Source organism: Pseudomonas sp. AC229 (assembly GCF_979254655.1).
The window spans coordinates 1-115,343 of record NZ_CEEDHK010000014.1 but is presented as its reverse complement, the minus strand read 5'-3'; the positions used below and the strand labels follow the sequence as shown (position 1 = coordinate 115,343).

The following is a 115,343-nucleotide window of genomic DNA, read 5'->3' as shown; positions in this document are numbered from 1 at the left end:
TGGTCGCTGTGGTAGGTGATCACCACATCAGCGCCTTCTCTTGCGAAGGCCAGGGCCATGGCGCGGCCCATGCCCGAGTCCGAGCCGGTGACGATAACGATTTGTCCGCTCAGTGTGTTCATTAGCCAATCCTCTTTTCAGTGCGCCGCTGGCGCGTGGCAGTCCAGACGCAGCACCGCGCCGGGGGTCAGCGTTTCGCTACCGCCGGGGTGACAGACGTCCAATGGCTCGGCGTTTTCCGCCAGGTGCAGGCTCAGCACCTTGTCGCGCAGTTGCACGCGCAGGTAGCGGCCTTGAAAGGTGAAGCCCATGTGCACGCCGTCGAGCGCGGGCGGCACGGCGGGGAATATGCGCAGGCATTCGGCGGTCGGGTGCAGGCCCAGGTAATGACGCTGCAACACATCCAGCGAACCGGCCATGGCGCCCAAGTGCACGCCTTCAAGGGTGCCGCTGTCGGCTGGCGCGTCGAGGTCGGTGCGCAGGCAATCGCACCAACTGTCCCACGAGGCTTGCGGGTTCAAGTGAGCCAGCGCGCCGGCGCACACCAGTTTCGACAGGCTCGATTCGTGGCTCAGTCGCGCCAGGTGGTAGTCGGCGGTGCGGCGCATGGCGGGCACGTCGAAGTGATAGCCAAGGCGCTCACACAGCTCGCTCAGCTCGGCTGGCGGGAATAGATGGAACAAGGCGAGCACGTCCGCCTGCTTGCTGACTTGGTAGCACTCGCAGCAGTCGTTGCGGGCTTCGAGCATCCAGTCCAGACGCGGGTGCTCGGTGGTCATCCATTCCCTCGGCACCGGTTGCAGGTGCTCGTAGCCGTCGAACTGGTTGAGCACGCCGTCGGGTAGAAAGGGCAGATACATCCGTGAACCGATATGCCGCCAATGCGCCACTTCGCTGTCTTTGAGCTGAAGGCGGCTGCGCAATGTTGCTTCCAGGTCGGCTGGCAGACAGTGCAATAAATCCACGGCCCGGTGCAGCACCCAGGCAGCCATGAGGTTGGTGTAAGCGTTGTTGTTCAAACCCGGCTGGCCGGTGTGCGGGTAGCCCGTGTGGTATTCATCGGGACCCATCACACCATTGATGACAAAGCGCTCCAGGGTTTCGTCGTAGCTGACCAGGCTGGCCCAGCAGCGGGCGATCTCCAGCACCATTTCGCCGCCCCAGTCGGCCAAAAACTCTTTCTCGCCGCTGATTTGATAGTGCTGCCAAACGCCGTACACCACGGCAGCACCGATGTGCCGTTGCAGGTAAGTGTGGTCGGCCATCCAGCGTCCCGACAGCGGGTTGTAGTTGAACGGTGGCGTTTGTTCGCGGCCGCTGCGGGCGCTGCGCCAGGGGAACAGGGCGCCTTCTAGGCCGGCTTGGCGCGCGTTTTCGCGGGCGGCATCGAGGCGCCGATAGCGGTAGCGCAACATGCTCAGCGTGATGGCGGGCAGGCGGCTCGAAAGAAACGAATAGGCGAACAATTCGTCCCAGAAAATCTGCCCGAAATAGCCCTCGTGCCAACCCCGGGACGGAAAGCTCTGGTCGCGCTCGGCACTCAGTGGCGAGGCGGCTTGCAGCACATGCCAGGCGCCCAGGCGCAGCGGCGTATCGAGTACGGTGTCGTCGAGCTGCACATCGGCGGCGCGCCAGAGTGTTTCCCAGGCGCGCTGATGCGCTGAGCGCAAGCTGGCGAACGGTGCGGTGGGCAGTTCCGCCGTGCGAGCCGGAATCTCGTCATCCACCAGCACCCGAACGCGTTTTTCCAGGGTGACGCGGGTGCCGGGTTGCTCGATCACGGTGTGCTGGATAAGCCGCTGCGCTTGGAGTTCGCTGCGCCAATTCAGCGGCTCGTCGCTGCGCAGTTGGCAGGCCACCAGCACCTCGCCGATAGCGGAAATTAACCGGGCGCGCACCTGCGCATGGCCATCGGCGCGGTGGCTAAAGGTGCCCGGTCGCAAGCGCGAGCCTTCGTACGGATGACTGCCGCTGACCAGGCTGTTGCTGACGCCGCTGTCTAGCAGCGAACGAACGTGCAACGCCGGCAGCGCTTGGTCGCTGCTGAGCGTCCAGCGCAGCAAGGCCAGCGTCGGCTCGGCCATGCTCACCAGGCGTTCTTCATGCAGCTGAATGTGTCGCTCGCCCAGACGAAAACTTAACGTGCGATTGAGCTGCGCGGCGTTGAGGTCCAGGTGCTGGTGATACGCCTGCGCCTCGCCGTTGAACCACTGTTCGCCGTCCAGTGAAACGCTCAGCCCAAAGGGATCGGGCAGGTTGACCAGCGCTTCCAGGGTTTGCGTTACGCCATTGACCGAACGGGGCGCCGCGTCGTACCAACCGGCACGGTACAGGGCGGCGTAACGCATGCCCGGCGCGCCGCCGAAGGCCGCTTCCGGCGCACTGGCGCGCCAGGTCAGCACGCCGTTGCCAAGGGTGAACAGCGCTTCGCGGCGACGTTCATCGTGGGGGTCGAACCCGGCGAAGGCGAGCATCGCGCCGCCACAGTGGTCAATCATTGAGCAGTTCCCGCGCCTGAAAAAACCGCTGCCCGGCCAGGGCTTCGAGGTGTTCACGGTCGGCGTAGGCTTCCTGCGAGCCATAACCGGTGACGGCCTGTTGCGCGGCGGCCACGGCCCACGCCACGGTTTCCAACGGCGCCAGACCTTCAAGCAAAGTGATGGCCAGCACGGCGGTAAAGGCGTCGCCCGCGCCCGTGCTGTCAACGACCCTGACCTCGCCGGCCGGCACATAAAACACGCGCTGCTCGTGGGCCATGACCGCGCCGCCATCGGCGAGCTTGATGCACGCCAGTTTCACGCCTCGTGCACACAGTTCACGGGCGGCGTGGGCGAGGGCGTCGAGGTCGTTCAGGGTGTCCGCGGGCACGTTCAACAGCGCCGCCACTTCTTCGCAATTGGGCGTGATGGCGGTCAGGCCGTGGAGCAGGGCAGGCGGCACACGGTCGGGGAATGACGGGTCGAGGATTACCGGAATGTGCAGGCGGTGCGCCTGCTGCACCACGTGCTCGACCACCCAAGTGGGCACTTCGCAATCGACCACCAGACACGCAGGCGCCGTCAGCCCATTGAGCGGCTCGAGTGCCACGTCGAGGGCGGCCGGGTCCCATTCATCATTGGCATTGGCGGCCAGCACGATCTGCTTCTTGCCATCGGGCGGCACCACAATCATCGATACGGCGGTCGGTTCTGTATGGGAACGGCTGACGCCGCTCAGCTCGACCCCTGCCGCACGCAGCGGCGCCAACGCTTGTTCGGCCAGATCATCGCTGCCCACCCGGCCCAGTAACACGCTGCGATGACCGAACAGGGCGCCGATGTACGCCGTGTTGGCGGCCTTGCCGCCCGGACGCCGCGCAAAGCCGGTGGCCAGTTGCGTTTCGACGTCGCTCAGGGCGTCGTTCACGCGCAATTGGAAGTCCGCGTTAATGCTGCCCAGCGATACCAACGTGCCTGCCATGGGGTTCTCCGCTGCGGGTGGTAGTGGATTGCTTGCTAAGCAGATGACCTGCCCCGGTTGGCTGGAGTTCGTTGCGTTTCGTCGCGGGTCGTCAGCGCTTGAGCGTGATCCAGGTGGGGGCGTGGTCGCTGGCGTGTTCTTGATCGCGCACCCAGCGGTCGACGTTGGCGTCGACCAAACGCTTGGCCAGCGGCTTGCTCAACAGCAGGTGGTCGATACGCAAACCGCTGTTGCGTTGCCAGTGTTGCCGGAAGTAATCCCAGAAGGTGTAGATCGGCTCATCGGGGTGGCGCTCGCGCAGCGAGTCGGTCCAACCCTGAGCGAGCAGGCGTTGGTAACACTCGCGACTTTCCGGCTGCAGCAACGCGTCCTTGCGCCAGGATTTGGGGTTGTAGATATCGAAGTCGGTGGGCACCACATTGAAGTCGCCGGCCAGCACCACGGGGTGACCGTTGTCGACCAAGCCTTCGGCATGGGTGATCAAACGCTCGAACCACGCCAGCTTGTAGTCGAACTTGGGCCCCGGTTGCGGGTTGCCGTTGGGCAAGTACAAGCAGCCGACCACCACGCCATGAGCCGCCGCTTCCAGGTAACGGCTCTGGGTGTCGTCCGGGTCGCCGGGCAGCTCGTTGCGGATTTCCAACGGCTCCATGCCCTTGGCCAGAATCGCCACGCCGTTCCAGGCGGGCTGGCCTTTCCAGATCACGCCGTAACCGGCTTCGCGTATCGCGCTGGCGGGAAACTTTTGCTGCGCGGCTTTCAGCTCTTGCAAGCAAACGATGTCGGGCGCCTCGCGCTGCAGCCAGGCCAGCAATGCCGACAGGCGTGTGTTGATGCCGTTGACGTTGAAGGTGGCGATGCGCAGCGTGTCGGCGGCGGCGGATTTCTTGGCCATAAGGTCTCGTTTTTACCCGGTGGATCAGGGCCGCAAAATCACCTTGCGGCATTCGTCGTCGGCTTTGTCGAAGATCTTGTAGCCCTCGGCCGCATCGGACAGGTTCATGCGGTGGCTGATGATGATTTCCGGGTGCAGCTCGCCGCGTTGAATGTGTTCGAGCAGCGTCGGCAGGGTGCCATGCACATGGGTCTGGCCCATTTTGAAGGTGAGCCCTTTGTCGAAGGCATCGCCAAACAGGAAACCGTGAATAAAGCCGGCATATACGCCCGGCACACTCACCGTGCCGCCACGGCGAACAGCGGCGATGCATTGACGTAACGCCTTGCCGCTGCTGCCTTCTATTTTCAGGGTGGAGAGCACGGTTTCGGTGGTGCTGCCCTTGGCTTCGAAGCCCACGGCGTCGATCACTGCGTCCACGCCACGGTGGCCGGCCGTTTGCTCGATGATGGCGGCCGCCGGGTCGTCGACGTCGCGGAAGTTGATGGGTATCGCGCCGTAGGTGCGCATGGCGTAGTCGAGGCGATAGGGGTGCTGGTCGACAATGAAAATCTGCTCGGCGCCGAGCAGTCGCGCGCAAGCCGCCGACATCAAACCGACCGGCCCGGCGCCGTAAATGGCGACGCTGCTGCCCGGTTTTATGCCCGCGTTTACGGCGGCCTGGTAGCCGGTGGGCAGAATGTCGGTGAGGAACAGCACGCGCTCGTCGTCGAGTTCATCCGGCACTTTGAACGGCCCGGCGTTGGCCTTCGGCACGCGCACCAGTTCGGCCTGACCGCCCGGCATGCCGCCATACAAATGGCTGTAGCCGAACAACGCCGCGCCCGAGGGAATCTGCTTTTTATTGAGGATGGCGCCACGGTCCGGGTTGGTGGTTTCGCAGGCCGCGTGCAGGTTCATTTCGCAGAAGAAGCAGCTGCCGCAGGCAATAACAAACGGCACGATCACGCGGTCGCCTTTGGCCACGGCGGTCACCGCGCTGCCAACTTCTTCGACGATGCCCATGAACTCATGGCCAAAAATATCGCCGTGTTTAACGGCCGGAATCTTGCCGCGATACAGGTGCAAGTCTGAGCCGCAGATGGCCGTGGCGGTCACCCGCAGAATGATGTCGTCCGGCTCTTGAATAACCGGGTCGGGTACGTTGTCGACCTTGACGTTATGGCTTCCATGATAGGTCAGTGCGCGCATGGGAAAGGTCTCCTGATGCTGGGCAAAAAAAATCCCGGCGCCTTACGGAGCCGGGCAAGTCTATCGCTGAGGGAAATCGTGCTGCTTAAGCCGACATGGCCGCATTGAGATGCGGACGCATGTGAGCCAATGGACGCTGGGACAGGCGCTTGGCCTTGGTGACGTGGATCGGGCCTTCATAGGTGGGCAGGCGTTGCCACACCCAGTGAGCGCCGGCACCTTTCCAGCACAGCTCGCCAGAGGCCAGCTTCATGTCGCGCTGGATGTCGCGCACCACGTCTTTGATTTTGGCTTCGTTGAATACCGCTTCGCTGGCAATCACCTTGGTGATCTGTTGCTCGCCGCACTGCAAATTCAGCAGCAGCGTACCGTCCGGGCGAGGGGTCACGGCCACTTGTTGGTCTGGGAAGGATTGGAAGAGGTAGTTGATCGCCAGTTGCATTGTTTGTGCTCTCCGATTTTTGTTTGAGATGCAAACAAGAGAGCAGGCGCCGTGCCAATCTTTATCTGGGTGGTAATTCTATAAAAATCAATTAGTTAGCGTTCGCTGATATCACCGTAGTATTTGCAGACTGCATGGTTAGGCGGGTGCCTGGTTGCAAACTGCAAGTTCAATATCAGCCCGCAGCGCCCGTTGCAGGCGCTGCGGCGCCGCAGTCAGGCGCGTTTCAGGCCTTCGCTGGCAATTTCGTGGCGGGCAGCCTGGAGCAATTCGGCGTCGACGTTCAGACGGTGAATGACGTTGAGCAACTGCTGTTTAAGCAATTGATCGTTGCTCGCCTCGGCGGCCCGCATCATGGCGATGGCGGCGGTTTGGTTGTTGGCGGCAACGTGGTCGAGGGTTTTGCACAGGTTACGGATGCTGCGATTCACAAGCCTTACTCCTGAATTCGAGGCTGCACTGTAGGGCGGCGATGTTGCGATTTGATGGCTGGCCGACGACGGTTTTGCGCCGTTATCCGCCAGCTGTTGCCTCATTGACCCAGGCGCTTGAGCTTTGGTTGCAAGAATAAATCGCCGCTGTGCTTGCCTTACTGCGCGGCCTCGCCAAGCCCGGCATAAGTGGACAACAGCACCTCGCCCAAAAGCGGATGCGGCGCTTCTACGCGTTCTTTGAGTTTGTCGGCGAAGTGCATGGCCGAATCCTGGTCGGAAAAGGAAATGGCCATGTTGCCGGTGGTGACCATCCAGGTTTCACGGTTAGCGGTCGTCTGCTTTTGTACTGCGATGTCCATGTTCGCCTCCTGCGGCTGGGTTTCAGCCGGTCAAAAAAAATGCCAACCCAGGGTCGGCAAATTATCGAGCACACACGCAATAAGCTGCGTGGAAGTAGGGTGAACCGGCTTTATGACGACTTGATGATGCTCAGGCGCCGTTCGGCAGTTTGGCGATGACTTTGATTTCAAAGTCGAAACCGTACAGCCAGGTAACGCCCACGCAGGTGATGTTGGGGAACGGCGCTTCGCCCCAGAACTCGGGCACCACGGTCCAAATGGCTTCGAATTTTTCCTGTGGGTCGACGATGAACACCGTTACGTCCACTACATCATCAAAGGTGCAGTCGGCTGCGGCGAGCACCGCGTTGAGGTTACGAAAGGCGGTGTGCACCTGGGTGAGCAGGTCCGGTTCCGGTGAGCCGTCTTCGCGGCTGCCGACCTGGCCGGAAACGAACAGAAAACCGTTGGAGCGAACGGCCGGTGAGTAGCGGTTGATGTCGTACAGCGCCTGGCGGCCTTCGGGGAAAACGACGTCGCGGTTGTTCATGGCAAAGCCTCGTATCAGTGGATGTGAGGCCACTCTAGGTCTTGGCCTGCAGCCAATAAACGCGCAACCTTGGCCAGCACTGTTTGTGCTTTCCAAACAATCAAGCTGCCAAGGAACCCGCCCATGGACCGTTTCGACGCAATGCTGGCCTTCTCCCGTGTGGTGGAGGCGGGCAGTTTCACCAAGGCCGCCGACACCTTGCACATGAGCAAAACCACGGTGACTCAGCTTATTCAGCAGTTGGAAGCCCGGCTGCGGGTCAAGCTGCTGAACCGCACCACGCGCAAGCTCAACCTCACCGCCGATGGCGCCGTGTATTACGAGCGCGTGGTGCGCTTGCTGGGCGAGCTGGACGATGCCGAAACCAGTCTGTCGAGTGCCGCCACGGCGCCGCGCGGCCGGTTGCGGGTTGATGTGCCCAGTCCGCTGGCGACCACCTTGCTGATACCGGCGTTGCCTGAGTTTTACGCGCGCTATCCGGATATTCAGATTGATATGGGCGTGAGCGACCGCATGATCGACCTGATTGGCGAGAAGGTGGATTGCGTGGTGCGCGGCGGCGAGTTGCTTGACCAATCGCTGATGGCGCGCAAGGTCGGCGATTTGCAGTTGGGCGTGTACGCCGCGCCGGACTATCTGCGGCGCTTCGGCACCCCGGCTCACCCGCGCGACCTGGAAGAGTCGGCGCACCGCGTGGTCGGCTACCTGTGGGCGCGAACTGGCAAAACCTTGCCGTACACCTTGCGCAAGGCAGACGACGCCGTGCATTTGCGTGGCCGTTACGCGCTGGCGGTGGACGATGGCAATGCGTACCTGGCCGCCGGTATTGCCGGCTTGGGCATGTTGTGGCTGCCCGCTTATATGGCCACAGCGCCGGTGGCGGCGGGGCAGTTGGTGCCGCTGTTTGAGGACTGGCAGATGGAGCCGATGCCGCTGTACCTGGCGTATCCACCGAACCGGCATGTGAGTTTGAAGCTGCGGGTGTTTATTGAGTGGGTGGTGGAGCTGATGGCGCGGTATGCGCCGGTAAGGTGAAAGGGGCAGCCTGGTTCAGGGGGGGGCTTTGTCGTATCGCCCTACACGGGTGTAATCCGTTTCGCATTAATCCGCAGACCCTTTCTCGAGCCTAATTCAGTCCTGTGCTTCGCACCTATCTGAAGCTGCTTCTTGCTTTCGGTGCGATGTGGTTTCCCACCTCACCGGACGACTTTCATGATGCTTCGACGGATTAACCTCGGCTTTCGCTCAACCCTGTGCTTCGGCCTGTTTTGTGTGGTGATTGCCGGGCTCGGTTTCGCCGCGCTGCGCCAAGCCAGCACGCTGAACAATGTCAGCACCTACTTCCAGATGCAGATCGTGCCGGCCGTTAAGGAGCTGGGTGATCTGGACAGCAATTTTTCCAAAATCAATGCCGCCGACAGCATCTTGCGCAACGCCGTGGAAACCCAGGATTCACGCAAGGCGGCCGCCGCCGAGATTCAGCGCTGGCGCGCCAAGATCGACGCCAACCTCGACCGTATCGCCGCGCTGCCGTTAAGTGCTGATGAGCAGACTGCGCTGGCCACCTTGCGCGCAGCGGTCGTGCTGTTCGACCGCAATCAGGAACAGTATTTGCGCCTGATCGATGCGGGCGACGTGGCTGGCGCTGCCGCTTTCAACGAAGCCACATTGCGTGGCAGCAGCGCCGCGTTTCAAACGCAGATCAAGGACTTCGCCGCAGCCAAAAACGAACTGGCCGCCGCCTACAGTGCCCAGGCCAAGCGCGCCTACGACGACACCTTCGCATGGGTAATCGGCTACAACGTGTTCGCCGTTCTGGTGTGCATCGGCATGGCCTGGCTGTACACCGGCAGCGTGCTCAAGCCAGTGCGCCAAGCGCTGGCCATCGCTGAGCGGATTGCTGACAACGATTTGAGCGGCGCCGTGATTGTCGATGGCAATGACGAAATGGCACGCCTGCTTAAAGCGTTGGCCACCATGCAAAACAACCTGTGCCAGGCACTGGGCAAAATCAGCGATTCCTCCGCGCAACTGGCCGCCACCTCGGAACAGATGCACTGCATCACCGAAGGCGCGTCACAAGGGCTGGAACGCCAGGCGTCGGAAGTGGAACTGGCGGCTACGGCGGTTACGCAAATGAGCGCGGCCATCGAAGAAGTTGCCCGCAACGCCGCCGGTGCGCTGGAAGTGGCTACACAAACCAGCGTGGCGGCCAACCATGGCTGCGAACGTGTGGACGAAACCCTCGCCGCCATCGCGCAGATGGTGGAAAGCGTGCAAGACACCTCAAGCAGCGTCGAAGAACTGGCCGGCGTTGCCACGGATATCAACAAGGTGCTGGCGGTGATCCGCTCGGTCGCTGAGCAAACCAACTTGCTGGCATTGAATGCCGCCATTGAAGCGGCGCGCGCCGGCGAGGCGGGTCGCGGCTTTGCCGTGGTGGCCGATGAAGTGCGGGCGTTGGCACGGCGCACTCAGTCTGCTACCCAGGACATCGAAACCATGGTCACCGGCATCCACACCCGCAGCGGCGCCGCGCTTGAAGCCATGGCGCTGACCAGCGAACAGGCCGGGCGCACGCAAGCGTTGTCGACTGCGGCCGGCGCGGCGCTGGTGCAGATCAACCAGGCGATTGAGCAGATCAACGAGCGCAGCCTGATGATCGCCACCGCTGCCGAGCAGCAAACCCATGTGGCCTATGAGGTGGACCGCAGCCTGATCAGCATCCGCGACCTGGCGTCGCAATCCAATGAAGGCGCGCAGCAAACCACCATTGCCAGCGGCGAGCTTTCGTACCTGGCGGTGGACCTCAGCCAGTTGGTTCGGCAGTTCAAATTTGCCTGATTGGTGTGCCAGGGCGCATTGGTGCCCTGGCTGGTACAGGCCATCAGATCACGAAAAAACCATGGGTGGCGTCGCGTTCCAGCTGCGCCACCAAGCCGTATTCCCAATCCAGATACCCTTGCATCGCCGCCACTGCGTTGTCGGTGCCTTCATAAGGGCGGCGATAGCGGTCAATACGTGGCGAAACCAAGTGGGTTTCGCCTGTCTCCAGCGGCAAGCCGGCTGCAATCCACGCGGCGGTGCCGCCTTCCAATACGCTCACCGGCACGCTCGTTAGGGCTTGCAAATCAGCCGCTGCAAAGCGCGCCAACAAGCTGCTGCCGCACGTCAGCACATAGCGTTGCGCTACCGGCAACCGCTCAAGGGCTTCTTGCAGGTTCGCGCGCAACAGCCAGTAAGCGCCGGGGATGTGGCGTTTGACGTAGTTGGCGCTGCTAGTGAAATCGAGCACTACGGTGCCGGCCGTTTGCTGCCATTGGCTGAGGGTTTGCGCTGTGATGCTAGCCACCGTTGGCAAGGCGGGCAGAGGCGCTTGCCACGGGCCGGTGGCGCTGAATGACTGCACAGGCTGTGGCGCCAGTACCCACGTTTCCCAACCCATTTGCGCCAGCCACGACGCACTCATGGGCGCGCGCACGCCGTCATTGTCGACCAGCACCAGGCGGGCGCCACGCACGCTGGCGACGTGGTCGGTTTCCTGCACCAGTTGGCCGCCTTCAACCCACCGCGTGCCGGGCAAATGCCCAGCTTCGTATTCCTCGGCCGTGCGCACATCGAAAAGGTAAGTGGTGCGGCGCTCGTCGGCTTGCCAGGCGCTTAATTGCTCCAGCGTGGCTTCGCGCACGCCGGCTTGTTCGGCGACCTGACGGGCGCTGTCGCGCGCCGCCGGCAAGTGCGTTGGCGTGTCGAGGTTGAAGCGCCGCGCCTGGCCGTGTTCCAGCGTCTGGCCGGCGAGCGTCCAGCCGATGGTGCCGTTGCGCAGCGCTGCCACCTTGTTGGGAATGCCGGCGTTTACCAGCGACTGGGTGCCAATGATGCTGCGCGTGCGGCCGGCGCAATTGACGATGACTTGGGTGCTGGGATCTGGCGCCAACTCGCGCACCCGCAGCACCAGTTCGGCCCCCGGCACGCTGATGGAGCCGGGAATGTTCATGGTCTGGTATTCGTCGAACCGCCGCGCATCGAGCACCACCACATTGGCCTTTTCGCTTAACAGCGCCTGCACCTCTTCGGCCGCTAACGAGGGCGTGTGTTGACGGCTTTCCACCAGTTCGCCGAAGGCTTTGCTCGGCACGTTAACGTCGCGAAACAGCTCGCCACCGGCCTCGCGCCAACCGCTCAGGCCACCTTGCAGCAACGCCACGTCGCGGTACCCCAGCGCGATTAAACGTTCAGCCGCCCGCTCGGCCAGGCCTTCGCCGTCGTCGTAAACGGTAACCGGCGTATGGCGGTGTGGCACCCGCGCAAATATTTCCACCTCCAACTTGGACAACGGCACATTGGCCGCGAACAGCGGATGGGCTTCGGCGAAGGGCGCTTCTTCACGCACGTCCAGCAGCGCCAATTCCTGGCGGGCGAGCAGGGCGGTGCGAATGTCGGCGTACTGACGTTGGGCAAAGTCACTCATGGCGCAGGGTTCTCTTTGGACAGGTCCCAGATGTTGGGCAAGTGGTCGTTGGCATAACCGGAGATAAACGGCTTTTCGCTGCCGTCAGCGAGGTACACCGCGCGCTTCACTGCGCCGATGTTGCCGCCGTAGACGTGAATGCTGATGGAGGTACGGTCGCTGAACGCGTTGCGCACCTGGTGGATATCGCCGATGCGCGGCGACACAGCGTCCACCTGGCCGGGCGTCAATCGCTGCGCCGGGCCGCTGGGCTGCAAGGCACCGTTGCTGGCGCGGCTGAACCCCTGGGCATCTTCAGCGCCGCGCAACATGCCAATCAGGCCCCAGACGCGGTGGTCATGCACTGGCGTTTCCTGCCCTGGCCCCCAGACAAAGCTGACCACGCTAAAGCGCTGCGCCGAATCGAGGTGCAACAGGTATTGCTGATAACGCTCGGCACTGGGCTGAGCGAAGGCGGCCGGCAGCCAATCGTCGATACTGACCAAGTCACCCAGCAGCTGCGCTCCGCGTTCGATCAACACCTCTTCCTGTGGGCGCGCGTCGAGCAGGTCGGCAAAGCCGCCGATAAACCCCCGCAAGCGAGCAACGTTGCTGTTTTGTGCCATGGTTCCCTCCGCCTGGATTAATCCGTTAGGGATCAAGCTATCCCTCTGCAGGCGAAAGGTATTATTCTTAACTGGTATTTTTCCACTACTTTATTATGTGAAAAAAGAATGAAGATAGACGATATTGATGCCTTCGTGGCCGTCATCCGAAGTCAGTCCATCAGCCAGGCCGCCGAAACCCTGCAACTGACTCAGCCGGCGATTACCCGGCGCGTGCAGAACTTCGAAGACGACCTGGGCGCCAACCTGCTCGACCGCAACACCAAACCGCTGAAGCCGACCTCGCTGGGCATGCGCGTGTATGAGCAGTGCTTGAACGTGCAGCGCGAAATGGGCGCCTTGCGCGAGTTGGTATTAAGCGACGCCGCACCCACCGGCACCCTGCGCCTGGGCGTGCCGCAAACCATCGGCGACGTAGTGCTGCTCGATGCCCTCAGCCAACTGAAAACGCTGTATCCCGACCTGCAGGCGCAAGTCTCGACGGGCTGGGGCAGTCATCTTCTCGGCAAAATCGAGAACGGTGAACTGGACGCCGTGGCCGCGCTGTTTCCCGCCGGCAAAGTGTTCCCGGAAGCGATGGTCGGCCGCTCGCTGGCGCGCATGAACCTGGTGGTAGTCGCGGCCAAAGGCGACGTGCGCAAACGCAGCTACAAACTCGCCGACTGCTACCAACGTGGCTGGGTGCTCAACCCCGACGGCTGCGGCTTTCGCGCCGGCCTGCAACGGGCGCTGAGTGCGGAGGGGCTGTCACTGAAAGTGAACCTGGAAACCTTTGGCACCGAGCTGCAACTGGGCTTGATCGCCAACGGCCTCGGCTACGGTCTGGTGCCGATGCCGCTGCTGGAAAACAGCAGCCACCGCCAGCGCCTGGAAATTGTGCCGGTGAGCGATTTCAAACCCGTGATCGATTTGTGGCTGGTGCACCCGCGGTTCCTCGGCAATTTGCAGGGACCGGTGGCGGAGTTTGGCGAGATGGTGGCTAAGCGGGTGGGGGCTTAGGGGTTGAAGCATGGTTGCAGCAATGGCGACTCAAGCGGATCGCCGCCCGGCCGCTTCCACAGTCGGGAAACCGCCCATTGTCAGGGCGAGCGGGCGGCGGTCCGTTTTTTAGCTAAGCGGCTTGCTGCTCATACGCCAAACCGCGCAAATAATCGGCAAAACCGCCGGCCATGCGTACATCCAACCGTGCGCTGGTGGTCACTTGCGGCAGGGCCGACCAGGCAATGCTCGCGCCGGTCGCTTGGAAGCGGCCGATCAACGCCACATCTTCATTGACTACCAACGGTTCGAAGCCACCGGCGCGGGTGTACGCCAGCGCACTGAAGCCCAGGTTTGCGCCGTGGATGTGCCGATGCCCGTCGCCGTTGTGATAGCGAGCCCGGTACAGCGCTTGGGCCTCGTCGGGGATATCGCCCCAGTCGGCGATCTGCACGGTGCCGCACACCACATCCGTGCCCTGACGCAGTTGCGCAACTAACCAATCTTCGGCCACTTCGCTGTCGGCGTCGGTACACGCCAGCCAGCGGGCGCCTTGGTCGAGCATCAGGCGGATACCTTGCAGGCGCGCCTCGCCGACGTTGCGCGCGTCGACCGCCAGGGTCGCCACGTCGTATTGCAGCGCGATGTGTGCCGAGGCGTCGGTGCAGCTGTCGAGCACCACCAGAACGTGCACGGTCTCGCCGTTCAGCTCCGGGTGCGCGGCGGCGCGTTGCACGGCTTCCAGGCAGTTACCCAGCAGGGCCTCTTCGTTGTGTACCGGGATGATTACTCCAATCATGTTTCTCTCCTGATCAGGCCTTCTTGCTCAGCGACGGAGGCGGGGTTTTCGCACCACACCTCCATCAAAAAATCCGTTTCCTGGTGCCAGACCAGGCGCGGCATGCGCAGCAGTTTGTGCAATTCGTTGTGCACTTCATCGCCGGTGTGCGGGCAACCGTCGATGGGGTGCCGCCAATGGCAGGCGACCAGCGTGCCGCCCGGTGCCAGGGCGTAGCGCATGGTGAAAATCAGTTGGGTGAGGTCGGTGCTGTCGAGGTAGTAACCTAGCTCGCTGAACACGATCAGGTCGAATTTGCCGGGCGGCCATTCCTTGGGCAGTCGGCCCTGCCAGAACTGCACGTTATGGCGCTGCCCGAGCCGGGCCCGGGCGATCTCCAAAGCGGTGGTCGAGGTGTCGCAGCACAGCAGTTGGCCGCTGCGGTTAGCCAGCCGCGCGCTCAGCTCGCCGTTGGCGCAGCCCAGCTCCAACACGCTGCGGTAGCGGTGATGGGGCAGGGCCGAGAGGGTGAGATTGCGTTTGCGCCGTTCATACCAGCGTGTGCGCATGGCCCACGGGTCGGCATCGGCGCGGAAAAGGCCTTCAAAGTAGCTATCCGCCACGCTCATAACGCGCCCCTCAAACAAAGATCAACTCGAACGGCTGCTGCAAGCGCTCCACGGCGCAGGCAGGCAATACGGGTGGCAAGTCAGCCTGCGGGTCGGCGTGAATCTGACTGGCAAAAGCTTGAATGGCGTGGCGTTTTCGCGCCTGCGTCCAGGTGTCCAGATGCAGCTTGCGGGCGCGTTCCCAGGGAATGCGCGCATCCTCGGGATGGGCCCAGTGCCAGGCCCAGATCGGAATTTCCATCACCGGCACGTCGAGGCGTTCAGCAGCCTGCAAACACGCGGCAGCGGTGGCTTCGTGGTCGCTGTGGCCGTCTTCGCGCCAGGTGGTGAACAGCACGTCGGTGGGCAGCAGGTAGCCGAGCAGAAACTGCGTCAGGTCGTGCTGGAACAGCTGCACTTGGGTATCGGGCAACCCGGCATGCAGCCATTTGTATTGGCTTTGGTCCAGGCCGAGGCGGCGCAGCGCCTGTGCGCTTTCCAGTGGGCGGGCGATGCTCAGGCGTTGCGGCGTCCAGTAATGCGAGCCCAGGTTGCTCGCGGTGCCAGCGGTAACGGAAACCAGCAACACCGGAATATGGCGCGCTGCCAACTGTTGCAGCAGACCGCCGCAGCCCAGCACTTCATCGTCCGGGTGTGGCGCGACGATGACCGCACGCGACCCCGTGGGCATCAGTTCGTCGATGCTGACAGGCGCGACATCCGCAAGGCGCCGGGACTGGTTCCAGGCGTGTAAGGGCGTACCGATAAGCTGGCTATTGATCAGGTTGGGCTTCATATCATCCAGCTTCCTTCTGGTTCATCTGCAACCCGCTCACCCTGAGCGGCGAGGTCGCGTTCTGCATGGCTCTGTCTCAGATAGACAGGCAGGTCTGCCAGCAGTTGGGCAAATTTTTCATCCAGACAATATGGCGCTGCGCCAAGCGCTCGGCCCACATGCTCCAGCGCCTGGTTGGCCGCCCACTCGCACAGGCTGCGCAAGCGCCGCGCCAGGTGTTCGGCGTTGGCGTAGGGGTTGTCGTCGACCCACTGCGCGCCGGCTCGCAAGCCGTCGGCAGCGGCGCTAAGCGCGGTGTCCAGCGCGCCCAAGTGCGCCAATGCATGGGGTTCGGCATGGGCGTGGCAATGGCGGCGCAACGCTTCGCCCACGGCCTGGGCCGCGCCAAACCAGCACGCGGCAATACCGGCGCCGCCTTGCCAGAAACCGGGACGCTGCAAATAGGCGCCTGGAGGCCCGATACAATGCCCGCGCGCCTGTTCGAAATTCACCGACACACTGGCGGTGGCCGCCATGCCGACGGCGTGCCAACCCTCGTCCAGCACCGTGACGCCTGGCTGTTGCAGGGAAACGGCGACTAGCTGCTGTTGGCCTTCTTCGTCCCAGCAGGTGAGCAGCGCGTGACTGATTTGCGTAGCGCCGGAGCACCAGGCTTTGAGCCCGTCCAGGCGAACATCCTGGGCGGAGGTGCGCGAGTTGATATGCACTTTGGCCTGCGGCGGTTCTGCGGCCCACATGCCCCAGGTGCTGTCGGCGGGCATGGCGTAGCGCGCGGCTTCGTCCACGCAATCGACCTCGGCCAGAATGGCCAAGGCGTCGGTGTGTCCTTCGTAGAGTTTGCACAGGCTCAGATCAGTCGCCGCTACGCTGGCCAAACCGCGCCAGCGGTGCAACGTGGCGCCGCTGGCGGGATAGGGAAGGCGGTCGAGGCCTTCGTTGACCAACTGTTTGAGCACCTGGCCCGGTTGTCGAACCGGGCAGGTGAGGGCGGCGAGAAACGCCTGCAGGTCGGCGTCGCTGTAGTGACGTTCCATGCGGCGGTCTCCGTTGGGGGCCAGCGTTAAGCGTTGGCGTCGCGCTGCAGCTCGAACAACAACAGTGAACGGCTGGTGACGGTGAACTCGTCGCCAAACTCGAACACTTCGTGGCTGTGGTCGTCGGGACGGTTGCTGTCCAACAAGCACTTCCAGTTCATGCCCTGGGCGACTTCCGGCAGGGTGAAGTTGACCACGTCATGGTGCGAGTTGAGCACCAGCAGCAAGGTAGCGTCTGCGCCTTTGCGGCGAATGCCGGTGGGTTGCGCGCGGCCGTCCATGAGCATGCCCAGGCAGCGGGCATGAGGGTCTTGCCACTGCTCCTCGGTCATCTCGTTGCCGCAGGGCGACAGCCAGGTGACGTCCTTGACCCCGAGTTCCTCGTTGTACTGGCCAACCAGGAAGCGGCCACGACGCAGGATCGGGAAGGCTTTGCGCAGGCTGATGACCCGACGCGTGAACTCCATCAGGCTGCGGCCTTCGTCGTCCAGCTCCCAATCCACCCAGCCGATCTCGTTGTCTTGGCAATACACGTTGTTGTTGCCGCCCTGGGTGCGACTGAACTCATCGCCGGCCACCAGCATTGGTGTGCCTTGGGACAGCAGCAGCGTCGCTAGCATGTTGCGCATCTGGCGCAGGCGCAGGGTACGGATTTCCGGGTCGTCGGTCGGGCCTTCGGCACCGTGGTTCCAGGAGATGTTGTTGTCGCTGCCGTCGCGGTTGTCTTCACCGTTGGCGTCGTTGTGTTTGTGGTCGTAAGACACCACGTCGCGCAGGGTAAAGCCGTCGTGCGCGGTGATGAAATTCACCGAGGCAAACGGGCGGCGGCCGCGTTGGTTGAACAGGTCGCCGGACGCTGTCAGGCGGCTTGCCAGTTCGGCGACCTGGCCTTCATCGCCGCGCCAGAACGCGCGCACATTGTCACGGAAGCGGTCGTTCCATTCGGCCCAGCCCGGCGGGAAGCCGCCGACCTGATACCCGCCGGGGCCGCAGTCCCACGGCTCGGCGATGAGTTTGGTTTTGCTCAGCACCGGGTCCTGGCGGCAGGCGACGAGGAAGCTGTGGCGCTCGTCAAAACCGTCCGCGTAGCGGCCGAGAATAGTTGCCAGGTCGAAGCGGAAACCGTCCACGCGCATTTCCGTGGCCCAATAGCGCAGCGAGTCCGTGACCATTTGCAGCACGCACGGGTGGCTCAGGTCCAGCGTGTTGCCGGTGCCGGAATCGTTGATGTAATGGCGTTTATCGCTGGGCAGCAGGCGGTAGTAACTGGCGTTGTCGATGCCGCGCATGCTCAGGGTCGGGCCCATCTCGTTGCCCTCGGCGGTGTGGTTGTAAACTACGTCGAGCAGCACTTCCAAACCCGCGTCGTGCAGGTGGGCAACCATCTCTTTGAATTCGTTGATATGCCCGCTCGCCGAGTAGCCGGCATGGGGCGCAAAGAAGGCGATGGTGTTGTAGCCCCAATAGTTGTTCATGCCTTTTTCGAGCAGGTGTTTGTCGTCGACAAAACCGTGCACCGGCAGCAGCTCGATGGTGGAAACGCCGAGCTTTTTGATGTGCTGCAGCAGGTCCGGGTTCATCAGCCCGGCGTAAGTGCCACGCAGGTTTTCGGCCACGGCGGGGTGGCGCATGCTGGTGCCGCGCACGTGGGCTTCGTAAATGATGGTGCTGTCCCACGGCACGCGCACATGCGGGCGCTCGCCCCAGGTGAAGGCCGGGTCGATCACCTTGCTTTTCGGCACGAATTTCGCGCTGTCGCGCTTATCGAAACTGAGGTCGGCATCTTTGTGGCCGATGGTGTAGCCGAACAGCGCTTCGGACCATTTCAGCTTGCCGACCAGCTGTTTAGCGTAGGGGTCGATCAGCAGTTTATTGGGGTTGAAACGGTGCCCGGCCGAGGGCTCATACGGACCGTACACACGGTAGCCGTAGATTTGCCCAGGGTGCGCGTCGGGCAGGTAGCCGTGCCAGATTTCGTCGGTGTATTCGGGCAGCACGATGCGTTCAAGCTCGGTTTCACCGGTGCTGTCGAACAGGCACAACTCCACTTTCGTGGCATGGGCGGAGAACAGCGCAAAGTTGACGCCGAGGCCATCCCAGGTTGCGCCCAGGGGGAACGGATGGCCTTCAGAAATGCGCGATTGCCGCACGACTTGCGGCGCCCCAGTGGGCGATTTATGCGGCTTGGTCATTGGTGACGATTCCTTCGATTCAACATTGAATTCCGATAACGATCACTTCACGCCGACTAGCCTGTGATTCAGGCCTTAGGCGGTTTGGCGGCCGGTTTTTTTGCCGCGGCTGGTTTGCTCGCAGCCGGTTTAGCGGGCTTGCTGTCAGTAGATTTGGCTGGCGCAGTGGCTTTCGGTTCAGGTGATTTTTCGGTGGTTTTTTTCGCCGCTGGTTTTGCCGGTTTCGATTCCAGCAGCGCCGGTTTTTCCACCTTGGCGGCCGGCTTTTTCGCCGCCGGAATGGCCGGGTTTGGCGCCGGCAGGGTTTTGCCTTTTACGCTTTTGTTGGCGGCTGGCACGCCCGCTTCCGAGGCCGCCAGCTTCAGCGCCATTTGCCAATGGCGCTCGGCTTGGCCTTCGGGCTTGCCTTCCGATTCCCAGATTTGGAATGCGAATTCACTAACGCGTTTTTCGTCGATGCTCATGGCCGAGGCTCCTGAAAGGGGTGAAGCAAAGTGACCGGGAAATCCCGCAGGAGGTGGGCGACGTCAAGGCGACCGTCCACCGGGGTATGGCTGCTGGCAGTAAAAGCGCTGCTCAGTGTGTGGCGGCTGAGTTCTGGCGGTAGCACCAGGTGCGTGTCGCCCCAGGCGCTGGCAGGAATCAATGGCGTGGCGCTGTCACCGAGCAGGTTCGCCGCCAGGCTCGGCACCAGCACGATCACAAACTGTTCGTCGTCGACATAACGGGCAAACGCCAACACGCGCTCCGCCTGGCTGCCGCCAACCGTCAGCGGCCGGTAGCTGCCGGCCGCAAATACGTGTGGATGGGCCGCGCGCAGGTTCAAGGTGTGGCGAATCAGGCCCTGTTTCAGCGCCCCCGTCGGCCAGTTTGAAAGTTGCTCGCTGACCGCTTTCGGTTGACTAAGCGCCGCCTGGCGCGCGGCGAAATCGACCGGGCGGCGGTTGTCCGGGTCTACCAGGCTGAAGTCCCAGAATTCGGCGCCTTGGTACAGATCGGGCACGCCGGGCGTGGTCATGCGCAGCAGCGTTTGCACCAGGCCGTTCAGGGCGCCGGCGGGTGCCAGGGAGGCGGCTGCGTTGGCGATGTCTTTGCGCAATTCCAGGGCTTCGGGGCTTTGCAGCAATTGCTGCAAGAAGCTGCGGCACGCGCCTTCATAGGCTTCGTTATTGGCGCTCCAACTGCTGCGCAACTTGGCTTCGCGCAGCGCTTTTTCCTGCCAGCCAACCAAGCGCTGGAAGTAGGCGTCCAGGCCGGTTTGGTCGTCACCGGCCAGGCCCAGGGGCCAACTGCCGAGCAGGGTTTGGTAGAGCATCATTTCATCGCCGGCACTCGGCGCCATGCCGTCGGTGAGTTCCTGGCGCAGCGGCGCCGCCATCGGCCACCAGCGGTCGATGTGTTCCACCAGCCAGGTTGAGCGCTCACTGATGGCCGCCAACCGCGCGCGGGTGTCTTCGCCGCGTTTGTGGTCGTGGGTGGCGGTGGTCAGCAGGTTGTTGGGCAGGTGCTCGGCGCGGCGTTGCCAGCTCGCTTCGATCTCGGCGACCGGCGCGCTGAAGTGCTGCGGGTCGAAGCCCACATCATTGCGCGACAGCAACACGGCGCTGCGGTAGCACGCGGTGTCTTCCACGGCTTTGGCGGCAGCGGGCGAAGTGAGCTGTTGGAAACGCGTGAGCATTTTCTGCCGCTGCCGGCGTGCCGGACCAGGCGGCAACTGGCGCAGCGCTTCGCCACCGAGCCAGCGGTCGAGGTAGTCGAGAATCGGCCAGTCCGCTTCGCTGAGATGGTTGCGCGCCGCTTCCAGGGCTTGCGCGAAGAACAGCTGGTCCTGCTCGGAGCGGCCGTGGCCGCCGGCATAGGTGCGGTACACCGGGAAGTGCACGATCAATTCCAGCAGCGCACGGCGGATGGAACCGAGCGTCAGGTCGCGGGTGTAGACGTCATCTCGGGCGACCAGCAACAGGCCTTGCGCCAAGGCTTCAAGGTCGCCAGCCAGGGTGCCGTGGAGCACGAGATTGCGCGCCTCGCGCACCTCGTCCATAAAGTTCGCGGTGCGGCCGCTGCGGGTTTCCCACAGGTCGGCCAATTGCAGTTGGCCGATGGGGTCGTGCTGCAGCAGCGACACCTCGTTCATAAATTCGTAGCCGGTGGTGCCATCCACCGCCCAGTTGGTGGGCAGCTGCTCGCTGGCACCGATGATTTTTTCCACATAAATCGGGAACGGCAGCGCCGTGCCCTGGGCGTCGCGCAGCTCGCTCGGGCGTTTGCTCAGTAAACCGTTCACCCGACGGCGCAACTTGCGGCAGTAACTGCCGGGGTTGGCCAGGCCGTCGACGTGGTCGATGCGCAAACCGTCCACCAAGCCGCGCTGTATCAGCTCGAAAATTTTCGCGTGGGTGGCCTCGAACACGCGGTTGCGTTCAACCCGCAAGCCGCCCAGTTCGTTGATGTCGAAGAAGCGCCGCCAGTTGATGTCGTCGGCCGCGGTGCGCCAGCTCGCCAGGCGATAGTGCTGGCGCTCCAGCAGACGGTGCAGGTTGTCGAAGGCGTATTGGTCGATGCTGTGGCTGTCGTCGATTTTGCCGCTCACCACCTCGAAGTGGCTGACGGCCTCGGCCAGCGCCAAGCCCACGTCCGGCACCTGCACCGCCTCGGCAAGATCCGCGCGAATTTGTCGGGCGCTGTGCCAGGCCATGGGGTCAACATCGAGGCTTTCGAAGCGCGCGGCAAGGGCTTGCAGGGTCGCGTCTTCGCTGGTCTTCAGCACGTCGGCGTAGGTGGGAGGGCAGAGCGGAAAGCGGTGTTCGTAATGCTGGGCGTACAAGCTGCCGGTTTCGGCTTCGAACTTCAGTTCGATTTCCCCGGCGCCGAGCACTTCGCCGTAATCGGTGCGCAGGAAGGGCACCAGCAGTTGGCCGACCATCAGCGGGTCGTGGGAGCGCCACTGAATGTCGAAGAAATTGGCGTAGGGGCTGGAGGGGCCCCACTCGAGCACATCGAGCCACCACGGGTTGGCGTCGCCGCCTACGGCCATGTGATTGGAAACGATGTCCAGCAGTAGGCCCATGCCGTGGGCACGCAGCTCGGCCACCAGGCGCAGCAGCGCGTCTTCGCCGCCCAATTCGGGGTTGATGCGGGTGGGGTCTACGACGTCGTAGCCGTGGGTGGAACCGGGCCGCGCGGTCAAAATCGGCGATGCGTACAGGTGGCTGATGCCCAGGTCGGCAAAGTAGCGAACCAGCGGCACGGCGTCGTCGAGGGTGAAGTCTTTATGAAATTGCAGACGGACAGTGGCCGTCAATGGACGTAGAGGCTTAGTCATTGCGGGCTCTCGATGGCGCTAAGTGGTCACGGGCGCGGCGCGCTTGGTCGAGGCGTTCCAGCCGTTGGCTCGGTTCGGGGCGATCGAGCATGTCGGCGGCGTTGAGGCTCCAGCGACGGCGCCAGTTGGGGTGCGTGTCGCCGGGGCCGGGAAGGTTGGGTTGTTCGAATTCGCCCATGGCGTCTTCCAGCGGCAGCAGCACCAATGGCGCCGGCGTGCTGCCAAGGAACGAGACGCTGGCGTCCAGTTGCTCGGTAATGCTGTTGTCGCGAATGGGCAGCAATGCGCAGTCTTGAAAGGCTTTGTGCAGGTTGTGCTTTTCCCAGTGGCGATGGCTGCGGTCGTCGACGCTCTGTTCGGGCGTCGATTGCCCGGCCATCTCCCGCCATTCGATATCACGGCCTTGCATCCAGCCGTGCAGGGTGGGCAGGTCGTGGGTGGTGGTGGTCGCCAACGCATCGTCCGGCCACTGCGGCGCGGGAATAAAGGCGCCGTCCTTTTGTTCGAACAGCAGCACGCGCATGCCGAGCAGGCGGCTTCGTCCGAGCTCTTCACGCAGACCGTCGGGCACGGTGCCGAGGTCTTCGCCAATCACCAGTGCGCGGTTGCGCCACGACTCCAGCGCCACCAGGCGCAACAAGTCTTGGAGCGGATAGTTCAGGTACGCGCCCGCCTGCGGCGGCGCGCCCTGCGGAATCACCCACAGGCGTTGCAAGCCCATCACATGATCGATGCGCACACCGCCCACGTGGGCAAGGTTGGCTTGCAGCATTTCGATAAAGGCGCGGTAACCGTTGCGGCGCAAGCCGTCTGGTGAGAACGCCGAGATGCCCCAGCTCTGGCCCTGACGGTTGAGGATGTCGGGTGGCGCGCCGACGGTGAGGCTTTGCAGCAGTTCGTCCTGGCGCGACCAGGCCTGGCTGCCGGCGCCATCGGCACCCACGGCCAGGTCGGCGATCAGGCCGATTTTCATCCCGGCGTTCAACGCAGCGGCCTGGGCGCGGCCCATGCTGCGCGCCATCAGCCATTGGCAGAAGGCGTGGTAGCCCACTTCCTGGGCGTGGTCGGCGGCGAACAGGTCGACATTGGCGTGGTGCGGGTCACGGTAATGCTCCGGCCAGGTGCGCCAGTCGCCGGACATTTCGTTGCGCACCATAAAGCCCTGCAAGGCTTCGAAGCGGCAGTGCTGCAACAGCGCGTCGCCGCCGCACAGCAGGAACTTGTCGAAGTCTGGCGTCAGCGCGTTGTGCTGGTCGCGAAAGGTTTGATAAAGCTGGCGCAGCAGGCGCTGGCGGCTATCCGTGACGCCCGGCCAGTCGACCAGGTCGAGGCTTTCGAGCTGTTTGCGGTTGTCATGCAGACCGCATATTTGCAGCGCGTCGTTCACCGCCGCGTCGCCAAGAATCATGTCCGGCGCGGCGTGCAAAGCGTTGAACAGCAAACGACTGGAGGGCGAGTACGGGCTGTATTGGCCCGGCCAAGCGCTGAACATCGCGTGCATCGGGCTGATCGCCAAGGCGTCGGCACCATGGCGGGCGGCGCTGCGGGCCAGGTCGGCAAGCGCCTGCATATCGCCGAGACCGCCATCGTTGTTGCGGCGCAGCGAATACACCTGAGCGGTCAGGCCCCAGATGTGCCGGCGCTGGCCGTCGGTCAACTCCTCCACACTCAGGCAGGCGGGCGGGGCGACGGCGACGGTGATCAGCCGCTCGCCGATTTGCAGGCGGTGATAGCCGTAATCGGCAATGGCCGGCAGGCAACCGTGGCCATCGAGACGCCCGTCCACTCGGCGGCCGTTTTCCAAATGCAGGCTGAAGGGCGTGTTGGCGCCAAACTCGCTGGCCAGTGACAGCGGCTTGTGCATCTCGTGGGTCAGCAGCGGGTCCAATTCGCGCCGTTGCTGTTGCTGTTCCAGGTGCGCCAGGCTGGCCGCGATTTGTTGCGGGCTTTGGGCCGCGTAACCCAGGGCCTCGACCAAGGCCCGCTGGGCGTCGGGGTCTACGCGTTGCGGCCGGCCGTTGGCGTCTGTCCAGTCGACGCTCAGTCCTGCTGCGGTAGACAGGCTGGCCAGTTGCTCGTCGCTCATGCGCTTTCCTCTAATGATGCCAATGCGCTAAATGGGCCGCGCAAGCCTTGTTGCGCGGCGTGCAAGTCGATGCGGTTGCCGAAGATGACGCGCGCCGCCGGCCCCAGCGGCGGGGCGCTGACGGGCTGGCTGCTGAGGTTGAGGTCAATGCGCAGCTTGCTGCCGTCGCCCAGCGTCCAGTTGGCGCTCACGGCTTTGTCGCCGAGCACTTGCACATGGCCGGCGCGGCTGCCGGGAAGCAGCGGCACGATCAGCTGCTGACGCAGCTCCAACAACTTGCGGTAGTAAATGCGCCAGGCTTGATGGCTGGGCTCGATGTCCGGCGCGTAGTCGGGCAGCGAGGCGTTGAAGGTGCCGAGTTTGTTCGGGTCGGGAATGCTGTCGCGGATGGCGGCATCCTGGAACACGGCGAAGTCTTTGAACTCGTTGCGCCGGCCATCGCGCACGGCAACGGCCAGTTCGTCATGGTGGTCGGTGAAGAATAAAAATGACTGGCGTGAGCCCCATTCCTCGCCCATGAACAACAGCGGAATCATCGGCGACAGCAGCAACAGCACCGTGGCGGCCTTCAAGGCGTCCGGGTCGCAGAGGGTGCTTAGTCGCTCGCCAAAGGCGCGGTTGCCCACTTGGTCGTGGTTCTGCAAGAACAGCACGAAGGCGGTGGGCGGCAGGTGGCCGCTGGGCTCGCCACGGGTGTGCCCGTGACGATTTTCCTGGCCCTGGTAGACGAAGCCTTCTTGCAGGCAGCGGGCGAGTTTCTCGGTCGGCTGCTGGCAATAATCCTGGTAGTAGCCCTCGTGCTCGTCGGTGAGCAGCACGTGCAAGGTGTTATGGCCGTCGTCGTTCCATTGCGCATCAAAGCCGGCTTGTAGCAGCTCGGCGCTGTTGTGCTCGTTTTCCAGCACCAGGTGCAGGTGACGATCCAGCGGCACCGAGGCGCGCAGGCGCTGGGCCATTTCGATCAGAAAGTCTTTTTCGCTGATGGCGTGCACGGCGTCGAAGCGCAGGCCGTCGACGCGGTAGTCGTGCACCCACATCAGCGCGTTTTCGATAAAAAAGTCACGCACCTGGGGGCGGCGGAAGTCTATGGACGGCCCCCACGGTGTGGTGATGTCTTCGCGAAAGAAATCCTGGGCGTACACGCCGAGGTAATTGCCGTCTGGCCCGAAGTGGTTGTAGACCACGTCGACAAACACCATCAGGCCCAGGCCATGGGCGGTGTCGATCAGATGGCGCAGTTCATCGGGGCTGCCGTAGTTGCGCTGCGGCGCGAACGGCAACACGCCGTCGTAGCCCCAGTTACGTTCGCCGGGAAACTGGTTAATGGGCATCAGCTCGATGGCGGTCACGCCCAGTTCGCGTAAATCGGCGAGCCGCTGTTCAACGCCGGCGAAACCGCCGCGCAAACCCACATGCACTTCATACAGCACGGTTTCGTGCCAAGGCCGACCGCGCCACTCAGCCTGTTGCCAGGCGTAGGCGGTGGGGTCGGTGACCAGGCTGAAGCCGTGCACGGTGTCTTGCTGGGCGCGCGAGGCGGGGTCTGGCACTTGCTGGTTGCCATCGATCCGGTAGGCGTACGCGCCTCCAATCGGGCAAGGCAGCTCGGCACGAAACCAACCCTCGGGCGCTTGCTGCAACGGCTGGGCACTGCCGTCGGCAAACACCACATCAACTGAGTTGGCTTGCGGTGCCCAGAGCGCGAAGCGGGTGAGTCCCTCCGCTACGGGGAGGGCGCCGTGTGCCGGCCGGGTGGTCGGCGCTGACATCACCATTGCCCTCGCGCGCGGGCGGCTTTTTGTTGCAGCAGGTCTTTGTACAGACGGTCGTAGGGTTCAACCGACTGCTTCCAGAATAGCGGCGAGGCCATGGCACGGCAGCGCATGGCGTTCAGCAGTTCCGGGTACTGGAACACGGTCAGGGCGCGCTGCACGGCATCTTTGTAGCTGTCTGCGGTGGCGTCACGGAACAGGAAACCGGTCACGCCATCTTCGATGGTGTCGGCCAGGCCGCCGGTTTTACGCGCGATTGGCAGCGAGCCGAAGCGCTGGGCGTACATCTGGCTCAAGCCGCACGGCTCGAAGCGCGACGGCATCAGCAAGAAGTCGCTGCCGGCAAACATGCGGCGAGCGTCGGTTTCGTTAAAGCCGACTTTCACGCCCACGCGGCCGGGGTAGCGCTTGGCCATTTCGGTCAGCGCCTGTTCCAGCTCAGGCTCACCGCGACCGATCACCGCCAGGCGACCGCCGCCTTGAACGATGGTGTCGACCACTTCCAGGGTCAGGTCGATACCTTTTTGCTGCACCAGACGCGAGACCACGGCAAACAGCGGGCCGTTATCGGCATCCAGGCCAAACAGCTGCTCGACGTATTCGGCGTTTTGCTTCTTCCCGCCCAGGTTGTGCATGCTGAAGTTGGCAACCAGGTGGGTGTCGGTGCGTGGGTCCCAGCTTTCGTCGATGCCGTTGGTGATGCCGCTGAGGCTGCCCTCGTTGGTCTTCACCTGAAGCATGCCTTGCATACCGCAGCCGAACGCCTCGGTGGTGATTTCCTGGGCATAGGTATGGCTGACGGTGGTGATGTGGTCGGCGTAGGTGATGCCGGCTTTAAGCAGCGACAGCTTGCCGTAGAACTCCATGCCTTCCGGGCCGCAGGCTTCCGGCGGCAGGGCGAGTTCGGGGCTGCAATGCATGTCGATCATTCCCTGGTAGGCCAAGTTGTGAATGGTGAACACGCAGGGCGTGTCTTGCTCCTGCCACTTCATGTAGGCGGGCGTAAGTGCGGTCGGCCAGTCGTTGGCGTGCACCAGGTCCGGGCACCAGCTGATGCAGGCGGTGCCGGCGGCGATGTCGGCAGCGGCCATGCCCAGGCGGGCGAAGCGGATGTGGTTGTCTGGCCAGTCGCGGCTGTTGACGTCGCCGTAAGGCGTGCCTTCGCGCTCATAGAGTTCGGGGCTGATCAGCACGTAAACGATCAGGCCGTCGGGCAGGTCCATGCGGCCGATCTTGCAAGAAGGCAGCGCGGCATGGCCTTTAACTTCGCCGATCACGCGCAGCGGGTGGCCGCTTTCCAGCACTTGCGGGTAGCCGGGAATCAGCACGCGGATGTCGTGTTGGCCGGAGAGGGCGCGGGGCAGGGCGGCAGATACATCGCCCAAACCGCCCACCTTGATCAGGTCGGCCAGCTCGGACGTCACGAAGAGGATTTTTTTCTTATTGGGATACAGCGTTTTTGGCTTGGTGCTTTCAACCGGAGGTTGAGCCTTGGGGGCGACAATCGAAGCGAAATCGTCTAACCGTTCCATCGCTAGTGCAGTTCCCATGTGTTCCTCCCGTGGCGCCGGTCGTTCACGAGCCGGCGCTCATTTCGCTAAGTCGACCGCGCAAAAAAAGATTGTCAGTCGCGTAAAAAAACGCCCCGCATCGGCTACGCCAATACGAATTCGAATAAGTGTGTTGGAGTGGTTTGGCCCTGTCGGAACAGGTCTTGCCCCTACGTAAGTGCTGACTGGCCGGTCCGCGAAAAAGTTTCTACTTTTTTTCCCAGTCAACCGCTCGTCGGGCGCAGCGGCGGCAAGGCGCGCTGGCCGATTACACGGGGGGTTGGCGTTCCGGTTCGGCAATCGGCTCGTGCACGTGGGGATCCACCACGTGGTGGGTCGGACTGCTTTGAAACGCAGCGCGCAATTGCGGCAGGCAATCGGGGTGTTTGTGGCTGATAAAATTGATCAGGTTCTCGCGGATATAGCAGCGCAAATCCCAGCCGCTGGACGAGTCGCGCGAGCTCACCAAAACGCGCAGTTGAATGGCGCGGTCGGACGTGTCGACCACCTGCAGCACGCTGACACGGCCGTCCCACAATTGCGGCACTTGCTTGAGCAGGCGTTCGAGTTCCTTGCGCAGCGGCTCGAGCGGAATGGCGTAGTCGACCCAGAAGATGACGGCGCCTGTTAGCGAGGACGAAGAGCGGGTCCAGTTCTGAAACGGATTCTCTATAAACCATTGCAGCGGCACGATAAGACGGCGGTCGTCCCAGATGCGCACCACCACGTAGGTGCCGGTGATTTCCTCGATTCGGCCCCATTCGTTTTCGACGATCACCACGTCGTCCAGGCGAATAGGTTGCGTCATGGCGATTTGCAGACCCGCAATCAAATTGCCCAACACCGGCTTGGCCGCGAAGCCCACCGCCAAGCCCGCGACCCCCGCTGACGCCAACAGGCTGCCGCCGAATTGGCGGGCGCTAGGGAACGTCATCAGCATGGCGGCCAGGCCGAACAGCAGAACGAAAAAGCTCAGGGTGCGCACCAGCACGCGGGTTTGGGTTTGAATGCGCCGGGCGCGCAGGTTGTCGGCGATGTCCACCGGGTTGTGAATCAGGATCATCTCTTGCACGGCCGCTACCGCGCGCAGGCCCAGCCAGGTAAAGCCGCCGATGATGGCCAAGGTGGTGACGTGGCGCAGGGGGCCGATCAGGCGAAAGCTGTCGTCGGCTGCAGTCCACACGGTTTGCAGCCCGAGCAGGGGCAACAGCACGCAGACCGGATCGCGTAGCTGCCTCACCAATTCACGAGGAAACGCAAAGGGTTTGGCCAGGCGCGCAAGCACCCGGGTAACCAGCCGTGAAGCGAGCATTAGCACCAATACGGTGATGGCAGCGGCGAGCACTGTTTTCAATTCGGCGATAGGAAACTGGCGTTGAAAATCCTCAAGCATCGGGAAGGGCCCTGTTGGCTAAGCGTGTTTTAGTGACCGGGGCAGGGCGAGGGGGTTCAGGTGGTTTCAGGATGCAATTTGCATGATGGCCAACCGGGTACTTCGTGCAGATTGCCTGCGAAGCACGCTTTGTTAGTTTTTCAAGTAATTGAAATATAACGAGAAAAATACTTTCTGCAGGTTGGCGTTCATCTTGCAATTTTAGTCCTGAGCGAATAGACCTTCTTCAGGAGCACGTCATGCAACTTCTTACCGATCTTTATGTATCTGCCTTCCCAAGCCATGACGTGTCGTTGCAACCACGCCCGGACGGCACCTTTGTGCTGGCCCTGAAAAGTGCCAATAACGAAGCGCTGATCAAAGTGATCGCCGGAAAAACCGTTTACAGCCAAGCCGCTGCCAACGACGAAATTCTGAGCATCAAGCGCGAAGTGTTAATCCGCGATAACGCGTTGAGCGGCACCAGCGCCCACTGCACCGCGCACAAGCTGCCGACCTACAGCGGTCAGGAACTGAGCCTGCGCGCCATGCAGACCCTGTTCAACCGCCGTCGTATTTCTTTCTAACCCCGTCCTAAACCCGTCGTTTAAACCAGGAGGCGACCATGAACGCATCGACAAAAGTATTGGAAAGTTTCTTTAGCGACCGCCTGGCTGGCGAACAGTTTGTGGTGCGCCTGCCAGAGTTGTACGCCCAGGTGCCGGACGAAACCCCTCCAGAAGTGCCTGATGACGTACCGCCAGAGTTGCCCCGTGGCGAGCCCGGCGAAAATCCGGAACTGCCGCAGCCTCAGGATGCGCGCTACGCCTGACAGTAACAAAACCGCAAACAGTGAACGCTTGCCATCGGAACCGGTCGGTTGTGTAGGGCGTGACGAACCGTCGTTACGGCCACCGAACGAAAACAAGGAGAAGGTTATGGTCGCTTTTGAAGCGTTGGCCCGCGAGCTAGAGGCCCACCCGCAAAATGTTCATGGCTGGGAACGCGCAATGTGCATCACCAGCGGTGCCGCCATGGTTGGCACCGGCCTGCGCCGCGGGGGCGTGATAGGCAGTGTGCGCGCTGCCTTGGGCAGCATAATGTTGCTGCGCGGGCTCACCGGTCGTTGCCCGGCAAAGCGAGTGATTGTTGAGCGTCAGGATGAACTGCTGGCAATCAAGGCCAGGTTGCAGTCCGCTTCGGACCAACTGACTGCGCTTAACGCAGCCAGCGCGAAAAAAACAAAATAATACCGAGCTGTCTAACCACTGCGCCGACGCCACCACTTATGGGGCGTCGGCGTTCTGCGTTATACCGCCGACAAACGCGCACATTGCCAGGCTCCCGCCCTGGCTTAAGGAATCTCTGCCATGTACTCCAAGTGTGTGGTTTCGCTGCTTCTGCTTATTGCTGTACTGCCCGCAAACGCTGATTGGCTGGAAATACCCGACGGCCGAAGGGTCAACGGTCAAGACACCATCGAAGTGATCAACCTGCTCGACGGCACGCTGAAATTCGCGCTGACCGCCGCCGGGCGCGACGATCTCACCTGCCGCATGCGCGGCGTCGCTAAAAAACAGAGCCCTGGGGTTTACAGCTATCAGGAAACCACCAGCCAATGCGTGCTGCGCATTTCCGCCCAAGCCGATCGATTGGTTGCCGAAGACCTCGGCGACAATTGCCGCGCCGTCTATTGCCCTCAGAAAGCCAGCATCGGTGTACGCAGCTTCAAGCTGGGCGAGCAGATGCCGTTGACGGAGCAGATTAGTGGGGCGTGGTGAGTCGCAACAAAGCGCACTGCGGCTACCTCTCACGTCGCACCCGTCGTTGCGCCAAAGCGGGCAATCGGTCCCTGCGTAAGCCGTGCTCGTCCCTGACCGGTTGAGCATGCTCAAACACTCTAAATGCTTCGCGCTGGCCTAGGCGCGAGGCGCTTTTACTCCTCGCCCAGCCAGACCCTTCCCAAGCCCAGCTCAAACGAGTCCTGCGGGCAAGCCCTGCCGCGCTTGGCATGCTGGTTCGGCTGATAAATGGATTATCAGCCTTACCATGAAGTAACACATAGGTTACTATTCGCATGCCAAGAGTCGTTGAGTATTTACGCAAGGATGAGTCCAGCCCTTACAAACGATGGTTCGATTCGCTGTCTATTCAGGCCGCTACGAAGGTTTCCATCGCGCTGGTTCGAATGGAGTTGGGCAATACGTCGGCCATCAAGTGGTTCAGCGGTATTGGCGAGTACCGAATCGATTGGGGGCCGGGTTATCGCATTTATCTGGCAAAGGAACGCGACACGTTGATCGTCTTGTTCGGCGGCGGCACCAAAGCCACTCAGCCCGCCGACATCCACAAGGCACAAGCGCTATTCGCAGAATACAAAGCACGTAAAGCCGAGCTGATTGCCAGCGGAGCCGGCATAGAGGAGACGCCACCATGGCGCTAACCCGCGATTTCAAACAAACCATCGTCGACCGCGTTGAACGCGAACCGGCGTTCGCCCAATCTCTGCTTCACGAAGCCGCCACACTTTTCCTTAATGGCGAACCCGACGTTGCGCGCCTGGTGCTGCGCGATCTAGTGAACGCCACCATCGGCTTCGAACAGCTCGCGGTTGAAACGCAAAAGCCGAGCAAAAGCCTGCACCGCATGTTGTCGCCCACCGGCAATCCCAACATGGATAACCTGGCCGCTATCTTCAATGCCTTGCGAACCGCCTTGCGCCTACAAATTGAAGTGCACACCGTGCCGGTGAGCTGAGGCGGCGGCGCCAAGCTCGCCGGTCATTCAAAGGCGGTTGCAACGCCCCCACACACCCCCCCCACCCGTGGGTGCGGCTTCAGCCGCGATGATTTCCCACATGACCCCGTTCTGACTGTTAACCGCCAGGCGCCTCAACCACCGGCAAACCGAAAAACGCCCGTGCGCAGTCCGTGGTATGCGCCGCCAGATACGCCGGCGTTTCCTGCCGATGCGTCGCCACTTCCTTGAGCACCTCTGGCAAATACGCCGGCTCGTTGCGGCCGTTCTTCGGTTTGGGGCGCAATGTGCGCGGCAACAGGTAGGGCGCGTCGCTTTCCAGCATCAGGCGGCCGACCGGAATTTCCTTCACCAGGGGATGCAGATAGGTGCCGCGGCGTTCATCGCAAATCCAGCCGGTGATGCCGATGTGCAAGTCCAAATCCAGGTAGCTGAACAGCGCGCGCTTTTCGCCGGTGAAGCAATGCACCACGGCTGCGGGCAACTGGTCGCGGTAATCGCGCAGTATTTCCAGCAGCCGCTGGTTGGCGTCGCGCTCGTGCAGGAACACCGGCATCTTCAACTCCACGGCCAGTGCCAGCTGCTCTTCCAGCGCTTTTTCCTGCAACGGACGAGGCGAGAAGTCGCGGTTGAAGTCCAGCCCGCATTCGCCAACGGCGCGTACGCGGTCTTCTTTTAATAGCGAGCGCAGTTGGGCGGCCGTTGCGCCGGTCCAGCTGCTGGCGTCGTGAGGATGAACGCCCGCCGTGCTGAACAGCCGCGCGCCGGTTTCGTCGGCGCGGCGGCACAGGTCCAGGGCTTTTTCGCTGCCTTCCAGACTGGTGCCGGTGAGCAGCAATTGGCATACACCGGCCTCATAGGCGCGGGCGAGCACTGCTTCATAGTTCTGGGCAAAGCTGTCGTGGGTCAGATTGACGCCAATGTCGATGAGTTGCATCGTGCTACCTCACTGCGGAGCGGTGCAGCTTACCATCTCCCTGTTAACAACTATAAAGCTATAAAATACAGCCGTTTATGAGCGCTTGTTAAAGCGCATACACACTTTGGCTGGCGTCCTGTCGGGCGCTGTGCGACCCTCCGCGCCCCTTGCCGGGGAACCGACCCCGGTGCCGTCACTCTTAGGCGGTCGATATTGATGGTGACCACGTCCGCTGACTGGCGTGGCATCTGGAGACTGAATGACCCGAGCGTTGCTGCTTCTACTGTGCCTGGTGCTGCTGCCGTTGCCGGCGGCTGCGCGTTTGGCCGGGCCGCAGGAAGGCTGGCAGCATCCGAGTCAGGTGCGCGACCTCAGCAAAATTCGCAGCAGCGGCGTATTGCGGGTGCTGGTCAACCAGAGCCGTAATAGCTCCGGAGAAGTAAAAGGCCAAGCCATCGGCCTTGAATACCACCGCCTACGCGCCTTCGAGCAGTACCTCAACCGCAACGCCCGCGACGGCCGCCCGCTGACGCTGAAGATTATCCCCAAAGCCAAAGACCAATTGCTCGGCGCCTTGCAGCGCGGCGAGGGCGATTTGGTGGTGCCCGGCGAACTGCTCAACGCCCGCAGCGGCCAGGACGTCAGCCCGAGCGTGGCGATTCGCGCCCAAGTGCCGCTGGTGCTCGTTGCTCGCCAAGGCAGCAAACGCTATCAGCGCCTTGACCAACTGGCCGGCCGCAGCCTGGCATTGCCGGCCGGTAGTGCGGCGGCGGAGGCGCTGGAAACGGTCAACCAGCAATTGGCGCTGCGCAAACTGGCGCCCATCAGCATCGAATGGGTCGACCCCAGCCTGGCCGTCGAAGACGTGCTGGAAATGGTCGAGGCCGGAATTTTCCCGTACACCGCCGTCGAGCTGCCGATTGCCGAGCGCTGGCTCAAAGTCATGCCCAAGCTGCGCATCGATCGGCAACTGGTGCTCAGCGAGCAGGGCGATATCAATTGGTTCGTGCGGCCCGACGCACCCATGCTGCGGGCCGCCATCGACCGCTTTCTCAGCGGCTATAGCACGCCAACCGATCAGGACGTCGCCTTCCAACGCATTTACCGCCGCATTTATAAGGTCCATGACCCGCTGGCGCGCAGCGACCGGCAGCGCCTGGAGAAAGTGCGTCCGGTGCTGCAACGCTACGGCAACGAGCAGGACATCGACTGGCTGGCCCTCGCCGCGTTGGCATTCAAAGAATCGACCCTCAACCCAGCGGCTCGCGGCAGCGGCGGCGCTACCGGCTTGATGCAAATCACCCCGGCGGCCGCGCGCAGCGTTGGCATCAGCGATGTAAAAGGTCTGGAGGGCAACGTTCAGGCCAGCGCCAAGTACCTGGCGCGCATTCGCCGCAACTTCTTCAGCAGCGCGCAAATCAACGAGCGCGAGCGCATGGCCTTTGTGCTCGCCGCCTACAACCTTGGCCCACAGCGCGTGCAAGGTTTTCGCGCCGAAGCCAAGCGACGTGGCCTGAACCCCAACCAGTGGTTTTTCCAAGTGGAACGCATCGCCATGGAGCAGGTGGGCATGGGCGTGGTTAGCTACGTCAACGCAGTGAACAAGTACTACCTCGCCTACGATCGCGAGCGCGAGCAGCTAATCCCCAAAGCGAAAGTAGCGACTACCAAGAAATAACGCGTTCCCGCCAACAAAGGGACCGTAGGAGCCAGCTTGCTGGCGAACCCTGCAAACCTCGCTATAAAAACAATGACACATCTACAAATTAGATAGGTTTAACGCGAAAATGCCGCTAGTCGTATCGAATTGATTATTTAGAATACGCCCACCAACACCTACTTAGCCTTAACAAGGAACGCACCATGAACAAGCTGATCAACACCGTACTCGCCACTCGTGCAGGTTTGGGCATCACAATTCTTCGCATCGTCACCGGTCTGACGTTCGCTTCCCACGGTTCGCAAAAGCTCTTCGGCCTTTTCGGCGGCTATGGCCTGGACGGCACTGGGCAATGGATGGAAAGCATCGGCATCACGCCTGGCTACCTGATGGCCCTGATGGCGGGCAGCGCTGAGTTCTTCGGCGGTCTAGCCCTGGTAATCGGCTTGCTGGTTCGCCCAGCTGCCTTGTCGCTGGTGATCGCGATGCTGGTGGCCATTTTCGCGGTACACATCGGCAACGGCTTCTTTATGGCCACTAACGGCTTTGAATACGCGCTGATTCTGGCCGTTATCAGCGCCACACTGCTGGTCGAAGGCGCCGGCAAGTTCTCGCTGGATCGCAAAATTGCTGGCTGATTAATCGCCACAACGAAAAGCCCGCCAAGTGCGGGCTTTTTTGCGTTTGGGCAGGGCGGCGGTTGATCCCAGCCCATGGCACGAGCCCACGCGCGCCTTTCAACGAGAAAGCGGCAAACCCCGCACGCTTTAAAACGGACGGTCGCCCAATATCGTCGCTCGCTGCATTACCCGCCGTTGCGGTCGGTAATCATCGACCGCGTAGTGCTGTGTCACGCGGTTGTCCCAGAAGGCAATGTCGTTTTCCTGCCAGCGCCAGCGCACGAAAAATTCCGGCTTGGTCGCATGGGCGAACAGGAAGTTGAGCAGCGCTTGGCTTTCCGCCGGTTCCAGCTCGTTGATCGTGCTGGTAAAGCCCTCACTGACAAACAGCGCCTTGCGCCCACTTACCGGATGGGTACGTACCACGGGGTGCGATTGCGGCGGGTGCTTGCGCCGGGTTTCGTCCCAGCGCGCATAGTCTTCGGGCGTGCTGCCGTAGCGCTCCAGGGGAAAGGAACGGGTGAAGTCGTGGGTGGCGGTCAGGCCATCAAGCAGATTTTTCAGCGGCGCCGACAACGCGTCATACGCGGCAATGCCGCTGGCCCACAAGGTGTCGCCGCCCTTGGCCGGCAGTAGCTTGGCGCTCAGTACCGCGCCCATCGCCGGTTCCGGCAGAAAGGTAACGTCGGTGTGCCAGATGGCGTTGTCGCGCACATCGGTCACGGCGGTGTCGAGAATCAGCACTTCAGGCTGTTCCGGCACGTTGGGGTAAATCGGGTGAATGTGCAGGTCGCCGAACTGCGCGGCAAAACGCGCTTGTTGTTGCGGCGTGATGGGCTGGTTACGGAAGAACAGCACTTGATGGTCGAGCAACGCCTGTTCGATGGCGCGCCGGTTGGCCTCGCTCAACGGCTCGCTGAGTGTAACGCCTTCAACCTGGGCGCCCAGGGCGGAACTCAAGGGGGTGATGTGCAGGCTCATGGTCTTTCTCGTACGTGGCAGTGGTGGTGCAAAAGGGGGGTGCGCACAAGGGCGGGTGCGCGTCGGTCATAGCCGACGCGTCAGTGGCTTTGGCCGTGCCAAGGCACGAGGCGGCGTTGCAGGGCGCGCAGGGTCATTTCCAGGGCAAAGGCGATGATGGCGATGACCAAAATGCCGAGGATCACCACGTCGGTGACCAGAAACTGCGCCGCTGACTGCACCATAAAACCCAGGCCGCTGGTGGCGGCGATCAGCTCGGCCGCCACCAACGTCGACCAGCCCACGCCCAAACCAATGCGCACACCGGTGAGAATGTCGGGCAGGGCGCTGGGCAGAATCACGTGGCGAATCAGTTGCCCGCGCGAGGCGCCGAGCGACTGCGCGGCGCGCAGTTTGGCCGGGTCGACGGTGCGCACACCGGTGGCGGTGGCAATGGCGATGGGGGCGAATATCGCCAGGTAAATCAGCAGCACTTTCGACAGCTCGCCAATGCCGCACCAGATCACAATCAGCGGCAGATAGGCCAACGGCGGAATAGGCCGATAAAACTCGATCAGCGGATCGAGAATGCCCTGAGCAATGCGGTTGCGGCCGATGGCGATACCCACGGGAATGGCGGTCAGCACCGCAAGCAACAGGCCCAGGCCAATGCGCCCGAGGCTCGCGCCCAGGTGCTGCCACAGCGTCGATTCCATGTAACCGGTGGTCGCCAGCAGCCAGCCCTTCTGCAGCACGGCCGAAGGCGGCGGCAGGAACAGCGGTTCGATCAGGCCGAAGGCCGTGACAGCCCACCAGAGTGCCAGCAATGCGACCAGGGTCAGCACGCTGATGAGGCGGGTGCTAAGCGCCGGGCGCTGCGGTTTCGACTGGGGCAACACATCCAGCGCGGGGCTGGTTTTGCTGGTGCTCAGGCTGGCTTCATAGCTGCTCATGGGCGGGCCTCCGCTTGAATGGCCAAACGTTGCGAAAACACCTGCGCCAGCACGTGCTCGCGGGTTTCGATAAAACGCGGGTCCGACTTGATCGCCCGTGCCGGTTCGCCGGCGGCATAGCGCTGGCCGAAATCCAGTTGCAGCCGCTCGACGATCTGGCCCGGATTGGGCGCCAGCAGCACCAGATCGGTGGCCAGGAACACGGCTTCTTCGATGTCGTGGGTAATCAGGAATACCGGCTTGGCGCTGCGTTGCCACACTTGCAGCAGCAGCTCTTGCATCTGTTCGCGGGTAAAGGCGTCGAGGGCGCCGAACGGCTCGTCCATCAGCAACACCCGTGGGTCGGCGGCCAGGGCGCGAGCCAGGCCGACGCGCTGTTTCTGTCCGCCTGACAACTGCCAGACCTGGCGCTGCTCGAAGCCGGCGAGATCAACCAAGGCCAGCATTTCCCGCGCTTTGGCTTCCCGCGCCGGCCGCGCCACGCCGGCCAATTGCAGGCCGAAGGCGACGTTGTCCAACACGTTTTGCCAGGGCAGCAGGGCGTCGTCCTGAAACACCACACCGCGTTCGGCGCTCGGGCCTTGCACCGCCACGCCATCAAGGGTGATACGGCCGCCGCTGGGGGCAACAAAGCCGGCTATCAGGTTCAGCAGCGAAGTTTTGCCGCTGCCCGAAGGGCCGAGCGCCACCAGCAATTGCTGTGGGCCCAGGGTCAGGGAAATGTCGGCCAGCACCGGTGCAGAACTGCCCGAGTACTGTGCGCTGATGCGCTCCAGTTGGAGTAAGGCCATGTGAGGTGTCTCTCTGTGTGATGGGGCCGCTGCGGGGGAGGCCTGCCTGGATTGTCGTTTTCAGGAATCGAGGCTGAAGCCTCTCCTACAGGTTCGTGGTAGTGCTGAGGTCACTGCACAAACTTGCTGCTCACATACGGCGAGTAATCGGCCAGCACGCCATCGGCCTTGCCTTGTTCCTTGAGGAAAACGGCGGTGGCGGCGATGTCTTTGGCGGTTTGGCCGTTGAGCAGGGTTTTCTGCTCGGCGCTTTCCGGGAAAGTCGAACCGGCCAGCAGCTCGGGCACGTCGGCGGCATTGGCGCCGGTCAAGCGGGCGATGGCTTTGACCTGCTCGGAATCAGCCGTCCATGCGGCCTTGTTGGCGTTGTAGGCGGTGTAGGCGTCGATGCTGACCTTGGCGAACTGGGCCAACACCTCAGGATGCTTCTCGGCGAAGTCCTTACGCGCCACCCAGACCTCGAAGGTTGGCGCGCCCCAGGTGCCGACTTCGGCAGCGTCGGTGAGCACCTTGCCGTCTTTCTTGATTTCGCCCAGCGCTGGCGACCAAACGAACGCGCCGTCGATGTCGCCGCGTTTCCACGCCGCCGTGATCTGTGCCGGGTTGAGGTTGACCACCTTGACCTTGGTGGGGTCGATGCTCCAGTGCTTGAGCGCGCCCAGCAGGCTGTAGTGCGACGTGGACACAAACGGCGTGGCGATGGTTTTGCCCACCAGGTCCGCCGGCTTTTGAATACCGCTGGCGTTGCGCACCACCAAGGCTTCGGCCGAGTTGATTTGCGCGGCGACCACGAAGGTCACGATTGGCAGACCCCGCGTCGCTGCGGCGGCCAGCGGGCTGGAGCCGAGGTTGCCGATCTGCACATCGCCGGAGGCAATGGCGGTAACCACCTCGGCGCCACTGTTAAAGCGACGCCAGTCGAGTTTTTCGCCGATGGCTTTTTCATAACCGCCATTGGCTTGCGGCACTTTGCTGGGGTCGATGCCCGTTTGGTAGCCGATGATGATGTCTTGCGCCTGAGCAGAAACGCTCAGGCCGGCGATCACCAGAGTAGCCAGCAGGCGGCGGGAAAAGGACAAGCTCATGGTCGTGCTCCGCAAACAGCCCTGGTCGGCACTGCCGCCAGGGCTGGAATAAAGGTGGGGTCAGTTCTGGATGAACTTGGCGCTGACGTAGGGCGAGTAATCCGGCAGCACGGCGTCAACCTTGCCTTGCTCCTTGAGGAAGCCCGCGGTGTCGGTGATCGCTTGGGTGGTCGGTGAACCCAGGGCGGTAACCTGGTCAGCCGCCAGCGGGAACACGTTGCCTTGCAGCAGCAGGGGAATGTCGTCGGCTTTGGCACCGGAGAGCTTCACCACTTTGGCAATGTTGTCTTGATCGGCAAGCCAGGCTTTGGGGTCTTTGCGGTAATCGGCGTAGGCGTCGAGGGTGACCTTGGCGAAGGCCGAAACGATTTCAGGGTGCTTGGCGGCGAAGTCTTTGCGCACGATCCAGGCATCAAACGTCGGCGCGCCGAGCTTGCTCAGTTCGCCCGAAGTGATCAGCACCTTGCCGCTTTCCTTCGCCTTGCCCAGCGCCGGGTCCCAGACGTAGGTGGCGTCGATGTCGCCACGCTGCCAGGCAGCAATGATGGCTGGTGGTGCCAGGTTGACGATTTCCACCTTCTTCGGATCGATGTTCCAGTGCTTGAGCGCAGCCAGCAGGCTGTAGTGGCCGGTGGAAACGAACGGCACGGCGACCTTTTTGCCGACCAGGTCTTGCGGCGAATTGATGCCCGACCCATTACGCGCCACCAGCGCCTCGGCGGCGCCGATCTGGGTGGCGATCAGAAAAGTCTGCACGGGCAGTTGGCGGGTCGCTGCGGCAGCCAGTGGGCTGGAACCGACGTAACCAATCTGCACGTCACCGGAGGCCACGGCGGTAATCACTTCGGCGCCGCTGTCGAACTTGCGCCAATCAATCTTGCTGTTACTGGCCTTTTCATAGGCACCGTCCGCCTGGGCAACTTTGGCCGGGTCGACAGTGGTTTGGTAGGCAACGGTGAAATCGGCGGCCTGGGTGCTTAACGCGAAACTGGAAATGGCCAGGGCGGCCAGCAGGCGGAGCGGGGTGAGCGCTTTCATTTTTATACTCCTCAACGGGCTCCGCAGCGCTGAGAAGAGCGGGCGGACCACTGGACAGTGACTAATAAGGAAGAGAGGTCCGGTGGTCCGGTGACGCAGAGAATAAAGGTTCTAAGAAATAACAAATAAATACTATTTAGTTATTAGCTTAGGTGCGGCGATTGGATTGCGCGGCCGGCCGGAAATCTGCCCAAACGGTCGAATTTGGCCAACCTGAATTTATTTGTTGAACCGAAAGAATTTCGCCGATATCTCAGTTGAGCAAGCTAGAGGCCACGGCTGGCGTAGGGCCAGTTGTAAAAATTTGTTTGGCTAGGGTTCGCGGCAGTGGTGTTCTTCTACTACGTTGTCCTAGTCGAGAATTTGTATTGGTTTAACTGCGCACAATCTGAATGGGGACTTTACGGATGAAATTGAAAAACACCTTAGGCGTTGTAATCGGTTCGCTGATCGCCGCCAGCTCTTTCCAAGCGTTGGCTCAAGGCCAAGGTGCGGTTGAGATTGAAGGCTTCGCCAAGAAACAGTACTTCGACAGCACCCGTGATTTTGATAATGACGGCAACCTGTTCGGCGGCTCGATTGGCTACTTCCTCACCGACGACGTAGAGCTGCGACTGGGCTACGACGAAGTTCATAACGCCCGTACAGACAGCGGTACCAACGTGAAAGGCGCCAACACCGCGCTGGACGCTCTGTACCACTTCAATGCCCCTGGCGACATGGTGCGTCCGTACCTGTCGGCTGGCTTCTCTGACCAGAGCATCGACCAGAACGCGAGCAACAGCCGCGACCGTTCCACCTTCGCCAACCTGGGCGGCGGTGCGAAGCTGTATTTCACTGAAAACTTCTACGCCCGTGCCGGCGTTGAAGCGCAGTACAACATCGACCAAGGCAACACCGAGTGGGCGCCAAGCGTCGGTATCGGTGTGAACTTCGGCGGTGGCAAAAAAGCCGCTGAGCCGGTACCGGCTGCTGCAGCGCCTGCTACCTGCACCGACAGCGACAACGACGGCGTGTGCGACAACGTCGACAAGTGCCCAGACACCGCTGCCAACGTGACTGTCGATGCTGACGGCTGCCCAGCAGTGGCTGAAGTGGTGCGTGTTGAGCTGGACGTGAAATTCGACTTCGACAAATCGAAAGTCAAAGAAGAAAGCTACGGCGACATCAAAAACCTGGCTGACTTCATGCAGCAATACCCAGACACCTCGACCACTGTCGAAGGTCACACGGACTCCGTGGGTACTGATGCCTACAACCAAAAACTGTCTGAGCGTCGTGCCAACGCCGTTCGTGACGTGCTGGTTAACCAGTACGGCGTAGGCGGTGATCGCGTGAATGCTGTGGGTTATGGCGAGTCCAAGCCGGTTGCGGATAACGCTACCGATGCTGGTCGCGCTGTAAACCGTCGCGTTGAGGCGGAAGTTGAGGCTCAGGCTAAGTAATTAGCCTGGCTTGATAAAGAAACCCGGCTTCGGCCGGGTTTTTTTATGGGCGCGATCCTGATGCAAGCCTTGATCTTCCTCGCGCAGGCCGCGGTCAACACCGTCATCCTCGCGCACGCGGGGATCCAGAATCTCAAGCCGTACACCGATGTGAAGTGCGGCGGTATTCATTACCGCGTGCGCTGAACATTTGCTTTCGCGCCTTACGCGCATTTCAACCAAACCTCCGTCATCCTCGCGCACGCGGGGATCCAGAATTTCCAGCCGTACACCGATGTGAAGTGCGCAGGAATTCATTGCCGCGTGCGCTGAACGTTTGCTTTAGCGCCTTACGCGCATATCAATCAAAACCTCCGTCATCCTCGCGCACGCGGGGATCCAGAATCCCAAGCCGTACACCGATGTGAAGTGCGTCGGTATTCATTACCGCGTGTGCTGAACGTTTTGTTTCGCGCCTTACGCGCGACTCACTTTTTAGCAGTCGCCCTAAAAAGTAAGCAAAAACGGCTTGCCCCTACCTTGGGTCTACGCTGCGCTCCGACTTCCCTCATTCCATCGCCACTCCGGGGGCACGGCGAGACGGGCCATCCATGGCCCGACACGCCTTTCGCGGCTCCCGGCCGCTCAACCCCCTACGCGTCGACTCCATTCGGCCTGCGATGAATGGGGCGGGTAGATCACAAGCCAGATCAAAAGCTAGATCAAAAGCCAGATCAAAAGCCAGATCAAAAGCCAGATCAAAAGCCAGATCACAAGCCAGATCACGAGCTAGATCAAAAGCATCGCCGCCCGGCCGCTCCTACAGGTATGCGTGGGTCCTGTAGGAGCGGCTTTAGCCGCGATTCCCTGGAAACGGCGATCCCCAACTTCGCCCTAAATCCCCCTCACCATTTTTCGTCCATTGGGTATTGCGGAATCCCCGCTCGCCTTTTCGATTGGACGACTGATGAGCACGATTGAATCTTCCCTGGCCCGCCGTTTCCTTGAGTTGCCCGCCGAGAAGCGCCGTTTGTTTTTGGCGGCGCTGCGCGATGAGCGAATCGATTTCAGCAGCTATCCCATCGTCGCCATGCCGGGCCACGCCGAGCGGGGTGTTCTGTCGTATGCGCAACAACGCATGTGGTTCCTTTGGCAGCTAGAGCCGCACAGCGCGGCCTACAACTTGCCCAGTGCGGTGCGGTTGCTCGGCACGTTGAATAGGGAAGCCTTGCAGCGCAGTTTTCAGGCGTTGGTGCAGCGTCATGAAAGCCTGCGCAGCACCTTCGTTCAGCGCGGCGACGTGGCGTTTCAGCAGGTGGCGGAACACGCCGAGCTAACCGTGCAGTTCACCGATTTAAGCGCGCTGGATGCCGCCGCCAAACAGCAGCAGACCCAACACTGGGCCGCGCAGCAGGCGGCGCAGCCGTTTGATCTGAGCACCGGCCCGTTGCTGCGGGTGCAGCTGTTGCGCCTGACGGATGAGGAGCATGTGCTGCTGCTGACCATGCACCACATCATCGCCGACGGTTGGTCGATGAACATTCTGATTCAGGAGTTCATGGCCGGCTACGACGCCTTCGCCACCGGGCAGCCTCTGCAGTTGCCCGCGCTTGCGGTGCAGTACCGCGACTACGCGTTGTGGCAGCGCAGCTGGTTGGCGGCCGGGGAGCGCGAGCGGCAGTTGGACTATTGGCGCGAACACCTGGGCGAGGATCATCCGTTGCTGGAATTGCCCACTGATCACCCGCGCCCAGCCGTGCCCAGCCATGCCGGTGCGCGCTTAGAGCTGCGGGTCGATGCCGATTGGCAACAGGCGCTCAGGGCGCTGGCCGTGCGCAGTGGGGTGAGTTTGTTTGTGGTGTTGCTGGCCAGTTTTAACGTGCTGCTGCATCGCTACAGCGGGCAAACAGACATCCGCGTCGGCGGCCTGATTGCCAACCGCACGCGCCGGGAAAGCGAAGGGTTGATCGGGTTTTTCGTCAACACCCAGGTGCTGCGCAGCCAGCTCAGCGGTGCGTTGCGCTTCAGTGAATTGCTGGCGCAGGTGAAGCAGGCGAGCACCGCTGCACAAGCCCATCAGGAGCTGCCGTTCGATGCCGTGCTGGAGGCGCTGCAGCCGTCGCGCAGCCAGAGCCACAACCCGCTGTTTCAGGTGATGTTCAATCATCAGCCGTTGGTCAGCGATGTCACTGCCATGCAGTTGACTGGCGGCCTTCAGGTGGCGCTGTTGCAGGCGCAGCCGGGCGCGGCGAATGCCCGTCAGCATGCAGCCGCCAGTGACCTGATGCTGGAAACCCGCGAGGAAGGCGAGCACCTGCTGGCGGCGTTTACCTACGCCACTGACCTGTTCGAGGCCCAGACCATTGAGCAACTGGCGGCGAACTGGTGCCAGTTGCTGCGCGCCGTGACGCAAACGCCCGAGGCCGCCATCGGCACTATGCCGCTGCTGACAGATGCCGATGTGCAACGCCAGCACGCCAACAATGCCTACCTGCAAATGCCGGCGGCCGACACACCGGTGCATCAGCTGTTCGAACAGCAAGCCGAACGCACGCCGCACGCGCTGGCGGTGCAAGTGGCGTACAGCCAAGCCACCTTGAGCTACCGCGAACTGAACCAGAGCGCCAACCGCTTGGCTCGGCACCTGCGCGCGTTGGGCGTCGGCGCCGGCGGCGTGGTGGCCGTTATGCCAGGGCGCGACCTGAGCTTGCCGGTTGCGCTGCTGGCGGTGCTGAAAACCGGCGCCGCGTATGTGCCGCTGGAGGCCAGGACCCAGGCCGAGCGCGTGGCGCAAGTCTGTGCGGCCAGCGGCGCGCAGTGGCTGCTCAGCGATGAGCCGCAGGCGCTTGAACTGCCCGGCGTCACCCGCGTGGCTGTGCAGCAAAGCGGCAACGATGAAAACCTCAATCTGCCGATTCATCCCCAGCAACTCGCGTACGTCATTTACACCTCCGGCTCCACCGGCCAGCCCAAGGGCGTTGCCATCAGCCACGGTGCGCTCGCCGGGTTTAGCCAACTGGCGGCGGACTACAGCGAACTTCAGGCCAGCGACCGCGTGCTGCAATTTGCCACGGTGAGTTTCGATGGCTTCGTCGAGCAGTTTTACCCCGCGTTACTGCGTGGCGCCGCCGTGGTGCTGCGTGATTCGCGCCCGTGGGACAGCGAAACGTGGCTGCAGGCCGTGCAGCAACACGGCGTCACCGTGGCGGATTTGCCCGCCGCGTACTGGCACATGCTGGTCAAGGATTTCGCCAAAGGCCCAGCCCGTTCATTCGGCAATCTGCGCCAGATTCACGTCGGCGGCGAAGCCATGGCGGTGGACGGTTTGCGCTTGTCGCAGCAGGTCGGGCTGGGCGCGGTGCGGCTGCTCAATACCTATGGGCCGACCGAGGCGACGGTGGTGTCGAGCATTCACGATTGCACCGGTCTGCGCGCCGAGCAGGTGAGCTGGCGGGGTATTCCGATTGGTCGACCGCTGCCCGGCACCCGCCTGTATGTGCTCGACGCCGATCTCAACCTGTGCCCGCCAGGCGCCATCGGCGAGTTGTATATCGGCGGCCCTGGTTTGGCCCAGGGCTACCACGGCCAGCCGGCGTTGACGGCGCAGCGTTTCGTCGCCGACCCGTTCACGCCCGGCCAGCGCCTTTACCGCAGCGGCGACCGCGTGCGCTGCCGTTCCGATGGCGCGCTGGAGTACATCGGCCGCGTCGATCATCAAGTGAAAATTCGCGGCTTCCGCCTGGAGCTGGGCGAAGTAGAAGCGCGCCTGCAACAGTGCCAAGGCGTGCGCGAAGCGCTGGTGGTGGCGCCCGACCTGGGCAGCGGCGCCACGCTGGTGGCCTATGTGGTAGCGGAACACATCGACCTCAACGATGCCGCCGCGCAGCAAGCCTTCCGCCAGCAACTGCGCACCCGCCTGCAAGCCGAGCTGCCCGATTACATGGTGCCGAGCCACTGGCTGTTGCTGGACAAAATGCCGCTCACCGCCAGCGGCAAGCTCGACCGCAACGCCTTGCCAGAACCCGACCCCAGCCACTTACAGCGCCACTACCGCGCGCCGCAAAGCGAGCTGCAAATCAGCCTGGCGGCGATTTGGAGCGAGGTGTTGCAAGTGCCCCGCATCGGTCTGGACGACAGCTTTTTCGACCTCGGTGGCCACTCGTTATTGGCCGCACAAGTGGTGGCGCGCATCAAGCGCGAACTCGGCGCCAGCCTGCCGCTACGCAGCCTGTTCGAGCGGCCGCTGTTGGCTGACTTGGCGGAGGAGTTAGCCGCGCAGCAACCGCACAACGCCCAGGACTGGGACGAGATGGAAGCGTTTATGAATTCCCTGGAAGAGGTTTGAGCATGACCCCGAACACCACCGCCCGCATTGCCGAAAAGTTCATCGGGTTATCGCTCGAACAGCGTCGCCAGTTCCTCGCCAGGTTGCAGCAAGACGGTAAAGATTTCAGCCTGCTGCCCATCGTCGCCAGTCGTCATCAGCAGCCGCATTTGCCGCTGTCGTACGCCCAGCAGCGGTTGCTGTTTCTCTGGCAAATGGAACCCCACAGCGCGGCCTACAACATGGCCGCCGCCTTGCGCTTGCAAGGTTCGCTGGACGAACAACGGCTGCAAGCGGCGTTTGATGGTTTGCTGCAACGCCACGAAACCCTGCGCACGGTGTTCCAGCTCGAGGGCGAGCAGGCCGAGCAAAAAGTGCTGCCGGCGCAGCCCCTCGTAGTGCAGCGCAGCGACCTGAGCCAAGTGCCCGCCGACCAGCGAGAGGCGCAGGTTCAAGCGCAGGTGGAAGCCGACGTTGCGCAGCCTTTCGATTTGCTCACGGGCCCGCTGCTGCGCGCCAGCCTATTCAAACTCGCCAACGACGAACATGTGTTGTTGGTGTGCATGCACCACATCGTCTCCGACGGTTGGTCGATGGATGTGATGGTGCGCGAGTTTGTGCAGCTCTATCAGCACGGCGCCGGCAGCCTGGCCGAGCTGCCGGTGCAATACGCCGATTACGCGCTGTGGCAGCGGCGCTGGTTGGAGGCGGGCGAGGGCGAGCGGCAATTGACCTACTGGCGCGAGCAGTTGGGCGATGAGCATCCGTTGCTGGACGTAGCCGCGGATTTCCCCCGGCCGCCGGTACAAAGCTATGCCGGCGCCACCGTGCGCTTCGACTTTGGCCCATCGCTGTCGCAACGCATGCAGGCGCTGGCGCGCAGCCAGGGCAGCACGCTGTTTATGCTGGCCTTGGCCGGCTACGGCTTATTCCTCGCGCGCCACAGCGGCCACCACGACATCCGCATCGGCGTGCCGAACGCCAATCGCGGCCGCGAAGAAGTGGAAGGGCTGATCGGCTTTTTTATCAACACCCAGGTACTGCGCTGTCGGATCGACTGGCGCCAGAGCTTCAACGCCTTGCTGGCCCAAGTTCGCGAAACCAGCCTGGCCGCCCAGGCCCATGAGCAATTGCCGTTCGAGCAACTGGTCGAGGCGTTGCAGCCGCAACGTAGCCTCGGGCACAACCCGTTGTTTCAGGCCAAATTCAACCAGAACGTCGGCCTGCAAACGCGCGAAGCCTTGCAGCTGCCGGGGCTGAGCATTAGCGAATACCCGCTGCACAAAGTCGGCACGCACTTTGATCTGGCGCTGGATATCACCGACACCGGCGCCACCGTGTTGGGTGAAATGACCTATGCCAGCGACCTGTACCAGCCCGCCAGCATCGACGGGTTTATTGCCAGCCTGCGCGCGTTGTTCGAACAGGTACTGGCCCAGCCGGACGCACCGCTGTGCAGTCTAATCAACACGCCGGCGCCGACCGCGCCGGTTAGCCGCGCTGCGCTGCCCTGCGTGTTGGAGCGCTGGAATAAGCAGGTCGCCGAGCAGCCGCAGGCGCTGGCGGCGGTGTGCGGCGACCTTCGCCTGAGCCACGCCGAGCTGGAGGCTCAGGCCAACGCATTGGCCGCCCACCTGCAACACCGTGGCGTGCGTGCTGGCATGCCGGTGGCGGTGCTGTTGGAGCGTTCGATGCCCTGGCTGGTGACGTTGCTGGCGACGCTGAAAGCCGGTGCTGTGTATATGCCGCTGGATGTGAAAGCGCCGACCGAGCGTGTAGTCGCCATGCTGCAACGCGCCAACGCCGCGCTGGTGGTGCTGGCCGCTGACGATGAGCGCCGCGAGCAACTGGGCGGCGCCGTACTCGCTTATGCCCCGGAGCAATGGCCCGCCAACGCCACGCCGTATCCGGTGGTGTTGCAGCCAAACAGTCCGGCGTATGTGATTCATACCTCCGGTTCAACCGGCCAGCCCAAGGGCGTGTTGGTGGCCCATGGCGCGCTCGCCAGTTATGTCGACGGCGTGCTTGAACGCCTGGCCTTGCCGGCCGGCGCGAGCATGGCGCTGGTCTCCACCATCGCTGCCGACCTCGGCCACACCTTGGTGTTTGGCGCGCTGTGCTCCGGACGGCCATTGCATGTCATGGAGCCGGAGCTGGGGTTTGATCCGGATCGCTTCGGCGCCTATATGGCCGCCGAGCAAATCGCCGTGCTGAAGATTGTTCCCAGCCACCTCAACGGTTTGCTGCAAGCGGCGAACCCCAGCGATGTATTGCCCAGCCACGCGTTGCTGGTGGGCGGCGAGGCGTGCTCGCAGGGGCTGTATCAGCGGGTGCGCCAGCTCAAGCCGGGGTGCCGCTTTATCAACCACTACGGCCCGAGCGAAACCACCGTCGGCGTGCTCACCCATGAGCAAACCGGCGAGCTGCTGGAAGGCAACGTGCCGCTCGGCACGGTGTTGCCGGGCGTTCAGGTGCAGGTGCTGGATGGGTTTCTGAACCCGCTGCCAGAGCGCGTGGCCGGTGAGCTGTATATCGGCGGCGCCAGCGTTGCCGACGGCTACCTGGGCCAGCCGGCGCTGACAGCCGAGCGCTTTGTGCCGGACCCGTTCGGCGCGCCCGGCTCACGCGCGTACCGCAGTGGCGACCGGGTGCGCCGCAGCGCCGACGGCGTGCTGCACTTCCTTGGCCGCAGCGACGAGCAGGTGAAAATTCGTGGCTACCGCGTCGAGCCCGGCGAAGTGGTGAAAGTCCTTCGCCAACTGCCCGGCATCAGAGACGCCGCCGTGCTAGCTCAGCCAGTGCAAGAGCAACTGCAACTGGTCGCCTATTGCGTGGGTAGCGTGTCGGCAGCGGTCATCAAAGACCACCTGCAAACCCTGCTGCCGGACTACCTGATTCCCGCCCACATCCTCACCCTTGAACGCCTGCCGCTCACCGCCAACGGCAAGCTCGACCGCCGCGCCTTGCCCAGCCCGCAGGTGCAGCAACTCACCTACGCGGCGCCGCGCAACGAGGTGGAAAGCACCTTGGCGGCGATCTGGCAGGACGTGCTGAAAGTGGCGCAGGTGGGCGTGCACGATAACTTTTTCGAGCTGGGCGGCGACTCGATTCTGAGCCTGCAAATCATCGCCCGCGCCAAGCGCCAGGGGTTGAAACTGACGCCGCGCCAACTGTTTGAACAACAAACCGTGGCGCAACTGGCGCAGGTCGCCAAGCCAGTCGTAGTCAAAGCTGCCGCCACCGCCGCAAGCAGCACCGAGATTCACCTGTTGCCGGTGCAGCAACGCTTTTTCGAAATGGCGCTTGAGCAGCCGCAGCACTACAACCAGGCGGTGCTACTGACACTGCGCCAGCGGCTCGGCGCCGACACCCTTGAGCGCGCGGTGCACGGGCTGCTGCAACAGCACGAGGCGCTGCGTTTTGGCTTCTACCAGAACCACGGGCAGTGGCTGGCACGCCCGCGAGCGCTGGCGGGCAGCGACGTGCTGTGGCAACGCGAGGTGGCCGATGCCGGCGAACTCACCGCCATCGCCGAGCTGGCGCAACGCAGCCTCGACCTAAGCGAAGGCCCGCTCTTGCGCGTGGTGTTGTTCAGCCTTGCCGATGGCACGCAGCGCCTGTTGCTGGTGATTCATCACTTGGCCGTGGACGGCGTGTCGTGGCGCGTGCTGCTGGAAGACTTGCAAGCGCTGTGCGCTGGGCAAACGCTGGAAGCGGCGCCTAGCCAACAGCGCTGGGCCGAGCACCTGGCGCACTGGTCGCGGCAGCAGGGCACTGCATCGCTGAGCCACTGGCAGCACGCGTTGCAGCATGTCAGCGCCGAGTTACCGGCCGCCCGTGCCGGCGCCAGCCTGAACCTGGAACACAGCCACAGCCTGTATTGCCGCCTGAACGCCGAGCACACGCGGCAACTGCTGCAACAAGCGCCCGCCGCCTACCGCACGCAGGTCAACGACCTGCTGCTCACTGCACTGGCGCGCAGCGTGTGCCAGTGGACCGGGCAGCCCAGTGCCTTGCTTCAGCTCGAAGGCCACGGCCGTGAAGCGCTGTTCGAGGACATCGACCTGTCGCGCAGTGTCGGCTGGTTCACCAGCTTGTTTCCCCTGGCGCTGAGCCCGGCCGCCGAGCTGGGCGAATCGATTCAAACTATCAAGGAGCAACTGCGTGCCGTGCCGCACAAAGGCATCGGCTTTGGCGCGTTGCGTTACCTCGGCACGCCCGCGCAGCAAGCCGCACTCGCGGCATTGCCGCAGCCGCGCGTGACGTTCAATTACCTCGGCCAGTTCGACCAAAGTCTGGCCGCCGACGGCGTGTTTGCGCCGGCTGACGAAGCCATCGGTGCGTTGCAGAATCCGCACAACCGCCTCGGCAACTGGCTGAGCATCAACGGCCAGGTGCTGAACGGTGAGCTGGAACTGGGCTTCACCTTTAGCCGCGACATGTTCGCCGAGGCCGACATCGCCGCGCTCGCCGAGCGTTACGGCAACGAGCTGCGCGCCGTCATCGCGCATTGCCTGAGCGACAGCGCCGGCGGCGCCACGCCCAGTGATTTCCCCTTGGCCGGGTTCACGCAGCAGCAGTTGCAGCAGTTGCCATTCGACCTGCGCCAGGTCGAGGCCATTTACCCGTTGTCGCCGATGCAGGAAGGCTTGCTGATGCATACGTTGCTGGAGCCTGGTTCCGGCATTTACATGATGCAGTACTGCTACACCGTCGACAGCGCCATCGACCCCGAGCGTTTTCGCCTTGCCTGGCAAGCCGTGGCCCAGCGCCACGACGCGCTGCGCACGCGGTTTTCGTGGACCGTGGGCGAGCGCATGGTGCAGGTGGTGCAGCGCATCGCCACGCCCGATGTGCAGATTCACGACTGGCGAGCCGTGCCGGCCAACGAACATGAAGGCAAATTGGTTGCCCTGCTGGCCGACGAGCGCCGCGACGGTTTTGACCTGCAAAACGCCGTGCCTTTTCGCCTGCGCCTGATTCAGTTGAGCGCCCAGCGCTTCGGCTTTGTGTTGAGCAATCACCACATTCTGATCGACGCCTGGTGCCGCTCGCTGCTGATGGACGAGTTCTTTGCCGAGTACGCCGCGCTGGCCCACAACCGCAGCGCCGCCTTGCCGCCCGCTTCGCGCTACGGCGATTTTATTGCCTGGCTGCAACAGCAAGATCGCCCGGCTTCGGAACGCTTCTGGCGTGAACAGCTCGCCGGCTTTGAGCAACCCACGGGCCTGCCATTCGACCGTCAGCCGCTGCGCGATGCCGGCCATTCGTTGATCGGTGATGTACAAACCCAGCTGAGCCGCGAACAGACCCAGCAGTTGCAAGCCACCGCGCAGCGTCTGCAACTCACCGTCAACACCTTGGTGCAGGCGGCGTGGGCGCTGACGCTGCACCGTTACAGCGGCGAGCGCGACGTGCTGTTTGGTGTGACGGTTGCCGGTCGCCCGGTCGACATGCCGGACATGCAGCGCACTGTCGGCCTGTTTATCAACAGCATCGCCCTGCGTGTGCACCTGCCCGAGGCCGGCAGCGCCACTCGCGTGGGCGAATGGCTGCAAGGGTTGTTTGCCCTCAACCTGCGCCTGCGCGAGCACGAACATTTGCCCTTGGTGGACATTCAAGCGTGCAGCGAAATCGGCAAGGGCCAGCCGCTGTTCGACAGCCTGTTTGTATTTGAAAACGCGCCCGTTGAAGACGGCGTAATGGAGCAGGCGCAAAGCCTTAACGTCAGCTCAGACTCCGGCCGCACCCACACCAACTACCCGATGACTGTGGTGATTTACCCCGGCCAGGCGCTCGGTCTGCATTTGTCGTATGACCAGCGCTGGTTCGAGCGCAGCACCGTCGAGCAACTATTGGCCGACTTCAATTACCTGCTGCTGCAACTGGCCGAGCAGCCGCAACAGCGTTTTGATGCGTTGCCGTTGTTGGCCGAGGACGAACGCCGCCGGTTGCTCGTCGACTTCAACCAGACCGCCCGCGACTACCCGTTGCAGCACGGCTACGCGACGCTGTTCGAGCAGCAAGCGCACCAACATGCGAACCGAGTGGCTGCCCGCTGCGGCGGCGAGCAATGGCATTACCACGAACTCGACAGCGCCGCCAACCGCATGGCCCAGGAGCTGCTGCGCGCTGGCGTGCAGCCGGACCAACCGGTGGCGCTGCTGGCGGAACGCGGGTTGCCGCTGTTGGGCATGATCGTCGGCACCCTGAAAGCGGCGGCCGGCTACCTGCCGCTGGACCCGCACCTGCCGGCCGAACGCTTGCGCCACATCCTCAGCCTGAGCCGCGCGCCCGTGCTGGTGTGCACCGCCGAATGCGTGCCAGCGTTGCAACCGCTACTCGCCGCTGTCGACGCCAGCCAGCGCCCGCAATTGTTGATCTGGGAACAGCTGCAACAGACCGGCGACGCCAGCGCGCCAGACGTACCCATTGGCCCGCGTCACCTGGCTTACGTCATCTACACCTCCGGCTCCACGGGGCAACCCAAGGGCGTGATGGTCGAGCAGGCCGGCATGCTCAATAACCAGCTGAGCAAGCTGCCGTATTTGCGCCTGAGCCACGACGATGTGATCGCGCAAACCGCCTCGCAGAGTTTCGATATTTCCGTGTGGCAGTTCTTGACCGCCGCGCTGTGCGGCGCGCGGGTGGAAATTGTGCCGGACGCCATCGCCCATGATCCGCAGGCGCTGCTGGCCCATGTCAACGCCGCCGGTATCAGCGTGTTGGAAAGCGTGCCGTCGCTGATTCAGGGCATGCTGGACGGCGAGGCCGTTGCCTTGCCCGGCCTGCGCTGGCTGCTGACCACCGGCGAGGCGATGCCGCCGGAACTGGCGCGGCGCTGGTTGCAGCGTTACCCGCACATTCCGCTGATTAACGCCTACGGCCCGGCCGAGTGCTCGGACGACGTGGCGCTGACGCCCATCAGCGAGGCGCATACCGCGAGCATTTATCTGCCCATCGGCTTGCCCACCGACAACAACACACTGCACGTGCTCGACGGCCAGTTGGAGCTGGTCGGCGTGCGGGCCGTGGGCGAGTTGTGTGTGAGCGGCACGGGGGTGGGGCGCGGGTATGTCGGCGACCCGGTTCGTACCGCGCTGGCCTTTGTGCCAGACCCTTACGCCAGCACGCCGGGCCAGCGTTTGTACCGTACCGGCGACCTGGCGCGGCGCCGCGTCGATGGCGTGTTGGAGTACGTCGGCCGCCGCGACCACCAGGTGAAAATCCGAGGCTTGCGCATTGAACTCGGCGAAATCGAAGCGCGCCTGAGTGAGCAGCCCGAGGTGCGCGAGTGTGCCGTGCTGGCCCAGGACCAAGCCAGCGGCCGGCATTTGGTGGCCTATGTGACCGCCAGCGAGCCAAGCGGCGACGAGGCGCAACAGCGCGCCCTGCGTGATCGCCTCAAGGCGGCGCTCAAGCGGCATCTGCCGGAGTACATGGTGCCGCAGCAGTGGGTGGTGCTCGACGCCATGCCGCTGAACGCCAACGGCAAGCTCGACCGCAAGGCGCTGGCGGCGATTGAAAGCCAGGCCGTGTACGGCGATTTCGTCGCCCCCGAGGGCGAGCTGGAAATGCAGCTGGCGGCGGTCTGGCAAGAACTGCTCGATGTTGAGCGCGTGGGCCGGCACGACAACTTCTTCGAACTCGGCGGCCATTCGCTGCTGCTGGTTCGGGTGATTTCCCGGTTGAAAAACACCCTCGGCGTCGACCTGCCCATGCAGGATTTCTACCGCGCCAGCAGCGTGGCCGAACTGGCCGCATCCATTGAACAGAGCAGGGAACACGGCAGCGTCGAAGACGACTACGACGCCATCTTCGCCACCCTCGACGAACTGGAGGAGGCGTGATGCTCAAGCAGCCCTCGGCACACACCCAAGCACTGGTCGACCGCATCAAAGGGCTGGGCTTTGCCAAGCGCCGTGAACTGTTCCAGAAGCTGACCGAAAAGGGCGTCAATGTTGGCCGCCTGCCCATCGTGCCGGCCAGTGAGCGCGACGCCTTGCCACTGAGTTACGCCCAGCAGCGCCAGTGGTTCCTCTGGCAACTGCAGCCGGACAACAGCGCGTACCACATGCCCACCGCTATTCGCCTGCAAGGCGCGCTGGACCGCGAGGCCCTGCAATACGCCTTCAACACGCTGGTGGCGCGCCACGAAAGCCTGCGCACGGTGTTCGAGCTGCGCGACGGCCAGCCGCAGCAACGTATTCAAGCAGCGGGCGCAGTCACCATCGAGCGCGTGCCGATGCCCGCTGCCGATCTGCCGGCAATCACCGAGGCGATTAGCCGCCAGGCGCAGCGGCCGTTCGATCTGCAACACGGGCCGCTGCTGCGAGTGCAGCTGTTACAAATCGCCGACGACGACGCGGTATTGCTGATCGTGCAGCACCACATCGTTTCCGATGCCTGGTCTATGCAACTGATGGTTGAGGAGTTGATCGGCCTGTACCAAAACCGGCGCCTGGGCCTCGACAACGCGTTGCCGCCGCTGCCGATTCAATACGCCGACTACGCCGCCTGGCAGCGGCAGTGGATGGAAGCCGGCGAAGGCGCGCGGCAACTGGCGTACTGGCGCGAACAATTGGCCGGCGCCGACACCCTGCTGGAATTGCCCGGCGACTGGCCGCGCCCGGCGCAGCGCTCCGGGCAGGGCGAGCGCCTAAGCGTGGAACTGCCGTTTGCCTTGGCCGCAGCCATCAAACAACTGGCGCAGCGCGAAGGCTGCACGCCGTTTATGGCGCTGCTGGCGTCGTTCCAGTTGCTGTTGCAGCGCTACAGCGGGCAAACGCAGATTCGCGTTGGCGTGCCCTCGGCCAACCGCAACCGGGGCGAAACCGAGCGGCTGCTGGGCTTTTTCGTTAACACCCAGGTGTTGAGCGCGAACGTCGACCCCCACGCCTCGTTTTGCGACCTGCTCAGGGAAGTGCGGCAAGCCGCTGTGGACGCTCAAGCCCATCAGGACCTGCCGTTCGAGCAATTGGTAGACGCCCTGCAACCCGAGCGCAGCCTCAGCCACAGCCCGTTGTTCCAGGTGCTGTTCAACCATCAGGTGAGTACCGCAACGGGCGAGGGCATGCACCTGCCGGGCTTGCAGGTCAGCCAAGTGCAATGGGCAATGCCGACCGCGCAGTTCGACCTGAGCCTGGATTGCACCGAGCACCCTGGCGGCATTAGCGCCGACTTTATCTACGCCACCGACCTGTTCGACGCGCCGCGTATTCAACGGATGGCCCGGCACTGGCAGAACCTGCTGCACGCCATCGTCGCCGCGCCGGATGCGCGCTTGGGCGAGCTGCCGATGCTCGACGAACAGGAACGCGAGCAGGCGCTGAACGGCTGGAACCAGACGCAGCGGCGCTATCCGGATGCACCGTTTGTGCACCGTCGGTTTGAAACACAGGTGACGTTGCAACCGCACGCGCCGGCGCTGGTGTTCGGCGAAACGGTACTGAGCTATGGCGAACTCAACAGCCAGGCCAACCGCCTGGCGCAGCACTTGCGAACGCTGGGCGTTGGCGCCGATGTGCTGGTGGGCATTGCGGCCGAGCGCAGTGTGGAAATGGTGGTGGGTTTGCTCGCCATTCTTAAAGCGGGCGGGGCTTATGTGCCGCTGGACCCGGAGTATCCGCAAGACCGTTTGGCCTACATGTTTGAAGACAGCGGCATCGCTCTGTTGCTGACGCAATCGCACCTGCTCGATGCGCTACCCATTCCCCTCGGGCTGACGTGTTTGGCGCTGGACCAGCCCGCTGCCTGGGCGGATCAATCAGGCGAAAACCTTGAGGTTGAGCTGCACCCGGAAAACCTCGCCTATGTGATTTACACCTCCGGCTCCACCGGCAAACCCAAGGGAGCCGGCAACCGCCACGTGTCGCTGTACAACCGCCTGGCCTGGATGCAGGACGCCTACGCGCTGGATGCCAGCGACAGCGTCTTGCAGAAAACGCCGTTCAGCTTCGACGTGTCGGTGTGGGAGTTTTTCTGGCCACTGATGGTTGGGTCGCGCCTGGTGGTCGCCGGCGTTGGCGATCACCGTGACCCGGCCAAGTTGGTTGAGCTGATCACCCGTGAGCGCATCACCACGCTGCACTTTGTGCCGTCGATGTTGCAGGCTTTTGTGGCCGACGAACTGGCCGCGCAGTGCCAACAGCTCACGCGAATTATCTGTAGCGGCGAAGCCTTGCCCGTCGAGTTGCAACGGCAAACCCTGGCGTTGCTGCCCAACGCGGGCCTTTACAACTTGTATGGCCCCACCGAAGCCGCTATCGACGTCACCCACTGGACCTGCCGCGAAGAAGGCCGTGATGCCGTGCCCATCGGCCAACCCATCGCCAACCTGCACACCTATGTGCTCGATGCCGAACTCAACCCGGTCAGCCCCGGCGTGATCGGCGAGCTGTACCTGGGCGGCATCGGCTTGGCGCGCGGTTATCACCGTCGCCCGGCGTTGACCGCCGAGCGTTTTGTGGTCGACCCATTCCGCGCCGGGCAACGCCTGTACCGCACCGGCGACCTGGCCCGTCAGCGCGAAGACGGCGTGATCGAATACGCCGGGCGCATTGACCATCAAGTGAAAATTCGCGGCCTGCGCATTGAACTGGGGGAAATCGAAGCGCGCTTGCAGGAGCTGCCGGCCGTTCGCGAGGCGGTGGTGATGGCGGTAGACGGCAAGCAACTGCTCGCCTACGTGGTGCCGGAACCGCAAAGCCTGGCCCGCGCCGAAGCCGAGGTACAAGGCGGTTACCTGCGCGCGCTCAAGGCTAGTCTGCTCAGCACATTGCCCGACTACATGGTGCCCACGCTCTGGCAGTTGCTGGAACGGATGCCGCTGTCGCCGAACGGCAAGCTCGACCGCAAAGCGCTGCCCAAGCACGAAGCGGCGCCCGCGCAAACGGCCTACCAGGCGCCACAAAATGAGTTGGAGCATCAGTTGGCCGCCCTCTGGCAAGAGGTGCTGCGCGTTGAACAAGTGGGCGTCGATGACAATTTCTTCGAGCTGGGCGGCGACTCGATTATTTCCATCCAGATTGTCAGCCGCGCCCGCCAGGCCGGCATCCGCTTCGCCCCGCGCGACCTGTTCCAGCACCAGACCGTGCGCCGCCTGGCCGCTGTGGCGCAGCGCAGTGAAGCGTTGCAGGTGGAGCAGGGACCGGTGACCGGCGAGGCGCCGTTGCTGCCGATTCAGCAGGCATTTTTCGCCACGGCCATTCCCCAGCGTCAGCACTGGAACCAGTCGCTGTTACTGGCGCCGGCTGAAACCCTGGATGCCGCCTTGCTGGAACAGGCGCTCAATCAGGTGGTGAACCATCACGACGCCCTGCGCCTGCGTTATCGCCAACTGGACGAGGGCTGGGTGCAGGAACACGCGGCGCTTAATGGCAACGATGGGCTGCTCTGGCAAATGCACTTCGACCACGTCGCACAGTTGCCGGCGTACTGCAACGACGTACAACGCAGCCTCAACCTCAGCGATGGCCCGCTGCTGCGCGCGGCGCTGCTGCACCTGGCCGACGGCACGCAACGGCTGCTGCTGGTGATTCACCATTTGGTGGTGGACGGCGTGTCGTGGCGCATCCTGCTGGAAGACCTGCAAAGCGCCTACCGCCAGGGTCGTCTGCCGGCGAAAACCAGCGCCTACCAAACCTGGGGGCGGCGCTTGCAGCAGCACGCGGTCAGCGCGGCCATGGGCGGCCAGCTCGCCTATTGGCAGCAGGCACTGGCGCACGCGCCGCATGACCTGCCGGCTGACAATCCTGCCGGTTCGCTGCAGCAACGCCATGCCCGCAGCGTGGCCACACGGCTGAGCGCCGAGCACACCCGGCAGTTGTTGCAACTCGCACCGGCTGCCTATCGCACCCAGGTCAACGACCTGCTGCTGACGGCGCTGGCGCAAGCGGTGTGCGAATGGAGCGGGCAACCCTCGGCGCTGATTCAACTGGAAGGCCATGGCCGCGAAGAGCTGTTCGCCGATATCGATCTGTCGCGCACCGTGGGTTGGTTTACCACCCTGTTCCCGGTGTGCCTGCAACCGTCGGCGGACCTGGCGGCGTCGATCAAGCACAGCAAACAACAGCTACAGAACATTCCCGACAAAGGCCTGGGCTTCGGTCTGCTGCGCTACTGCGCCAGCGCTGAGGTTCAGCAGGTGCTTGCCGCCTTGCCGCAGCCGCGCATCACCTTCAACTACCTCGGCCAGTTCGACGCCGACTTCGCCGGCGACAGCCTATGGACGCCGGCCGACGAAGGCCGTGGCGCCGGGCAGGACGAGGCGGCGCCGCTGGGCAATTGGCTGAGCGTGGACGGGCAGGTGTATGGCGGCGAGCTGAGCCTGAACTGGACCTTCAGCAGCGAAATGTTCAGCCAGGCGCGCATTCAGCAACTGGCCGACGCCTATCAGCAGGCGCTGGTGGCGGTGATCGAGCATTGCCTGGTCGACGACAACGCCGGCCTTACGCCAGGCGATGTGCCGATGGCCGAACTGACCCAGGCGCAACTCGACGCCTTGCCGGTGCCGGCACGGCAGATCGCGACCGTGTACCCGCTGTCGCCCATGCAACAGGGCATGCTCTTTCACAGCCTGTACGAGCCCAACGGGCCGATCTATATCAACCAGATGCGCGTGGATATTCACGGCCTCGATGTGCCGCGTTTTACCGCCGCCTGGCAGCAGGCCGTGGACCGCCATGAGCTGTTGCGCGCCGGCTTCGTGTGGGACAACGGCCTGGAAACGCCCCGGCAGATCATCCACCGTCACGCGGTGCTGGAGGTTTCGGTGTGCCCGCACGGCAGCGATACCGACGCCGTCGCCGCCAGCGAACTGCAACGGGGCTTCGACCTGGCGCGCCCGCCGTTGCTGCGCTTGGCCCTGGTGCCCACGGGCGATCAGCGCTACCACCTGATCTACACCAGTCACCATATTTTGCTGGACGGCTGGAGCAATTCCCGGCTGCTCGGCGAAGTGCTGCAAGCCTACGCCGGGCAAGCGCTGGTGGCGCCCGCGCGCGATTACGCCGACTACCTCGGCTGGCTACAGCGCCAAGACCGCGCCGCCAGCCTGGCCTTTTGGCAAGCGCAACTGGCGCCGCTGGAAGAGCCAACGCGCCTGGCGCTGGCCTGCGGTCATCACCTCGACGGTACGCCTGGGCAGGACGCGCATGTGGTGAACCTGGGCACGGCGTTCACCCACGACCTGCAAGCCTTCGCCCGTCAGCAGCAAGTGACGCTCAATAGCCTGCTGCAAGCGGCGTGGGCGGTTCTGTTGCAACGCTACAGCGGGCAGGGTTGTGTTGCGTTTGGCGCCACCGTGTCTGGCCGGCCGGTGGAGTTGGCCGGCATCGAGGAACAGCTGGGGCTGTTTATCAACACCTTGCCGGTGGTGACCAGCCCGCCGCGGGCGCTCAACGCCGTGCAGTGGACCCGTGCGGTGCAGGCGCAAAACCTCGCGCTGCGCGAGCACGAACACATGCCGCTGGCCGAGCTGCAACGCTTGGCCGGGCATAACGGCGAAGCCTTGTTCGATACCTTGCTGGTGTTCGAAAACTACCCGGTGTCCGACGCCCTGGCCGCCGCGCCGGGCGGGCTGCGTTTTGCCAACCTGGCGTACAGCGAACAGAGCGGATATGCGCTGACGCTGATTGCCCAGGTTGGCGCCGAGCTTGAGCTGGGCTTCCACTTCCTCACCGAGCACTTCAGCGCCCAGCGCATCCAGCGCATCGCCGGGCAACTGGTGCACCTGCTCACGCAGTTTATGGCGCAACCGCAGCGCGCCATCGGCGACGTGCCGTTGCTGGTCGACGCCGATTACGCCCGTGTGGTGAACAGCTGGAACGACACGGCGAAGCACTACCCGCACGTGCCGTTTGTGCATCAGCTGTTTGAAGCGCAAGTAGCCCGCCAGCCGCAGGCGCCGGCATTGGTTTTTGGCGCCACGGCGCTGAGCTATGGCGAACTCAACAGCCAGGCCAATCGCCTGGCACAGCACCTGCAAATTTTGGGCGTTGGCGCTGATGTGCTGGTGGGCATTGCGGCCGAGCGCAGCGTGGAAATGGTGGTGGGCTTGCTCGCCATTCTGAAAGCCGGCGGCGCGTATGTACCGCTGGACCCGGAATATCCGCAGGACCGCTTGGCGTACATGTTTGAAGACAGCGGCATCGGCTTGCTGCTGACCCAATCGCACCTGCTCGACGCGTTGCCCATTCCCGTTGGGTTGACGTGTTTAACGCTGGATACGCCGTACGCCTGGGCCAATCAATCAAGCGAAAACCTTCAGGTTGAGCTGCACCCGGAAAACCTCGCCTACGTGATTTACACCTCCGGCTCCACCGGCAAACCCAAGGGGGCCGGCAACCGTCATGTCGCGCTGTACAACCGCCTGGCCTGGATGCAAGACGCCTACGCGCTGGATGCCAGCGACAGCGTGTTGCAGAAAACGCCGTTCAGTTTCGATGTGTCGGTGTGGGAGTTTTTCTGGCCGCTGATGGTTGGCTCGCGTCTCGTGGTTGCCGGCGTCGGCGATCACCGTGACCCGGCAAAACTGGTCGAGCTGATCACCCGCGAGCGCATCACCACGCTGCACTTTGTGCCGTCGATGTTGCAGGCATTTATCAGCGATGAGCTGGCCGCGCAGTGCCAAAACCTCACGCGCATTATCTGCAGTGGCGAAGCGTTGCCCGTGGAATTGCAACGGCAAACCATGGCCATGCTGCCCAATGCCGGCCTCTACAACTTGTACGGACCCACCGAAGCCGCTATCGACGTGACCCACTGGACGTGCGTCGAAGAAGGCCGTGACGCCGTGCCCATCGGCCAGCCCATCGCCAATCTGCACTGCTACGTGCTCGACTCCGAACTAAACCCGGTCAGCCCCGGCGTCACCGGCGAGCTGTATCTGGGCGGCGTTGGCCTGGCGCGCGGTTATCACCGTCGTCCGGCGCTGACTGCGGAACGCTTTGTGGTCGATCCGTTCCACGCTGGGCAGCGGCTGTACCGCACGGGCGATCTGGCCCGCCAACGCGAAGACGGCGTTATCGAATACGCCGGGCGTATCGACCATCAAGTGAAAATCCGTGGCCTGCGCATCGAGCTGGGCGAAATCGAGGCGCGGCTGCACGAGCAACCCAACGTTCGCGACGCCGTGGTAGTGGCGCAGGACGGCAGCCATGGCAAATTTCTGGTTGCCTATGTGGTGGCGGAGCAAGGCGCGGAAATCGCCGACGTGAAGGCCGCGCTGTTGGCGCAGTTGCCCGATTACATGGTGCCCTCGCACTGGCTGCTGCTGGAGGCGCTGCCGCTGTCGCCCAACGGCAAGCTCGACCGCAAGGCGTTGCCCGTGCCGGAGCAGAGCGTGGCGCAGCACGCCTATGTCGCGCCGCGTAATGCGCTGGAGATGCAACTCGCCGCCATCTGGCAAGACTTGCTGCGCGTCGAGCAGGTCGGCATCGAAGACAACTTCTTCGAGCTGGGCGGCGACTCGATCATTTCCATCCAAATTGTCAGCCGCGCCCGCCAGGCCGGCATCGCCCTTGGCCCACGTGATCTGTTCGAGCAGCAAACCATTGCCCGACTGGCCCAGGTGGCAGGCACAGGTTCGGCGGCGCAACCGGCCGTGCGGCGCATTCAAATCGACCCGATGCAACGCGCCTCGCTGCCGGTGGCTGAAGACGCTATCGAAGACGTGTACCCGCTCTCGCCGATGCAAAAAGGCATGCTCTTTCACACCCTGGAAGACAGCGGCGAAGCGCTGTATATCAATCAGGTGAGCCTGCCGGTGACTGGCCTCGACGTGGCGCGTTTTGAAGCGGCGTGGGCGTTTGTTACCGCGCGCCACGGCGTGCTGCGCACCAGTTTCCACTGGCAGGCCGAGCTCAGCGAGCCGCTGCAAGTGGTGCACAAACAGGCGCGCATGCCCTTGGAAATCCGCGATTGGCGCCAGCGTGCCGTTTACGACGAGGCACTTGCCGAGCTGGCACAGCAGGAAGCGTTGCGCGGTTTTGCGCTGGACCAGGCGCCGCTGCAACGCATGCTGCTGGTGCAGCTGGGCGAGCAGCATTTCCACATGATCTGGACCAGCCACCACCTGTTGATGGACGGCTGGAGCAGTTCGAATTTGTTCGCCGAAGTGCTGCAGCACTACGCCGGCCGCCCGCTGCACGACACACCCGGGCGCTACGGCGACTTTATCGCCTGGCTGCACAGCCAGGACAAAAGTGCCCTGGAAGGCTTCTGGCGCGCGCAGCTGGCAAACGTCGAACCGACGTCCCTGAGCCAGGCCGTATACCCGCGCCACGCCAGCGAGGAAAACGGCCACGCCGCGTTGTATTCCAACTGGAACGACGCGTGGACGGCGCGCCTGCAACAGCATTGCCGGCGGCTGCGCATTACCCCGAACACCTTTATCCAGGGCGCCTGGCTGCTGCTGTTGCAACGTTACACCGGCCAACGCACCGTGAGCTTTGGCGCCACGGTGGCGGGCCGTCCGGAAAGCCTGCCCGGCGCCGACAGCATGCTCGGGCTGTTTATCAATACCTTGCCGGTGATTCAGACCCTGCACGCCGAGCAGCCGCTGGACACGTGGTTGCAACAGCTACAGGCCTACAACCTCGACATTCGCGCCTATTCCCACGCGCCATTGGCCGACGTGCAGCGCTGGTCCGGGCAGGGCGGGCAGGCGTTGTTCGACAGCATCATCGTGTTCGAGAACTACCCCATCGACCAACGCTTGCGCGAGGCTGAGCCGGCTGGGCTGAGCTTTGGTGCAGCGAAGGATCTGGGCGTGACCAACTTTGCCATGGACTTGGCCGTTCACTTGGGCGACAGCCTGATGATCGAGTACATGTACCTGCGCGCCAGCTTCAGCGAGCAGGGCGTGGCGCAAATTGGGGCGCTCATGGAAGCGACACTGGAGGCCATGCTGGATGCGCCGCAGGAGCGCCTGGGTAATCTGCAACGGCTGCCCGCCGCGACGCGCAGCGAGTTGCAGCAGTGGAGCGCCGCCCCGGCGCCGAGCCATCGTCAGCAGCTACTGCCGGACCTGATCGCCGAGCAGGCCCGGCAACAACCGCACGCCCTGGCGGTTGCGTGCGGCGATGTGCAGCTGAGTTATGCCGAACTGGATAGCGCCGCGAACCGACTGGCGCGTGTGCTTCAAGCGCGTGGCGCGGCGCCGGAAGTGGTGGTGGGCGTGGCGTTGCCGCGCTCGGTAGACATGATTGTGGCGCTGTTGGCCGTGATGAAAATCGGCGCTGCCTATGTGCCGCTGGACCTCGACTACCCGGCCGAACGCCTGGCCTACATGATCGACGACTCGGCCATGGCGCTGCTGATTACCCGCAGCGAGGTGCAGGGCGCGTTGCCGATTCCGCCGGACGTGGGCGTGGTCGCGCTGGACCTGTTGCCCGCCGACGGCGACAGCCGCGCGCTGGCCTCGCCGCTGCTGGCCGACAACCTTGCCTACCTCATTTACACCTCCGGCTCCACCGGTCGCCCCAAAGGTGTGGCCGTCACCCATGGGCCGCTGAGCATGCACTGCCAGGCGATTGCCCAGCTGTACGAAATGAACGCCAGCACCCGCGAGCTGCTGTTTATGTCGTTTGCCTTCGACGGTGCCCACGAACGTTGGCTAAGCACCTTGGCCAGCGGCGGTGCGCTGGTGATTCGCGATGGCAACCTGTGGACCCCGGAACAGACCTGCGCCGTGCTGCACCAACAGCGCATCAGCATCGCCTGTTTTCCGCCGGCTTATCTCAAACAATTGGCCGAATACATCGAAGCCAGCGGCGTGCCGGCGCCGGCGGTGCACACCTACTGCTTTGGCGGCGACGCGGTGCCGGAGCAGAGTTTCGAACAAGTGAAAGCAGCGCTGCGACCGGCGTACTTCACCAACGGTTACGGCCCGACCGAAACCGTGGTCACCCCCATGCTCTGGCGCGTGCCGCTGAGCGGGCGCTGCGAGGCGGCGTATGCGCCCATCGGCAAAGCAGTGGGGCTGCGTTCGTTGCATGTGCTGGATGCCGACCTCAACCCGTTGCCGGCCGGGTTTGCCGGCGAGTTGTACATCGGCGGTTATGGCGTGGCGCGCGGTTATCACGGGCGGCCCGACATCACCGCCGAACGCTTCGTGCCCGACCCGTTTGGCGAAGCGGGCGCGCGCCTGTACCGCACCGGCGACCTGGTGCGCCTGCGCAGCGACGGCGTACTCGACTACGTGGGGCGCATTGACCACCAAGTAAAAGTGCGCGGCTTTCGCATCGAACTCGGCGAAGTCGAAGCCAGCCTGCGCCGCCAGCCGGGTGTTGAAGACGCCCTGGTGATCGCCCGCGATGGCGCCTCGGGCAAGCAGCTGATCGGCTATGTGGTCAGCAGCGAACGTGCAAACGGCGAAGCGCTGCGAGCGGCACTGCGTGAGCAACTGCCCGACTATATGGTGCCCGCGCAAGTGCTGGTGATGGCCGCGTTTCCGGTCACACCCAACGGCAAACTCGACCGCAACGCGCTGCCGGAACCGCGCTTCACCAGCAGCGGTTATGTGGCGCCGCGCACTGACCAGGAACGCCTGCTGGCCGAGATCTGGGCCGAGGTGTTGCAGGTGGAACAGGTGGGCATCACCGACAGCTTCTTTGAACTGGGCGGCGACTCGATTCTCAGCCTGCAAGTGATCTCGCGCGTGCGGAATCACCCGGCGTTACAGCTGCAACTGAAACTGCGCGACCTGATGCGCCAGCCGACCATTATCGGGCTGCTGGGCCAGCCGCAGTCGGCAGTGAGCGCAGCGCCTGCCTGTGTGCCCGTGGACGACCGTCAGTTCGCCTTGCTGCCCGTGCAAGCCGCGTTCTTCGCCCGGCATACGGGTCAGCCGCAGCACTTCAACCAAAGCCTGCTGCTGCGGGCCACCGCGCCACTGAACCGCGAGGCGTTACGGCGCGCCGTGGCGACGGTGGTGGCGCATCACGACAGCTTGCGCCTGCGCTTCAGCCACGACGGCGGGCAGTGGCGTCAGGCCTATGGGCCGATCGACAACGAGCCGTTGTTGTGGGAAGAAACCGTCGCGGACGAGGCGGCTTTGCTGGCGCTATTCAACCGTGCCCAGCGCAGCCTCAACCTGCAAACAGGCCCGCTGTTACGCGCCGTCCACGCCACCTTGGCGGACGGCAGCCAGCGGCTGTTGCTGGTGGTGCATCACCTGACCATGGACCTGGTTTCATGGCGTGTGCTCAGTGAGGATCTGCTCCAGGCTTACGCCGGCAACTCGCCGGAGAAAACCGCCAGCTACCGCGCCTGGATCGAACATTGGCAGGCGCAGCTGCCGCGCCTGGCTGCCGAGCAAGGCGACTTCTGGCTGCAGCAACTGGCAGACGAAGGCGCTGCCTGGCCCTGCGACAACCCGCGTGGCAGCAACAGCGTGCAGCATCAGGCAACGGTGCGCCGCACGCTGAGCAGCGACGGGCTGCCAGGGCGCACGGCGTCGGTAAACGAACTGCTGCTCACCGCACTGGCCAGCGCGTTGTGCCAATGGACGGGCCAGGACAGCGTGACCGTCGAACTGGAAACCCATGGTCGGGCGACTGACGACCGCGCGCCGGACGTTAGCCGCACCCTGGGTTGGTTCACCAGCCAATTCCCCTTGCGCCTGAAGCCGAATTTGCACGCCGTTCAGCATGCGCTGCGCAGCGTGCCGGATAACGGCATCGGCTTCGGCTTGTTGCGCCCGCAATGGACCAACGACGCCATGCCGAACGTCAGCTTCAGCTACCTCGGCCAGGCCAACGCCAGTTTTGGTGAGGCGGGCGCTGCATTCGCCGTCGCCAGCGAACCGCTTGGCGACGAGCACGGCCCGGATGCGCCGCTCGCCAACGAACTGGAAGTGGTGGCGCAAATCAGCGACGGGCAGCTGGACTTGCGCTGCAACTTCAGCAACCGCCGCTACCGCACCCAGCGCATCGAACAGCTGATGGATGCCTGCGTGTTCCACCTCACACACCTGCTGCAACCGGAGGCGTAACGCCATGCCCTTGAACGCCGACATCGACGCTTTCCTCGACCTGGCCCAACGCGCCAGCACCCGGCCGTTGCACCAACTGCCGGTTGCCGAAGCACGCGCCGCCTTCGCCGCGACCACCGCTCAACTGCGCTGGCCGGCGCCCGCTGACGTGCAGGCCGAAGCGCTGAGCTGCATCGCCCGTGACGGCTATGAGGTTGGGTTGAGGCTTTACCGGCCGGCGCACAGTGATTCGCCGTTACCCGTATTGGTGTTCCTGCACGGCGGCGGTTTTGTGCTCGGCGACCTGGATTCCCACGATGGCGTCTGCCGCGAATTTGCCCGGCGTGCCGGGTGCGCCGTGCTGGCCGTGGGCTACCGTTTGGCGCCCGAACACAAATTCCCCACCGCCTTGCACGACGCCGCCGACGCGTTGGCCTGGTTGGCCGAACACGCCGCTGCCCATGGGTTGGATAAACAGCGAGCCGTGTTCGGCGGCGACAGCGTAGGCGCCACCTTGGCCACGGTGCTGGCAAGGCAAGCCGAGCATGAGCCGGCGGCGGTGGCGCTTAAGCCGGTGGGGCAATTGCTGTGTTATCCGGTGACCGATGCGTCGCGCATCAGCGAATCGATGACCCTGTTTGCCGAAGGCTACTTGCTGGAAAGCCAGACGCTGGAATGGTTTTACCAGCACTACCAACGCACCGCCGAAGACCGACACGACCCCCGCTTTTCACCGCTGCTGGCGCGCCGCCTGAAGGGGATTGCGCCGGCCTGTATGGCCATCGCCGGGTTTGATCCGCTGGTGGATGAGGGCAGGGCGTATGCGCAGCGATTGAGGGATGAAGGAGTGGCGGTTGAGGTGCTTGAGTGTGAAGGGCTGACCCATGATTTTTTGCGGATGGGGGCGGTGACGGGGGAGGTTGATGGGGTTTATCGGCGGTTGGCGGATTGGCTGGTTGTGCGGTTTGGCGGATGACAGTGGGTTTCAGGAATCGCGGCTGAAGCTCCCACAGTGGGCTGCGTTTGCTAGGGGGGCGGTGTGTATCACCGTCATTCCCGCTTACGAGGAATGACGGAGGGTTTTTCAAAACCACCGTCATCCTCGCGAACGCGGGGATCCAGAATTTCACGCCGTACACGTTAAATCGGCGTAGGTATTCACCACCGCGTGTGCTGGACCTTTTGGTTTCGCCTCACGTGCGATTGGAGAACGTTGTTCCTGGCCGGAAGCCTGGACTCCGAATCGTCGGACCGCCGCCTTCGCGGGAATGACGGTGTGTTTGAAAAATCCCCCGTCATCCTCGCGAACGCGGGGATCCAGTATTTCAAGCCGTACTCGGTAGATCGGCGAAGGTATTGTCGCGTGCGCTGAACGTTTACGTTCCGCCTTACGTGATTCGAGAACGTCTTTACTGGCCGAGACTCTGGATTCCCGCTTTCGCGGGAATGACGGAGGATTTTTCAACATCACCGTCATCCTCGCAGAGCGGCTTCAGCCGCGATGCTTTCCGCGAAATATAAGTCCATCAGGTTATGCATTTCTTGCAGCTTGCGCGCCGCGTAAGATTAAACAATTTAATATTTGCATATGCCTAAAATGTATTTCTCACATTTTGTAACCGTCAGTAGCATGGCCCCCATAGACGAATTTAGCAGCCTAAGCGCATCAGTCTATAACTATGCGCGATATAGGTTGCCAGGCCGGATCGGCCTGTCAAGACGATGGGGAAACAGGGATGCCACTGACCAGAAGAGCGCTAATTGCACGGGTTGCCGCCATCGGCGGTTACCGGGCGGCGTATGGCGCGATGGGGGCGCTGGGGTTGTTGAGCCCGGCATTCGCTCAGCCAACCAGCGGCCCGGAAAATTATGCGAGCTTGCCCTCGGCCCAGGTTGGCCACGGTGCCAGCGTGGTGGTGATCGGCGCCGGCATCGGTGGTTTGGTCAGTGCCTACGAGCTGCGCAAGGCCGGCTTTAACGTCACGGTGCTCGAGGCCCGTGACCGCGTTGGCGGTCGCAATTGGACGCTGCGCCAGGGCGATCGCGTTGAGTACACCGACGGCACCGTGCAGGTGGCGAACTTTGCCGACGGGTTTTATTTCAATGCCGGCCCGGCCCGTTTGCCTAGCCACCATCAGTTGATGCTCGGCTACTGCCGCGAGCTGGGCGTGGAGTTGGAGGTGCTGGTCAATACCAGCCGCAACGCCCTGGTGCGGCCGAACCTGGCCGAGCCGCCAATGCAGATTCGTCAGGCGGTGAATGACAGCCGTGGCCATGTGGCGGAGTTACTGGCCAAGGCGGTCAATCGCCAGGCGCTGAATGATGAGTTGAATGCCGATGACCAACGCGCGCTGTTGCAGTTTTTGCGAACCTTTGGCGACCTGTCCGAGAAGCTTGAGTACATCGGCTCGGCGCGCTCGGGCTACAAAGTCTGGCCCGGTGCCGGCGAGCAAGTGGCGCAGAAGAATGAGCCGTTGCCGCTGCGCACGCTGCTCAATCCGGCGCTGGCCAATGCGTTGATGATCGATGAATACCCCGAGTTCTCGCCGACCATGTTTCAGCCGGTCGGCGGCATGGACCGCATTCCCAGAGCCTTCGAGAAACACCTGGCCGGCGCCTTGCGCCTGGGCAGCGAAGTGCGCGCGATTCATAACCAGGACAACGGCGTGCTGGTCTCCTATGTGGAGCGCAAAACCGGACGCGCACAGACGTTGACGGCCGACTACGCCGTGGTGGCCTTGCCGCTGCCGTTGCTGGCCAAGCTCGACACCAATTTCACCGCGCCGGTGCAGCAGGCGATTGGCGCGGTGCAGTTTGGCTATGCCAACAAGGTGGCGTGGCAGTCGCGGCGGTTCTGGGAGCGCGATTACCAGATTTATGGCGGCCTCTCGTTTGTGAATCAGGAGGCGTCGGGCCTCTGGTATCCAAGCGGCGGGTTCAATCAGGAGCAGGGCATTCTGATTGCCGCTTACAACAACGGCGAAACCGCGCGGGTGTTTGGTGAGAAGAGCATTGCCGAGCAGATCGCCGCGTCAAAACAGGCGGTGGAGTTGCTGCATCCGGGCCACTCGGCCGAGTTGCGCAATCCGCTCGCCGTGGCCTGGAGCCGCATTCCGTACAACCTCGGGCCATGGATTAACCATGAAGTGGCCGAGCCGGCGTACAGCCTGCTGAACCAGGCCCAGGGCCGCATTCACCTGACCAGCGATGGCCTGGCCCACAGTGGCGTGGGCATTTGGCAGGAAGCCGCCGCCGGCGCCGCACGCCGGGTGGTGCGCCACATTTTCGAGCGTGTGCAACACACGCCTTACCGGCAAACGGCCTGAACCCGCCGCGCCTTGTTTAACCACCGATAACCACGATGTGCCAGGTAGCGGACCTCCGAGGCTGGCGATAAAAAACCTTGGAGTACTGCCATGCCTTTCACACCGAAAGCCCTGCTGGGGTTGGGGATTCTATGCGCGGCCGGTGCCGTTTCCAGCGGCGCACAGGCCGCCGGTATCGAGCGCGTGCCGTCGACGTATCCGAACTCGCCGATTCTGCAAGCGGTCACGCTGCCGCCAAGCAGCCAGCTCACGTACGTGTCCGGAATTCTGCCGGATCCGGTAGACCCCAAGGCCGGCAAAGACGACCTGCACGCCGCAGGCAGCACCGAACAACAGACCGTGGCGGTGTTTCGCAAAATCGAAGCGGTGCTCGCGCAACGCGGCCTGACGCTTGGCGATGTGGTGAAGCTGAACGTGTACCTGGTTGCCGACCCGGCCAAGGGCGGACGCCTGGATTTCGACGGCTTGCAGGCCGGCTTCCGGCAGTTTTTCGGCACCGACAAACAACCGCTCAAACCCGCGCGCACCACGGTGCAAGTCGCAGGCTTGGTGCTGCCCGGTGCATTGATCGAGGTCGAGGCCATCGCCGCCACCGCGCCAGACACCACCCCAACCGCTGCCGCCAAACACTAAATGCCCCAGGCGCTTTAAACAGGAAGTTTTTCAATGCGTACTGCGTTCAGTAAAACCTTTGCTTTGTCGTCCATCAGCGCTGCCTTGCTGGCGGCGGGCGTGCCGATTACCGCCCTGGCCGACGACCCGACGCTCGACACCGTGGTGGTCACCGGCGTACGTGGCAGCCAGCCGCGCACCGTCACCGACAGCCCGGCGCCGATTGATGTGATCACGGCGGAGCAGTTGGAGAAAACCGGCCAGAACGGCCTCAAGGACATCCTCACGCGGCTGCTGCCTTCGTTCAATGCGCCAACCATTAACGGCGGCGGCACGGCGTTTCTGGTGCGCGGCATCAGCATGCGCGGGCTGGGTGGCGATCAGGTGCTGATTCTGGTGAACGGCAAGCGCCGGCATAACACGGCGATGATCAACAACAATGCGCGGGTGGGCACGGCGGCGGTGCCGGTGGATCTGGACCTGATTCCCACCGCTGCCATCGAGCGCATCGAGGTGCTGCGTGACGGCGCGGCGGCGCAGTACGGGTCGGATGCCATCGCCGGGGTGATCAATATCATCCTTAAGAAAGACAACGCGGGCGTCACCTCCGACAGCTCGTTGGGCCAGTATTACAGCGGCGACGGCACCACCGGGCACGAAGCGGCGAACCTGGGTTTGCCGTTGGGCGATGGCGGTTTCTTCAACCTGTCGTTTGACGCCAAGTCGCAGGAACCCTACGACCGCTCAGGCTCTGTGGTCGGCAACTACGGCACGCTCGCCAATGGCCAGCCAGACCCGCGTACCAGCCAAACCCACGGCTGGGGCGAGGAGTACGGACTGGGCCGCGACCGCACGGCCAGCACGGCCTACAACCTTGAACTGCCGCTGCAAAACGACGTGACGCTGTATTCGTTCTCGACCTTCAGCTACCGCGACGGCAAGAAAGTACTCGGCCATCGCGCGCCAACCGACATCACCGCACTCAACGGCGTGGCCGGCGCGCCGTATCCGAAAGGCGGCCAGGCCACCCGCGAGGTAAAGGAAACCGACTACCAATTCGCGGTCGGCGCCAAGGGTTTGCTCGCTGACTGGGATTGGGACCTGTCGACCACCTATGGCCGCGACAAAGCCAAGCTCTACACCGACAACAACCTGAACATTTCCAACGGCCCGGATTTCAGTCAGCAGCGCTTCCACCTGGCCGACGAAATCTTTGACCAATGGACCAACAACCTCGACTTCACCCGCGCGCTGGATATCGGCTGGAGCAGCCCGCTGGAAACCTCGTTCGGCATTGAGTACCGCTGGGAAAAATACGAGCTGGGGGAGGGCGAAGCGAATTCGTATAACTACGGCAACTACGTGATTCCGACCGGGCAGTACGCGGGCCGACGTCCAGACCCGGGCCTGTTCTCGGTGAACGGCACCAACCCCGAAGATGCCGGCGACCAGATTCGCCACAGCGGCGCGGCGTACGTCGATTTCGGTTTGAACGTGACGTCCAACTGGTACGCCGCCTTCGCCTTGCGCCAGGAGCAGTACAACCAGGACATCGGCGAAACCACCAGCGGCAAGTTCACCACCCGTTATGAATTCCTGCCGGGTTACGCCGTGCGGGCAGCGGTGAGCAATGGCTTCCGTGCGCCATCCTTGGCGCAGAACGTGTTCTCGTCTACCAGCTCGGTGACCCAGTTCCTTGGCGGCGGTGCCACCACTACAGCGCGAACCAAGCAGATGCGGCCCGGTTCGCCTGAAGCCATTGCCTTGGGCGCCGAAACGCTGAAGCCGGAAAAGTCGCGCAACTACAGCCTCGGTTTCACCGCAGAACCGTTCGAGCGCCTGCGCTTTACCGCCGACTTTTACCTGATCGACATCGACGATCGCATTCTGCAAACCGGCATTTTGTCGGGCCCTGCGGTGTCGCAGATTCTGGTCAACGCCGGTTTGGCGCCAAACCTGGCGGGGCAGTATTTCGCCAACGCCGCCGACACGCGCACCAAGGGCATCGACCTGGTGCTCGACTACAGCCAGAACTTCGAGGAATACGGCCAGGCGAAGTGGAGCGTGGCGTACAACCACAACAAAACCACCATTCGTGACCTGGCCGAAACGCCGGGCGAGCTGTCCAGCCTGGGCAGCGGCTACGTGTTGTTCGACCGTCAGCAGCAAACCGACCTGACCAAGGCCACGCCCAAGGACAAGTGGATTTTCTCCACCAACTACCGGCTCGATGACTGGAACGTGAACCTGGCCGTGAGCCGCTACGGCGAATACACCGAAGGCAACAACAACCCGGCCAACGACCGCACCTACAGCCCGAAATGGATCACCGACATCGACGTGGCATACGACCTCACGCAGAACGTGACCGTCGCCGTGGGCGCCAACAACCTGTTCGACGAATACCCCGACAGCATCGGCATCGTGCCCTGGGCCGGCACTTATGAGTACGGCATGTTCTCGCCCTATGGCCTGGGCGGCGGTTACTACTACGGCCGCTTGAGCCTGGCGTTCTGATGAAGACTTTCACCGTGCTATTGGCCGCGCTGCTGACCCTTGCCCCGGCGGTTCAGGGCGAGGAGCTGCTGCGGATTTCAAGCCAAAAGGCGTCGCTGAAAATTCTGCTGGAAGCGGCCGGCGAGTTGAAAGACCTGCCGTACCGCATCGAGTTCGCCTCGTTCGGTGCGGCGGCGCCGACCGCCGAAGCGCTGGCCGCTGGCGCGGTGGACATCGGCACCCTGGGCGATGCGCCGTTTGTGTTTGCCGCCGGCGCCGGCGCCCCGCTGAAAACCGTGGGCGTGGTGCGCGTGCAGGTCACGCAAACGGCGGTGGCCATTGTGGTGAATCAGGACTCGCCGCTGCGTGATGCGGCGGGTTTGAAGGGCAAGAAAATCACCACCACGCGCGGCTCCATCGGCCATTACCTGGCGCTGGCGGCGCTGCGTGGGGCCGGGCTGACGGGCAAGGATGCGCAGTTCATTTTCCTGCAACCGGCCGAATCCCGAGGCCTGCTGGCCAACGGCGAGGCCGACGCCTGGGCCACGTGGGATCCGTACACCAGCATGAGCCAGATTGAAGGCGGCACGCGGGTGCTGGTCAGTGGCGAAGGCTTGTTCGCCGGCAACATGTTGCTGGTGGCCAACGACACGGCGATTCGCGACAAGCCGGCGCTGTTGGCCGATTTCCTCCAGCGCCTGGCCCGCGCGTATGAGTGGGCCAACGCCAACGAGCCAGCGTTCTCCGCCATCCAGGCGCGCCACAGCGGTTTGCCGGTCGAGATCCACAGCCGCTCCAACCGCTACTCGCAACCGCACCGCGTGCCCATCGACGCCGAGGTCATCGCCGACGTGCAACGCACCGCCGACCTGTACCGCGCCGAAGGGATCATCAGCCAGCCATTCGAAGCCAGCGGCTTTTTCGCCCCCCAATTCAACCAGGAGCCGCCCCCATGACCCACCACAACACCTGTAGGAGCGGCTTCAGCCGCGATGTTCTTGGCTGGGCCCACCGTTTCCAGGCCCGGCCCATCGCGGCTAAAGCCGCTCCCACAGAAAGCAAAGCGAGTCCGTTGCAAGACCTGAGTTGCCCGTGACGCAACCCGCTGTTGGTCGACCATCCATTCCACTCAGGGACGTTCAGGAGTTTGTATGTTCACCACCCTCACTGCCGATCAACTACAGCCGTCGCATATCGCCGATGTGCTGCACAAACGCTCATACGGCGTGCGCCTGAAGGGTTTTTGCCCGGCGGACACCGTGCAACTGGCCCGCGAGCGCCTGGCTCGTCATGAGCTGCGCGGCACCTTCACTGAGCAGAAAGAATTCAATCGCCTGGGCAAGGCCTATATCGAAATCGGCGACGAGCAAAGCCGCCAGGAGTACCACGCCCAGGCGCTGACCAATATCCGCAAGATTCGCGACACCTTTCGCCCGCTGGCTTCGCCCATCGATGAGCTGCGTTTGCTGCTCGATGAGGTGTGGCCCAAAGGCGCGCGGCTGTTGGATGTGAATGGCGAAAAATGCTTCGTTGGCATCGCCCGCTTTCAAGGCAGCGGCGTCGACCTGACGCCGCACACCGACAACCTCGAACGCAACGCGCCCAGCGACCACGAGCCGCGTTTGCTCACTCAGCTGTCCACCAACATCTACCTGGAAATTCCGGAGGACGGCGGCGAGCTGGAAATCTGGGGCATCGAGCCCGACGAGGAACAATACGAACGCCTGCGCGGCACCCGCGCCTATGGCATCGAGCGCGATTTGCTGCCGCCGCCGGACTTCGTGATCAAGCCCGAACCCGGCGACCTGATTTTGCTTAACCCCCGCCTGATTCATGCGGTGCGCCCGTCGCCCACCAGCACGCGCGTCACCCTCGGCGTGTTTATCGGCTATTTCGGCGACGACCAACCTTTGGCCTACTGGAGCTAACGACCATGAGCGATGTGGAAGCGATCAATCTCAAAGCCTATTTCAACAAGGGCGGTGAAGAACTCGACTTCACCGGCAAACGCTGCGTGCTGGCGGTGAGCGTGGGGCAGGAGTACCACGAGGAGCAAAAGCTCAGCTCCACCGTGCACCTGATTAACAAGTCCGGTTTCAGCGAAGTGAAAGTGGTGGTGGCCGATACCCTGCAGCGCCACAACAAGCACGGCAAATCGCCGGGCCTGGCGCTGTCGGCGTCGATTCGGGATGGCGAGGCGTGGCTCAAACGCAACCGCAAGTACCTCGACGGCCTGGAGGCGAAAGTGACCATCAGCCGCTGGAACGAAGAGCTGGCCTCCGACCGCTATGCCGACCTGCGCTTGCAGGTGAACGAGGTGTACGCCCAGCCCGACAGCCGCTTGCGCGCGGCCATCGACACCACCATCGGCGTGTTTATCGAGCGCTTGTTGTTGCGTGATCCGGCAGCGGATACCCATCAGGCCGCCGCGCAGTGCCGTGAATACATTCTGGAAGAAATTCCGATCATTTTGCCGCTGTGGGCCGAGCAGGGTTACGACTTCATCATTTACCCGCAGCAGATGACCCACGCCATGGCCACGGCCCGCGAGCTGTTGATCGAGCCGGTGCACCCGGAGCGCGTGCACTGGCTGCCGCTGAAGTTCAAAAAGCGCGGCATTCCCATTCCGTTCAGCCTGCCCGGCGTGGTGCATCCGGCGTGGTCGCACACCGCCATCGCGGTTTAAGCACGGAGCGTTTTCAGGCGGGTGGCCGTGCCGCCCGCGTTACTTTTTAGTGAGGAATAATCCATGGGCGTTTTTGCGCAACCGCAACGCAAATGGTGGGCGTTGTTTGGCGTGAGCATTGCCAGCTTTCTGGGCTGCGTTGATTTCACCATCGTCAACACCGCCTTGCCGGCGTTGCAGGCCGACCTTGGCACCTCGTTCGAGGCGCTGCAGTGGGTGATCAACGGCTTCATTCTGGCGCTGTCGAGTTTTATGGTGCTGGTCGGGCGCCTGGCAGATTTATACGGGCGCAAGCGCGTGCTGTTTATTGGCCTGACTGTGTTCGGCGTGGCCTCGCTCGCGGCCGGTGTGGCCAAGGGCATCGACCTGTTGGTTGCGGCGCGTGTGGCCCAGGGGCTGGCCTGCGCGGTGCTGTACACGGCGTCCGGCGCGATTGTGGCGAATGCCTTCCCGGCCAGCGAACAAGGCCGCGCCTTTGGCGTGCTGTTCAGCGTTAACGGCGTGGGCTTGGCCAGCGGCCCGGTGCTGGGCGGGGTGATTGCCAGTGCGCTGGGCTGGCAATGGATCTTTCTGCTCAATGTGCCGTTTGTGTTGCTCAGCCTGGCCATTTGCGCGTGGGCGGTGGATGAGTCCCGTGGTCAAGCGCACGGGCTGGACGGCTGGGGCGCGCTGTTGCTGTTGATCGGCCTGCCGAGCCTGGTGCTGCTGATTGTGCAGGGCGGCGCCTGGGGCTGGACGTCGCCGATCAGCCTGGCGTTGCTGGCCGTGGCGGTGTTGGCGCTGGTGGCGTTTATTCAGGTTGAACGGCGGGTGAAAGCGCCCATTGTGGATCTGACGCTGTTCGCCAATCGCCGTTTTGTCGCGGCGGTGGTGGCGAGCTTTGCCCTCGCGGTTTTCTACTGCCTGGCGTTCTTTGTGATGCCGTTGTACCTGGCGTTGATTCGTGGCGACAGCGTGCACACCAGCGGGCTGTTGTTGTTGCCGACCACCTTGGGCGTGGCGGTGCTGTCGCCGGTGGTGGGGCGCTTGGTCGACCGCAAAGGGCCGGCGCTGTTAATCCAGGCGGGCTTGGCGTTGTTCGTGGTGTCGGCCTTGCTGCAAGCGGGCTTCGACACCCATACCTCGCTGGCTTACCTGCTCGGCGCCTTCGCCCTCATGGGCGTGGGCTGGGCCTGCGTATTAGGGCCGTCAACGGTGCTGGGCATGAGCTCGGTGCCGGCGACGATCAGCTCGGTGGCCATGGGCTCGCTGATGACCTTGCACAACATTGGCGGCGGGCTGGGTTTGGCGATTGGCGTGGGCGTGTACCGCTTTTTCGCCGCGCGCGAGCTGAGCGCTGTCAGCAGCAGTCAGGCCGATTGGGTCAACGCCGCCGTGGCCCAGCCGGAGCAGGGTGTGGCTTTGCTGACGGAGCACCTGAGCCAGGCGCCCGAGGTGCTCAATGGCTGGGTTCAGCAGGCGTTTTTGCACGGTTATCAGGCAGTGATGGTGTTCCTGGCCCTGGTGCTGACTGTGGCGTTAACCGGGGTGGTGCTGTTGTTGCGCCGCCAGTCGGCGCAAGCCGTGGAAACGCCGGAGCACGCCCATGGCTAATGCGGATGGACGTTTACGCCTGGGCGCGTTTTTGTCTGGCAGCGGCGCCCACACCGGCGCCTGGCGCCACCCGCAGGCCGACGCCGACGCTTCGCTAAACATTCAGTGCTACCAGCACTACGCGCAAACCTTGGAGCGCGGGCGCTTTGACGCGCTGTTTCTCAACGACAACGTCAGCGTCGGCGAACTCGACCTCGAGGTGCTGGCGCGTGGGCCATATAGCCTGCGCTGGGACCCGCTGATTCTGTTGCCAGCGCTGGCCATGGTGACCCGCCATATCGGCCTGATCGCCACCGCCAACACCAGCTACAACCAGCCCTACAACCTGGCCCGCAGCTTCGCCTCGCTGGACCAGCTTTCCAACGGCCGTGCCGGTTGGAACCTGGTCACAGCGCTGGTCGGCGCCGAGAATTTCAACCACGACCAACCCCTGGCCCATGCCGAACGCTACCAGCGCGCCGAGGAATTTCTCGACGTGGTCACCGGCCTGTGGGACAGCTGGGCCGACGATGCCTTTGTGCTGGATAAAGCCAGCGGCACCTGGCTGGACGTGAACCGCATGCGGGTGCTCAACCACCGTGGCCGACACTTCCAGGTGCAAGGCCCGCTAAACGCGCCGCGCCCGGTGCAAGGCTGGCCGGTGATTGCCCAGGCTGGCTCGTCGGACGCGGGCCGGGAACTGGCGGCCCGCAGCGCCGAGTTGGTGTTTACCGCGCAGCAAACCCTGGGCGAGGCGCAGGCGTTTTATCAGGACTTGCACGCGCGTGCCGCCGGTTATGGCCGTGCGCCGGATTCGCTGAAAATTTTTCCCGGCGTCTCGCCCGTCGTCGGTCGCACCGCCAGCGAGGCCGAGGAAAAACATCAGCAGTTACTGGAATTGGTGGACCCGCGCAGCGCCCTCAAACAGCTGAGTTTTCTGCTTGATTTGGGCATTGATCTGGCCGCCTTACCGCTGGACGCACCTGTACCGATACCGGATGAGCCGCCCACTACCGAGCGGCACAAAAGCCGTCAGCAATTGGTGCTGCACCTGATCCGCCGCGAACGCCCCACGGTCGGCCAGTTGTTGCGCACGCTAGGGGCGGGCGGCCATCGCCTGGTGGTTGGCACAGCGGCGCATATCGTCGATGAACTGGCCGCGTGGTACTACGAAGGGGCGGCGGATGGCTTCAATATCCTGTTCACCCATTTGCCGGGCGGCGTGGATGATTTTGTCGATCAGGTGGTGCCGCAGTTGCAGCGCCAGGGGCTGTTTCGCGAGCAGTACGAAGGCGCCACATTGCGCGAGAACCTGGGCTTTCAGCGCGTGGCCAATCGGCACTTTGCCGGCTGAAGTGTCGGCATCTGATCCGCATTTAATCGCGTTATCTGCCGCTGTTTTGTAAGGCGGCAGGCGCGGCATAGTCCCTGGCATTATTTGGGGGCAGATGCATGTATCAATACGACGATTACGACCAGGCGCTGGTGTTCGAGCGCGTCGAGCAGTTTCGCGACCAAGTGCAGCGGCGGGTGAGTGGCGAGCTGAGCGAAGAAGAGTTTCTGCCATTGCGCTTGCAGAACGGCCTGTATCTGCAAAAGCACGCCTACATGCTGCGCGTGGCCATTCCCTACGGCACCCTGAGCGCTACGCAACTGCGCTGTCTTGCGGCCATTGCCCGCGAGTACGACCGTGGTTACGGCCACTTCACCACCCGGCAAAATATTCAGTTCAACTGGATCGAACTGGAGCAGGTGCCAGACATTCTTGCGCGCCTGGCCGAGGTGCAGATGCACGCCATCCAGACCTCCGGCAACTGCGTGCGCAACATCACCACCGAGGCGTTTGCCGGTGTAGCGGCGGACGAGTTGCTGGACCCGCGCCCGCTGGCGGAAATTTTGCGCCAGTGGTCGACGGTCAATCCGGAATTCCTGTTCCTGCCACGCAAATTCAAAATCGCGCTGTGCGCGGCGCACGAAGACCGCGCCGCCGTGCAAATGCATGACATCGGGCTTTATCTATACCGCAACGACAGCGGTGAACTGCTGCTGCGGGTAATGGTCGGCGGCGGTTTGGGCCGCACGCCGATCTTGTCGCAGACCATTCGCGACGGCCTGGCCTGGCAGCACGTGCTGTCGTATGTGGAGGCGATTTTGCGCGTGTACAACCGCCACGGCCGGCGCGACAACAAGTACAAGGCGCGGATAAAAATCCTGGTCAAAGCGCTGGGCATCGAGGCGTTCGCCGCCGAGGTGGAACGCGAATGGCAGCACATCAAAGACGGTCCGGCCGAGCTGACCGAAGCCGAATACCAGCGCGTGGCCGCCGCGTTTGTGCCGCCAGGTTACGAGCCGCTGCCGGCGATAGACCTGGACTTCGGCACGCAGTTGGCTAACAGCAAGGCCTTCGCGCAATGGACCGAGCGCAACGTGCACGCCCATAAAGTGCCGGGCTATGCCGCCGTGGTGCTATCGACCAAACCGGGCGCTGCGCTGCCACCCGGAGACGTCACGGCCGAGCAGATGGACGCGGTGGCCAATTGGGCCGAGGCGTTCGGGTTTGGCGAAATTCGCATCGCCCACGAACAAAACATCGTGCTGCCCGACGTGCGCAAACGCGACCTCTACGCCCTCTGGCAAGCGGCCTGCGAGCAAGGGCTGGGCACGGCCAATATCGGCCTGCTCAGCGACATCATCGCGTGTCCGGGCGGCGACTATTGTTCGCTGGCCAACGCCAAATCCATTCCCGTGGCGCAGGCGATTCAGGCGCACTTCGACAACCTCGACTACCTGCACGACATCGGCGACCTGAGCCTGAACATCTCCGGCTGCATGAACGCCTGCGGCCATCACCACATCGGCAACATCGGCATTCTGGGCGTCGATAAAAACGGCAGCGAGTGGTACCAGATCACCCTCGGCGGTGCCCAAGGGCAACATGCCGCGTTGGGCAAAGTGATCGGCCCCTCGTTCGCGGCCGAGCAGGTGCCAGATGTGGTCGAACGCATCGTCAATACATTCATCGACTACCGGCAAGTGCAGGAACGCTTTGTCGACACGGTGCAGCGCATCGGCCTGGAACCGTTCAAAGAGCGCGTGTACCGCGCGCAGGAGCTGGCATGAGCAAACTGATTCGTTTGGTCAATGGCCAGGCCGTGATCGAGCAAGCCGACGCTACCCGTATCGTCCCGCTGGACGCCTGGCAGCCTGGCGACGGCCTGTTGTTGGGCCCGGACGACGACGTGGAAACCCTCGACCTTCCATTCGCTGACGTGGCGCTGATCGCCATCGACTTTCCCAGCTTTCGCGATGGTCGCGGTTACAGCCAGGCGTACCTGTTGCGCCAACGCTTGGGTTGGCACGGCGAATTGCGCGCCGTGGGCGATGTGTTGCGCGATCAGCTCAGCCACATGCGTCAGTGCGGCTTCGACAGTTTTGCCGTGCGTGCGGACAAGTCTGTGGAGGATGCGTTGAAAGGGTTGGCGGGCATGAGCGTGGTGTATGGGCGTTCGGCCATTGAGCCACGGCCGTTGTTTCGACGGCGGGCGGGTGAGGAACGCGAAACGCGGTCCGCTTCCAGTCCCCTCGCCCCTCGGGGAGAGGGTTAGGGTGAGGGGGCTGCGTGCACGTTCCCTCGAATAAACAGCGCCCCTCACGCCCAGCCCCTTTCCCGCTAGCGGGAGAGGGGCGCTCAAACGCGGTGCGCTCCTGATCGGCTCGCCGCTGGGGTTAGCGCAGGTTTTTACAGGTCATACCGCAACACCACGCCGAAGGTACGCGGTGCTCCCACGTCGACAATGTCGGCGCGGTTGTTGGTAACGTATTTCTCGTCGAGCAGGTTCTTCACGTAGCCGGAAACCGCCAGGCCTTTAACCAGTTCGTACTCGCTGTTCAGGTTGACCAGCACATGGTCGTCACTGCGTCGGGTGTGGTTGACCTCGCCGTCGGCATCAAACTCATAAGCCGACGGGCTGCCGGCCTGGTAGACCACGTCAGTGGTCACATTCAGGCCCTTGGCGAAGCGGTAACTGCCGCCGACCGACACTTTGTATTTGGGCGCGAACAGAAACGCCTCGCCGCTGCGGTCGCCGTCTGGCGTTTCGAAGCTTTTGTAGCGACCGTAGGTGTAGGCCATGCCGGCGTTGAGCTTCAGCTGTTCGGTGACGTCGTGCTCGACGAACAATTCCAGCCCGCGAATATCGCTGCGCGCCGCGTTGTAGATTTCGGTGAAATTCTCGCTGGGGTCGAGCAGGCTGACTTGCTGGTCTTTCCACTGCGTGTAGTAGAGGTTGGCGCGGGCGCGCAGGCTGTCGTCGAGCCAGGCGCCGCGATACGACAGTTCGTAGTTGGTGGTGTATTCCGGGTCGTAGGCGGTGTGGCTGCTGCCGGCGCGCACGTTGACGCCGCCGCCTCGGTAGCCGCGCTGCACCATAAAGCCGGCGTATTGGTTCTCGGCAAAGTGATAGTCGAGGCCAATTTTGGGCAGCAGCGCATTGAAGCTTTTGCTCACGTCGGCGTTTATGCCCGCCACTTCATCGTCCACCGTGGTGTCGTTGTTCTCGGCGTCGTAGCGCAGGCCGGTGATCAACGTCCAGTCGGTGGCGAAGTCCCAGTTCAGTTCGCCAAAGACGGCGTTGTTGCGGATCTTGGTGTAGCCCTCAACCGTGGCCACCGTGGTGCCGCTGAATATCAATTCGTCGTGAAAGTTATTGCTGGTGCGGCCGTAGTAGATACCGCTGAAGCCCCGCAGGGTCTCGCCTTCGTAGGCCAGTCTCAGTTCCTGGCTGAACAGATGGGTTTCCTGCGAGCGCGACACCTCGCGATCGGCGTCGGCGCGTTGGTCGAAATCCAGCAGCGAGGTGTAATCGGACTGGGTGCCCGCCGTTTGGCTGGTCAGGGTCCAGGCATCGTTGAGGCGGTAATCGACTTTCGCGCTGCCGGTGTTTTGTTGCAGGGCGTCGTGGGCTTCGGTGTTGGAGGCAATTTTGTAGTACTGCACGCGGTCGTTTTTGCGGTAGATCGAGTTATCGCCCTGCAAGCTGTCGTGGTAGGCGTAGGTGAGCAGGACGTCGAGGTCGTCGTTGGGCAGAATCAGCAATTTGCCGCGCGCATTTTTGTTGCGGTTGGGGTTGGCATCGCTGTCGGTGGTGACGTTGTCGATATAGCCGTCGCCGTCCTGGTAATCCACCGCTATGCGCCCGGCCATTACGCCATCAACCAACGCGCCGCCGCCTGCCACGGCCGCGCCGCTTTCGCCGTAGTTGCCGGCGTTGGTTTGCGCGGAAAGACTCGGTTCGAAGGTTGGGTTGCGGGTTTGAATCACCACCGCGCCGGCCAGCGAGTTGCGGCCCTGGGTGGTGGATTGCGGACCGAGCAGCACTTCCACTTGCTCGACGTCCCACATCGACATGGGGCTGAGGGTGAGCGCGCGGTTGGGCTGTTGCGCGCCGTCGACATACACCGACACGGCGCCGTTGAGGGTGGCGGGGCCCTGATCGTCGAAGCCGGACACCGGTACGCCACGGATGCCCCAGTTCTCGTTGCCTGACTGGGTGTACACGCCGGGCGTGCGGGCGAACACGTTGCCCAGGTTGTTATCGCCATGCTCACGCAAATCGGCCGCTGTGTTGACCACCACGCTGGTTTGCGTTTGCGCCAGGGTGCGACTGATTTTTTCACCGCTGACCATCACCGGCGCGATTTCCAGCGCTGTTCGCGTCTGCGATGCCGCGTGCAGGGTGACGCTGCGTTCGGCGGTGAACTGATAAGCCAAGCCGGTACCGCCAAGCAGCCGGGCGAGCGCCTGTTCCCGGGTATAGGTGCCGGTAACGGCGGTGGAATTCAAACCCTGGGTCACGTGCGCGCCGTACAGCACTTGAATGCCGGTGGCGATGCCATAGCTGGCGAGGGCCGCGTCCAGAGGCTGGGCGGGCAGGTTGAAACTCAGCGTTTGCTGTTCGGTAGCGCCTGAGGTTTGCGCGGCCTGCGCGACGTTCAGCAGCGCCGAACAGCCGAGCATCACGGCGATGGTCAACGCGTGACGTGATGACGGTGTGATGCTCGGCGAACGCTTACGTGTGTGTCCCATTAAATCCCCCAAAACGTCATTTGATAGTTGTTCTTATCTGAATGACGCTGGCCGAAGGGGCGACCCGCAATAAATCAGCAAAAATTTTTCTAGCGCAGCAGCACCACGCCTGCCGGCAGGCGGGTGGCGCTCAGTTGCAGGGTCTGTTCGATATGGCGCAGGGCTTCGTCGGGGCGCTGCAGATGGAATACCCCACTGACCGGCAGCGCCGCGATGCGCGAACTGCTGATCACAATGCGGCCCTGGTGGTAGCGATTGAGCTCGTCCACCAGTTCGCGCAACGGCAGGTTTTTGAACACCAGTAAGCCTTGGCGCCAGGCCAGTTCCTGTTCGGCATCGACCGCCGCCTGCGTGCTGCGGCCTTGAGCGCTATAGCGAAGCTGCTCGCCGGCGTTGAGCAGTTGCTGGCCAAGACCGGGTTGATTGACCGCAATGACCCCTTCGCTGCACGTGACTTTCACCCCGTCGCCTTGCTCACGCACCTCGAACACGGTGCCGATGGCGGTGACGGTGCCGTTCCCGGCGCTGACCACGAAAGGCCGCTTGGCATCGTGTTGCACATGGAAAACCGCGGCGCCTGTGCCCAGCGTGATGAGCCGCTGGTTAGGGCTGAAATCGACATCCAAGCGCGTGGCGGCATCCATTTCCACCACGCTGCCGTCTTCCAATTCAACGCGTTTAACCGTAGCGGCTGGGGTGTGGTAATCGGCCAACAAGGGGCGGGCGTCGGGCGCTACCCCAAGCTGGGCCAAACCCACGACCACCAACGCCACGCACGCCGCCACAGCGCTCGGCCAGCCAAACCGGCGCGCATTGGCGCGGCGCCGTGCGGGCGGGTGGGCGGTCAGTGCCTGGCCGGTTTGTTTCCACAACGCTGCTGCTTCGCGATACGCCTGGGCATGTGCCGGGCTGATGGCGCACCACTCACGCAAGGCACGGGCGTCGTCGACGGTGGCCTCGCCCGAAGTGACGCGCACAACCCAGGCGTTGGCCTGGGTCACGAGGTTTTCCGGGGGCAGGGAGGGGGATTGAACTTGGTTCATCGCACGCAGGGGGCTGGAAAAAGGAGGCTACTGTACATGAGAGCTTAGCGCGTGGACTCGCCCGCCACCTGGCGCAGGCGCTGGCTGCAATGGTCCAGCGCTCGGTGAATTTCCAGCTCGATGGTGCGCACGCTGACGCCAAACCGCTGCGCCAGCGCCTTGTGCGGCAAGCCTTCGATGCGCGCGGCGACAAACAGCTCGCGGCGCCGCGTTGGCAACTCTTCGATGACCTCTAGCAGCCGCTGCAACTGTTGCGCGTCCGAGGTCTTTTGCTCGGCATTGGGCGCCTCATCGGCAATTTCCAACAACGCCTCGATTTCCATGGGTTCGAGTAGACGCCGGGCGTTGGCGCGGGCGTCGTCAATGGCGAGGTTGGTGGCCATACGGCGCAAATACGCCAGCGGGTTGTCCACCGCCTTGTCGCTCTGCGCGCGGCTGAGCTTGAGCCAGGCGTCCTGCAGCAAATCATCAGCCGTGGCCGCACAGCCCGTGCGGCCGGTGAGGTACGCGGCCAGGCTACGACGTTCGGCAACAAAGCAGGCCAGGAGCGAGGAGTATTTGTGCGACATCACTGGAACCGGTAGGCACAAGCGGGCGGAAGGGCCGCTAGCTTAGCCGTAACGACGGCGACTCTCAATTGCAAGGTATTCTCGTTTTGCCTGATTTTGCCAAAATTTCCGCCCGTATGGCCGTGGCCAGTGAACCTTTGCCCCCCGGCGGCGATCATTGACGGGATGGTTTTTCAACGGAGGTTTGTATGTTTTTGCGCTCATTCAGTCTGGCCTTGATGGTTGCGCTCAGCGGCCCGGCGTTTGCCGACGATACCGACAGCCCGCTCGCGGCCGACCGTGGCCAGGCGCGGCCGCTGATCGTGATCGCCAACAGCAGCGCCGATCCGGCACTGGTCAAGCTGCTGGCCGCGCTGAAAGAGCCGGCCAACGAAGCCGCGTTCAAAGAGCGCGACATGGTGCTCTACACGGTGGTGAACACTATTGGCCAGCGCAACGGCAAAGACCTTGACCCGCAAAGCACCATGGCCCTGATTCGCGCGCTGAAGCTGGGCGCCAGCGCCGATGCGAAAGTGATTCTGGTGGGCAAGGACGGCGAGAAGAAGCTGGAACACTCCGGCGCCATCGAGCCGAAGCAGCTGTTCAGCGCAGTGGATGAGATGCCAATGCGTGAGAAGGAAGCGAGCAAGCCGGCGGACGCTGCGGCACCGGCACCTGCGCCGCTGGATGATTAGCGTTAGGCGTAGAGCACCACGGCCGCCAGAGCGAGGTAACGGCCGGCTTTGGCGATAGTCACCAGCAACACGAATCGCCACAGCGGTTCGCGCATCACGCCGGCGATCAAGGTCAGCGGGTCGCCCACCAGGGGCAGCCAACTGAGTAGCAATGTCCAGCAGCCGTAACGCTGGTACCAGCCTTGAGCGCGCAGCAACTGCTGTTCGTTGGCGGGAAACCAGCGGCGCTCGCGGAAGCGCTCGATACCGCGCCCCAGCGCCCAGTTCACCAGCGAGCCCAACACGTTGCCAAGGGTGGCGACCAGCACCAATGCGGCGGGCGAGTAGCTGCCGGCCAGGAGCAGGCCGGCCAGCACCGCTTCCGATTGCAGCGGGAGCAGCGTGGCGGCGATGAAGGCGCTGGTGAATAGGCTGAGGTAGGGGATAAGCATGGGGGCGGACTCTATCGATTGGGTCCGGGGCGGTCTAGATGAATCAGGAGCATTGCGGCTAAAGCGGAATGCCGCCCAGCCGATCCTACAAAATCTGGGCAATCTGTGGGAGCGGCTTTAGCCGCGAGACAGTGATTTGCCCACGATCCGGCAAGTGATCCGACTCGTGATCTCGCTAGTGATCTGGTTCGTGATCTTCCGCTCTTGATTTTGATCTACCTCGCGAGGTTCATCGCAGGCCGAGTGGAGTCGACGTGGAGGGGGTTGAGCGGCCGGGAGCCGCGAGAGGCGCATCGGGCCAGGGACGGCCCGTTGCGCCGTGCCCCCGGAGCGGCGACGGAGCGAGGGAACCCGCAGCGCAGCGTAGGGCCAAGGTAGGAGCTAGACTTTTTGGTTACTTTTGGGGCAATGCCAAAAGTGACTCGCGCGTAAGGCGCGAAATAAAATGCCGCGCAACCGTGGTAACGAAGAACGCCTAAGATTTGAAAGCAAGACCGAATGCTGAAGCTATGCGCAGGTATTCATTACCGCGCGCCCTGAGCGTTTTTGTTTCGCGCCTTACGCGCGAGCTTCTTTTGGCATTGCCCCAAAAGAAGCCAAAAGGTCTAGCTCCTACCTTGGCCTTACGCTGCGCTCCAGGTTCCCTCGCTCCGTCGTTACTCCGGGGGCACGGCGAGACGGGCCATCCTTGGCCCGACACGCCTCTCGCGGCTCCCGGCCGCTCAACCCCCTACGCAACGACTCCACTCGGCCTGCGATAAACCTCGCGGGGTAGATCAAAATCAAGAGCGGAAGATCACGAGCCAGATCACTGGCCAGATCACGCGCTACTTAATTTCCCGCATAAAGCGCGATGCCCCCAGCCCATCCCACGGGCCTCGTGGGTTCTGTAGCAGCGGCTTTAGCCGCGATCCCTGCAAACACCATTGCCTGGCCAACCAATCCATCAAATCCCTGAACTTTTGCTCAAACACGGGGCTCGGAACATTACGCCCCCTGTTTCGCCAGGGATGACGAACTCCAACCAGCCGCCTCCCCATCTCCACCCCGGGCGGCGGCTGTTTGCAAAGAAGGAGCCCGATTCGATGTCGCATGCCAGCCCGTTGGCCCCCCTCAGTCAGGTTGCTGAACGTCAGGCTGCCACCTTGCAATTGGATGACGCCTTGCAGTTGCCGCGCATTGCCATTGAGGCAGTGACGCCCGTGGTCGAGGCCGGTCGGTTTGCCGCCAAGGGTATCGCCGGTTCCGCGGTCACCGTCAGCGCGGTGATTTTCACCGATGGCCACGACAAGATCGACGCGTCGATCCTCTGGCGCGCCGAGCTCGAAGAGAAATGGCACCGCGTGCCGTTGCAGTCTTTGGGCAATGACCTCTGGCAGGGCGAGTTCACCCCCAGCCAGCCCGGGCGCTATCAATTTGCCGTGCAAGCCTGGTGGGATGTCTACGGTACGTTCACCTATGAACTGCTGAAGAAGTTCTCCGCCGGCGTGCCCATTACTCTCGAGCTGCAAGAGGGCGAATTGCTGCTGCGCCGCGCCGCTGAAAACGCTGGCCCCGAACATGCCGAGCTGATGGCCGAACGCTTGCGCACGTTGCAAGACACCCAGTCGGTGGACGAGCGCGTGGCGTTTTTCCTGTCCGCCGAAACCACGGAGGCCATGCGCCACACCGAGGCTCATCCGCACCGGGTTAACAGCCCGGCGTATCCGTTGGATGTCGAGCGCAAGCTGGCGGAGTTCGCCAGTTGGTATGAGCTGTTTCCCCGCTCGGTAACCGATGATGAAGACCGCCACGGCACCTTTCGCGATGTGATTGAGCGTCTGCCGTATGTGCGCGATATGGGTTTTGATGTGCTGTATTTCCCGCCGATTCACCCCATCGGCAAGGCTCACCGCAAAGGCCGCAACAATTCCCTGCAAGCCCGCGCCAATGACCCCGGCAGCCCGTATGCCATCGGCAGTAAAGATGGCGGCCACGATGCCATTCACCCGCAGCTCGGCAGCTTCGAAGACTTTCGCGCATTGGTGCACGCCGCCAAAGAGCACGGTTTGGAAATTGCCCTGGACTTCGCCATTCAATGCTCGCCCGATCACCCGTGGCTGCAAGAGCATCCGGGTTGGTTCAGTTGGCGGCCCGACGGCAGCATTCGTCACGCTGAAAACCCGCCGAAAAAATACGAAGACATCGTTAACGTCGATTTCTATTCCAAAGACGCCATGCCGGATTTGTGGTTGGCGCTGCGCGATGTGGTGAAGGGTTGGGTGGAGCAGGGCGTCACGCTGTTTCGCGTAGACAACCCGCACACCAAACCGCTGCCGTTCTGGGAGTGGTTGATCGCCGATATCCGTACCACTCACCCGGAAGTGATGTTTCTCGCCGAGGCTTTTACGCGCCCAGCGATGATGGCGCGCCTGGGTAAGGTGGGCTTCAGCCAGAGCTACACCTATTTCACCTGGCGCAACACCAAGGCCGAGTTGGCTGAGTACTTCACGCAGCTCAACGAAGCGCCGTGGCGCGATTGCTACCGGCCGAATTTCTTTGTGAATACGCCGGACATCAACCCGGCCTTTTTGCACAACAACGGCCGCGCTGGTTTTCTCATTCGCGCCGCGTTGGCGACCATGGGTTCCGGGCTGTGGGGCATGTACTCGGGCTTTGAAATTTGCGAGTCGGCGCCGGTGCCGGGCAAAGAGGAATACCTGGATTCGGAGAAGTACCAGATCCGTCCGCGTAACTATCAGCAGCCGGGCAACATCGTCAGCGAGATCGCCCAGCTCAATCGCATTCGCCGGCAAAACCCGGCCCTGCAAACCCACCTGGGGCTGCAGATTTACACCTGCTACAACGACAACATTCTGCTGTTCGGCAAACGCACGGCAGACCTCAGTAACTTCGTGCTCGTGGCCGTCAGCCTCGACCCGCACAACGCTCAGGAAGCCCATTTTGAACTGCCGCTGTGGGAGTTCGGGCTGCCCGACGACGCCAATTTGCATGGCGAAGATTTGATGACCGGCCACACCTGGACTTGGTATGGCAAAACCCAATGGATGCGCATTGAGCCGTGGCACCAGCCATTCGGTATCTGGCGTGTGCGCGTAACCGGCTAAGGGAATACGCAATGAGCGACGCAGCGAATAACGAAAAAACTCCAACTGGCAGCAAAGCGCCAGTCGACAGACGCAGTAAAAAACGCCGGCCTGCCGCCTTTATCAATGACCCGCTCTGGTACAAGGATGCGGTGATTTATCAGGTGCACGTGAAGTCGTACTTCGACTCCAACAACGACGGCATCGGCGACTTTCCGGGCCTGATCGCCAAGCTCGATTACATTGCCGATCTGGGCGTGAACACCATTTGGCTGCTGCCGTTCTATCCGTCGCCGCGGCGCGACGATGGTTATGACATCGCCGAATACCGCGACGTACACCCCGACTACGGGACCATGGCCGACGCCAAGCGCTTTTTCGCCGAGGCCCATCGACGCGGCATTCGGGTGATCACCGAGCTGGTCATCAACCACACCTCTGACCAGCACCCCTGGTTCCAGAAAGCACGGCGGGCCAAGCCGGGTTCCAAGGCGCGGGATTTTTACGTGTGGTCTGACAGCGACCAGAAATTCCCGGAAACCCGGATCATCTTTCTCGACACTGAAAAGTCCAACTGGACCTGGGACCCGGTCGCCGGCCAGTACTTCTGGCACCGGTTTTATTCGCACCAGCCGGACCTGAATTTCGACAACCCGCAGGTGCTCAAGGAAGTGTTGAGTGTGATGCGCTTCTGGCTCGACCTGGGCGTGGACGGTTTGCGTCTGGACGCCATTCCATACCTGATCGAGCGCGAAGGCACGAACAACGAGAACCTCGCTGAAACCCACGAGGTGCTGAAGAAAATTCGCGCCGAGCTCGACGCCACCTACCCGGACCGCATGTTGCTGGCTGAGGCCAATCAATGGCCAGAAGACACGCAGCTGTACTTTGGCGGCGAGGATGGCGGTCCCGGTGACGAGTGCCATATGGCGTTTCACTTCCCGCTGATGCCGCGCATGTACATGGCCATCGCTCAGGAAGACCGTTTCCCGATTACCGACATCCTGCGCCAGACCCCGGAAATTCCGGACAATTGCCAGTGGGCCATTTTCCTGCGTAACCACGATGAACTGACGCTGGAGATGGTCACCGACCACGAGCGCGATTACTTGTGGAACTACTACGCCGCCGACCGCCGCGCGCGGATCAATTTGGGTATTCGCCGCCGCCTGGCGCCGCTGGTGGAACGCGATCGCCGACGCATCGAACTGCTCAACAGCATGCTGCTGTCGATGCCGGGCACGCCGACGCTGTACTACGGCGACGAGATCGGCATGGGCGACAACATTTTCCTCGGCGACCGCGACGGCGTGCGCACGCCCATGCAGTGGTCGATCGACCGTAACGGCGGCTTCTCGCGTGCCGACCCAGCCAGCCTGGTGTTGCCGCCGATCATGGACCCGCTCTACGGGTTCCAGAGCATCAACGTCGAAACCCAGCAGCGCGACACCCATTCGTTGCTGAACTGGACGCGGCGCATGCTCGCCATTCGTAAACAACAGAAAGCCTTCGGGCGTGGCACCTTGAAAATGCTCGCACCGGCCAACCGCCGCATTCTGGCGTACCTGCGCGAGTACACCGGCGTGGACGGCAAGCGCGAAATCATTCTGTGCGTGGCCAACGTCTCGCGCGCGGCGCAGGCCGCCGAGCTGGAGCTGTCGGCCTACAACGGCATGGTGCCGGTGGAAATGGTCGGCGGTACGTCGTTCCCGCCAATCGGTCAGCTGAACTACCTGCTGACGCTGCCGCCCTATGGTTTTTATTGGTTCCTGCTTGCTGAAGAAGCACAGATGCCCGCGTGGCATGTGCCGCCGGTGGACCGTATGCCTGAATTGCCAACCCTGGTGATTAAACGTGACCTCAACGAACTGATGCAGGCGCGTTGCAGCACAACCCTGAGCCGCGAATCGTTGCCGGCGTACTTGCCGAAACGTCGCTGGTTCTCGGCGCTGGATGACGCCGCCAACGCGGAATACAAACTGCTGTACGCCGTGCCGTTTGGCCTGCGCAGTGTGCTCAGCGAAGTGCAAGTGCGCAGCGGCGAGCATGTTGAGCACTATCAACTGCCGCTCAGCTACGTGGCGGAAAACACCGCCGGCAGTACCGTGCCGCAGCAATTGGCACTGGCCCGCTTGCGCCGTGGCCGTGAGGTGGGGCTGTTGACCGACGCCTTCACCCTTGGCGAATTCAGCCAGCAGGTGGTGCGTTACCTGCGCGAAAGCCAGACGCTCACCTCCGGCGGCTGCGAGCTGCAATTCCTGCCGACGCCGCAGCTGTTGGAACTGGCCGATAACCCAGACGAAGAAATCAATCCGGTGTCGGCCGAGCAGTCCAACAGCTCGGCGCTGATTGGCGAAAGCATGGTGCTCAAACTGGTGCGCCGGGTGATGCCAGGCATTCACCCGGAAACCGAAATGGGTGGCTACCTGACCGCCCAGGGCTTCGCCAATATTCCGCAGCTGCTCGGTGAAGTGCGCCGGGTCGATAACGAAGGCGTGCCGCATACCTTGATGGTGCTGCAGCAATTCCTCAGCAACCAGGGCGATGCCTGGCTGTGGACGCAAAACACCCTGGAACGGGCGATTCGCGACCAACTTGCGGCGCCGGCCGTCAACGATGCGGACGAAGGCTTGGCCCCAGCCAGCGTCGAACTGGCAGCGTTCGCGCGCATGCTCGGCCGCCGTTTGGGCGAGATGCACAGCGTGCTCGCGCAACCCAGCGACAACCCGGACTTCGGCGGCGTGACCAGCACCGAGGACGATGTGAAGGAGTGGTCGCGCAGCATCGGCGCGCAGTTGGAAGAAGCGCTGGATGTGGTCGCTAACAGCAGCAGCGCCGATGCTGACGCGGTGAAATGGCTGGCGGCCAATCGCAAACCGCTGCTGGCTGCGGTGGGCAAACTGGCCAAGCAATGCCTCGGCGGTTTGCGTATTCGCGTTCACGGCGACTTGCACTTGGGCCAGGTGTTGGTGGTGCAGGGCGACGCTTACCTCATCGACTTTGAAGGCGAGCCGACCCGCAGCTTGGAAGAGCGCCGCATGCGCCACAGCCCGATGAAAGACGTGGCCGGCATGATCCGCTCATTCGACTACGCCGCCGCGATGGCCATCCGCAATACGCAAAGCACCGATGCCTCGCCTGAGGCCGAACAGGTGCGCCGTAACGTCGCCGAAAACTATCGCACCCAAGCTCGCACGGCATTCCAGGAAGCGTATCGCCTGGCGGCCGCCGATTTGCCACACGCCTGGCACGAACGCGACGGCGAAGTGGCGGCCATGACGCTGTTCAGTCTGGAAAAAGCTGCCTACGAAATTCTGTATGAAGCCCGCTACCGTCCCGACTGGCTGAATGTGCCGGTGCAGGGCCTGGTGGAGTTGGGACAAAACCTGTTGGGGAGTGCTGCACGATGATTGATTCCACTGCACTGGCGGCGCGTGAAAGCGCGCTGCCGGACGAGCAAGTCCAGGCATTGGTGCGTGCTGAGCACAATGATCCGTTCGCCTTTCTTGGCCCGCATCGCGACGAGGAGGGGCCGATCATTCGCGCCTACCTGCCTGGCGCGTTGGGCGTCGACTTGATCGACGCCAGCAGCGGCGAAAATCTGGGGGCGATGACCTTGGGCGAAGTGCCGGGCATGTTCACCATTCGCCCGGCCGATGACCGCCGCTACCGCTTGCGCATCCGTTGGGGCGCGGGCGAGCAGGAGATTGAAGACCCGTATTCGTTCGGGCCGCAACTCGGCGACATGGACATTTACCTGTTCAATGAAGGCAACCACCGTGACCTCGGCAAAGCCTTCGGTGCGCAATTAGCCGAAGTGGACGGCATTCCCGGCGTGCGTTTCGCCGTGTGGGCGCCCAATGCCCGGCGTGTTTCCGTGGTCGGCCACTTCAACGGCTGGGACGGCCGGCGCCATGTGATGCGAGCTCGGCATCCGTCGGGCGTGTGGGAAATTTTCATTCCGCGCCTGGGTCCGGGCGAGGTGTACAAGTACGAAATTCTCGGCAGCCACGGCGTGCTGCCGCTAAAGGCCGACCCTATCGCCCTGGCCACCGAGCACCCGCCGGCCACTGGTTCGGTGGTGGCGCAGCCGCTGGAGTTTGTCTGGAACGACCAGCAATGGATCGAAAACCGGCCGCACCATCAGGCGCATAACCAGCCGTTGTCGATCTACGAAATGCACGTGGGCTCGTGGCGTCACGACGATGGCCGCGTGCTGCAGTGGCCCGAGTTGGCTGACCAACTGATTCCGTACATGCACGAGATGGGTTTTACCCACGTCGAACTGCTGCCAATTATGGAGCACCCGTTTGGAGGCTCGTGGGGTTATCAGCTGTTGTCGCAATTCGCCCCCAGCGCGCGCTACGGCACGCCGGCGCAATTTGCCGCGTTCGTCGACGCCTGCCATTGCGCCGGCATCGGCGTGATTCTCGACTGGGTGCCCGCGCATTTCCCGACTGACAGCCACGGCCTGGCGCGTTTCGACGGCACGGCGCTGTACGAATACGCGCACCCGTTCGAGGGCTTCCACCAGGATTGGGACACCTTCATCTACAACCTGGGCCGCAACGAAGTGCACGGCTACATGCTGGCTTCCGCGCTGCACTGGTTGCGCCTGTACCACATCGACGGTTTGCGCGTGGATGCAGTGGCCTCGATGTTGTACCGCGACTATTCACGCAAACAGGGCGAGTGGATTCCCAACCGCCACGGCGGCCGCGAAAACCTGGAAGCCATCGACTTCCTCCGTCACCTTAACGACGTGGTGCATACCGAAGTGCCCGGCGCGCTGGTGATTGCCGAAGAGTCCACCGCCTGGCCAGGCGTCAGCCATGACACCCAAGGTGGCGGCCTGGGCTTCGCCTACAAATGGAACATGGGCTGGATGCACGACAGCCTCAAATACATTGCCGAAGACCCCGTCAACCGCCAGCACCATCACAACCAGTTGACGTTCGGGTTGCTGTACGCGTTTACCGAACAATTCATCCTGCCGATTTCCCACGATGAAGTGGTACACGGCAAGCGCTCGTTGCTCGACAAAATGCCCGGCGACCGCTGGCAGAAATTTGCCAACCTGCGTCTGTATCTGAGCTTTATGTGGACGCACCCCGGCAAGAAATTGCTGTTTATGGGCTGCGAGTTCGGCCAGTGGCGCGAGTGGAGCCACGACCATGAACTGGACTGGTACCTGCTGCGCTACGGCGAACACCAAGGCACGCAGAACCTGGTGAAAACCCTCAACCAGCTGTACCGCCAACACTCGGCCATGCACCAACGTGACGGCCGCGCCGAAGGCTTCCAATGGCTGATCGGCGATGACGCCGCCAACAGCGTCTACGCCTGGTTGCGCCACGGCGACGACGGCGCGCCGTTATTGGTGGTGCACAACTTCACCCCCGTACCGCGCGAAAACTACCGCATCGGCGTGCCGCAGGCGGGGGAATGGCAGGTGTTGCTGAACAGCGATGATGAGCAATTCTCAGGCTCGAACGCAGGCTCGCGAGGCGCCGTGCATACCGACGACGCGCAAGCGCATGGCCAGCCGCAATCGCTGAGCCTCAGCTTGCCGCCGTTGGGGACGTTGGTGTTGAAACCGTAAATGCGCGGTGGGCGTTAGTAAAAATCTCGCGGCTAAAGCCGCTCCTACGGGTAACTGCTTACTCTGTGGGAGCGGCTTTAGCCGCGATGCTTTTTGGGGTTAGTCGTCTTGCGAAGTACGAATGTGCTTGGCGCGCTTTTCCAGCACCAGGTAAACCACCACGGCCACCGCCAACGGGATCAGGAAGTAGATGACCCGGTAGCCAATCAACGCCGCCACAATCGAGCCTTTGTCGACCTGGTGTTGCAGCAGGGCGATGAAGACGGCTTCCAGTACGCCGAGCCCGGCAGGAATGTGGGTAATCACGCCGGCGATGCTGCTGATGAGCAAGATGCCGAGGATGTCCCAGTAGGAAACTTTGTCGGGCAGCAGAATAAAGATCATCGCCGCCATCAAGCCCCAGTTCAGCGTGCCAAGTACAACTTGGGCGCCGGCCATGCGCAGGCTGGGCAGGGTGATTTCCTGTTTGCCGAAGTGCCAGTTACGGCGTTTGCTGAATTTGCAGGCGAACAGGTACACCGCTGATGCCGCGAGCAACGCGAAGCCGATCAGTTGCAGGGTGGATTCGCCGATTTTCCAATGTTCGGGCAGGTCCACCAGTCGCAGCGAAAAGACCCCGCCGGCAAGCAAAATGTAGCCAAGCCAGTTGGTTAGCAGGCTGATGCTGATGACCTTGGTGATGGTCGGCACGTCCAGCCCTAGCCGCGAGTACAACCGGTAGCGCATGGCAATGCCGCCGACCCAGGAGCTAAGGTTCAGGTTGAACGCGTAGCACACGAAGGTCACTGGGATGGTTTGCCGGGCCGGCAGTTTATGTTCGGTGTAGTGGCTGCCGATCAGGTCGAAGCAGCTGTACACCGCATAACTCACGGCGCTGGCAAGCAGGGCCAGCAGCAGTGTTTTTGCGCTGAAGGCGTGCAGGGCGGTTTTCACTTCCTGCCAGTTGAGGTTTTTCACCAGCAGGTAGAGCAACACGGGCACCAGGCAGAAGAAGAAAACATTGAGCAGCCGTTTGGCCCAGATTTTCCATGCGGGTTGCGGCTTTTCTTGCTCGGCAGTGGCGGTATTAGCGCTCATCGGCTTTCCTCCGCCTTAAGGTTCATGTCGCTTTCCGGTTGTTGTTGCAGCGCGACGGCGTCCCTGACCACCAGGGGTTTCAGGCGCGGCGAATGGGCCGGCAGCCAGCCGGCAATCGCCGGGAAATGCCGCAAGAAGTGGAACGTGAGAAAGATGATCGGCGCCCGCCACCAGTAGCCGCGCATAACGCGTTCCAGGCTGATGCGTTTGCAACTGGCGTTGGCCAGTTCGGTGAGGTGGTCGTGCAGTTGCTGGTTGAAGCGGTGGTCGCGAATGATCAGGTTGGCTTCAAGATTCAGCGATAGGCTCAGCGGGTCGAGGTTGCTGGAGCCGACGGTCGCCCATTCGTGGTCCACCAGGGCCACTTTGCCGTGCAACGGCCGCTGGCAGTATTCGTGAATCACCACGCCGTCTCGCAGCAGGTAGTTGTAGAGCAAGCGCGTGCACAGGCGCACCACGGGCATGTCGGGCATGCCTTGCATGATCAGCGTCACTTTCACCCCGCGCCGGGCCGCGTTGCGCAGTTCCCGCAGCAGGCGATACCCAGGGAAAAAATAGGCGTTGGCAATCACCAGCCGGTAGTTGGCGGAACGAATGGCGCTCATGTAGGCCTGTTCGATGTCGTCTTGGTATTGCTCGTTATCGCGCAGGCTCAGCAGCATGCGCACGGTGCCGCGAAAATGATTGGCGGGCGAGGGCGGTTGTTGCCCTGGGCGTTCACCACGGCGCCAGGCGAGCAGTTCCAACGCGGCACGGTGAACGTCGGTAACGATCGGCCCGCGCACTTGCACGGCGTAGTCTTGCTTGGCCATGGGGCCGAAGTCGGCGAGGTGGTCGGCGCAGAAGTTGATGCCGCCAATAAACGCGACTTCAGCATCCACCAAGACAATTTTGCGGTGCAGACGGCGGAACAGGTTGGTGCGCATGCCGAGCACACGCGGGCGCGGGTCGAACATGTTCAGCTTCACGCCGGCTTCGGTGAGCGCCGCCACGTAGGGCTTGCCGATGTCGGCGGTGCCGTAGCCATCCACGGTGACTTCCACGTGAACGCCGCGCTTGGCGGCAGCGATCAGCACGTCGCGCAGCTCCTCGCCGACTTTGTCTTCATAAATGATGAAGGTTTCCAGCAGCACCTCTTTGCGCGCGGCCTGAATGCTGGCAAACACGCGTGGGTAGAATTCCTCGCCATTAATCAGCAGCTGTACTTCATTTCCTTCACGCCACTCGTACTTCATAGGCGAACCTCCACGGCTAATGGCGCATGGTCGGACAAATGCGACCACGGCCTTGTCGACAACACCTGCGGCTCATGGCTTTGGGCGTTGCGGATATAAATTCGGTCCAGGCACAACAGCGGCCAGCGCGCCGGAAAACTGCGCGCGGGGGCGCCGTAGTGCTGCATAAACACTTCCTGCATGCCGGCGTTCGCCAGCACGGCATCGGCGCGCAGGCGCCAGTCGTTGAAGTCGCCGGCAACAATCACCGGCGCGTCTTTTGGCAATGCATCGAGCAGCGTGCAGAGCAGTTCCAGCTGCTTTTGCCGATGGCCTTCGCGCAGGCCCAGGTGCACGCAAATGGCATGCACCTCGCGGTGCCCTGGCACGTCGAGCACGCTGTGCAACAGGCCACGTTGTTCATGCACGCCCACGGACACGTCGAGGTTGTCGTGCCGCAGAATCGGGAATTTCGACAGCAGCGCATTGCCGTGGTCGCCGTCCGGGTACACGGCGTTGCGGCCGTAGGCAAATTGCGGCCACATGGCGTCGGCGAGAAATTCGTATTGCGGCGTCGGCGGCCAGTTGCTGTAGCGCTTGGCATGGGTTTGATGGGTGCCATGCACTTCTTGCAAAAACACCAGGTCCGAATCCATGGTGCGCACCGCATCGCGCAGCTCAGGCAAGATGAAGCGGCGGTTGAAGAAGGTGAAACCCTTGTGCATGTTCACGGTGAGAATGCGCACGCTGTGCACGGCGGGCCGCAGCTGATTCACGGGCAGGGGCACGGAAGTGACGGTGGTCATAACTCGATTCCTTGTGGTAATTCACCGGGTTTTGTCGCCAGCGCGGCGGCAAGGCCGAACGACTCCAGCAACTGGCGCGCATCAAACGGCGCGCGCACTTTGATGTCGTTGTCGAAGTAGCAATACACGTCACGCGCGCCGCGCTTGGGTTTGCTGTCGGGGCTGATCAGCTGCGCGTCAGCGGGTTGTTTGCCGTGGCTCCAGGCGTCGATGCGCTCATGCCAGCGTTTTAGCGCGGGCGCCGAATAACCGCTGGCGTAGAGCTTTTTGTCGCCATGCAGGCGCATGTAAACGAAGTCGCTGGTGAGGTCTTCGGCGTACGGCCATTTCTTCGCCGCATCGGCCACCACCAGGGCAACGTTGTATTGGCGCAGCAGGGCGATGTACTCGTCATTCACAAAGCTGTCGTGACGAATTTCCATGGCATGTCGCATCGGCTGCGTTCCGGGCCAGTCCTGATAACCCTCAACCTGGCGGCGCTCGTCGCACCCGCTGGCGATTTTTTTCGCGGCGCGGCGCGTGGTCGGCAGCTGCTGGAAAAATTCTTCGATCAGCGCGGCGTCGAATTTGAACGTGGGCGGAAACTGCCAGAGCAGCGGGCCCAAACGCGTGCCGAGCTGACCGAGACCGGACGCGAAAAAATTTGCCATGGGCTGTTCAATGTCACGCAGCCGCTTGATGTGGGTAATCAGGCGCGGCGCCTTGATGCTGAAAACGAAATCCTCCGGCGTATCCGCTGCCCAGCCGCGATAGCGCTCAGGCGTTTGCAGGGCATAAAACGAGCCGTTGACTTCAATGCTGTTCACCGCGCGCGAAGCAAATTTGAGCTCCTTCTTCTGCACCAGCCCCTCTGGGTAGAACTCGCCGCGCCATGGCCCGTAACGCCAGCCGGATATCCCGATTCGAATGGCGGCCATTGTTCAGTCCGGGTTGTGCAGCGCGTGGGACACGGCGGTGTCGCTGATGGTTTCTTCATCGCCGCTGCTGACGCTGTGCTGTTTTTGCGGGTGCAACTCCACCTTGATCCAGCCGCTAGCGCGGCGATCAAACTGCTTGAACGCCTCGATGGCATCGTTCATGGGCTTGATCTGAGTGAGGATCGCCGCCGGGTCGATGCGCTTGCTGACCACCAGTTCGATCAGCTTGGGGATGTATTTGCGGTGATGGCAGTTGCCCATGTTGATGGTGAGGTTTTTGTTCATCGCCGCGCCAATCGGGAAGCTGTTCATTTGCGGCGGGTAGACGCCAACAATCGACAACGTGCCGGCTTTGGCCAGCGCCTCCACGGCCCACTGCAACACCTGACTGGGCGCGTCGCCGGGGTGCCAGTTGTCGCCGTCAGGGTGGGTGGTGGGGCTTACGGCGGCCATTTCTTCGCGGAACGCGCCTTCTTGCAACGGTGAGCCGTGGTGGCAGCGCGAATGCTCGGCGTCAACGCCAACGGCGTCGATGGCGCGGTCTACGCCGATGTCACCGGTAAGGCGAAGCAGGGTGGCGACCGGGTCTTCCTTGTCGAAATTAATAGTTTCGGCGCCTTGCTCACGGGCCATGCGCAGACGGTCGTCGAGGTGATCGATGGCAAACACCCGAGCGGCGCCCAACAGTTTCGCGCTGGCAATGGCGAACTGGCCGACCGGGCCGCAACCAAACACCGCGACGGTGTCGCCGGGCGTGATTTCGGCCATTTCGGCACCGAAGTAGCCGGTGGGGAAAATGTCCGAAAGCAGAATGGCCTGGTCGTCGCTGACTTCCATCGGCAATTTGATCAGGCCGATGTTGGCGTGGGGAATGCGCGCTTTCTCAGCCTGCAAACCTTGAAACGGGCCTGTTGCCTGCGGGCCGCCAAAAAATGCGGTGCCGGCGGTTTTGCCGTTCGGGTTGGCGACGTCGCACTGGGCGTAATAACCGGCGCGGCAGTATGAGCAGTTGCCGCAGGCGATGGTGGAGGGCACCACGACGCGGTCGCCAATCTGCAAATTGCGCACGTCGCTGCCCAGTTCTTCGACGATGCCCACGGCTTCGTGGCCAAGAATGGTGCCCTTGACCATGCCGCTGAAGGTGCCGCGTACAAAGTGCAAGTCGGTGCCGCAAATGGCCGAGGCCGTGATGCGGATGATGGCGTCGGTTGGCGCTTGAAGGGTCGGCTCGGGAACGTCGTCGAGGCGAATATCGCCGACGTCGTGAAACACCACGGCTTTCATGCTCTCTCCTCGCTGAATGGGGGTGGACGGAGCGGTGCCAGCGCGACAGCTGCGGTCGGGCGGCGTCCAGTACTAGTTCCGACTGGACGGCAGGAGCGGGGTTCAGGTTTTTTGGGCGAAAAAAAACCGCTTCAAGCGAAGCGGTTTTTACGGGGCGGGTACGCGGGGTCAATATTCCCAGCGCAGCGTGGCGGTAACGCTGCGGGGCTCGCCGTACAAGTCGCTGTACACGCTGGTACTGGCGTAATACTCCTTGTCGAAGACGTTATCGACGTTAAGCGTGCCGGTGAAGTGTTCGTCGAATTTGTAGCGGGCGAGGACGTCGACCAAGGCGTAGCTTTCTTGTTTGGCGGTGACGGGGTTGTCCGGGCCGAATACGCCGATGTTGTCGTAGCTCGTCGCGCTTTCCCAACGCACACCGCCGCCTAATGTCAGACGGTTCAGCTCGCCCTGGAAGTTGTAGGTGGAAAACATCTTCACCGTGTTCTTCGGGAAGCCGACGTTCACATCGACACCGTCGGGGTAGTAGCTGGTGACGTGACTGTAACCAGCCTGCACCTGCCATCCGGGGAGCACTTCGCCCGCCAATTCCACCTCGGCGCCTTTGACCTTGAGGTTGGTCGGGTTGACGTAGCTGTTGCCCAACTGATCGCCGAACTCAGTGGAAGCTGGGTAGTTGGATAGCTTGGTTTCGAACAGCGCAGCGGAGAGGTTCAACTTGCCGCCGTAGTACTCGGCTTTACTGCCGATTTCGTAACTGTCGCCTTCAGCCGGATCGACGAACTTGCCCTCGATGGTTTGTGAGGTTTGCGGTTTGAAAATCTTCGTGTAGCTGGCGTACACCGAATAGGTGTCGTTGAGGTCGTACACCACGCCGGCGTAAGGAGTGACCTCGCCGGTTTCCTTGCGCTTGCCGTCATCGGGTGCGTATTCCACACCCGGATCCCAGTCGTATTGAGTGGATTGATCGAGTTTGAAGTAGCTCAAGCGCGAACCCAGGATCACCGACAAATCATCGGTTGGTTTCAAGCGCACTGCGGCATAGGCGGCGGTGTTGCGTTGTTCATATTTAACCCGGCCTTCGCGCTCGATAGGCGGGCGAGCAATGTTCCCGTGCCAGTTGTAGACGTTGGGAATGGTGGGGTCCCAGGTGATTGCCGGGTCATAAAAGCGCCACAGCGGGTTGGCATCGACGTTGGCCCGGTATTTGTTCGCGCTGACGCCAAACATCAACTCATGCTCGCGCCCGAGGAAGGAAAAAGGCCCGGTGGCATAGGCGTCAATGGCGTTTTGTTCGGGCTTGCTCGGCCACTTGGCGAAATACAGATTAGTGCCGGCGCCTGTTTGCTGATCGGGATAACCATCGCTACTAAACCAGCCGTATTCCACATCGTTGTCGTCGCGCGTATTGGTGTAGGCCACTTTCGCCAACCAATCGTTATCGAACCGGTGTTCGTACGTGGTGAAAATGGAGGTGCGCTTGCGATCGGCGTGGCTCCAGTCGGCGGCGGAGTTGTAGTCGCGGTCGAAGTCGGTGCGGTTGCCGTTGCTAAAGAACGCCGGGAAACCGAAGTAGCCGCAGGCGTTGCAGTTTTTCACCTGGTAGTCGATGCCGAAGCTAACGGTGTCGCGCTCGGTCAGGTCCGCTTCGAGAATGCCATAGGCCACTTGCCGCTCGGTGCTCAGCCGGTCGGTGAACGAGTCGGCGGTTTGGTACGCGGCTACCATGCGGCCGCGCACGTTGCCGGTTTCAGTCAGCGGGCCGGACACATCGACTTCGGTGCGGTAGTTGTCCCACGAGCCGGCGCTGCCCTGAATAGATGCCTGGAATTCACGGGTTGGGCGCTTGCGCACCATGTTGATGGTGGCCGACGGATTGCCGGTGCCACTGAGCAAACCGGTGGAGCCGCGCACGATCTCGACACGGTCGTAGACGGCCAAGTCGTTGTCCTGGCTTTTCATCTCCGGTTGGAACACGGTCGGGATGCCATCAACCTGAAAATTCTCGATCTTCAGCCCCCGGGAAAAAATACCTACTTCGTCGTCCGAGGAGTTGCTCTTCTTTTTAAACAGCACGCCCGGCGCTTCGGAAATAACGTTTTCCAGGCTGACCATGTTCTGGTCACGCATGCGCTGCTGGGTAATCACGCTCACCGACTGCGGCGTCTCGCGAATCGACAGCGGCATCTTGGTCGCCGTGCTGGTAGCCGCCGTGGTGTACGAGCCCGTGCCTTCGGTGGTTTCGCCCAAGCCGTTGGACACGATGGCAGTGGCGCCCAGTTCCATGGCGCTCTGGTCGGCCTGGAGCAGCGTCACGCTGTTGCCGCGAATCTGGTAGCTGATGCCGGTGCCGCGCAGCAACACGTCCAGCGCGGTCGCCGGCGCGAAGTTGCCTTTGACCGCTGCGCTCTTGCGATTGCCGACCAGGTCCGGGCTGTAAAGAATCTGCAGATTGCCTTGGCGACCCAGCTCTTGCAGGGCGCTGGAGAGCGACTGTGCTGGAATATCCAGCGTAACGTCCTGGGCCTGCACCATCGCCGCGTACGGGCTGGCGAGGAACAAACCAACGCTGCTGGCCAACAAAGACGGGCGCAAAGTGCGCTGAAGCATCAGCTTCATCCGTGGTGAAAGGTGCTTCGTGGAGGACATCATGATCTTCCGTGGCTGTTATTGAGTTAGGTTCGCATTTATAGGACGAGGCTGTGGGCGGAAACCGGAAAAATAATTTTCCGATTTCTGAACTTTTTTACTCAGGCGGGATGCGCAGCGGCCTGCAGCTGGCCGTTTTGCAGGTGCACCACGTGGTCGGCGAGGTCGAAATAGCGGTCGTCGTGGGAGATCACGATGATGGTTTTGCCCAGGCGCTTCAGGTCGGGCAGCAGCTCGGTGTAGAAAATCTTGCGGAAGGCCGGGTCTTGGTCGGCGGCCCATTCGTCAAACACCAGCACCGGCCGCCCATCGAGCCAGGCGTTCACCAGTGCCAGGCGCTTGCGCTGGCCGGTGGACAGATCGGTGGTGGTGAACGCCCCGTCGCGCACGCTGACCTTGTGAGCGATTTCCAGACGCTGCAAGTATTTGCCGGCATCGGCGGGCAGGGCGTGCTCACCTTGAACCAGGTCGTCGAACAGGTAGTAGTCGGCAAAAATCGTGGTGAACAACTGGCGGTAATCGTCTCGTTCTTCAGCCGTTACCGCCTGACCGTTAAGCAGCACCTCGCCTTGCTGCGGCGCGTACAAGCCGAGCAGCAGCTTGATCAGCGTGGTTTTGCCGCTGCCGTTGTCGCCGACGATAAACAGAATTTCGCCGGGCTCGACCCTGAGGTTGACCGGCCCAAGATGAAACGCCGATGCGCCTTCTACGGCGGGAAAGGCATAAGCCACGTTGCGCAATTCGATGCCGCGCAGGGGCGTGGGCGGGGCGGTTTGCGGGTTGTCCAGCAGCAAGTGCGGCTCCGGCGAGGAAAACAACCGCGACAGCTCGGCGATATGGCTGAACGCCACTTGCGCACGGCTGACAATCGGCAAGGTGCCGAGCAGGGTTTCCAGCGGGCCTTTCATATACAGCAGCACCAAGACGAAGCCGCTGATGACCGCGGCATCGTTGTTGAACCACAGGCTTTGCGTGGCAATGGCCAGGGCGATGACCACAAAAAACAGCATGGACCCGAAGGCCTTGGCAGTGACGAAAATGCTGATGGAGCGAATCTGTAAGCGACAGATATGTTCAGCCGTTGCCTGCAACTGTTGGGTAAACATGCGCTGGCGGCGCGGCCGGTTGATGCGCAGTTCCTTGGCGCCTTCGGCCACGGCGCGGTAGTGCTTTTGCAGGTCGTCCTCGGCTTCGCGCGCCTGGTGAAAACCCTGCAACCCGAGCGACTGCGCAAAAAACTGCGCGGTGCAGCCGATCACGATGGCCACGGCGGTAATCAGGAACATCGGCCATGACAAATAGGCCAGATAGCCCAGGCAGCCGAGGGTCACCGTAAAGGCAATGGCCAGCGGCGCGAAGGCAAAGGCGAAGTCGCTGACGGTATCGACGTCGTGGGTCAGCACCGGAATCAGCCGGTGGCTGCGAAAGCGCTCAATCTGCTCGATGGGCGCCGACAGCACCTTGGCGCCGAGGTCTTTACGCAGGCGGGCGATGATGTGTTGGCCGATGTAATTGGTGCCGATATCCGCCGCAATCGAGCTGGCCAACGCGACCAGACAAAATCCAGCGAAGGCGATGACCACGCCTGTGCTCATACCGTTTTGCGCGTGCAGGCCATTGTTGATCGTTGCCAGTAACGCCGTGATGCTCAAGCCGCCGAGCACGCCCAACACCACGCAGGCCGTGGCCAACGGCCAGAACGGCCTGAGCAGCGTGAGCAGTTCGCGAATGGCGCTGGGGGCAGCTGGGGTGGGGGTCGTCATCGGCTTTTCCTGAAAGGGCGCGGGCGTGATCGCCTGAGGAAAAGACGGGTGAGGCGGGCGGAAATTTAGCGGGGAGAGCAGGGTATTGGTGCTGGAAAAAAACAAAGGCCCCTCTCCCCAACCCTCTCCCGCAAGCGGGCGAGGGAGCTGATTGACGTTGGTTGCTCGAGATGCGGTAGCCGCCCAAACGTCACCCCTCGCCCGCGTGCGGGAGAGGGGCTGGGGGAGAGGGGGCCGTTGACGTTCGTGGCCTGCTTCATAACGCTGACGATTTAGTTTCGGCAGTCTAGAGGACAGGTTCCAGAGCAATCGCGGCTAACGCCGCTCCCACAGACAAACAAAGCTTCTGTAGGAGCAGCTTTAGCCGCGATGCAGGCGCTTACAGTTCGCGCGCGACTCGAAAGCCCAACCAATCCCCACGCACATACGGCTCGCGATAATTGCGGTTGCCCGAGCGTGAAAAAATCGGCGCCTCGGTCCAGTCGTTGCCGCGGATCATGTGGTATTCGCAGCTGGCTTCCATCCAGGCGCTGCCATCGCTCGGCGCGCCGACGTAGCCGTCGTGCATGCAATCGGCCACCCACTCGTACACGTTGCCGTGCATGTCATACACGCCGAAGGCATTGGCGGGGTAACTGCCCACCGGCGAGGTGTAGCTGAAGCCATCCGCCGGCCCGTAAGTGTTGGCGTGTTTGCTAATGCCATAGTCCGCACCTTCATCAAACGGGAACGGAAATGGCCCGGCAGAACCGGCCCGTGCGGCGTATTCACGCTCGGCTTCGCTGAGCAGGCGGTAGTGCTTGCCGGTCTGTTTCGACAGCCAGGCGACATAGGCTTTTACGTCGTCGTAGCTCATGCACACCGCCGGCTGCGTGGGGCCTTGCGGGTAGCGGGGTTTGCTTGCCACGCATTCACGGCCGGGGCGCTCGTCGCCGTCGGCGATGGTCACGTTTGCCTGTTTGACATAGGCGTCCCACTCGCCCGCTGTTACCTGGAAATGGCTGATGGCAAACGGTTTGGCGAAGGTGACGGGGTGCAGCGGGCCTTCGTCAGGCTGGCGCCCCACTTCGTTTTCCGGCGTGCCCATGGTGAACGTGCCAGCAGGCAGTACGACCATCTGCGGGCAGTCTTTGCAGTCGCGAAATACGCTGCCCACAGCATGTCTGTCGGCGGCGTTCGCCGGCAGTGCCATCAACACCAGCGCGGCAATAAGCAGGGTTTTCATAAACGGTTTCTCACAACTGTTTGGTCAGCAAATTGATGGCGCGGTCGATGTCCGCTTCGGTGTTGAGCAAACTCGGCGCCATGCGCACCACGGGGCCGACATCGCGGTTAACGGCATCGACAATTACGCCGTTGCGCGTCAGGTAGGCGGCAATGGCGTCTTCATCCACCAGGGGCGTTTTAAAAAAGGTGAAGCCGGAGGAAAACTGCGGGCTTTCAGGGGTGACCAATTGCACGCCCTTGACCGTTTTCAATCGCTGTTTCAGGTAGGTGTTGAGGCCATGAATGCGCGCTTGCACGTCCGCCTTACCCAATAAAAGGTGCAGCTCGAAGGCTTTGCCCAAGGCCCAGCGGTGTTCAAAGCTGTGGTAGCCGCCGGGCGACATCACCGAACCAAAGGTGTCGTCGGCGCGCGAAAAACTGCCGACCGAGGGCGTCATGTTGGCCATGGTCGGCGTGGCCGAGCAGATGATGCCGGTGCCGCGCGGGCCGAACAGCCACTTGTGCGTGCCGGCAATCAGGTAGTCGCAATTAAGGTCGGCGAAGGTGACATTTTCGATGCCGAAACCATGAACGCCATCGACACACAGCAGCAGTCGATCCGCTTCGTCGCGGCCCTGGTTATGTTCGCGCACCATCTTGCCAATGTCGCCAATCGGCAGTTTCACTCCGCTGCCCGACTGCACCCAGGTCAGCGCCAGCACGCGCGTGTTCGGGCGCAGTTCGCTTTTTAAGCGCTGCACAATCTGCTCAGTTGAAATGCCCTGCGGCTCCTCGAACAAGCGAATTTCACGCATCTGCGTGTTTTCTCGCTGCTTGCGAAAACGCATGGCGGCGTAAGCCGAGCTGTGCTCGTGCTCGGTGGTGAGCAGCTCCTGATCGGGGCGAATGTGAATGCCCGCATAGATCAGCGCCAGACCTTCGGTGGTGCTGCCGGTGAGGGCGATTTGTGCCGGCGTGACGCCCAGGTAATTCGCCGCCCAGTTGCGTGCGTTGTCCTCGTGTTTCCAGATCGCTTCGCTCTCGTAATCCACGGCGGCAGCGGGATTGCGGTCCAGCGCGGCGCGAAACTGGTCGATGGCATCGCGCACCGGTTTGGGGTGCGAGGTGAGCAGGAACGTCGAGAAGTGCGCCAGGCTGTAATCGAGGTCGAAGAGGGCGCGCAGTTGCTGCCATTTCTCGGCGGCATTGCTGCTGAAGGCGAGCGCCGACGAGTCGTCGGCAAAGACAGGGGCGCCCATGGGCAAGGCTGCGGCCAGTAAACCGGCCTGCTTGAGAAACGTGCGGCGATCAGTCATGGAGCTCCCGTATGGCGGCGTTTTACTGTGGGAGAGGCTTTAGCCTCGATTCCTGGAAACGCGGTGGTAATCAGTGGGTGGCACTGGCTTGGGTCTGTTCCCAGACGCGCAGAAAATTGCCGCCCCAGAGCTTGGCAATGTCGGCATCCGAGTAGCCGCGACTGAGCAGTTCGGCGGTGACGTTGCGGGTGTCGCCGACATCGTGCCAGCCGTCCAGGCCGCCGCCGTCGTTGAAGTCCGAAGCGATGCCGACGTGGTCGATGCCGATTTTCTTCACCGTGTAGTCGATGGCGTCGCCGTACTCTTTCAGGCCCGCCAGCGGCTCTTCTTCAAGAATTTTGTACAGCGCGCCGGCGTATTCACCGAAGCGCGCTTCGGGCCAGGTGGCGATCACCGGGTCGCCCGGCATTAACGCGTTGTTCAGGCCTTGCAGCGGTGGCAAGTCGAACTGCGCGCGCAGGGCGTTGAGCTTGTTCAGCGTCGGTTGGCTGAGGGGGCGCAAATAAGCGGGGAAGCCGACGACTTGCACCACGCCGCCGCTGTTTTTGATCAGCTGCAGTTCGTCGTCGCTGAGGTTGCGCGCAATGTCGACGAAGGCGCGCGGCACGGAATGCGAAGCCACTAACGGCGTGCGGCTCAAGCGGGCGACGTCTTGCAGGGCGAGGGTCGACATCTGCGACACGTCGATGATCACCCCAAGGTCGTTCAAGCGCGCCACCGCCTGTTCGCCCAGGGCCGACAAACCGCCAAGGGCGTCGGCACGGTCGTTGAAGAACGGCAGCGGTCGTGAGGAGTCTGCCCAGCTGTTATTGCCGACGTAGCTAAAGCCAAACATGCGCATGCCGCGCGCGGCCCAGGTGTCGAGCAGGCTGAGGTCGTCGCCCAGCGGGTACGCGTTGAGCATGCTGATAAAAATGGCGAACTTGCCCTCGTTGGCCAGGCGGCGGTAGTCGGCAGGCGTGTAGGCGATGCCAACCTGGTTGGGGAAGTCGCGCACCATGCCGGTGATGATCTTGTAGCGCAGCGCTTGCTGGTGGCGCGCTTCATCGACAAAGGCCGGGGTAGGGCGATGCGGTGCGTTCGGGCCGTTCCAGATTTCCGGCCAGCCGAACACGGTAAGCGCCGCACCGGACAATCGCCCGCGCGCCGCCTTGATCAGGTCGAAGCGACCGTCGCCGTCTTTATCCGCTTCGTTGCCTTCGGTGCCGAAATCCACCGGCACGGTGATGTGGCTATCGAACGAAACAATGCGCTCCTGCAACGCGCTGGCGCGGCGCATCAGTTCCGCTGAATACGGCGGTGCGGGACGCACAAAAAAGTACCAGGCCGCCGCGCCAACAACCGCGAGCACCAGTAAAAGCGAGACAACCAGCAAGGTACGACGGGTGTTTTTCATGCTCGAACCAACGGCTAAAGGTGTGCTGTTGGGAGGAACGAGCCGCGCGCCGGAAAATTTAGCGGGCGGGGTGCACCGCACCGTTAAATTTCTGGGCGCAGCAGACGTTCTAGCTGGATCAGGTCTTGATTGGTGAGTGCGCGATGAGGTTTTCCCGACGAGGCTTTATGGCCGGGCTGGTGGTCACCGGTGCGGCCATTCCGGCCGTGCTTTACGCGCGCCGCGAGCGTGATTTCGACGACCCCTTGCAGCCGGGGCAGCGTTTGACGCCGGACGAGGCCACAGTGGAGGCGGCCACCGCGCCGCTGGCACGCTTCGCTGATCAGTTGCGTGGCATTTGGGATATCCGCTTTAGCGGCGCGGACCGTCAGATGCTGGGTTTGGCGCAGGGCGTGGAACTGCTGCTGGACGTTGGCCCGAGCGGGCGCGCGGTGCGTGGCTATATGGGCTTGCCAAGTACCTTGCGCAGCGACAAGCCGGCCGAATACCGGGTGCAAGGCGACCTGACCGGGATGCCTGAAGGGCAAGTGCGTTGGCGCTTGCTGGGTGAGAACGGCGCGCCGCGCTACGAATTCACCGCGCTATTGGACGAGGTGTGGGGCGGCTGGAGCGATGCCGGCAGCGCCTCGTTGAACGGTTCGATACGCGACTTACAGCGGCCGTTGGCCTTGCCGGAACAGGATTGCCAATTCGTCGCCATCAAACGCGCATTTCCCGAGGCCCGCGAGCGCACACCGTTGGCGCCTGCGCTACTGGCCTGGTTGGTGTCGCCGCAGCACCGGCTGTTTCATCAGCTGTGGCATGCGAGCCGCGACAAATGGCGACGCCTGCACGACGACAAACGCAACGCCTTGCGCGGCCTGGGCTGGCAGCCCGGCCCGCGCGATGCAGAACGTGGCGCGCGGGGCCGACGTAAGCACTTGAACGGCTCGGGGGAAGACTTTCTGTTTATGCACCGCCACATGCTTTCCCGCGCCCGCGCCTTGCAACCCGACTTGCCAAGCTGGCAGGAACTGCCGCAGCCGCCGGTATTTATCGAGCACGACCGCCAGGGGTTTATCCGTTACCACGATAACCACGACGGCAACTCAGTGCCGCCCGCCTGGGTCGCAGCCGACGATGAAGAACTCAGCCATTGGCTCGCGCAGATCAAGGCCAACGACACCCACTACAGCAACTTTCAGGTCTGGGAATCGCAGTACCAGGACCCCCAATACCTCAGTCGCCTGACGCTCGCCCAGTTCGGTTCCGAGGTGGAGTTGAATATTCACGACTGGCTGCATATGCGCTGGGCCACGGTGACCCGAGACCCGTCCAACGGCATGCCCATAACCGGGGACCGCGAGCAATCCGATTACGCCCCGCGTTGGTTTCGTGCCGAGAATGATTTTCTCGGCGACCCGTTTTCCTCCCACATCAACCCGGTGTTCTGGCGCTTTCATGCCTGGCTGGATGCACGGGTTGAAGACTGGTTCCAGGCCCATGAGCGCCACCATCCAGGCGAGGTGCTGCGTCGCGAAGTGAACGGCGTGAACTGGTTTGCACCGGGGCGCTGGGTCGAGGTGGCCGACCCGTGGCTCGGCCCGCTGACCCACGGCTGCGGACCCGCTGAGCAGGGCGCTGCGGCGTTTGCAGGCCAGGCGGCTGAAATGGAGGTCGAGGTGATGAAGCTGGCGCTAAGGATCGCCCTCAGTGGCGAAGACGAGGTGCCTCAGCTGCTCAAACGCAGCCCAAGACGGCCCTGGTATGCACGGAATTTGAAGGTGGTTTAAAACTCTCTGTAGGAGCGGCTTTAGCCGCGATGCTTTTATATCTTTCGCCCCGTCATGTGCCGCAAGTACTCAATTAATTGCTGCAACGCCTGGTCGCTGATGACCTCGGCGCCGAAGCCCGGCATTTTGCCCTGCGGCCAGTGCCGCAGGCTTTGCGGGTCGCGGATGTAGCGGGCGAGAAAGCCGTCGGCGAAATATTCGGTGGGGTTGTGCGGCACGTTCAGGTCCGGGCCGAACTGGGCGTCGCCGGCGCCGTTGAGGCGGTGGCAGGCGAGGCAGTTTTTCTGGAATTGGGCGAACCCGGCTTGCACTTCTGCGCTGGCATCGCTTGCCGGCAAAAGCGCTGGGAAGCGTTCTGCCAGGGCAGGTAAACGGCTGATTTTGGCAATCTGAAACGGCCACTGTTCCGGCCCGATGTGGTCGGTTTCAGGCTCGCTCCACACCAGGTAAAACGGCCCGGCGCTTGGCTTGCCGCTGGCCAGCGGCGGCCAGGGTGTTGCCGGATCCTCGATGGCCAGCCACGCGCGGCTGCCGGTTTTTTGCAGCAGCGGCGCGGCGGCGATTTCGGCGGCAAAACCGTCGAGCGCCACCACTTGCAGGTGGTCGCTGCTTCCCACGCCGGTTAGCAGCGCGGCGAGCGGGACGGCGCGATAGCGCATGGTGCGCTTGTACGCCACGTCGTTTTGAATCTCGATGGCCTGCACCTGCGGATGCTTGAGCAACGCCTCGGTGCTCAGCGTCTTGGCGCCGGCGGGCAGGGCGAAGGTCAGGTCAGCCGCCAGCGCGGGCAGGCCGAGCATTAACAACAAGCCAACGAGTATCTCGCGCATGCCACCGCTCCAGTTCCTAAAGCGGCGATTGTAGTGGCTGGATGCGCAACGTGCAGAGCGAGTCAGAAACAACCCGCATGCGCGGCGCAATGGCCGTCAGCTGATTAGCCTCGTTAGATTGGGGAGAATCAGAACGACAGCGGTGGCAAAGAGGATCCATCCGGCTTGGCGGATTTTCGGTTGTTTCAACATGGCGGTCGGCCTTTGTTCTTGTTGGCATCGCGCGGTCCGAAAAACGCACCCGCTTGCCTTGGCTGAGTTAATAAACCGCTCCGGCAAAACCCGGCAGCGGCGCCCTAGCGCTGTGAACAGTAGCTCTGTAGACAATAGGGGCCGGGTCACATGCGCCTTAGAAGAGTTGGTATTTAGAAGGGTGGGCTTTGCGCCCTGTGGTTATGTACACACCTGATATCAGTGACCGATGCCTGTTCCAGACACATCCCTGACTGCCTGGCGCACCGTTGAATCAAACAACCGTTCGTCTGAGCAGTGCGGTCAATGGCCCTGAGCAATTCGGTCATTGAGCCTGGGGCCCGTGGCGTTAAGGTGGAGCGGCATACAACAACAGGCTCGTTGCGCCCTGTGCGCGATGCCGATAGCCAGCCCTTCAGCAGAAGGCCAGAGGATGTCATGACCGAAGCATTCATTTTCGACGCGGTGCGCACGCCGCGTGGCAAGGGTAAAAAGGACGGCGCGTTGCATAGCGTCAAACCCGTCAACCTCATCGCCGGGTTGCTCACTGCGCTGCAAACGCGCAACAACCTCGATACCAGTCAGGTGGATGACATCGTGCTGGGCTGCGTAACGCCCGTGGGCGATCAGGGCGCGGACATCGCCAAAACCGCGCCGATGGTGGCCAAGTGGGACGTCAGCGTTTCCGGCGTGCAGATCAACCGGTTCTGCGCTTCGGGTCTGGAAGCGGTAAACCTCGGCGCCATGAAAGTGCGCTCGGGCTTTGAAGACCTGGTCGTGGTCGGCGGCGTTGAGTCGATGTCGCGCGTACCCATGGGCTCGGACGGCGGCGCCTGGGTCATGGACCCGGAAACCAACCTCAGCACCAGCTTCGTACCCCAGGGTATCGGCGCCGACTTGATCGCCACCTTGGAAGGTTTCAGCCGCACGGATGTCGATGCGTTTGCCCTGCGCTCGCAGCAAAAAGCGGCACGCGCCAGCGCCGATGGCTCGTTTAACAAGTCGCTGATTCCGGTGACTGACCAGAACGGCATCGTGCTGCTGGATCATGACGAGTTCATTCGTGGCGACTCGACGCTGGAAGGCCTGGGCGCGCTCAAGCCGAGCTTTGAAATGATGGGCCAGATGGGCTTTGACGCCACGGCCATCCGCCAATACAGCCATGTGGAGCGCATCAACCATGTGCATACGCCGGGCAATAGCTCGGGCATCGTCGATGGCGCGGCGGTGATGTTGATTGGCTCGCAGGCCAAAGGCAAAGAGCTTGGTCTGAAGCCACGGGCGCGCATCGTGGCGACCGCCGTTACCAGCACCGACCCCACCATCATGCTCACCGGCCCAGCGCCGGCTACCCGCAAAGTGCTGGCCAAAGCCGGCCTGAGCGTTGATGACATCGACCTGTTTGAAGTCAACGAGGCGTTCGCCTCGGTGGTCATGAAATTCATGAAAGACATGGGCGTCAGCGAAGAGAAGGTCAACGTCAACGGCGGCTCCATCGCCATGGGCCACCCGCTGGGCGCGACCGGCTGCGCGATACTCGGCACGCTGTTGGACGAGCTGGAAAAACGCAATTTGCGTTACGGCCTCGCCACCTTGTGTGTCGGCGGCGGCATGGGCATCGCCACGATCATCGAACGTATCTAAGGAGTCTTCAGACGCGACTGCGCGTTCTCAGCCGGCCTCCATTTGCCTGCTCAGCCCGCTGCGCTTCTGAACGGCTTCCCCACTCTCGGGGTAGGAAAAGAAATGACTGACGCCATCCGTTATGAAAAAGGCCAGGACAATATTGTCGTTCTGACCATCGATATGCCCGGCCAAAGCGCCAACACCATGAATGCCGATTACCGCGAAGCCATGGCCGCCACCGTGGCGCGATTGGAAGCGGAGAAAAGTGACATTGCCGGCGTGATTGTCACGTCCGCGAAAAAGACCTTCTTCGCTGGTGGCGACCTGAACGAGCTGGTGAAAGTCACCAAGGCGGACGCCGCCTCGTTCTACCAGATGATCCTCAACATCAAAGGCCAACTGCGGCGTCTGGAGACGCTGGGCAAACCAGTTGTGGCGGCTATTAACGGCGCCGCGTTGGGCGGTGGTTGGGAAATTTGCCTGGCCTGTCATCACCGCATTGCACTGGACAGCAGCAGCGTGCAGTTGGGGCTGCCAGAAGTGACGCTGGGCCTGTTGCCAGGTGGCGGCGGTGTGGTGCGCATGGTGCGCATCCTGGGTCTGGAAAAGGCGCTGCCATACCTGGCCGAAGGCAAAAAGGTACGGCCGGCCGAGGCGCTGAAAGCGGGGTTGATTCACGACATCGCCAGCGACCGCGACGACATGCTCGCCAAAGCGCGCGCCTGGATCGCGGCCAATCCAAACGCCGTGCAGCCTTGGGATGTGAAAGGCTACAAAATTCCGGGCGGCACGCCGTCGAGCCCCAACGTGGCACAGATGCTTGCCATCGCACCGTCGGTGCTGCGCGATAAAACCAAAGGCTGCTTCCCGGCACCGGAAAAAATCATGTGCGCTGCGGTGGAAGGCGCGCAGGTCGATTTCGACACCGCGCAGCTCATCGAGGCGCGCTATTTCACCGAACTCACCACCGGCCAGGTGGCGAAAAACATGATCGGCACGTTCTGGTTTCAGCTCAATGAAATCAACGCGGGCGGCTCGCGGCCCAAGGGGCAACCGGCCTACGTCACCCAAAAAGTCGGTGTGCTGGGCGCGGGCATGATGGGTGCTGGCATCGCCTATGTGTCGGCGGTGGCGGGCATCGAGGTGGTGCTTAAAGATGTATCGCTGGAAGCGGCGCAGAAAGGTAAAAGCTACTCGGCCACCTTGTTGGATAAAAAGGTCGGCCGTGGGCAGATGACCGCGGAAAAGCGCGACGCCATTCTGGCTCGCATCACGCCGTCTGCCGACGAAGCGGACTTCAGTGGCTGCGACCTGATCATCGAGGCGGTGTTCGAAGACCGCGACCTGAAGGCCAAGGTCACGGCTGCTGCGGAGCGTCATGCACTCACAGACGCGGTTATCGCCTCCAACACGTCGACGTTGCCCATCACCGGCCTGGCAAAAGCCGTGGAGAAGCAGGACAAATTCATCGGCCTGCATTTCTTCAGCCCGGTGGACAAGATGCCGTTGGTGGAGATCATCAAAGGCGCGCACACCAGCGACGAAACCCTTGCCCGTGGCTTCGACTACGTCATGCAGATCAACAAAACGCCCATCGTTGTCACCGACAGCCGAGGCTTTTTCACGTCGCGCGTGTTTGGCACCTTCACCAATGAAGGGCTCGCCATGCTGGGCGAAGGCGTGAACGCGGCGATGATCGAAACCGAAGCGCGTAAAGCCGGTATGCCAGTCGGGCCGTTGGCCATCAGCGACGAAGTGTCGATGAGCCTGATGAACCACATTCGCCAACAAACCGTTAAGGACCTGGCGGCCGAGGGCAAGCAGATTCCTGAGCACCCTGCGTTCGCGGTGGTGGACCTGATGCTCAACGAATACAAACGTCCTGGCAAAGCAGCAGGCGGTGGTTTTTACGAATACCCTGTCGGCGGGAAGAAATTTCTCTGGCCGGAACTCAAGGGCCGTTTCGAGAAGGCGGACGCGCAGATATCCCAAGACGATGTTCGCGACCGCATTTTGTTTATTCAGGCCATCGAAACCGTTCGCTGCGTCGAAGAGGGCGTTTTGCTTTCGACGGCGGATGCCAACATCGGCTCCATCTTCGGCATAGGCTTTGCGGCCTGGACCGGCGGTGCCTTGCAGTTCATCAACCAATACGGGCTGCAGGATTTCGTCGCGCGGGCTCAGTACTTGGCTGAACAGTACGGCGACCGCTTCTTGCCGCCCGCGCTGCTGTTGGAAAAAGCGGCCAACGGTCAGACGTTCTAACCGCGCCTGCAACAAGCCTCCGCAGAATTCCTGCGCGAGGCTTGTTTGCTACCTCAACTCTGTAAGCGCTTGGCCATCTCCGACGTCGCTCCCCAGCCCAGCTTTTCATACACCGGCTTACCGGCCTGCGTGGCATGAAGCACGGCGAAGCGGACACCGCGCCGGGCAAACTCTGCTTCCGCCAGTTTCATCAACGAAGAGGCCAGCCCTTGACGTCGATAGGGCTGTTCGACATACACGTTTAGTACGTAACCGCGTGACGCATCTGTTGGATGAGCAGGGTGCGGCGGCCATTCGATGGTCATTAAGCCCACGGCGGCGGCTGGCGTTTCGTTATCCATCAGCACAAAGCCGTAATAACGACCATCTCGCAAACGGGTTTGCAGCCAGGGGCGAAAATTTTCAGTCATTACCTTGAGTTGTTCGGCGTTGCCATCGGCTTCCAGAAACATGCGCTCGCGGTGATTGCAGATAAGCGCGAGGTCATCTGGCACCACGCGCCTTACTCGAAAATGGGGGAGGTGTATGTTGCCGGCAATATCGTCCATCGCATGCTCCAAAGGCTCGTTAGCAGGAGTGCTGCGATCGTAACGGGGCTGCTGCCAGCTACGACAGACTCAATTCGCCAGCAAATTCGCCATACACCCAGGCCCGTTCTCAGCCAGCCATCGCGCCAGCAATCAGACGCCGCTGCTCTTTGCTGACATTAACGCGCATCGCGGTTTGGGAAATATCGATGAGGCTCTGCGCGAGGGTGTAAATGCCGCGGGACTGCATCCAGGTGAGGATGTCGGACAGGTGCCAGATGGACGCAGCGCCTTCATGGATGGGCGCTGGAAATGAGTCGGCGTTGGTGATCATCAACTTGCGCATGTTCTGGCGTGTCATGCCGACCAGCGCGGCTACGTCGGTGAGGCCAACCATATCCGGCGTGGCCTCAATAAGGGTGGCGTCTGGCAGAACGCTGCGCACGTTGTCCATGGCGCTGAGGATGGCTTCTTCGGCGCAAGCGGCTTCTCGCGTAAACGCCAGGGCGATGCGACCGGGTTGGCCGATGCCGATCAGGGCATCGTCGCAACCTGCTTCAGCAAGACGGCCGACCAGCGCGTCCATGTCGTGCTCGTTCGGGTTCAGCAGGTATCTGAGGGTAAAGATGTAGTCCATGTTTTTACTCCGCATTGGCCGATTTCTTCGACGCTGATTGCCCACTAAGCGTGGTGCAGTTATTAACCACCCGGCGTATGGCATTGGCGAAATTGCCAGGGTTCTTGGGAGTGCTCCAAATACTGGTGACACAGAATTCGCCACATCTACAGTCGCTATCGTTGGAAGGACAATACATTTTCCCCCAGCAATGACTGCCCCCTTGCGTTATTCGCCAACCTTGGGACTCTGTCTAGTCCTGAAATAGGTTTACACCTGTTTCAATCTCAAAACGCCCGATGCACCGCATCGGGCGTTTTGTATTT

The 115,343-nt window shown here is 62.5% G+C and carries 80 protein-coding genes (1 of these 80 running past the window's edge); 34 read left to right on the top strand and 46 right to left on the bottom strand.

What is annotated here, in order from left to right; translation table 11 throughout:
* The 9 genes from AC0IW7_RS19335 to AC0IW7_RS19295 all read right to left on the bottom strand — a co-directional run.
* Nucleotides 1–122, bottom strand: the start of a protein-coding gene (locus AC0IW7_RS19335; protein WP_471820181.1) for an SDR family oxidoreductase. 652 nt of this gene lie to the left of the window's left edge; the window shows 122 of its 774 coding nt (coding positions 1–122); the start codon lies at nt 120–122; its stop codon lies beyond the left edge, outside the window.
* Between the two features lie 15 nt (nt 123–137).
* Nucleotides 138–2,498, bottom strand: a complete 2,361-nt coding sequence (locus tag AC0IW7_RS19330) for a glycosyl hydrolase family 65 domain-containing protein (protein WP_471820179.1) — start codon at nt 2,496–2,498, stop codon at nt 138–140.
* A complete protein-coding gene (locus tag AC0IW7_RS19325; protein WP_471820177.1) occupies nt 2,491–3,459 on the bottom strand; it encodes a PfkB family carbohydrate kinase in 969 nt (322 codons plus the stop codon). Before AC0IW7_RS19325 ends, AC0IW7_RS19330 begins: the two co-directional genes overlap by 8 nt.
* 91 nt (nt 3,460–3,550) lie before the next feature.
* Nucleotides 3,551–4,354: an exodeoxyribonuclease III gene (locus AC0IW7_RS19320; RefSeq protein ID WP_471820175.1), complete on the bottom strand. Its 804-nt coding sequence runs from the start codon at nt 4,352–4,354 to the stop codon at nt 3,551–3,553.
* A gap of 24 nt (nt 4,355–4,378) precedes the next feature.
* On the bottom strand, nt 4,379–5,545 hold the full coding sequence (locus tag AC0IW7_RS19315) for a zinc-dependent alcohol dehydrogenase (protein WP_471820173.1): 1,167 nt from the start codon (nt 5,543–5,545) through the stop codon (nt 4,379–4,381).
* 85 nt (nt 5,546–5,630) lie between these two features.
* Nucleotides 5,631–5,987 carry a DUF3509 domain-containing protein gene (locus AC0IW7_RS19310; RefSeq protein ID WP_122450971.1) on the bottom strand — a complete coding sequence of 119 codons (357 nt, stop codon included), beginning with the start codon at nt 5,985–5,987 and terminating at the stop codon, nt 5,631–5,633.
* 215 nt (nt 5,988–6,202) lie between these two features.
* The gene (locus AC0IW7_RS19305) at nt 6,203–6,418 is read right to left on the bottom strand and encodes a hypothetical protein (RefSeq protein WP_471820171.1); all 216 of its coding nucleotides are present in this window, start codon (nt 6,416–6,418) and stop codon (nt 6,203–6,205) included.
* A gap of 158 nt (nt 6,419–6,576) precedes the next feature.
* Nucleotides 6,577–6,780 (bottom strand): hypothetical protein, encoded by a 204-nt coding sequence (locus tag AC0IW7_RS19300; RefSeq protein ID WP_122495801.1) that lies wholly within the window; start codon nt 6,778–6,780, stop codon nt 6,577–6,579.
* Nucleotides 6,781–6,910: 130 nt separating this feature from the next.
* Nucleotides 6,911–7,309, bottom strand: coding sequence for a RidA family protein (locus AC0IW7_RS19295; protein WP_471820169.1), 399 nt, complete (start codon nt 7,307–7,309; stop codon nt 6,911–6,913).
* A 123-nt stretch (nt 7,310–7,432) separates the two neighbouring features.
* Here AC0IW7_RS19295 and AC0IW7_RS19290 point away from each other — a divergent pair, with 123 nt between their 5' ends.
* Nucleotides 7,433–8,344, top strand: coding sequence for a LysR family transcriptional regulator (locus tag AC0IW7_RS19290; RefSeq protein WP_471820167.1), 912 nt, complete (start codon nt 7,433–7,435; stop codon nt 8,342–8,344).
* A 177-nt stretch (nt 8,345–8,521) separates the two neighbouring features.
* Nucleotides 8,522–10,153 carry a methyl-accepting chemotaxis protein gene (locus AC0IW7_RS19285; protein ID WP_471820165.1) on the top strand — a complete coding sequence of 544 codons (1,632 nt, stop codon included), beginning with the start codon at nt 8,522–8,524 and terminating at the stop codon, nt 10,151–10,153.
* A 43-nt stretch (nt 10,154–10,196) separates the two neighbouring features.
* Here AC0IW7_RS19285 and AC0IW7_RS19280 read toward each other — a convergent pair whose 3' ends face one another.
* Both AC0IW7_RS19280 and AC0IW7_RS19275 read right to left on the bottom strand, forming a co-directional pair.
* Entirely contained in the window at nt 10,197–11,780 is a 1,584-nt protein-coding gene (locus tag AC0IW7_RS19280) for a rhodanese-related sulfurtransferase (protein ID WP_471820163.1), read from the bottom strand.
* The gene (locus AC0IW7_RS19275; protein WP_471820161.1) at nt 11,777–12,385 is read right to left on the bottom strand and encodes a cysteine dioxygenase family protein; all 609 of its coding nucleotides are present in this window, start codon (nt 12,383–12,385) and stop codon (nt 11,777–11,779) included. The genes AC0IW7_RS19280 and AC0IW7_RS19275 overlap by 4 nt, the downstream gene beginning before the upstream one ends.
* 108 nt (nt 12,386–12,493) lie before the next feature.
* On the opposite strand from AC0IW7_RS19275, the gene AC0IW7_RS19270 reads away from it, so the two are divergent.
* Nucleotides 12,494–13,384, top strand: coding sequence for a LysR family transcriptional regulator (locus tag AC0IW7_RS19270; RefSeq protein WP_122495813.1), 891 nt, complete (start codon nt 12,494–12,496; stop codon nt 13,382–13,384).
* A 112-nt stretch (nt 13,385–13,496) separates the two neighbouring features.
* Here AC0IW7_RS19270 and AC0IW7_RS19265 read toward each other — a convergent pair whose 3' ends face one another.
* The 11 genes from AC0IW7_RS19265 to AC0IW7_RS19215 form a co-directional block, all read right to left on the bottom strand.
* Nucleotides 13,497–14,162 (bottom strand): glycosyltransferase family 2 protein, encoded by a 666-nt coding sequence (locus AC0IW7_RS19265; RefSeq protein WP_471820158.1) that lies wholly within the window; start codon nt 14,160–14,162, stop codon nt 13,497–13,499.
* Nucleotides 14,159–14,770 carry a class I SAM-dependent DNA methyltransferase gene (locus AC0IW7_RS19260; protein ID WP_471820156.1) on the bottom strand — a complete coding sequence of 204 codons (612 nt, stop codon included), beginning with the start codon at nt 14,768–14,770 and terminating at the stop codon, nt 14,159–14,161. Before AC0IW7_RS19260 ends, AC0IW7_RS19265 begins: the two co-directional genes overlap by 4 nt.
* A 10-nt stretch (nt 14,771–14,780) precedes the next feature.
* Complete coding sequence (locus tag AC0IW7_RS19255) at nt 14,781–15,545, bottom strand: PIG-L deacetylase family protein (protein WP_471820154.1); 765 nt, start codon at nt 15,543–15,545, stop codon at nt 14,781–14,783.
* On the bottom strand, nt 15,542–16,579 hold the full coding sequence (locus AC0IW7_RS19250) for an acyl-CoA dehydrogenase (protein WP_471820152.1): 1,038 nt from the start codon (nt 16,577–16,579) through the stop codon (nt 15,542–15,544). The genes AC0IW7_RS19255 and AC0IW7_RS19250 overlap by 4 nt, the downstream gene beginning before the upstream one ends.
* A gap of 26 nt (nt 16,580–16,605) precedes the next feature.
* Complete coding sequence (gene glgX, locus AC0IW7_RS19245) at nt 16,606–18,771, bottom strand: glycogen debranching protein GlgX (RefSeq protein WP_471820150.1); 2,166 nt, start codon at nt 18,769–18,771, stop codon at nt 16,606–16,608.
* 68 nt (nt 18,772–18,839) lie between these two features.
* Complete coding sequence (locus tag AC0IW7_RS19240) at nt 18,840–19,235, bottom strand: DUF2934 domain-containing protein (protein ID WP_471820148.1); 396 nt, start codon at nt 19,233–19,235, stop codon at nt 18,840–18,842.
* The gene (locus tag AC0IW7_RS19235; RefSeq protein ID WP_471820146.1) at nt 19,232–22,093 is read right to left on the bottom strand and encodes a malto-oligosyltrehalose synthase; all 2,862 of its coding nucleotides are present in this window, start codon (nt 22,091–22,093) and stop codon (nt 19,232–19,234) included. The genes AC0IW7_RS19240 and AC0IW7_RS19235 overlap by 4 nt, the downstream gene beginning before the upstream one ends.
* Nucleotides 22,086–24,179: a 4-alpha-glucanotransferase gene (gene malQ / locus AC0IW7_RS19230; RefSeq protein WP_471820144.1), complete on the bottom strand. Its 2,094-nt coding sequence runs from the start codon at nt 24,177–24,179 to the stop codon at nt 22,086–22,088. The genes AC0IW7_RS19235 and malQ overlap by 8 nt, the downstream gene beginning before the upstream one ends.
* Nucleotides 24,176–25,948 (bottom strand): malto-oligosyltrehalose trehalohydrolase, encoded by a 1,773-nt coding sequence (gene treZ, locus AC0IW7_RS19225; RefSeq protein WP_471820143.1) that lies wholly within the window; start codon nt 25,946–25,948, stop codon nt 24,176–24,178. Before treZ ends, malQ begins: the two co-directional genes overlap by 4 nt.
* Nucleotides 25,948–27,483, bottom strand: a complete 1,536-nt coding sequence (gene glgA / locus AC0IW7_RS19220) for a glycogen synthase GlgA (RefSeq protein WP_471820277.1) — start codon at nt 27,481–27,483, stop codon at nt 25,948–25,950. Before glgA ends, treZ begins: the two co-directional genes overlap by 1 nt.
* 286 nt (nt 27,484–27,769) lie before the next feature.
* The gene (locus AC0IW7_RS19215) at nt 27,770–28,894 is read right to left on the bottom strand and encodes a mechanosensitive ion channel family protein (RefSeq protein WP_471820142.1); all 1,125 of its coding nucleotides are present in this window, start codon (nt 28,892–28,894) and stop codon (nt 27,770–27,772) included.
* Nucleotides 28,895–29,133: 239 nt separating this feature from the next.
* Between AC0IW7_RS19215 and AC0IW7_RS19210 the strand changes: the two genes are divergently transcribed.
* The 6 genes from AC0IW7_RS19210 (at nt 29,134) to AC0IW7_RS19185 (ending at nt 31,630) form a co-directional block, all read left to right on the top strand.
* The gene (locus AC0IW7_RS19210; protein ID WP_122495836.1) at nt 29,134–29,460 is read left to right on the top strand and encodes a hypothetical protein; all 327 of its coding nucleotides are present in this window, start codon (nt 29,134–29,136) and stop codon (nt 29,458–29,460) included.
* A 38-nt stretch (nt 29,461–29,498) separates the two neighbouring features.
* Nucleotides 29,499–29,705 (top strand): hypothetical protein, encoded by a 207-nt coding sequence (locus AC0IW7_RS19205; RefSeq protein ID WP_471820140.1) that lies wholly within the window; start codon nt 29,499–29,501, stop codon nt 29,703–29,705.
* Nucleotides 29,706–29,811: 106 nt separating this feature from the next.
* Entirely contained in the window at nt 29,812–30,123 is a 312-nt protein-coding gene (locus AC0IW7_RS19200) for a YgaP family membrane protein (RefSeq protein ID WP_471820138.1), read from the top strand.
* A 120-nt stretch (nt 30,124–30,243) separates the two neighbouring features.
* A complete protein-coding gene (locus AC0IW7_RS19195; protein ID WP_471820137.1) occupies nt 30,244–30,654 on the top strand; it encodes a hypothetical protein in 411 nt (136 codons plus the stop codon).
* 296 nt (nt 30,655–30,950) lie between these two features.
* On the top strand, nt 30,951–31,316 hold the full coding sequence (locus AC0IW7_RS19190) for a type II toxin-antitoxin system RelE/ParE family toxin (RefSeq protein ID WP_122495843.1): 366 nt from the start codon (nt 30,951–30,953) through the stop codon (nt 31,314–31,316).
* On the top strand, nt 31,307–31,630 hold the full coding sequence (locus AC0IW7_RS19185; RefSeq protein ID WP_463538979.1) for a helix-turn-helix domain-containing transcriptional regulator: 324 nt from the start codon (nt 31,307–31,309) through the stop codon (nt 31,628–31,630). Before AC0IW7_RS19190 ends, AC0IW7_RS19185 begins: the two co-directional genes overlap by 10 nt.
* A 118-nt stretch (nt 31,631–31,748) precedes the next feature.
* On the opposite strand, the gene AC0IW7_RS19180 is transcribed toward AC0IW7_RS19185, so the two are convergent.
* Nucleotides 31,749–32,567, bottom strand: coding sequence for a TatD family hydrolase (locus tag AC0IW7_RS19180; protein ID WP_471820135.1), 819 nt, complete (start codon nt 32,565–32,567; stop codon nt 31,749–31,751).
* Between the two features lie 241 nt (nt 32,568–32,808).
* Between AC0IW7_RS19180 and AC0IW7_RS19175 the strand changes: the two genes are divergently transcribed.
* Both AC0IW7_RS19175 and AC0IW7_RS19170 read left to right on the top strand, forming a co-directional pair.
* Entirely contained in the window at nt 32,809–34,227 is a 1,419-nt protein-coding gene (locus AC0IW7_RS19175) for an MltF family protein (protein WP_471820133.1), read from the top strand.
* A gap of 185 nt (nt 34,228–34,412) precedes the next feature.
* A complete protein-coding gene (locus AC0IW7_RS19170; protein ID WP_122495859.1) occupies nt 34,413–34,847 on the top strand; it encodes a DoxX family protein in 435 nt (144 codons plus the stop codon).
* Between the two features lie 129 nt (nt 34,848–34,976).
* Here AC0IW7_RS19170 and tauD read toward each other — a convergent pair whose 3' ends face one another.
* The 5 genes from tauD to tauA (AC0IW7_RS19145) all read right to left on the bottom strand — a co-directional run bounded on the left by tauD (nt 34,977) and on the right by tauA (AC0IW7_RS19145) (nt 39,656).
* Nucleotides 34,977–35,810, bottom strand: coding sequence for a taurine dioxygenase (tauD, locus tag AC0IW7_RS19165; RefSeq protein WP_471820131.1), 834 nt, complete (start codon nt 35,808–35,810; stop codon nt 34,977–34,979).
* 80 nt (nt 35,811–35,890) lie between these two features.
* Complete coding sequence (gene tauC / locus AC0IW7_RS19160; protein WP_471820129.1) at nt 35,891–36,742, bottom strand: taurine ABC transporter permease TauC; 852 nt, start codon at nt 36,740–36,742, stop codon at nt 35,891–35,893.
* Entirely contained in the window at nt 36,739–37,533 is a 795-nt protein-coding gene (gene tauB, locus AC0IW7_RS19155) for a taurine ABC transporter ATP-binding subunit (RefSeq protein ID WP_471820128.1), read from the bottom strand. The genes tauC and tauB overlap by 4 nt, the downstream gene beginning before the upstream one ends.
* A 110-nt stretch (nt 37,534–37,643) precedes the next feature.
* Nucleotides 37,644–38,618 carry a taurine ABC transporter substrate-binding protein gene (gene tauA, locus AC0IW7_RS19150; RefSeq protein WP_471820126.1) on the bottom strand — a complete coding sequence of 325 codons (975 nt, stop codon included), beginning with the start codon at nt 38,616–38,618 and terminating at the stop codon, nt 37,644–37,646.
* Between the two features lie 60 nt (nt 38,619–38,678).
* Nucleotides 38,679–39,656 carry a taurine ABC transporter substrate-binding protein gene (tauA, locus tag AC0IW7_RS19145; RefSeq protein WP_471820124.1) on the bottom strand — a complete coding sequence of 326 codons (978 nt, stop codon included), beginning with the start codon at nt 39,654–39,656 and terminating at the stop codon, nt 38,679–38,681.
* Between the two features lie 407 nt (nt 39,657–40,063).
* Between tauA (AC0IW7_RS19145) and AC0IW7_RS19140 the strand changes: the two genes are divergently transcribed.
* The 16 genes from AC0IW7_RS19140 to AC0IW7_RS19065 all read left to right on the top strand — a co-directional run bounded on the left by AC0IW7_RS19140 (nt 40,064) and on the right by AC0IW7_RS19065 (nt 79,676).
* Nucleotides 40,064–41,101, top strand: coding sequence for an OmpA family protein (locus AC0IW7_RS19140; protein WP_463538967.1), 1,038 nt, complete (start codon nt 40,064–40,066; stop codon nt 41,099–41,101).
* A gap of 45 nt (nt 41,102–41,146) precedes the next feature.
* Nucleotides 41,147–41,287: a hypothetical protein gene (locus AC0IW7_RS19135; protein WP_471820122.1), complete on the top strand. Its 141-nt coding sequence runs from the start codon at nt 41,147–41,149 to the stop codon at nt 41,285–41,287.
* A 760-nt stretch (nt 41,288–42,047) separates the two neighbouring features.
* A complete protein-coding gene (locus AC0IW7_RS19130; RefSeq protein ID WP_471820120.1) occupies nt 42,048–45,425 on the top strand; it encodes an amino acid adenylation domain-containing protein in 3,378 nt (1,125 codons plus the stop codon).
* 2 nt (nt 45,426–45,427) lie between these two features.
* The gene (locus AC0IW7_RS19125) at nt 45,428–53,254 is read left to right on the top strand and encodes an amino acid adenylation domain-containing protein (RefSeq protein ID WP_471820118.1); all 7,827 of its coding nucleotides are present in this window, start codon (nt 45,428–45,430) and stop codon (nt 53,252–53,254) included.
* A complete protein-coding gene (locus tag AC0IW7_RS19120; RefSeq protein WP_471820116.1) occupies nt 53,254–65,400 on the top strand; it encodes a non-ribosomal peptide synthase/polyketide synthase in 12,147 nt (4,048 codons plus the stop codon). Before AC0IW7_RS19125 ends, AC0IW7_RS19120 begins: the two co-directional genes overlap by 1 nt.
* A 4-nt stretch (nt 65,401–65,404) precedes the next feature.
* Nucleotides 65,405–66,355 carry an alpha/beta hydrolase gene (locus AC0IW7_RS19115; protein WP_471820114.1) on the top strand — a complete coding sequence of 317 codons (951 nt, stop codon included), beginning with the start codon at nt 65,405–65,407 and terminating at the stop codon, nt 66,353–66,355.
* 760 nt (nt 66,356–67,115) lie between these two features.
* On the top strand, nt 67,116–68,705 hold the full coding sequence (locus AC0IW7_RS19110; RefSeq protein WP_471820112.1) for a flavin monoamine oxidase family protein: 1,590 nt from the start codon (nt 67,116–67,118) through the stop codon (nt 68,703–68,705).
* A gap of 90 nt (nt 68,706–68,795) precedes the next feature.
* Nucleotides 68,796–69,338, top strand: coding sequence for a RidA family protein (locus AC0IW7_RS19105; protein WP_471820109.1), 543 nt, complete (start codon nt 68,796–68,798; stop codon nt 69,336–69,338).
* Nucleotides 69,339–69,371: 33 nt separating this feature from the next.
* A complete protein-coding gene (locus AC0IW7_RS19100; protein WP_471820108.1) occupies nt 69,372–71,834 on the top strand; it encodes a TonB-dependent receptor plug domain-containing protein in 2,463 nt (820 codons plus the stop codon).
* The gene (locus AC0IW7_RS19095) at nt 71,834–72,769 is read left to right on the top strand and encodes an ABC transporter substrate-binding protein (RefSeq protein ID WP_471820106.1); all 936 of its coding nucleotides are present in this window, start codon (nt 71,834–71,836) and stop codon (nt 72,767–72,769) included. Before AC0IW7_RS19100 ends, AC0IW7_RS19095 begins: the two co-directional genes overlap by 1 nt.
* 195 nt (nt 72,770–72,964) lie before the next feature.
* Entirely contained in the window at nt 72,965–73,741 is a 777-nt protein-coding gene (locus tag AC0IW7_RS19090; protein ID WP_471820104.1) for a 2OG-Fe(II) oxygenase family protein, read from the top strand.
* A gap of 5 nt (nt 73,742–73,746) precedes the next feature.
* Nucleotides 73,747–74,499 carry a tRNA-dependent cyclodipeptide synthase gene (locus tag AC0IW7_RS19085; RefSeq protein WP_471820102.1) on the top strand — a complete coding sequence of 251 codons (753 nt, stop codon included), beginning with the start codon at nt 73,747–73,749 and terminating at the stop codon, nt 74,497–74,499.
* A 63-nt stretch (nt 74,500–74,562) separates the two neighbouring features.
* Complete coding sequence (locus AC0IW7_RS19080) at nt 74,563–76,092, top strand: MFS transporter (protein WP_471820101.1); 1,530 nt, start codon at nt 74,563–74,565, stop codon at nt 76,090–76,092.
* A complete protein-coding gene (locus AC0IW7_RS19075; protein WP_471820099.1) occupies nt 76,085–77,425 on the top strand; it encodes an LLM class flavin-dependent oxidoreductase in 1,341 nt (446 codons plus the stop codon). The genes AC0IW7_RS19080 and AC0IW7_RS19075 overlap by 8 nt, the downstream gene beginning before the upstream one ends.
* Nucleotides 77,426–77,523: 98 nt before the next feature.
* Nucleotides 77,524–79,191 (top strand): nitrite/sulfite reductase, encoded by a 1,668-nt coding sequence (locus AC0IW7_RS19070; protein WP_471820098.1) that lies wholly within the window; start codon nt 77,524–77,526, stop codon nt 79,189–79,191.
* A complete protein-coding gene (locus tag AC0IW7_RS19065) occupies nt 79,188–79,676 on the top strand; it encodes a DUF934 domain-containing protein (RefSeq protein ID WP_471820096.1) in 489 nt (162 codons plus the stop codon). The genes AC0IW7_RS19070 and AC0IW7_RS19065 overlap by 4 nt, the downstream gene beginning before the upstream one ends.
* 134 nt (nt 79,677–79,810) lie before the next feature.
* Here the strand turns inward: AC0IW7_RS19065 and AC0IW7_RS19060 are convergent, their stop codons facing one another.
* The 3 genes from AC0IW7_RS19060 to AC0IW7_RS19050 all read right to left on the bottom strand — a co-directional run bounded on the left by AC0IW7_RS19060 (nt 79,811) and on the right by AC0IW7_RS19050 (nt 83,768).
* Nucleotides 79,811–82,156 (bottom strand): TonB-dependent receptor, encoded by a 2,346-nt coding sequence (locus tag AC0IW7_RS19060; protein WP_471820094.1) that lies wholly within the window; start codon nt 82,154–82,156, stop codon nt 79,811–79,813.
* Nucleotides 82,157–82,245: 89 nt separating this feature from the next.
* Nucleotides 82,246–83,157, bottom strand: coding sequence for a FecR family protein (locus tag AC0IW7_RS19055; RefSeq protein WP_471820092.1), 912 nt, complete (start codon nt 83,155–83,157; stop codon nt 82,246–82,248).
* Nucleotides 83,158–83,243: 86 nt separating this feature from the next.
* A complete protein-coding gene (locus AC0IW7_RS19050) occupies nt 83,244–83,768 on the bottom strand; it encodes an RNA polymerase sigma factor (protein WP_471820090.1) in 525 nt (174 codons plus the stop codon).
* A 188-nt stretch (nt 83,769–83,956) separates the two neighbouring features.
* Between AC0IW7_RS19050 and AC0IW7_RS19045 the strand changes: the two genes are divergently transcribed.
* Entirely contained in the window at nt 83,957–84,442 is a 486-nt protein-coding gene (locus tag AC0IW7_RS19045) for a DUF4174 domain-containing protein (RefSeq protein WP_471820088.1), read from the top strand.
* A 2-nt stretch (nt 84,443–84,444) separates the two neighbouring features.
* Here the strand turns inward: AC0IW7_RS19045 and AC0IW7_RS19040 are convergent, their stop codons facing one another.
* The gene (locus AC0IW7_RS19040; protein WP_471820086.1) at nt 84,445–84,873 is read right to left on the bottom strand and encodes a YqaA family protein; all 429 of its coding nucleotides are present in this window, start codon (nt 84,871–84,873) and stop codon (nt 84,445–84,447) included.
* A gap of 1,085 nt (nt 84,874–85,958) precedes the next feature.
* Here AC0IW7_RS19040 and AC0IW7_RS19035 point away from each other — a divergent pair.
* From AC0IW7_RS19035 to glgB, 3 genes are read left to right on the top strand one after another with little or no spacing between them, the layout of a single operon-like run.
* Nucleotides 85,959–87,980 carry an alpha-1,4-glucan--maltose-1-phosphate maltosyltransferase gene (locus tag AC0IW7_RS19035; protein WP_471820084.1) on the top strand — a complete coding sequence of 674 codons (2,022 nt, stop codon included), beginning with the start codon at nt 85,959–85,961 and terminating at the stop codon, nt 87,978–87,980.
* Nucleotides 87,981–87,991: 11 nt separating this feature from the next.
* Complete coding sequence (treS, locus tag AC0IW7_RS19030) at nt 87,992–91,369, top strand: maltose alpha-D-glucosyltransferase (protein ID WP_471820082.1); 3,378 nt, start codon at nt 87,992–87,994, stop codon at nt 91,367–91,369.
* Nucleotides 91,366–93,561, top strand: coding sequence for a 1,4-alpha-glucan branching protein GlgB (glgB, locus tag AC0IW7_RS19025; protein WP_471820080.1), 2,196 nt, complete (start codon nt 91,366–91,368; stop codon nt 93,559–93,561). Before treS ends, glgB begins: the two co-directional genes overlap by 4 nt.
* A gap of 99 nt (nt 93,562–93,660) precedes the next feature.
* Here glgB and AC0IW7_RS19020 read toward each other — a convergent pair whose 3' ends face one another.
* The 10 genes from AC0IW7_RS19020 to pvdM all read right to left on the bottom strand — a co-directional run bounded on the left by AC0IW7_RS19020 (nt 93,661) and on the right by pvdM (nt 107,189).
* On the bottom strand, nt 93,661–94,638 hold the full coding sequence (locus AC0IW7_RS19020; protein WP_122495908.1) for a lysylphosphatidylglycerol synthase domain-containing protein: 978 nt from the start codon (nt 94,636–94,638) through the stop codon (nt 93,661–93,663).
* On the bottom strand, nt 94,635–95,873 hold the full coding sequence (gene clsB / locus AC0IW7_RS19015) for a cardiolipin synthase ClsB (protein ID WP_471820078.1): 1,239 nt from the start codon (nt 95,871–95,873) through the stop codon (nt 94,635–94,637). Before clsB ends, AC0IW7_RS19020 begins: the two co-directional genes overlap by 4 nt.
* Nucleotides 95,870–96,658 carry an endonuclease/exonuclease/phosphatase family protein gene (locus AC0IW7_RS19010; RefSeq protein WP_463382792.1) on the bottom strand — a complete coding sequence of 263 codons (789 nt, stop codon included), beginning with the start codon at nt 96,656–96,658 and terminating at the stop codon, nt 95,870–95,872. Before AC0IW7_RS19010 ends, clsB begins: the two co-directional genes overlap by 4 nt.
* Complete coding sequence (locus AC0IW7_RS19005; RefSeq protein ID WP_471820076.1) at nt 96,655–97,575, bottom strand: DUF72 domain-containing protein; 921 nt, start codon at nt 97,573–97,575, stop codon at nt 96,655–96,657. Before AC0IW7_RS19005 ends, AC0IW7_RS19010 begins: the two co-directional genes overlap by 4 nt.
* Before the next feature lie 3 nt (nt 97,576–97,578).
* Nucleotides 97,579–98,859: a zinc-dependent alcohol dehydrogenase gene (locus AC0IW7_RS19000; protein ID WP_471820074.1), complete on the bottom strand. Its 1,281-nt coding sequence runs from the start codon at nt 98,857–98,859 to the stop codon at nt 97,579–97,581.
* Between the two features lie 168 nt (nt 98,860–99,027).
* Nucleotides 99,028–101,469 (bottom strand): TonB-dependent siderophore receptor, encoded by a 2,442-nt coding sequence (locus AC0IW7_RS18995; protein ID WP_471820072.1) that lies wholly within the window; start codon nt 101,467–101,469, stop codon nt 99,028–99,030.
* Between the two features lie 140 nt (nt 101,470–101,609).
* Nucleotides 101,610–103,271, bottom strand: coding sequence for a cyclic peptide export ABC transporter (locus AC0IW7_RS18990; RefSeq protein ID WP_471820070.1), 1,662 nt, complete (start codon nt 103,269–103,271; stop codon nt 101,610–101,612).
* A gap of 379 nt (nt 103,272–103,650) precedes the next feature.
* Nucleotides 103,651–104,496 (bottom strand): dihydropyoverdine dehydrogenase, encoded by an 846-nt coding sequence (gene pvdO, locus AC0IW7_RS18985; protein WP_471820069.1) that lies wholly within the window; start codon nt 104,494–104,496, stop codon nt 103,651–103,653.
* Between the two features lie 10 nt (nt 104,497–104,506).
* Nucleotides 104,507–105,793: a pyoverdine-tailoring periplasmic protein PvdN gene (gene pvdN / locus AC0IW7_RS18980; RefSeq protein WP_471820068.1), complete on the bottom strand. Its 1,287-nt coding sequence runs from the start codon at nt 105,791–105,793 to the stop codon at nt 104,507–104,509.
* A gap of 70 nt (nt 105,794–105,863) precedes the next feature.
* A complete protein-coding gene (pvdM, locus tag AC0IW7_RS18975; RefSeq protein WP_471820067.1) occupies nt 105,864–107,189 on the bottom strand; it encodes a pyoverdine-tailoring dipeptidase-like protein PvdM in 1,326 nt (441 codons plus the stop codon).
* A 143-nt stretch (nt 107,190–107,332) separates the two neighbouring features.
* Here pvdM and pvdP point away from each other — a divergent pair, with 143 nt between their 5' ends.
* The gene (gene pvdP / locus AC0IW7_RS18970; protein WP_471820065.1) at nt 107,333–108,961 is read left to right on the top strand and encodes a pyoverdine maturation tyrosinase PvdP; all 1,629 of its coding nucleotides are present in this window, start codon (nt 107,333–107,335) and stop codon (nt 108,959–108,961) included.
* Nucleotides 108,962–108,996: 35 nt separating this feature from the next.
* Here pvdP and AC0IW7_RS18965 read toward each other — a convergent pair whose 3' ends face one another.
* Nucleotides 108,997–109,791 (bottom strand): cytochrome c, encoded by a 795-nt coding sequence (locus AC0IW7_RS18965; RefSeq protein ID WP_471820063.1) that lies wholly within the window; start codon nt 109,789–109,791, stop codon nt 108,997–108,999.
* 630 nt (nt 109,792–110,421) lie between these two features.
* Between AC0IW7_RS18965 and AC0IW7_RS18960 the strand changes: the two genes are divergently transcribed.
* Nucleotides 110,422–111,627, top strand: a complete 1,206-nt coding sequence (locus AC0IW7_RS18960) for an acetyl-CoA C-acetyltransferase (RefSeq protein WP_122495932.1) — start codon at nt 110,422–110,424, stop codon at nt 111,625–111,627.
* Between the two features lie 102 nt (nt 111,628–111,729).
* On the top strand, nt 111,730–113,874 hold the full coding sequence (locus AC0IW7_RS18955) for a 3-hydroxyacyl-CoA dehydrogenase NAD-binding domain-containing protein (RefSeq protein ID WP_471820061.1): 2,145 nt from the start codon (nt 111,730–111,732) through the stop codon (nt 113,872–113,874).
* Nucleotides 113,875–113,927: 53 nt separating this feature from the next.
* Here AC0IW7_RS18955 and AC0IW7_RS18950 read toward each other — a convergent pair whose 3' ends face one another.
* The 3 genes from AC0IW7_RS18950 to AC0IW7_RS18940 form a co-directional block, all read right to left on the bottom strand.
* Nucleotides 113,928–114,422 carry a GNAT family N-acetyltransferase gene (locus AC0IW7_RS18950; protein ID WP_471820059.1) on the bottom strand — a complete coding sequence of 165 codons (495 nt, stop codon included), beginning with the start codon at nt 114,420–114,422 and terminating at the stop codon, nt 113,928–113,930.
* A 109-nt stretch (nt 114,423–114,531) separates the two neighbouring features.
* A complete protein-coding gene (locus tag AC0IW7_RS18945) occupies nt 114,532–115,038 on the bottom strand; it encodes a helix-turn-helix transcriptional regulator (protein WP_471820057.1) in 507 nt (168 codons plus the stop codon).
* A 4-nt stretch (nt 115,039–115,042) separates the two neighbouring features.
* On the bottom strand, nt 115,043–115,249 hold the full coding sequence (locus AC0IW7_RS18940) for a hypothetical protein (protein ID WP_471820276.1): 207 nt from the start codon (nt 115,247–115,249) through the stop codon (nt 115,043–115,045).
* Between the last annotated feature and the right edge of the window lie 94 nt (nt 115,250–115,343).

What these genes read in the sequence shown, in the direction of transcription:
- AC0IW7_RS19330 (WP_471820179.1), bottom strand. Translation starts at nt 2,498, where the DNA reads ATGATTGACCACTGTGGCGGCGCGATGCTCGCCTTCGCCGGGTTCGAC.
- AC0IW7_RS19325 (WP_471820177.1), bottom strand. Translation starts at nt 3,459, where the DNA reads ATGGCAGGCACGTTGGTATCGCTGGGCAGCATTAACGCGGACTTCCAA.
- AC0IW7_RS19320 (WP_471820175.1), bottom strand. Translation starts at nt 4,354, where the DNA reads ATGGCCAAGAAATCCGCCGCCGCCGACACGCTGCGCATCGCCACCTTC.
- AC0IW7_RS19315 (WP_471820173.1), bottom strand. Translation starts at nt 5,545, where the DNA reads ATGCGCGCACTGACCTATCATGGAAGCCATAACGTCAAGGTCGACAAC.
- AC0IW7_RS19310 (WP_122450971.1), bottom strand. Translation starts at nt 5,987, where the DNA reads ATGCAACTGGCGATCAACTACCTCTTCCAATCCTTCCCAGACCAACAA.
- AC0IW7_RS19300 (WP_122495801.1), bottom strand. Translation starts at nt 6,780, where the DNA reads ATGGACATCGCAGTACAAAAGCAGACGACCGCTAACCGTGAAACCTGG.
- AC0IW7_RS19295 (WP_471820169.1), bottom strand. Translation starts at nt 7,309, where the DNA reads ATGAACAACCGCGACGTCGTTTTCCCCGAAGGCCGCCAGGCGCTGTAC.
- AC0IW7_RS19290 (WP_471820167.1), top strand. Translation starts at nt 7,433, where the DNA reads ATGGACCGTTTCGACGCAATGCTGGCCTTCTCCCGTGTGGTGGAGGCG.
- AC0IW7_RS19285 (WP_471820165.1), top strand. Translation starts at nt 8,522, where the DNA reads ATGATGCTTCGACGGATTAACCTCGGCTTTCGCTCAACCCTGTGCTTC.
- AC0IW7_RS19280 (WP_471820163.1), bottom strand. Translation starts at nt 11,780, where the DNA reads ATGAGTGACTTTGCCCAACGTCAGTACGCCGACATTCGCACCGCCCTG.
- AC0IW7_RS19275 (WP_471820161.1), bottom strand. Translation starts at nt 12,385, where the DNA reads ATGGCACAAAACAGCAACGTTGCTCGCTTGCGGGGGTTTATCGGCGGC.
- AC0IW7_RS19270 (WP_122495813.1), top strand. Translation starts at nt 12,494, where the DNA reads ATGAAGATAGACGATATTGATGCCTTCGTGGCCGTCATCCGAAGTCAG.
- AC0IW7_RS19265 (WP_471820158.1), bottom strand. Translation starts at nt 14,162, where the DNA reads ATGATTGGAGTAATCATCCCGGTACACAACGAAGAGGCCCTGCTGGGT.
- AC0IW7_RS19260 (WP_471820156.1), bottom strand. Translation starts at nt 14,770, where the DNA reads ATGAGCGTGGCGGATAGCTACTTTGAAGGCCTTTTCCGCGCCGATGCC.
- AC0IW7_RS19255 (WP_471820154.1), bottom strand. Translation starts at nt 15,545, where the DNA reads ATGAAGCCCAACCTGATCAATAGCCAGCTTATCGGTACGCCCTTACAC.
- AC0IW7_RS19250 (WP_471820152.1), bottom strand. Translation starts at nt 16,579, where the DNA reads ATGGAACGTCACTACAGCGACGCCGACCTGCAGGCGTTTCTCGCCGCC.
- glgX (WP_471820150.1), bottom strand. Translation starts at nt 18,771, where the DNA reads ATGACCAAGCCGCATAAATCGCCCACTGGGGCGCCGCAAGTCGTGCGG.
- AC0IW7_RS19240 (WP_471820148.1), bottom strand. Translation starts at nt 19,235, where the DNA reads ATGAGCATCGACGAAAAACGCGTTAGTGAATTCGCATTCCAAATCTGG.
- AC0IW7_RS19235 (WP_471820146.1), bottom strand. Translation starts at nt 22,093, where the DNA reads ATGACTAAGCCTCTACGTCCATTGACGGCCACTGTCCGTCTGCAATTT.
- malQ (WP_471820144.1), bottom strand. Translation starts at nt 24,179, where the DNA reads ATGAGCGACGAGCAACTGGCCAGCCTGTCTACCGCAGCAGGACTGAGC.
- treZ (WP_471820143.1), bottom strand. Translation starts at nt 25,948, where the DNA reads ATGTCAGCGCCGACCACCCGGCCGGCACACGGCGCCCTCCCCGTAGCG.
- glgA (WP_471820277.1), bottom strand. Translation starts at nt 27,483, where the DNA reads ATGGAACGGTTAGACGATTTCGCTTCGATTGTCGCCCCCAAGGCTCAA.
- AC0IW7_RS19215 (WP_471820142.1), bottom strand. Translation starts at nt 28,894, where the DNA reads ATGCTTGAGGATTTTCAACGCCAGTTTCCTATCGCCGAATTGAAAACA.
- AC0IW7_RS19210 (WP_122495836.1), top strand. Translation starts at nt 29,134, where the DNA reads ATGCAACTTCTTACCGATCTTTATGTATCTGCCTTCCCAAGCCATGAC.
- AC0IW7_RS19205 (WP_471820140.1), top strand. Translation starts at nt 29,499, where the DNA reads ATGAACGCATCGACAAAAGTATTGGAAAGTTTCTTTAGCGACCGCCTG.
- AC0IW7_RS19200 (WP_471820138.1), top strand. Translation starts at nt 29,812, where the DNA reads ATGGTCGCTTTTGAAGCGTTGGCCCGCGAGCTAGAGGCCCACCCGCAA.
- AC0IW7_RS19195 (WP_471820137.1), top strand. Translation starts at nt 30,244, where the DNA reads ATGTACTCCAAGTGTGTGGTTTCGCTGCTTCTGCTTATTGCTGTACTG.
- AC0IW7_RS19190 (WP_122495843.1), top strand. Translation starts at nt 30,951, where the DNA reads ATGCCAAGAGTCGTTGAGTATTTACGCAAGGATGAGTCCAGCCCTTAC.
- AC0IW7_RS19185 (WP_463538979.1), top strand. Translation starts at nt 31,307, where the DNA reads ATGGCGCTAACCCGCGATTTCAAACAAACCATCGTCGACCGCGTTGAA.
- AC0IW7_RS19180 (WP_471820135.1), bottom strand. Translation starts at nt 32,567, where the DNA reads ATGCAACTCATCGACATTGGCGTCAATCTGACCCACGACAGCTTTGCC.
- AC0IW7_RS19175 (WP_471820133.1), top strand. Translation starts at nt 32,809, where the DNA reads ATGACCCGAGCGTTGCTGCTTCTACTGTGCCTGGTGCTGCTGCCGTTG.
- AC0IW7_RS19170 (WP_122495859.1), top strand. Translation starts at nt 34,413, where the DNA reads ATGAACAAGCTGATCAACACCGTACTCGCCACTCGTGCAGGTTTGGGC.
- tauD (WP_471820131.1), bottom strand. Translation starts at nt 35,810, where the DNA reads ATGAGCCTGCACATCACCCCCTTGAGTTCCGCCCTGGGCGCCCAGGTT.
- tauC (WP_471820129.1), bottom strand. Translation starts at nt 36,742, where the DNA reads ATGAGCAGCTATGAAGCCAGCCTGAGCACCAGCAAAACCAGCCCCGCG.
- tauB (WP_471820128.1), bottom strand. Translation starts at nt 37,533, where the DNA reads ATGGCCTTACTCCAACTGGAGCGCATCAGCGCACAGTACTCGGGCAGT.
- tauA (WP_471820126.1), bottom strand. Translation starts at nt 38,618, where the DNA reads ATGAGCTTGTCCTTTTCCCGCCGCCTGCTGGCTACTCTGGTGATCGCC.
- tauA (WP_471820124.1), bottom strand. Translation starts at nt 39,656, where the DNA reads ATGAAAGCGCTCACCCCGCTCCGCCTGCTGGCCGCCCTGGCCATTTCC.
- AC0IW7_RS19140 (WP_463538967.1), top strand. Translation starts at nt 40,064, where the DNA reads ATGAAATTGAAAAACACCTTAGGCGTTGTAATCGGTTCGCTGATCGCC.
- AC0IW7_RS19135 (WP_471820122.1), top strand. Translation starts at nt 41,147, where the DNA reads ATGGGCGCGATCCTGATGCAAGCCTTGATCTTCCTCGCGCAGGCCGCG.
- AC0IW7_RS19130 (WP_471820120.1), top strand. Translation starts at nt 42,048, where the DNA reads ATGAGCACGATTGAATCTTCCCTGGCCCGCCGTTTCCTTGAGTTGCCC.
- AC0IW7_RS19125 (WP_471820118.1), top strand. Translation starts at nt 45,428, where the DNA reads ATGACCCCGAACACCACCGCCCGCATTGCCGAAAAGTTCATCGGGTTA.
- AC0IW7_RS19120 (WP_471820116.1), top strand. Translation starts at nt 53,254, where the DNA reads ATGCTCAAGCAGCCCTCGGCACACACCCAAGCACTGGTCGACCGCATC.
- AC0IW7_RS19115 (WP_471820114.1), top strand. Translation starts at nt 65,405, where the DNA reads ATGCCCTTGAACGCCGACATCGACGCTTTCCTCGACCTGGCCCAACGC.
- AC0IW7_RS19110 (WP_471820112.1), top strand. Translation starts at nt 67,116, where the DNA reads ATGCCACTGACCAGAAGAGCGCTAATTGCACGGGTTGCCGCCATCGGC.
- AC0IW7_RS19105 (WP_471820109.1), top strand. Translation starts at nt 68,796, where the DNA reads ATGCCTTTCACACCGAAAGCCCTGCTGGGGTTGGGGATTCTATGCGCG.
- AC0IW7_RS19100 (WP_471820108.1), top strand. Translation starts at nt 69,372, where the DNA reads ATGCGTACTGCGTTCAGTAAAACCTTTGCTTTGTCGTCCATCAGCGCT.
- AC0IW7_RS19095 (WP_471820106.1), top strand. Translation starts at nt 71,834, where the DNA reads ATGAAGACTTTCACCGTGCTATTGGCCGCGCTGCTGACCCTTGCCCCG.
- AC0IW7_RS19090 (WP_471820104.1), top strand. Translation starts at nt 72,965, where the DNA reads ATGTTCACCACCCTCACTGCCGATCAACTACAGCCGTCGCATATCGCC.
- AC0IW7_RS19085 (WP_471820102.1), top strand. Translation starts at nt 73,747, where the DNA reads ATGAGCGATGTGGAAGCGATCAATCTCAAAGCCTATTTCAACAAGGGC.
- AC0IW7_RS19080 (WP_471820101.1), top strand. Translation starts at nt 74,563, where the DNA reads ATGGGCGTTTTTGCGCAACCGCAACGCAAATGGTGGGCGTTGTTTGGC.
- AC0IW7_RS19075 (WP_471820099.1), top strand. Translation starts at nt 76,085, where the DNA reads ATGGCTAATGCGGATGGACGTTTACGCCTGGGCGCGTTTTTGTCTGGC.
- AC0IW7_RS19070 (WP_471820098.1), top strand. Translation starts at nt 77,524, where the DNA reads ATGTATCAATACGACGATTACGACCAGGCGCTGGTGTTCGAGCGCGTC.
- AC0IW7_RS19065 (WP_471820096.1), top strand. Translation starts at nt 79,188, where the DNA reads ATGAGCAAACTGATTCGTTTGGTCAATGGCCAGGCCGTGATCGAGCAA.
- AC0IW7_RS19060 (WP_471820094.1), bottom strand. Translation starts at nt 82,156, where the DNA reads ATGGGACACACACGTAAGCGTTCGCCGAGCATCACACCGTCATCACGT.
- AC0IW7_RS19050 (WP_471820090.1), bottom strand. Translation starts at nt 83,768, where the DNA reads ATGTCGCACAAATACTCCTCGCTCCTGGCCTGCTTTGTTGCCGAACGT.
- AC0IW7_RS19045 (WP_471820088.1), top strand. Translation starts at nt 83,957, where the DNA reads ATGTTTTTGCGCTCATTCAGTCTGGCCTTGATGGTTGCGCTCAGCGGC.
- AC0IW7_RS19040 (WP_471820086.1), bottom strand. Translation starts at nt 84,873, where the DNA reads ATGCTTATCCCCTACCTCAGCCTATTCACCAGCGCCTTCATCGCCGCC.
- AC0IW7_RS19035 (WP_471820084.1), top strand. Translation starts at nt 85,959, where the DNA reads ATGTCGCATGCCAGCCCGTTGGCCCCCCTCAGTCAGGTTGCTGAACGT.
- treS (WP_471820082.1), top strand. Translation starts at nt 87,992, where the DNA reads ATGAGCGACGCAGCGAATAACGAAAAAACTCCAACTGGCAGCAAAGCG.
- glgB (WP_471820080.1), top strand. Translation starts at nt 91,366, where the DNA reads ATGATTGATTCCACTGCACTGGCGGCGCGTGAAAGCGCGCTGCCGGAC.
- AC0IW7_RS19020 (WP_122495908.1), bottom strand. Translation starts at nt 94,638, where the DNA reads ATGAGCGCTAATACCGCCACTGCCGAGCAAGAAAAGCCGCAACCCGCA.
- clsB (WP_471820078.1), bottom strand. Translation starts at nt 95,873, where the DNA reads ATGAAGTACGAGTGGCGTGAAGGAAATGAAGTACAGCTGCTGATTAAT.
- AC0IW7_RS19010 (WP_463382792.1), bottom strand. Translation starts at nt 96,658, where the DNA reads ATGACCACCGTCACTTCCGTGCCCCTGCCCGTGAATCAGCTGCGGCCC.
- AC0IW7_RS19005 (WP_471820076.1), bottom strand. Translation starts at nt 97,575, where the DNA reads ATGGCCGCCATTCGAATCGGGATATCCGGCTGGCGTTACGGGCCATGG.
- AC0IW7_RS19000 (WP_471820074.1), bottom strand. Translation starts at nt 98,859, where the DNA reads ATGAAAGCCGTGGTGTTTCACGACGTCGGCGATATTCGCCTCGACGAC.
- AC0IW7_RS18995 (WP_471820072.1), bottom strand. Translation starts at nt 101,469, where the DNA reads ATGCTTCAGCGCACTTTGCGCCCGTCTTTGTTGGCCAGCAGCGTTGGT.
- AC0IW7_RS18990 (WP_471820070.1), bottom strand. Translation starts at nt 103,271, where the DNA reads ATGACGACCCCCACCCCAGCTGCCCCCAGCGCCATTCGCGAACTGCTC.
- pvdO (WP_471820069.1), bottom strand. Translation starts at nt 104,496, where the DNA reads ATGAAAACCCTGCTTATTGCCGCGCTGGTGTTGATGGCACTGCCGGCG.
- pvdN (WP_471820068.1), bottom strand. Translation starts at nt 105,793, where the DNA reads ATGACTGATCGCCGCACGTTTCTCAAGCAGGCCGGTTTACTGGCCGCA.
- pvdM (WP_471820067.1), bottom strand. Translation starts at nt 107,189, where the DNA reads ATGAAAAACACCCGTCGTACCTTGCTGGTTGTCTCGCTTTTACTGGTG.
- pvdP (WP_471820065.1), top strand. Translation starts at nt 107,333, where the DNA reads ATGAGGTTTTCCCGACGAGGCTTTATGGCCGGGCTGGTGGTCACCGGT.
- AC0IW7_RS18965 (WP_471820063.1), bottom strand. Translation starts at nt 109,791, where the DNA reads ATGCGCGAGATACTCGTTGGCTTGTTGTTAATGCTCGGCCTGCCCGCG.
- AC0IW7_RS18960 (WP_122495932.1), top strand. Translation starts at nt 110,422, where the DNA reads ATGACCGAAGCATTCATTTTCGACGCGGTGCGCACGCCGCGTGGCAAG.
- AC0IW7_RS18955 (WP_471820061.1), top strand. Translation starts at nt 111,730, where the DNA reads ATGACTGACGCCATCCGTTATGAAAAAGGCCAGGACAATATTGTCGTT.
- AC0IW7_RS18950 (WP_471820059.1), bottom strand. Translation starts at nt 114,422, where the DNA reads ATGGACGATATTGCCGGCAACATACACCTCCCCCATTTTCGAGTAAGG.
- AC0IW7_RS18945 (WP_471820057.1), bottom strand. Translation starts at nt 115,038, where the DNA reads ATGGACTACATCTTTACCCTCAGATACCTGCTGAACCCGAACGAGCAC.